This is a genomic window from Marinoscillum luteum, assembly GCF_044005705.1.
Classification (GTDB): Bacteria; Bacteroidota; Bacteroidia; order Cytophagales; family Cyclobacteriaceae; genus Marinoscillum; species Marinoscillum luteum.
In genome coordinates this window covers 403,701-519,043 of sequence record NZ_JBIPKE010000020.1, presented here as the reverse complement: position 1 = coordinate 519,043, position 115,343 = coordinate 403,701, and the positions used below count along the sequence as shown (strand labels likewise).

Sequence of the window (115,343 nt, the reverse complement as noted above, 5' to 3'; positions counted from 1 at the left end):
ATGATTTGCTTGGTCTATGAGTTATGTTCTGGAATTCTCAGATCATGCTTTAGAAGACATTGAAAAGCACAAAAAGGCTGGGGATCAATCCGTTTTAAAGAAGCTGAACCGATTATTTAATGAATTGCGAGAACATCCCATGATAGGTACGGGGCAACCCGAGATGTTGAAACATGATCTGGCAGGTTTGTTTTCCAGACGAATAAATAGAAAGCATCGCTTGGTTTATGGTATCAAGGAGGAAGTTGTGGTGGTGTATGTAGTGAGTGCTTGGTCGCATTACGGAGATAAGTAATCCGCCGAAGTTGCTAATTATACTGGCTTGAGTTTAGCGTAACTTAAGCCTAAAATGGATTGAAGCTTCAGTTGCAAACTGAAGCCAGTGGAGGGATATTTTCGTTTACCGTCATTGCGAGGAGGACCACAGGTCAGACGAAGCAATCTACCCATGTGGAGGTTCCTAATTCAAAATAAGTGACATATTTGTGATACATGAGTCACACCACCCGCCTATTCAGCTTTTTCGTCTTTCACTTGTTTGTGCCCGCCAGCATGGTCAGTACAGCAGCAGATACTCCTCCCACTACAGCGCGAATCGATAGCCTGATTTCCCTGATGGAAACCACGGCATGTGATCAGGATAGTCTGACCTTGCTGTATTATGGAGAAATAAAGGGTTCGCTCAGTGGTTATCCCCGTGGAGCATTGAAGGCTTTGGAGCAGCTAGGCAAAATGAAATACTGCACCGGAGACCTGGACAGTGCCATTTACTACTATCGCCGGGCAGCTCAGATTGGGTTACAACACGACCTGAATGCCGAGTGCGTCAAATTACTGAATAGACTGGGTTTTTATTTTCAAACGGCAGGTTTGCTGGACTCTTCCTCTTATTATCTCAACAAGGGGCTCCTGCTCGCCCAGGAAGTGGGCGATAGCCTCTATATTGGATCTTCCTATGTCGGGATTGGTATACTTTACCAACACAAGGGACAAATAGACAAGGCGCTCGATGCGTATTTTCAGGCTTTGAGAATAGCCGAGGCTATTGATGACAAACCATTGATCATCACTGCCAAACTGAATGTGGCCACCATCTACTATGATCATCAACCGAGTAAGCTGAAATCGTCTGATTTTTTTGAATTATTGGATCTGACCCGGATCATTGGGGATCAACAGCGCGAAGTGAGTGTGCTCGAGTGGTTGGGTTACCTCAAGGCGGACAGCAGCGAGTTTGATGAGGCCGTTGCTTATTTCAATCTGGGACTGAAAGTGAATGAGTCCGTTCGCGATCAAAATAGTGAAATATTGTTGTTGCAAGGGATTTCCTATGCTTATAACCTGGCCGGAGACCATGAACAGTCCATCGCCACCAACAACCGAGTCATTGAACTGGCGTGTTCATCTGGCTATGAATTGTATCTCCCTTCCATGTATGTCAATAACGTCTCGAATTACCTGGCACTTGGTAGTTACAGAGAAGCTATCCAGGATGGCCTTTTGGCTGTGGAGGCCGGAAAAAAATCCGGTCAGGTGGAACTTTACTACAAGGTATTGCAGGACATGGCGATGGCATACAATTACCTGAATATGCCTGATAAGGCCTTTGAAACACAGCTGGAATATACGAAACTCAGTAAAGCCATTCTGGATGCCGAAAAATCCAGACAATTGGCTGAAATGCAGACCAAGTACGAAACGGAAGGAAAACAGGCTGAGATAGAGTTGCTTTCCAGAGAGGCCGCCATTCAGAGGCTACAGCTATCCAAACAGGGCTACTTTCTGGCAGGGCTGATTGTTTTGATCGTAGTGATTATCGGTGGTGGGGTATTGATCTATCGTCAGCGCCAATTGAAGCAGCAGCAGGCCATCACCGATCTGGAGCTGGCAGAAACGAAAAAGCGTTTGGTGGTGGAGCAGCAGTATCGTGCTTCAGAGTTAAAAGCGCTGCGATCTCAGATGAACCCCCATTTCGTCTTCAATGCACTCAACTCCATTCAGGAGTACATCATGTTCAATGAAAAAAAATTGGCCGGAAAGTACCTGGGAAAGTTCGCCGATCTGATGCGCATCTATCTCAATCACAGCCAGGCCAGGGCTATTTCGGTGCAGGAGGAGGTGGAGGCGCTGAGCCTGTACCTTGAGCTGGAAAAGCTAAGGTTTGAGGATGCACTGACCTATGAAGTAATCATGGAGGAGGGCGTTGATGATGATGAGATTAAGCTTCCGGCTTTGCTGATACAGCCCTATGTAGAGAATGCCCTCAAACATGGACTTTTGCATAAGAAAACCGATCGCAAGCTTACGGTCAGGTTCAGTTATCTGGAGGCTGAAGCCATGCTGAGGTGTGAGGTGATCGACAATGGTATTGGTCGGGTGAAATCTGCTGAGCTTAATCAAAGCCGTAACGAAAGGCACAAGCCCTTTGCGACTGATGCCATCAAGAGCAGGATAGAGCTGATCAACTTCAATAGTGAAAAACCCGTGGAGGAGCGAATAGAAGATTTGTACGATGATGCCGGAAAGGCCGCTGGCACCTACGTGGTGATCAGTGTTCCGAAGGGAGCCATAGTTGATTTGGAAGTTTAGAGCTGTATTTTGGAAGTTGACACTAAAAGCGCATGTCCACAAGGTTATATTTGAGAAATGAAGGCTGTAATAATAGATGATGAGCAAAAAGCCAGACGCCTCCTGAGGCTCCTGCTGGAGGAAAACTGTCCTCAGATTACAGCCATAGAGACCGCTGAAGACCTACCCAAGGGTGTTGCTCTGATCAATAAATTCCAGCCGGACATAGTGTTTCTGGACATTGAAATGCCAGGGTATTCCGGCATCCAATTGCTGGAGTTTTTCACACCTGAGCAAATCAACTTTGAGGTCATTTTCACTACAGCCTACGCTGAATACGCCATCAAAGCTTTCGAACTCAATGCCATCGACTACCTCCTAAAGCCCCTTCGACATGATCAGTTGGAGACGGCCGTACAAAAGGCCATACAGCAGATCGGTCAGTCAAAAGTGAGTGAAAGATTAGAAGAATTACGAAATACCCTCAAGGTGAGCAATATCCGAAAAATTGGGCTTCCTGTTTCCAATGGGGTGCTTTTCGTAGAGCTGGATGATGTGATCATGATGGAGGCAGACCGAATGTACACCAAGGTGTTTACCACAGGAGATGGAGAGCTTTTAGTGAGCAAACCTATGAAGTTTTTTACCGATATCCTTGAAGACGTCAGGGAGTTTTATCGCCCGCACCGATCTTTCGTCATCAACCTCAAGCACATCAAACAGTACGTCAACCAAGATGGAGGATATATCATCATGGACAATCAGAAGCTTGTGGGAATTTCCAAAGACAAGAAAGACGAGTTCTTTCAGGTCATGCAGGGATAAAACCTTTCGGAAACTCATAAGCGCCATTCGGAAACTGACGTAAAAATCCCATTTAGCTAACAGGCATATTTGTTTTAGTCACCCAACAAAACAAAATGCTATGAAAAAATTACTGCTGCCTCTTATAGTCCTGTTCATCTCCGCATTAGAAGGATTTGCTCAGTGTACCGACTCCACTCCTGTGTGGGTAGTCAATGAAAATTTTGCAAACCTGAGTGGTACCACACCACCAGATTGCTGGACGCCGGTTGGCAATCCCAATAGTTTTAATTTCGATGCTGGACGTGCAAGCTTTGCCTATCAGGGCGAAATGCTCGTTCTTCCGAATACCGTCAATGCCACCGGAGTACTTACCTTCAAGGCCCGAAATGGCACCTCCCGAACCTACGGTGGGTTAACCATGGACCTGGGAATCTATGATGGGGCCACTTTCACCAAGGTGTTTGCCATTGATTATGGTCAGCCCTCTTTTCAGAGTTTCACTTTTGACTTTAGTAGCAATCAGCTAAACGGGAATATTGCTTTCCGGGGAAATAACTCCAGCAATATCAGCTTCTTGCTCGATGATGTGCATTACCAAAGTACCTGCACCAGTAGCAGCTCTGCCACCGCAGTGGCCAAAGACATTACTGTGAAACTGGATGCTTCGGGTAATGTGATTGTCAATGCAAGTCAGGTGGACAATGGATCGATCAATAGCTGTGAAGCACCTATTACAAATTTGTCTCTTGACAAAACACTCTTCACCTGTGATGACCTGGGGGCAAATACAGTCACCCTCACGGCTGATGATGGTTTTGGGAATGCGGCCACCGCTACCGCTGTAATCACCGTGGAGCCAGCTTTGGCCATCGGTTTTGGTACCATCTCTTTGAGTGAGTCTGGCCAGTTTACTTTGACCACAGAGAATGGGTTAAGCTCAGGTACCACACAGTGCGAAGGGATCACCTACACCTTTGATAAAACAGATTTTAGTTGCGAGGATGTAGGGGGTCTGGTAGTGACGGTTACAGCCACTTATGAAGGTGGAACGGCCTCAGCTACCCGCTACATGGAGATCATAGATGAGTACGGACCTGCGGCCCTTGCCAATGATATCAATGTTACCATCGATGAAAGTACAGGTATGGCGGTCGTTACTGCGGATATGGTGGACAATGGATCTTCGGATAATTGCGGCATTACTTCCATGCAATTGTCTAAAACCTTCTTTACCTGCTCCGATCAGGGATTGAATACGGTAACACTGGATGTTTTTGATGGGGGCGGACGAACCGATCAGACGACCTTCACGGTCATGGTACATTCTTATATTCCTGAGGTTGAAGTTTCTGCTACCAGTACCACGGTTTGCTTTGATGGATCGAACGAAAACGCCGGAACTACCATCAATACGGATGGATCAATGGTTGGAGTGAAATATTCCTTGCGCAATAGTGCGGATAGCAGCGTGATTGACGGGCCACTGGACGGAACCGGAAGTGGTCTTTCTTTTAGTACCGGAGCAGTGAGTGAAAACACCACTTTCCAGGTCTATGCTGAAGTGCCTTCCTCTGGAAAAGCATTGTCTTTGCCTTCATCAGCTGACTACCTGGCGGTAGCCACTCCCGGTTCTTTCGACTATTCTGCCGGTTACACTTTTTCAGCCTGGGTCAAAGAAAGCCTCGGTGGTATTTCCAATTCTTATAATACCATTTTCTATGCTGGTGGAACCACCGGCAGTGACATAGAGGTTTATCAAAGCACTCAGAGCGGTGTGTTTACGGTTGTTCATAATCGAGGTAATGGGGGCACACTCTCCACATTTGGAACCAGTACAAACCCCTTGCCTTCTGGCGAATACGCTCATCTGTCAGTGACCTTTGATGGAACTACGGTGAGGTTATTGGTCAACGGTGTAGAAGCTGGAAGTGGCACTATTTTACCTCCGTTAAAAAGTGCCGGCAGTGAGTTAACTTTTGGGTACCTGAATAACTCTGGTTTTCCAGGCTACCAGTCGTTTGATGGGTTGATGGATGATATCCGGGTGTATGACACAGCACGTACCGCCCGATCTATTTCCGATGATATGGGTCGATGTATCTCAGGCTCAGAGGATAATTTGGTATTGTATTATGATTTGGAGTCTGTCAGTGGTACCATATTCACCGATCTGGTGAGCAGTACGCCAGCACAGCTCAAAAACGGAGGCGCGCAGACAGATGACGCGGCTGTGTCATGTGCCTTTGATTGTTATAAAATCATGAGTACCCAGATCACCGTGGGGGATGATGTAGCACCGACTGTAATGGTTCAGGATATCGAAGCACAGGTGGGTAGCTCAGGAATCCTATCTATCTCAGCTGACCTCATCGACAATGGATCTTCGGACAATTGCTCTGCGACTTCTGCACTCACCTACAGCCTTGATAAGACGAGTTTTTCATGTGCTGATCTGGGTCCAAATACGGTTACGCTTACTGTCACTGACGAAGCAGGAAACAGTGCAAGTGCAGAGGCCACCGTCACCATTACCTCCCTGATTGCCGATGAAACAGTAACCAGTTCGGTTTCAGGACTTTGTCCGGGCGATACAGAAGGGACGACCATTGGTATTGGTAGCTCGGTAGAGGGAGTTGAATACTACCTTAGGAACAGTGCCGACAACAGCATCGTGGATGGCCCGGTGGCTGGATCTGGCGAAGCTTTAAATTTTGCTACCGGAGTACTTAGTCAAACGACTACTTTCAATGTGATCGGAATGAATGCCGGAGATGCGGGCTCGGGGTTGGATTTTGATGGAATGGGTGGCTACATAAATGCAGGCACGAATGCCAGAGATATGATCACAGCCATGACCATAGGCATGTGGGTGAAGACTGATCATTCCGGATCTACTAACTACCTGGTGGGTAAGTATGATGGGTATAGAGGCTTTCTGATGTATATCAATGCCAATGGAAATGTGGTTTTGGATGGTCGAGATGCGTCCGGTGGGTATAAGAGCACGGGGGCTTCCACCACAGCCGTGAATGACAATGCGTGGCATTATGTGACGGGCACCATTGATCTCACCACTGGGGCGTGGAAAATTTATGTGGATGGTGCGCTTGAGAGTTCTGCGCTGAATGGTGTGGGCTCCAGTCTGTTCAATTCCCAGTACCTGACCATCGGCGCACTGAATAATGAATATTTCAGTGGACAGATCGATGAAGTAGCTTTCTGGAACACGGCGTTGGATGAAGATACCATTGCCTTGCAAAGTGATGTTTGTGGATTGAAAAATCCGGAGACGTCAGTCGGCTTTTTTGACCTAAACGAAGGAGAGGGAACTGTGGTAACCGACTTATCTCCCTCGGCGATTAATGGAGCACTCACGAATATGGATGCCACTACAGATTGGATATCCGAAGTGGCTGGTTTGGAATGCACAACCTGTGAGTTACAAATGACCACTGAAGTGACAATCACAGTTGAAGACATCACTCCACCGGAGGTGGTGGTGAAGGATATTTCGGTCAGACTTGGAGAAGATAATACGGCATCCATTACTGTAGCAGACATTGATAATGGGTCTTCAGATGAGTGTTCGGAGGTTACGTTGACGTTGGACGTCAGCACTTTTAATGCTTCCCATTTGGGTGAAAACACAGTAACATTGACTGCTGTGGACGGAAATGGCAATAGTGCTTCGGCGACCGCCGTGGTGACGGTTAACCCGTACAAACAAGCACAAACCATCACAGTCACCGCTGTGGATGATAGAGTCTATGGTGAAGCCGACTTTGCACTCAGTGCATCGGCTTCATCAGGGCTTGATGTTTCTTATGCCGTCATCAGTGGGCCGGTGACAGTTTCAGGTGCTACTGTGAGTATCACAGGAGTGGGGGATGTGGTGATTGAGGTGACCCAGGCCGGTAATGATGACTTCTTGAATGCTTCGGCAGAAATTACCTTCAGCATCAGCCCAGCAGCCCTCACAGCTACTGCCGATAATCAATCAGTGGCTTACGGGACGGCATTGCCTGACCTTACGATTTCCTACGCTGGGTTTGTGAATGACGAAGATGCTTCAGTATTGACTACTGAGCCAGTGGCCGGTACCACGGCTACCAATTCTTCGGACGTGGGCACCTATCCCATCTCATTATCCGCCGGAGCTGCGGCCAATTATACCATCACTCATGTGGAAGGTACACTCACCATCCTCAAGGCTCAGGCTACGGTAGAGATTTCGGATTTGGCACATCTGGTGGATGGCGCTGCGAAGGAACCCACCATTACCACTGACCCTGCCGGGCTCAGTTATGTGGTGACATATGATGGAGCTTCTGCCGCACCATCAGCCATTGGTGAGTATGAAGTGTCAGTCGTGATTGATGAAGTGAATTACGAAGGGAGTGCTACGGCCACATTGGTCATTGGTCAGGTACTTGGACTAACGAACACTGAGGTGCGCATTTTCCCCAACCCGACACAGCGGTCTTTTGAAGTACGCAGTAGTGAGAAAAAGGTGGTAGAGGTTTATGACCTGGCTGGTCAGCTGCAAATGCGGACTTCTACTAATTTGGTGACGGATGTTACTCAGCTCAGCGAGGGCACCTATTTGGTCAGGGTTTTGGGAGATGATCACACAGTCTATCGATTGATTAAGAAAAACTAAGGCAGCTAATTCGGATGATCAGATCATCCACTAATTAGCAACCGGCTTCCAAAGGGAGCCGGTTTTTTTGGTTATGGGAATGGATAAATATGGATATTCAAATGGTGAAATACGATCAATCGAATGGTAAGCAGAGCCAAATTGAAACATGGAATGAGCTAATTACTTTCATTATTGAGTTCCTTAAGAATTATTTTGGGCGAAATACTCACTATTGAAAGGCCAGGCTTATTGGTAAGCTATGGGCGATTTTCCTATGCTAATTGATTAGGTGCTCTTAAAAAGTGGATTGTATGAAATGAAAACGTATAGATGTATCTCGCTTGAAAATGGATGCGCCGGCAGAAATTAGATTTTTTTTAAAAGTGCTAGTTTGTTGAATAGAGCCCCTGCACCAAATGCGATTGCATCAGATATGAGGTTGGTAGATATGTCTTTGAGAAACTCCACGTTCTGTAAAGATAATAAACTCTCATAAACCTACAGCACAATGCTAACCACCTCCGGCATAAGTAAGTTAGCTGTGCGATTATGCCTAAAGTAAGTCGTCAGGTTGTAATCCATACACCACCGCCCGTTCCACACCTCTCAGCTCGGCCAGACCTTTCAGGCGTCCGATGGCTGAGTAGCCAGGATAAGTGGTTTTCTTCAGGTCATCCAGCATCTGGTGCCCGTGATCGGGCCTCATGGGGAGGCTGATCCGGCGACGGTTCATCAGGTGAACCACCTCTTTCACTACTGCCACCATATCCGTATCACCGTCCAGATGGTTGGCCTCTTCAAAGTTGCCATCAGCATCCCTTTTGGTATTTCTCAAATGCAAAAAATGGACATGCTCACCCAGACGTTGAAGCATCCCTACCAGGTCATTATCCGCTCGTGCACCGAAAGATCCGGTACAAAAGCACAGTCCATTGGCCGGTGAGGGTGCACCATCGATCAGCTCCCTGACATCCTGCTCTGTACTGACTATTCGGGGAAGCCCCAATACGGAATACGGCGGATCATCCGGATGAATGGCCATTTTCAGGCCTACTTCTTCTGCCACCGGCACCACCTCCCTTAGGAAATGGAACAGGTGCTCTTTGAGCTTAGGTGCATCTATGTGGGCATAGGTTTCGAGCGCTGAGAGTACTGCCTCCGGTGTGAATGCTTCTTCACTGCCCGGCAGACTCAGGAGTAGATTTTTATAGAGTGTTTGTTTTTCAGCCTCATCCATTGACTTAAGGTGTTGCTTCGCAGTTTTTATTTCATCTTCGGTATAGTCTTTTTCTGCGTTTGGTCTTTTCAGTAGAAACAAGTCAAAGGCTATGAAAGCAGCTTTTTCAAATCGAAGGGCACTGGAGCCATTGGGGAGGATATGAAATGGGTTGGTGCGCACCCAATCGAGTATGGGCATGAAATTGTAGGTGACCACCTTCAGTCCGCAGGTGGCAACATTTCGAAGACTGACTTTGTAATTTTCAATGTATCGCTTGTAGTCCCCACTTTGCTTTTTGATGTCTTCATGTACTGGCAGGCTTTCTATCACTGTCCAGGTCATGCCGGCAGCCTCAATCTCCCTTTTTCTGATCTCTATCTCCTCCACGGGCCATATATCCCCGACCGGAGTTTGATGCAAGGCGGTGACCACCCCGGTACATCCTGCCTGTCTGATGTCCGCCAGACTTACCGGATCTTTGGGGCCGAACCATCGCATGGTTTGTTCCATTAAATGCATAGTTGTCTCAGTTTAGCTTTTACCAGCTCGGGCGTATACCCGGCGCAAAAGGGAATTTCAAAGATTGATAATACTCCAGCGACCTTTTTGGAGGCTCTACCTTATCAGGAATAGGTCTCTTGGAGAAAGTCTGAAAGTAGCTCAGTGAGGCGTCTTTCCACCAGACGGCCTCCTTTTCTTGTATGGTGAGTAACATTTGAACGCTTTTGAAGCGCTCATCGTCAATTTTGGGTTGTACGGATTGCCACTGTTCCTGCATTTTTCTGACGGTATTCACTCCATCCTGATAGCGGAAGGCCAACTCGTTCCAAAGGGTCCTACCAGAGTTCATTTCAAAATCCCAACCCACATGATGAAACCATAGGAGGAATTTCTCCGGGATTTCGTCTTTAGAATTAAAGATTTTGGCCACTTCCGGTGCGTATTGGCTCACCGCATTGCTACCGTTCTCCGATCGGTCAAACCCGACCCCAAAGGCATCAGCCTTGTGATAATACACTGGTGTCCAGTCAGCTCTGGACAGGTTACTGACCCAGGGTGCCGGACCGTAGTGATGTCCCGTACCCATCAGGTGATGCAGCCCCAGTGGCGTCATGTAATTCACGGAGGCTTCCCAGGAGTTCATCATCATATCGCTTAGCGCAGCTATCGTTTTTGGATGATTATTAAACGTCATTCGAATCCAATCTTCTGCGATCTGCTGGGCAGTCTGATCCGGATTCCACGCCAGGCGTCCAAAGGCATACCAGTTGGCTTGCGCAAAAGGGTGACCGGTCCAGTTGATGTCGGTACCAGTGTTGGCAACCCCGGCAATTCCGGTGATACTATAATCATGTAGCGAACCATCAACCACTTTAGAAACCGTTGACCCCTGACCGTTGACATAGGTGTCAGCATCGAGGCATTCCTTCCACATAGGGGCCAGATAGACCAGTTGGGTAGCCTGACCCAGGTACTCCTGGGTGATTTGAAACTCCATCATCACGGGGGTTTTGGGCATGGCGCCAAAAAGGGGGTGAAAAGGTTCTCGTGGTTGGAAATCAATCGCTCCATTTTTCACCTGTACCAAAACATTGGGTCGGAAAGAGCCATCCAAAGGATTGAATTCTGAATAGGCTTGTTTGGCCCGGTCATCAGGCTCTTCACTGCTGTACACAAAAGCACGCCACATTACCACGCCACCAAAAGGCTTCAATGCATCTGCCATCATATTGGCACCTTCCGCATGCGAGCGACCGTAGTTTTGAGGGCCGGGTTGGCCCTCAGAGTTGGCTTTCACCAGAAAGCCCCCAAAATCGGGAATATGCTCATAGATTTCTTTGACCTTTTCCTCCCACCAATTGGTCACGTCTGAGTTGAGTGGATCTGCTGTGTCCAGCCCACCAATCTCTATGGGGGCACTGAAGCGAGCAGTCAGGTAGACTTTGATTCCATACGGCCTGAAAAGATCGGCCAATGCCTTCACCTTCTCCAGATAAGCAGGTGTGAGTACCAACGCATTGGCATTTACATTGGTGAGCACCGTGGCATTGAGCCCAATGGAGGCATTCGCCCGCGCATAGTCAATGTATCGTTGATCCAGATAGTCAGGAAGTTTGTGCCAGTTCCAGATAGAAAATCCTGCATACCCACGCTCCGAAGTTCTGTCCAGATTGTCCCAGTGGTTGAGGATTCTGATGTCCACTTTGGGGTTTTCAAGAATATTAATGGAAGCCAGGTTTTGGTTGGTTTGGAGGAGCTTCAGAAAATGAAAGGTGCCATAGAGCAGGCCCACCGGGTCTTTGGCGGTGATGAGAAATCGCGATGACTCCTTTTGTGAGATGGCCTTGACCAGATAACCTTCTTTACCCAGCTGTGTCAACTCTGACTCAGATAAGTATTGGGCGATAGTCGGCTCATCGGATAGACCAGCTAGCAAGGAAGCCTTGCTGCTGGTGGATGGCTCGAATGTCTGACCCAGCAGACCACTCAAGCCAGCACTCAACTCATTTCGGATCACATCATGAGTTGCCGAACTACCCACTACGTTAAACGACTTGATTTGGCCGAGATAGCCATTGAGGAGCTCGGTATTTTGGATCTTATGGTACCTGAGCCAGAGTTCATATCCTGTTTCCGCTGATGCTGGAAGGATGAAAAGTGCGAATAACAAAAAAGTGCTAAATAGATATTTCACGTGGGGTCTGGTTTGAGTTGAATCAATCGCGTATCTGACAATTGCAAACACGGCTATTTGGCTAAAGTAGTGAGATGTGTGGTAAAACTGAAATTTTTACGCAATCGATTGTTTAAAATTTAAGAATCTGTGCTACTTTGCCACAATGAATGTCTAAAGCTTCTCTGAAATCAGGGCTGATGTTGCTTCATTTTTAAATCACATGAGGCTTGAAATGAGAGTGAATTAGCGTGCATTTCTTGTTGATGTAGGCACCGTTTGTTAATGAATACCCTACGGATTGTTAAGCCTTTCCCGCAATGAGTTGAGGGAGGGATATATTTAGTAAAAAATATCCGGGTGGTCATATAAAATTTAAATCCCTTAATGATGAAAAAATTAGCATCCTTTTTATTGATTGTGCTGGCAGCCATTAGTCACAATGCAGAAAGCCAGGATTATCTGGAAACTTCTCTTACCCATGCGGCCCGGGCTAAGGATTTGGTGAGCAGACTTACTCTTGAGGAGAAGGTTCAGCAAATGATGATGAACAGCCCCGCGATCGAACGGTTGAATATCCCTCCTTATGAATGGTGGAACGAGGCATTGCATGGAGTTGGACGGTCTGGTGTGGCTACGGTATTTCCGCAAGCCATTGGACTTGGAGCCACCTTTGATGAGGAGCTGGCTTACCGGGTGTCTTCAGCCATCTCTGATGAGGCTCGGGCCATGTATAATGCATCACTGAAAAAGGGTTATTACAACCGATACAATGGACTCACCTTTTGGACACCGAACATCAATATTTTCCGTGACCCCAGGTGGGGGCGCGGCCAGGAAACTTACGGTGAAGATCCATTTTTGACTACCAGATTGGGGGTATCCTTTGTGAAAGGACTTCAGGGAGAAGATTCCCGATACTTGAAAACCGCGGCTTGTGCCAAGCATTTTGCGGTGCACAGTGGTCCGGAGCGTTTGCGCCATGAGTTCAATGCTGTTGTTTCTAAAAAGGATCTTTATGAAACATACCTTCCAGCTTTTAAGGCATTGGTGGAGGCGGATGTAGAGGCTGTAATGTGTGCTTACAATAGGACCAACGATGAACCCTGTTGTGCCAATAATTACTTGCTGCAGGAGGTACTTTGGGGTGAATGGGACTTTGACGGGCACATCGTGAGTGACTGCTGGGCCATTGTGGATTTCTATTCAGAGAATGGACATGGCACTGTAGAAAATCAGGTAGATGCTTCAGCTTTGGCGCTTGAAAGTGGCGTAAACCTCAACTGCGGGAGTACCTTCCCGGCACTGGTGGAGGCCGTGAATCAGGGGTTGATCGAAGAAAAGACTATTGATGTGGCCCTTACCAAGTTGCTGGAGACGAGGTTCAAGCTGGGCATGTTTGATGATAGCAATGCCAATCCATACAATGCCATTTCGCTGGATGTGGTGAACAGCCCTGCCCACAGGGCGTTGGCACGGGAAGCTGCCGTCAAGTCTATTGTTTTGCTCAAAAATAATGGAGTGTTGCCTTTGGCCAATGACCTGTCGCGCTACTATGTCACAGGTCCCAATGCGGCTGGTATCGATCCACTCATTGGAAATTATTACGGGGTAAACCCTGATATGGTCACGGTTTTGGAAGGCATCACCGCTGCGGTAGCTCCCGGCAGTCAGGTGCATTATAGAGCTGGCACGTTGCTCGATCGGCCGAATGTAAATCCCGTGGACTGGTCGTCTGGGGTGGCACATACTTCAGATGCGACTTTGATGGTAATGGGGATCACGGGATTTATTGAAGGAGAGGAAGGGGAGTCCATTGCCTCCGCGCATTATGGTGACCGCCTGGATTATGATATACCTGCCAATCAGATTGATTACCTGAAAAAACTTAAAGCCGACAATGACAAGCCCGTGATAGCCATTGTCACTGGTGGAAGCCCCATGAATCTTTCGGAAGTTCACGAAATAGCCGATGCAGTGTTATTGGTGTGGTATCCCGGTGAGGAAGGTGGTAATGCCATCGCTGATATTGTTTTCGGTAAAGCCTCACCTTCCGGGCGATTGCCGATTACTTTTCCAAAGAGCATGGATCAGTTGCCAGCATATGAGGATTATAGTATGAGGGGCAGAACTTACAAATATATGACAGCCGAGCCGATGTATCCTTTTGGCTTTGGACTACACTACTCCAAAATCAAGTATGGGACCCCTGCCGTCACCCGGTCGGTAATAAAGTCAGGAGAGTCTGCTGAGGTTTCTGTTCTAGTGACCAACGAAGGGGATTTTGATGTAGAGGAAGTGGTGCAGCTGTACGTGACGGATGTAGAAGCCAGTGTGAGTACTCCGCTTTTTTCTTTACAGTCCATTCGCAGGGTAAAGCTTGCGGCAGGTGAGTCACAGCGCATTTCCTTCACCATAAACCCTGAAATGCTTCAGGTGGTCAATGAGAAGGGTGAAACCATTCTGGAGAAGGGTGATTTCAAAATACACGTTGGCGGATCTCTGCCCACCAGCAGAAGTCTCGAACTGGGTGCGTCTGTTCCTGTTTCTGTGAATTTGAAGGTGAAATAACGATAGGAAATTTGAGGTGATTATAACAGATTATATTTTATGAAGATGAATAAAAGAGGATTGTTACTGATTGGGTTGATGATCATGGGGCAGATGGCGGTGAGTCAGGAAAAGCCCATAGCCGATGGGATGGAGAAGTTTCTTGGCAATGTATACAGTAGCTCTCAGCTAAGCGGATATGAGACTTACTGGAATCAGGTAACGCCCGAAAATGCCGGAAAATGGGGAAGCGTGGAAAGGACGCAGGATAATTATGACTGGGCCACATTGGATGCGGCTTACAATTTTGCCAAGGAAAACGATTTTGTGTTTAGGTTTCATGTGTTGATCTGGGGAAATCAGCAACCCTCCTGGATCGAAGATTTGCCGGTGGAGGAGCAGCTGGAGGAAATCACCGAATGGATGGATGCTGTGGCAGAGCGATACCCCGATGTGGATTACTTGGAAGTGGTCAACGAGCCTATCAATGATCCTCCGAGTGGTGCCGGCAATGGCAATTACATAGATGCGTTGGGGGGTAGAGGAGCTTCCGGATACGATTGGATCGTCACCGCATTCACCATGGCCAGAGAGCGTTTTCCAAATGCCAAACTGGTGATCAATGAGTACAACATTGTGAGCAGTAGCAGTAATGCCAATAAATACAAGAGAATCATAGAGCTGTTGCAGGCAGAGAATCTGATAGATGTAATCGGCGTACAGGCACATGCCTTTTCTACCACTGGAAGCTCCACCACCATTGCCGATCAACTCGATAAACTGGGTGATACAGGCCTGCCGATCATGGTGACTGAGATGGATATAGATGGATCCACAGATCAGATTCAGCTGGATGAGTACAAGCGAGTTTTCCCACTGTTTTGGGAGCACGAATCGGTGATAGGAGTCACCCTCTGGGGGTGGCGTAGTGGGATGTGGCGTACCGCACAGAAGGCTTATTTGATCAATACCGATGGAACGGAGCGACCGGCATTGGCCTGGCTTAGAGAGTATGCTTCCACACCCATAGACCTTACGGTTTTGGGATGGAAAAATCATTCGAATCTGGAGCTGTTCCCTAACCCGGTGGTTGACGGTCAATTAACGGTCAGATCGAAAGAGCCTGTGCATCAGGTGACACTGTATGACTTGAGTGGTCACCTGGTGGCTGATTTTAGCCCAATGGAGGGGCAGGAGGTGAGCCTTTCACTGAACTTAACCAGCGGAATCTATTTACTCAAAGTACAAGGGACTACCAGAAGCGAACTAAGAAAGATCGTCATCAAGTAGGGGAGTCCCCCGAACCTAAACCATAAGTCCAATGAAAAGAAGACATTTCTTATCCAATACCGCCAAGTCCACAGGGGGCATCATGGTGGCCAGCAGTTTGACCACTCTTGGGCTGCTTTCAGGTCCTTCGGGTAGGGCCGGGGAGAAAAGAGGGCTCGGTGTGGCACTGGTGGGGTTAGGCGGTTATGCTACGGGTCAACTGGCACCGGCTTTGGAAAGGACAGAAAACTGCTACCTGGCGGGAATTGTCACAGGCACCCCCTCGAAAGCAGATTCGTGGGTGGACCAGTATCATATCTCATCTAAGAATGTCTATAACTATGACAACTTTGATGAGATCTCGAACAATGATGAAATAGACATTGTGTACGTGGTCCTCCCCAATTCCATGCACGCGGAGTTCGTGATTCGGGCTGCTCAGGCAGGCAAGCATGTGATTTGCGAAAAGCCGATGGCCACCAAATATGAAGATTGTCAAAGGATGATTGATGCATGCCGCAAGGCTGAAAAGAAACTTTCCATTGGCTATCGATTGCATTTCGAACCGCACAATCTTGAGGCTATGAGATTGGGGCAGCGGCAGGTATTTGGGAAGGTACTCGAATCAGACGCTGGTTTTGCTTTTCCTCTGAGAGATAAAAGTCGCTGGCGTCTGGACAAAGAAATGGCAGGCGGGGGCCCCCTCATGGATGTGGGTATCTATGCCATACAAAGCACCATCTATACCCTCGGTCAGTTGCCCATCGCTCTACAAGCTACGGATACCACTGTCGATCGAGCGTTTTATGGCGCTGTAGAGGGTACACTGGATGTCAAATTTGATTTCCCTACGGGAGTCAATGCCAAAATGAGGACGAGCTACGAGGAGAGTTCTAATTATTTGAAAGTACAGGCTCAGGAGGGGAGCTGGGAGTTGGCGCCTGCTTATTCATATGGTGGCCTGAAGGGCAGGACCCATTTGGGCGCTATAAACTTCCCGGCTGTCAATCAGCAGGCACTCCAGATGGATGATTTTGCTACATGTATTTTAAAGGACAAGCAGAGCACGGTTCGTGGTGAAATGGGCCAGCGGGATATGTTCATCATTGATAAGATTTATGAGTCTGCAGCGGCAGGCAAGCCAGTTTCACTGAAAGGAATCCCCAATATTTTGCATTTGGTATGACTTATTTTTTCAACCCGAAACAGATGAGCGCTTATGAGCGATAAAAAGGAAAAACTACGAAGTGAGGAGTGGTTTGGCAAGGATGATAAAATGGGGTTTGTCCACCGCAGCTGGTTGAGAAATCAGGGTCATCCTGATCATATGTTTCGGGGGAAGCCTGTCATTGGCATTTGCAATACTTGGTCTGACCTTACCCCATGTAATGCCCACCTCAGGGAGTTTGCAGAAATCGTAAAGCGGGGAATTTATGAAGCCGGAGGTTTTCCGCTAGAGTTCCCAGTCATGTCCTTGGGCGAGACCATTATGAGGCCTACCACCATGCTTTGGAGAAATCTGGTGAGTATGGATGTCGAAGAGACCATCAGGGCCAACCCACTAGATGGTATCGTACTCTTGACTGGATGCGATAAGACTACCCCCTCTACCCTTATGGGTGCAGCCAGCGTTGATTTACCAACCATTGTGGTGCCGGGAGGGCCTATGCTCAACGGTAAGTGGCGTGGTAAGGATGTGGGATCAGGTACACTTACATGGCAGCTTTCGGAGGGGCTAAAGGAAGGCACCATCACAGAAAAGGATATGGTAGAAGCTGAGTCCTGCATGTCCAGAAGTGCGGGTCATTGTATGACCATGGGCACAGCCTCCACTATGGGGGTGATGGTAGAGGCATTGGGGCTCACTCTTCCCGGAGCATCAGCCATTCCGGCTGTAGACTCGCGCAAAAAGGTAATGGCTCATCTGGCGGGAAATAGGATTGTTGAAATGGTCCGTGAAGACTTAAAACTATCTAAAATCCTTACCAGAGAGGCTTTCGAAAATGCCATCAAAGTCAATTCTGCAGTAGGAGGCTCCACTAATATGCCCATCCATCTGACGGCCATCGCCGGACGAATCGGCGTGGATCTGGATATTGAAGACTTTGATCGGTTGGGTAGCCAGATGCCTATGTTAGTCAATCTCATGCCTTCCGGAAAGTACCTGATGGAAGACTTTTTCTATGCAGGGGGTCTTCCGGTAGTAATTGATGAGATCAGAGAACGGATTCATATTGGAGCCATCACGGCCAATGGAAAAACAATCGGAGATAATTGTCGCAATGCACCATGCTATGATCGGGAAGTCATTGGCACTGTCGACGCTCCAATCAAGGAGAACGCGGGAATCGTGGTACTGAAAGGGAACCTTTGCGAAAATGGAGCCATGATCAAACCCTCGGCAGCTACTCCGGCACTTATGCAGCATAAAGGGAAAGCAGTTGTTTTTGAGACGATCGAGGATTATCACCAAAGGATCGATGACCCGGCGCTTGAAATAGATGAGACTTCCGTGATGATCCTCAAAGGTGTGGGGCCGGTGGGTTATCCGGGTATGCCGGAGGTAGGTAATATGGACCTGCCGGAGAAATTGCTCAGAAAAGGCGTGAAGGATATGGTAAGAATCTCCGATGGGCGTATGAGCGGTACAGCCTATGGTACCGTGGTTTTACACGTGTCACCAGAGGCTGCCATTGGTGGCAATCTGGCCCTTGTGAGGAATGGTGACTTGATAGAACTTGATGTGAAAGGTAAGCGTCTCACCCTGCATGTGTCGGATGAAGAGTTGGCAGAGCGGAGAAAGCATTGGGTGAAACCTAAACCCGTGGCTGAAAGGGGCTATACAAAAATGTTCATTCAGCATGTGGAGCAAGCCGATAAGGGTTGCGATTTTGATTTCCTCAAAGGCTCATCAGGGTCGGAAGTAACCAGAGACTTGCATTAATAATCACCCTAAAACCTCTCCATAATGCTGACTATTGTACTGATTATTCTGAGTATTTTACTTATAGTCATTTCGACTAGTAGATTTTCTTTGCATCCTTTTCTGGCCTTACTGGTTGCTTGTTTGTTTTTTGGTTTTTGCTCAGGGATGGCACCAGAGACCATTATTCAGACAATTAATATCGGCTTTGGGGAAACCATCGGAAAAATCGGGATCATCATTATTTCGGGTGTTATTATAGGTGCTTTTTTAGAGCAATCCGGAGGTGCTTATGCCCTGGCCAGTCAGGTGCTGAGGGTGGTTGGTCAAAAGCGCGTACACCTCGCCATGGGGGTGATCGGGTATATCGTATCCATTCCTGTATTTGCCGATAGTGGGTTCATCATTCTTTCATCTCTGAACCGAGCTTTGGCAAAGGAAGCTGGAGTGTCTTTGGCCGGGACGGCTATTGCGCTTTCACTTGGTCTTACAGCCGCCCACACTATGGTGCCACCTACACCGGGCCCTATCACTGCAGCTGGTTTGGTGGGAGCAGATTTGGGGATTGTGATTCTGATTGGCCTTTATACAAGTATCGGGGCGCTGGTGGTGGCTATTTTCTTTTCGAAAGCGTATGCCGGAAAGGTCTATATAGACCCACAGCCAGAGCAGACCAGAGAGAAAATCCAACAAAAAATCTCGGAAGCACCATCTTCCATAAAATCTTTTTTGCCCATACTGGTACCCATATTGCTCATTGTGCTCAGGTCTATCGCAGATTACCCGACAGAGCCATTTGGAACCGGTATTTTGGTTGATTTTATCTTCTTTTTGGGCAATCCGGTTACGGCACTATTTATAGGTGTTTTACTAGCCCTTTTGCTACCGAAAAAGCTGGACAAAGACATGCTGAGTACTGGCGGATGGGTAGGCGACGCGTTGAAAACCGGCTCTGTGATCATTCTCATCACAGGGGCAGGCGGAGCATTTGGTAAAATGCTTCAGACATCAGATATCGGTGAAATTCTTGGGAGCTTCGCATCCGATTACAGAATAGGACTTTGGCTGCCATTTATGGTGGCTGCCGGGATCAAGACGGCTCAGGGATCATCCACTGTTGCTTTGACCACTACAGCTTCTATTATAGCTCCGTTGATGTTGGTTTTGGGTATGGACACAGAAATAGAAAAGGCCATGGTGGTGATCTCTATTGGGGCAGGTTCTGCAGTAGTGTCTCATGCCAATGATAGTTTTTTTTGGGTAGTCACTCAAATGAGCGGAATGAACGTGAGTCAGGGCTATCGTCTGCAAAGTGTTGGTACGGCGGTTCTTGGTCTTTCTGCTATGATTTTGCTCACGCTGTTAAGTTTTTTTGTATAGACATGCGAAAGTTCGAGTAGAACCTTTTGAGGTAATGAGTATTCTTTGGTGCATTTGTTTAACCTAACTAATAAGAAAGTTTTGAAAATTTATAAAACAAGAACTTGCATCCTTGTGGAAAAGGATGAGCAGTGTTATTCCTTTCATGAAGATTGGGATCAGTTTATCAACAGAGATGATCTCTTTGCTTACGCAAATGAGAGGATTTCGGTCAAAAGGCCGATAAACGATGCTGAAGTATTAAAGGATGAATTGCTTGCTCCTATAGGACGTCAGGAAATATGGGCATCGGGAGTTACCTATTACAAAAGCCGGGAAGCCAGGATGGATGAGTCCAAAGATTCCGGGGGTGGCGATTTTTATGATAGGGTATATAGTGCTGACCGACCAGAGCTTTTTATGAAGGCCATGCCCTACCGTACGGCAGGTCCTGGGGGGAAAGTTAATATCCGAAAGGATTCCAAATGGAATGTACCCGAGCCTGAGCTTACCCTTTTGGTCAGTTCAGGAGGGAAGATCATAGGCTATACAGCGGGCAATGACATGAGTTCTCGTGATATAGAAGGTGAGAATCCCCTCTACCTGCCACAGGCTAAATGTTATGACCAGTCTGCTGCTGTAGGCCCATGTATTTACGTTTCTGAAGATCCTATGGCCGACGATTCAGAGATCCACCTGGAGATATTGAGAGGAGATAAGCAGATGTTTCACGGGCAGATAGAAATTAGCCAGATCAAAAGAAAATTTGAAGACCTTGTTCATTATCTAATGCTCGAAACCTCCTTTCCAAGTGGTTGCTACCTTATGACAGGAACGGGGATAGTACCACCTAACGAATTTACATTGCAGCAGGGCGATGAGATCAGGATTACGATCGATCATATCGGCACCCTCATCAATTTTGTAGCATAATCAACCGAAAAGACATGATACTAACGGGGCAAAATTTTATCGGATCAGAGCGAACAGGGATGGGTAGGAACACTTTTCGGGCCGTTAATCCGGCTACCGGAGACCTGTTACCCATCAGCTTTTATGAAGCTACAGAAGCTGAAGTAGGCAGTGCAGTATTGAAAGCTGAAGCTGCCTTTCAGGAATATAAAGAGCAGTCTTCAGAGGATCGGGCGCTTTTCCTTGAGGCCATTGGGGATGAGCTTTGGGCTTTGGGCGATGAGCTGATCGAACGCTGTATGTCAGAGACTGCTCTTCCCGCCGCACGCCTGAACGGAGAGCGGATGCGTACCACCAACCAGCTCAAAATGTTTGCCAGCCTTGTCCGTGAGGGCTCGTGGGTGGATGCGCGCATTGATACGGCAATCCCCGATAGACAACCTCTTCCCCGGCCAGATATCAGGCAGATGCAGGTTCCTTTGGGACCGGTGGGCATTTTTGGAGCGAGTAACTTCCCGTTGGCCTTTTCTGTAGCCGGAGGGGATACGGCCTCTGCCCTGGCAGCGGGCTGCCCCGTGGTAGTGAAGGCACATCCGTTGCACCCGGGTACCTCTGAGATGGTAGCTCAAGCCATTGTGAGTGCAGCCAATAAAACAGGTATGCCCGACGGTGTTTTCTCTCTGGTACAAGGGACCTCAGTGGAGGTCGGAATGGCTATTGTGTTGCACCCCAGGATTACGGCTGTTGGATTTACTGGCTCCTTTCGGGGAGGAAAAGCGCTCTTCGATGCAGCGAATCAGCGTAATACTCCAATTCCCGTCTTTGCTGAAATGGGAAGCTCTAATCCGATATTCCTATTACCAGGAGCCGTGAGCGCTCGTGGTGAAGGTCTGGCTTCAGGTCTGGTTGGCTCATTGAATATGGGGGTAGGTCAGTTTTGTACCAATCCTGGGTTGGTGATCGCTAATGAATCGACAGAAACAAGTCAGCTTTTGGAAGCAATGGGAGACCTGGTTTCTAAAACTGCCTCAGGTACTATGCTATCTGAAGGAATCAAGGATAACTATGAGGCCGGGGTGAACAGGTTGACATCTTTTCCTGGGGTGGAGATAGTTTCCGAAGGAATTTCCGGACAGGGTAAAAACCAGGTGCCGTCCAAAATTTTCAAAACAAAAGCGACTGATTTCTTAGGGCAGTCGGGCCTTGAGGAAGAGGTGTTTGGCCCGTCTACTTTGAGTGTCATAGCTGAGGGAAAAGACCAAATGCTGGAGGTAGCAAGAAAAATGCAAGGACATTTGACCGCCACAATCCATGGTACCGATGCAGACCTGGAGGAATACAAAGACCTGATTCATATTTTGGAACGAAAGGTGGGACGACTACTATTCAACGGTTACCCAACAGGGGTTGAGGTGGGGCAAGCCATGGTCCACGGAGGTCCTTACCCGGCTACCACAGCACCTCAGTCCACCTCCGTAGGGACAGGGGCCATCAAAAGATTTGTGAGGCCGGTATGTTATCAGGATTTCCCACAGGCCTCCTTGCCCTTAGCATTGAGGGATCATAACCCGCTCAATATCTGGAGGTTGATAAATGGTGAATTAAAGAAAAAATAATGAGAATGAAGGATTTAAAATTTTTGATTATTTCCGGGGTGTTTTTTACCCTGACGATGTCCTGTGCTCAGACTGAGAAAAAGGTGGGACCGACTTTGCGTACCGCCTATGCGGAGGATTTTTATATCGGAGCAGCCCTGGGCTGGGGACAAATCCTGGAGAAAGATTCTGCCGAATCTACACTTATCAGGAATGAGTTTAGTAGCCTCACACCCGAGAATGCTATGAAGTGGATGCATGTGCACCCGAAGCTTGATACTTTCAACTTCGAGTACACGGATAAGTTAGTGGCGATGGCAGATAGAAATGATCAGTTCATGGTTGGGCATACGCTTATTTGGCACAATCAAACACCGGAATGGGTTTTTCGGGATGAAGACAATGATCTTAATGACAGCACGGCACTCTTTGGTCGGATGAAAGATCACATCAATGCCATTATGGGCCGCTATCAGGGTAAGATTGGAGGCTATGATGTGGTGAATGAGGCCCTCAATGATGATGGTACTTTTCGGGAGTCCCTGTTTTACCAAATCGGAGGAGTGGATTTTATTTATAAGGCTTTTGAGTATGCAGCCAAGGCCGACCCTGAAGCTGAACTTTATTACAATGATTATAGCATGAACCGTCCTGAGAAATGTGATGGGGCCGTGCAACTGGCTAAAGCGATTAAAGCTAAGGGCTTGCGGATAGATGGTATAGGGATGCAGGGTCATTGGGGTCTGGAGAGGCCTACTTTGGAGGAAATCGAGGCCAGTATTCTGAAAATTGGGAATGCAGGACTAAAGGTGATGATCACCGAGCTGGACATAACAGTGCTACCCAACCCACGGAATGTAGAAGGCGCCGATCTCTCAGCCAGCTTTGAAAATAATGCGGAGGCAAACCCATACAAAAATGGGTTGCCAGATTCTGTCCAGATGGCTTTGGCTCAGCGGTATGCGGACCTTTTCGAGCTGTTTCATAAGCATCAAGACATCATCACGAGGGTTACTTTGTGGGGAGTGCACGATGGACAATCCTGGAAAAACAACTGGCCTGCGCGTGGTAGAACAGACTATCCGCTGTTGTTCGATAGATCTTTGGCTCCCAAACCAGCCCATCAAGCGGTGCTCGGAGTGGTTGGGAAGTAACTTTCTGAATTCTTTCCCCTGCTGAGACATATCGCAGCTACGCAGCTCATTCGGCTGGGAATTATATCTAAGAGCATTCCGCTCCTATGGAGCAGATTGATCTGGGTTCAAAAGGTGTTTTCTGTGGATCAGACACCAGCGGTGTCTGATGTGAGCAGCGCGAACCCTAAGAACACAGGGTAGCTCCGTAGGAGCGACATCCCTTATTGGCGGATGAAGCCGGTGGGGTAGGTTGTGATAGAAGAGTGTGCCTTTATGTTTAGATTTGATGTAAATAGATGGAAAAGTCTCTTCATTCATGAAAAATTCAATCGTCATTTCAATGCTCACCCTAGCCGTGGGTTTCATATCCTGTGATCAGTCATCTAAGGAAGGTGCTGCGCAGCAGCAAGCATCTGCTCCTGTTGAGAAGGATGTTCTCAAGGATTCTGTAACCTTCTATTCTGAGGATGAACAGGATGACTTCCTTCAGGCCAAACTAGTTTTGGCCCTTAAAGAAAATGACTCGGTCATGGTGGCTTCAGAGGTATTGTCCAGAAGCAATGAAGGAGCTCCGTCTTTGGTCATTCTCAGGACAGGCCCGGGAGAGGTAGAGCTTCATGAGCAGTGGGATGATGTGGCCATTATTCGCTCAGGTAGTGGTGTGTTGATCACCGGAGACTCCATCGTTGGTGATCAGCGGGTACGTGGAGCTGCACCCATCAGAGACTGGCTTGGCGGGGTGATCCAAAATCCTTCGAAGCGCAGCCTGCTGCCAGGAGATTTTGTGATGATACCAGCCATGGTGCCACATCAGTATATTCCTACTCCAGGCGATTCACTTACCTATTGGACCATCAAGGTAAGGAGAGAGGAGTAGTGAAGGTATTTTATCGAAGTATAGAAATGCCTGCCTGAAGATCATTTTCTGGCTATATAACTTTTCTATTGAATCCCGTGTCTTATTTACACGCCATTAAAAACTGTGAGCGATGACCAGATTACTCTTACATTTCATGATTTTGCTTGTGGCCATGGGGTCATGTGAAGAGGACCAGGACGAACAGCAAGCCTATTTTGAATACTTTGGTGTCAACCATGCCTGGGGCTTTCAGTACAGCCACTGGATCATAGACGGTGCCGGCAATGTACGGGTGAGTTCCTATGCCGATTCTGTAGTATGGCTGTCCGGAGGAATGGATCCTCACATCTCCAAGTTTGATAGCGTGATCTTTCATGTTCCCAAAACCGAGTTGGACAGTCAGATTGCCAAAATATGGCCTGCCTCTAAAGGTCCCGTGGAGACCATTGAGCAACATCGCAATGATTTTGGAGCTTACGGATTTAATGCCTTTTATCAGGACAAAATCATTCCTCTGTCATTGCGGAGCGATACCGAGGATAAAACCAATAACAGCACGGAAGCAGCTCAGCTGATCCTTTGGTTGCAGGGCTTGCAGGAGAAGCTCCCCAAGGGTAATTAGTATCATCTAAAGGATGTCAATAGCAACTTGTCTTTTAGGTCCGAATGCCGTTAATTCGCTCTCAAAGTATTCGTTATGATAATTGATCAATTAGCAAACTGCGAGCGCTATTACACATTGGGTGAGCGATTTAAAGAGGGGTTTGAGCACCTTCTTTCGACAGACTTTAGTCAGGTGGCTCCCGGCAAGTATGAGCTGGATGGCGATCGCCTGAAAGTAGCTGTGCAGGAATATGAAAGCAAGCAGGAAGCCGACTGTAAGATAGAGGCTCATCAGCGCTACGCTGATATACAGTTTATTTATGCAGGTGAAGAAATGATGGGGATTGACACCCTGCGCGACCAGCAGCCGACTGTGCCGTACAATAGCGAAAAGGATGTCTATTTTTTTGGCAAGTATGACTACAAAATAAAGGTGACTGCCGGTATGTTCACGGTCTTTTTTCCACAAGACATTCACATGCCAGGTCTCAGCTTGGGCGTGGCGTCCAATGTGAAAAAAGTGGTGGTGAAGGTTCTTCTTTAAACAAGTACCCCTGTTCTGCCCGCGTTTTACTGCAGATTGATGGTTTTTGATAAGATATTGGAGGTTTGCAGGGTTACTCCCGGCTGCCCGCCACCCACGGAGAGTTGATACTCCCCGGGCAACACCACCTTTTGATTTTGATCATCGATCACCCGAAAGGCTGCTGGCGGAAGGACGAATCGGATAAACTTAGACTCTCCCGGCTCCAGACTCACCCGCTCGAAACCCTGCAGTGAATGCGCCGGAGTAGGTAATTGGGTGCTCAAATTTGACAGATAAACCTGAACCACTTCTTCTCCCGCAACTTTACCTGTGTTAGTTACTTTCACCAGCACGCTGACGGCCTGGTCGGTGGTATTTCCTTCACTCACGGTAAGGTCTCCATATTCAAAAGAAGTATAGCTCAGTCCATACCCAAACGGGTAAAGGGGATCTCCTTGGAAATATCTGTAGGTATGGCCGGCCATATTGTAATCTTCAAAGGGAGGCAGATCATCAGCTGATTTGTAAAAGGTGACAGGGAGTCTTCCTGCCGGGTTGTAGTCTCCGAATAGAATATCAGCGATCGCAGTTCCCGTTGATTGGCCCGGATACCAGGCTTCCAGAATGGCGGGTATGTTTTCATTTTCCCAGTTGATGGCCAGTGCACTGCCGTTTAAAAGAATCAGAACCGTGGGCTTGCCCAGTTTCTCAATGGACCTGATCAAATCCTTCTGAGTCTGTGGAAGCTCAAGCGTGGTACGGTCACCACCCCTGAATCCTTCGATTTGGATGTCCATTTCTTCGCCCTCCATTCTGGGGGTTAGTCCCATACACAAAATCACCACTTCGGCATCTTGTGCTGCTTTCAGGGCTTCCGCTTTCAGGTTGGGTTTTGGTGCGGCCCATACAAGTTGGACAGTGGCATCTGCATAAGAGTCTCCGGCTTCCAGCTTCAAATCATAGGATTGTTCGGCCTCCAGCCAAATCTGGTCTGATTTTCTCAAACGGGGGTCACCGTATTCATCACGAAAGTGGTAAGAGGTTTTTGCCACCAGGCTGTCGTTGAGGTAAAGCTGAGTATTCATAGTGCCTATGAATCCAAGCTGGTAGAACCCTGAAACGGACGGAGAAAGCTGCCCTTCCCAACGTACTCCGAAGTTGTCATCATCCATGTCTTCACGTGGGGCGCGATCATTCCAGTTGGCATCCAGCATGTCCCATGACTCACTGTAGAGGGGATCCCCTTGCAGGGTGCGGTTGTTATAAAAAGAAGCCTTAAGGCTATTTAAGTTTTCTCCGGGAATGGTGTAGAACATCGGCATGCCCTCTGCAAGTTCACAGCCCTGAGCGAACGTGACACTTGCATTGGGTAGTTTTTGTTGAATTCCAGCCCATGGGGTGACGGGTGCTGACGGTACACCATTATAGTTGCCCAGGAGCATAAGCCATTGATTGGCATTCGGGCCTATGACGGCTACTTTTTTCAAATCCTTGCTGAGGGGGAGGGTTTGCTGTTCATTTTTCAGCAGCACCATAGACTTTCTGGCAGTTTCATCGGCCAGTGCCTGATGTACTTTGCTATCCACCACGGAGTAGGGGATCTGGGCGAAGGGCACTTTTTCCTCAGGATCAAACATCCCCAGTTTGAAACGGGCCATAAACAGTCGCTTCACTGAAGTGTCAATCGTATTTTCATCAATCAGTCCTTTCTCCACCGCTTGCACCAGGTAAGGAAATATTGCTTCGCCAAGGCCGCAATTGAGATCACAACCGGTTTTGACAGCCAGAGCGGCAGCTTCCTCAGGCGTGGCCACCAGCTGATGATGCTTAAAGATGTCTTCAATAGCCCCACAGTCTGAAACAATGTAGCCATCAAAACCTATTTCATTTCTTAGAATATCGGTCATGAGTGTGCTGCTACCGCAGCATGCTTCGTCATTGTAGCGGTTGTAGGCGCACATGGCAGAGTAGGCTTTGCCCTGACGAATGGCCATCTCGAATTGAGGTAGATAGGTCTCCCATAGGTCACGATAGTTGGACTGAGTATTGAAGACATGGCGCTCAGGTTCGGGCCCATTGTGTACTGCAAAATGCTTGACGGTTGCCACCGTTTTGAGATAAGTGGGATCGTCGCCCTGCAGCCCACGGACGAATTGTACCGCCATTTTGCCTGTGAGGTAGGGGTCTTCTCCATAGGTTTCCTGCCCGCGGCCCCATCTGGGATCTCTGAAAATGTTGATGTTTGGCGACCAGAGGGTTAGCCCTTGATAGAGGTTTCTCTTACCGCGGCTGACAAAGTTGTGGTGCTTGGCACGTGCCTCATCGGAGATGGCCGTAGCTACTTTCAGCATGTGCCTTTCGTCCCAGGTGGCTCCCAGGCCTATGGCTTGAGGAAATACCGTGGCCAGGCCCGCTCTGGCCACCCCATGCAGTCCTTCGTTCCACCAGTTGTATTCAGGAATCCCAAGGTGCTCAATGGCCGGTGCTTCGTTTACCATTTGGCTTACTTTTTCTTCCAGTGTCATCCTGCTGACCAGATCATCCACTCTGGTTTCCAGGGTTAGCTCGGGATTTTGAAATGGAAATTCGTATGAGGCATGCGGTTGACAGCCCATGCCAATGAGAAGGAGAGAAAGTAAGTACAGTGTATTCGTTGGGCGATTAAAGAACATGTCTATTCAGGTTTTTGTGATAAAAGGGATTATTCCTCCCATTGGTCAGTACGGAAAGGAGAAGCTGGCAGGCCCTCCTGATTGTATAAGTTGGCCTGATCTGGATTGTCTGCCCACGCATAGCGTACGGCCACCGGTTCTTTTATATCAGCACTCCAGACGGTGATTTGATTACCTTTTATTTTGGCTTTTGCCCAAACGAATTTTTGATTCTTCCCCGCAATAGCAAAGCCCTTGAGTTCTTCTCCTTTGATTTTGAGCCCGCTGCCAGTATGTTCAAAAGTGAGAATCATCTTATTTCCTTTGATCTGAAAATCTTTATACACTGGGCCGGAATGGACCAGATCATCTCCATAAGCGAGTTTCGCTGCGGCCAGGGCCAGCCGGTTACCCACATCTTTCTTATTGAGCGGGTGAATATCGTTCCACTCCCCAATGTCGGTAATGACTGCCATGGCAGTATTGGGAACCGATAGAGCCTGTAGCTGGGCTTCGCGCAGCATGGCCCAGTCGCTGGGGCCTGGGGTGGCTTTGGTTTCCATGTAGTTGGCTAGCTGCACAAAAAGGAAAGGAAAAACACCCTGATCCCATTGCGTGCGCCAATCGGCAATCATGGCAGGAAAGAGGGTTCTGTATTCTTTGGCCCGGCTGGCATTGGACTCACCCTGATACCAGATAGCCCCTTTGATGGTGTAATTAAAAAGCGGCGCGAGCATGCCATTGTACAGGCCACCCGGCTTCCACCGAATGAAAGTAGGAGGGCCGAGCAGTTCCATTTCGGCCCCCAATTGGTATTTCCAATCGCCGGTCAGGTCGATGGTCTTATGACCAACAGTGAGGGTGTAGGGCTTATCTGGTACAAATCCACCTTTCCCGCTGCTGTTGATCACCCGCACAGTGAGGATGTTTTTACCAGCCCTGAGTACTCCGGCGGGCACTTCATATCTGCGAGGTGGGTACTGGTAGCTGGTAGTTCCTACGAATACTCCATTGACGAATACCGAATCAGCATCTATGATTCTGCCCATCAGCAGTTTTGCCGGTTGATCCTTCATAGAGGGTGGGAGGTTGATTTCTTTTCTGAACCAGACCACCCCGTTGACAGGGCCTATTGGCTGATCCGCCCAGTATCCTGGTATGGGCATCGATGGCCAGGCATCGGTGTTCAGGTCAGGAGTGTTCCAGGGGGTATTCTTATTGCCGGCATCTTTTTGCAAGAGGGTGCGATACCATGCGCCGATACGCTCATTGTCACTGTTTTGGATTTCATTGATCAGGTCATCGTCTTTGAAGCGCTGAAGCTCATCAAAGTGCTTTGGAAACTCCATGAGCGTTTTTTCACTCATCCATGCTTCCGCCGGAGATCCGCCCAGGCTGGTATTGATGAGGCCTATCGGTACCTGGTACTTCTCAAAAAGGGCACGACCAAAGAAGTAGGCGACAGCAGAAAAACTCATGACGGTTTCAGGGGTGGCTTTCACCCACTCACCCTTCTCAAAGTCGGATTGAGGTTTTTTGAAATCATACCTTGTGGATACATTAAACTGTCGGATCAAAGGATTCTCGGCAGTAGCAATCTCCTTAGCATAGATGGGACTGGCTCTTTGCATGGTGAGTTCCATATTGGACTGGCCCGAGCATATCCACACATCACCAATGAGGATGTCTTCCAGGGTGATTACCTCTGAGCCTGAAATCGTCATTTGGTAGGGGCCTCCCGCTTCCAGTGAGGGGAGCTTTATCTCCCAGGTTCCTTCAGGAGTGGTTTTAGCCAGGTAAGTAACGTCTCTGAAATCAATATTGATGGCTTGATTGGGAGTATCCCATCCCCATATTTTCACATCAGCTCCTCTTTGTAGGATCATCCCATCACTGACTAACCGGGGTAGCCGAAGCTGTCCGGTAGTGCAGAGTGAAAGGAGTAAAAGAAGAGGTAGGAGAAGAGACTTTAATACTTTGCGCATGATCAATGACTTATTGTTTCACGATTTTGAATTGACTGATACTAGAATGATCGTTTACCCGAACCAGATAAGTGCCTGAAGGTAGGCTTTTGCCTACGAAAATGGAATTATTCCCCTCACCGGAGCTGAGTTGCTGGCCGGTTAGGGAATAAATAGAATATTTGAAGGAACCACCAGACTTGATTTGTATGGTGTCGCTGAATGGGTTGGGGTGAAATGCAACCGGAGGGATGTCATTGGGTGTGGCCAGTGCTATTGCCGGCCCACCAGCACTTCCTATTGTGATCACTCCTTGATCTGGTACAGCATCAAATACCACATATGAAATGCCATTTTCCGATTGCACGTCTGATTCAATAGCAGCACCGTCTATATATACGCTGGCGGTGCTCCAATTGACAGGGAGCTTTCGTCTGATAGAAACGGCCTGATTATATAGGGCATCTTCCAGACCATCAGAAATGGTGACCTTCAGCGAGTCAGCCGTAATGGCAGACTCTGAAATACTTATTGATTCGCGCTCTTTGATGTATTTGACTACTTCAGCAAATGTACCTATCCAGTAATCATCACTGTTGGCATTCATAAAATCTACATGCTCGCTAAGTACAGAAGAAGCCACTGGTGAGTACCCACCATCATTGTCAACGCCATGGATGAGAAAGACCGCCCATCCCCCTGAGGATTTAGCCAATTCTACTTTCGTTTGAAATGCCGACGTACTGTTGACTTCACCCTGTGAGCCAACGATCATTGAGCTCAATCTATAGTAATCACCAGGCTTCGCAGAGATGATTTGCCCACTGCAAACCCTGCCTGCGATGTAGTATTTCTCAATGGTGGCCAAATCTCCAATGTTACAATTGGGGTAAGCAAGGGTGAGCACTTCCGCACCCTGCACATTGGATCTTATGGTACTTTGTGATTGTTGTAGTTGTGCCTCTTGCTCCTCTGCGCTAATACTCGGGAGGCTGGGATGAGAAATGGTGTGGCTGGCCACTTCGTGACCATTATTCGAAGCTTTCTGCAGGGCAGTCCAATCAGGACCCCAGTTAGTCACCGTATACAGGGTAACCTTGAAACCATATTGGTCAAATAGTGGCAGAGCCACAGGCAACTGATTACTAGTGTTGTCATCAAATGTGTAGCTCACTGCGGAGGTTTTAAAACCATGCCATGTGGCCACCTCATAACTTTCATCAATCTGAGCTCCCACTGATAAGCTCATTAATAGTGCTGCAGTCAGTGCTGTGTATTTACTTTTCATTCTTAGTATCGATTCTATTTGTTTAACAAATGGTCGGCAGCATTTGCCAGGTAGAGATATGCGGAAGCCACAGAAACGACGTACTCATTTTCTCCCCAGAGAAAGGGCCAATCTTCCTTGTTTTCAGGAAAATCAGGAGGTAAGATCAGCACTCCGGGGACTACACCCCCGGCTATAAAAGAGTAATCTGCACGGTTGTTTCCATAAGCTACTTTCTTGGATTTGGTGCCTACCCCCGATACCAACGAGATGTCTGAACCGGGGTGATTTCCGTATAGATAGTTGAGTGCTTTAAATACATATTCAGATCCAATGATATCAGGGAAGGCCTGATGTAAATCATAAGCGGTGATTCCAAAACCCACTACTGCACCCGAACCAGCCCAACCTCCCGTGGTTACCGGAACACCGTATGGATTCTGAGTTTCGATAGAGTCCATCCATATTTTGTACTGAGCTACCCGTTGTGGTATTTTGTTTTTAAGGTCATCATCCAGTAGGTGAAGTACTGCAGCTATTCTGGAGGCATGCTGTCCAAAATTCCTATCGATGGTAGGCCATAGTTCCGAAATCCGTTTGGCATACTGTGGGTCTCGTGTGCTGAGAAGTAATTGGGTGGCTGCTTTAAGCTCTTCATCATCTAATGCTCCACCCGTAGTATTTCCATGGTGAAAAAGATCCGGCTCTTTGGCATGCTCCTCCTTCCAGACATTGATAGCCGTGGTGAGGCACTCATCTGCCAGCGCATCATTATATCCTTTCAGTGCCCTACTGGCGGCAGCCAGGGCGGCTATTGAGCGGTAGTTGAGCGGAGTGGTGCGGCTGGTAAATGCCCATCTGTCATCAAATGTGCCACTTCTGAAACCGTCAGTCTTAAAACTGTCCAGCTGGGGTGTATAGATAAGGTTGTCTGTTTTGGTCACGCCATCACCCAGGTGTGTATATTGAGAAAGATGGGCGGCCACTATCCCGTGAATGGCATGTCCTACAGCCCGGTGTTGCGCAATTAATGCCAGGGTTCCATGCTCTATTTGCTGCAGTAAATCTGCTTTCCCGTCAGGTTTGTGAATGTCTACGTACTGTAGGGTTTGATCTATAGAGGTCTGGTCACGATCCAAACCGAATGCCTCCCAGGTATTGACAAGGTTTTGTACAACATAGCACTGGGTCTGAGTACGAATGTCAAAATCCCCGGCATCATACCATCCGCCAATGTCCAACCCCGGAATGTGCTCACCTGGTTGGTATGGAGTGTCTGTAGTAGGCCCCTGGGCATAGAGGTCAAAGTGCACCCAGTCCACAGGTGCTTGAAGAGCATCATCCATGTGTGATTTTCCATGCCATACTTTGTAGGCTTCGTTCACAAACATGTGATCCATCTGTACTGGAAAGAAAATATCCAGGGTAGGTTGCCAGGCAGTGCCATATACATCGGCAGAGATTTTGAATGCTTCCGTTCGGGTGTTTCCAGCTTCGATGACATACAGGCCGTTCTCTTTTATTTCGGTGAAGTCAAAAGTTCCGTAATTGTAACGGAGGTAGGCGCCCCACTGAGTGAGTGCTTTTCCGATGACGATTTCTTCACTGCCATCTCCTGCTATTTTGATGAGCTTGGCTGATGAGGTGGACTGGTCATTTCTATCCAGTTCGACTACTGCCTTTTTTGGCTGATCAGGGTGATACCCTTGTTGTGAATGACCAATTACCGGAGGTCTGGTCCACCCAGGAATGGTGTTGGCTTCCAATGTCCATTCTAATACTTTCCCTGTTTTAGCCGCTGGTAGGAGTGATCTTACTACAAACCACCCATTCTGCGCTTTATCGCGTCCATCGTAAAGGGCCAGATCGCCCATTCTTGAATTGATGGCTACCCTGGTTTTTGGATCTTCGGGTGAAAGTACCAGGCTGCTGCCCGTTGCCAGTGGCAAAGGATCGACCACTCCATTTTTGATTTCCATGCTGCTACTCGGGTAGAGAGGGAAGGTGCCACTCTTTTCATCCATGAGGTATCCTTTTTCAAAATAGGCGGGAGGGATAAACTCCAGGTTGAATCCGGCTTTGCCAATCAGTTTCTCGGGAACTGGATATTCAAGGTTGACGCTAATGTTTACAGAAGGGCCTTCCTGACTTACTTTCACGCTGTATTCGAAGTTGAACGCCGGATAGTGCAGAAATGCTTCAATTGTCCCATTTTCATGATCTACTTTGCGTTCCCTGAACGTTGGGATCGGGTCCCATTGCTCTGGGGTAGGCCCCAGGCGAACATCGCCGTTGGTGGCTGTTCGCACTTCATGGTGAATCAGTTCGATACCACTTTTTTTCTCATCACTGAAGAGCCCATTGTACCAGCTGGTGTAGACAAGTACATTAAGCCCACGACTTTGGAAGTACTCTTGATCGTTCAGTTTGAGGTGGTTGTTTTGCTTTTTGTCACAAGACAGGATCAAAGTGGCAAAGGCCAGAAACATTGTGATGTGCAACTTTATATTGCTATTTTTTTTCATATCAATTAGGTTGGTACTTGTAGCTTGGATTACTGTTGTTTGCAAGGGCTATCAGGATGGGGCATGGAAAGACAGACCAATGCTGCCAGAGAATATGTGCATTGAAAGGCCCTTGTTTCAAAGGTAATTGTTGGTTTCCTGCCATTCGTAAGTGTGAATTTCTTTGTGGCATAAGGGAAGATTCATGCTGGCCCTCACGCTAGTCAATCGATTGATTTTTTAAATATATAAAATAAGTTGATAAAGGTTTGTATGTGTAGGTGAAACATAAATATCATCAAGCAACCGATTGATTTTTTTGCTTGATTTAAGGGAAGATCTCTGTGGAATTAAACGATTGGAGTGGGGTGATACTTTTTCCTTGAAGAAGACTCTCTGATTAAAAGTTCGGTCTCCAGTACGATGGTTTGGGACCTGACGATTTCTTTGTGTTCCTTATACCCGAGTACTTGCATGGCTGCTAATTTGCCCATTTCTATGGCTGGGTGGGTTACTGTGGAGAGCGGGGGGTCTATAATGGTTGTGACCGGATCATTGTTAAACCCGATAACGGCCAGCTCCTGTGGCACCTTGATCCCTGCTTTTCTTGCATATTGGATTACGCTTACAGCCGAGGTATCATTGGCGCAAAAAACGCCATCTGGTCTGTTGGGTAGATTCATCAGGTATTCACTTTCCCTATGACCTTCCTCCGAACTCAGTGCTGGGTTTTCTATGATGTAATCTTCATTGATTTCCATATTGTATTGTTTCAATGCTGCCAGGTAGCCTTCCCTTCGCTCACGGTATACATTTCTGTGCTGGGCACCTCCAATATGGGCAATTCTTTTGCATCCTTCCTGAATCAAGTGTTCCGTAGCTTTGAATCCGGCCAAAAAGTTGTCAATAATCACCTTGTCAGCGTTAAGTTCCTCCGTTACCCTGTCTACAAAAACCAGTGGGATATTCTTCTGCACAAACTGCTGAAAGTGGTCATAGTTGGTAGTTTCCATTGCCAAAGACACCACTAGTCCCTGTATACGGCTGGCAAAAAGCGCCTGAGCGTTGGCTACTTCATGTTCATAATTATCATGTGATTGTGAAATGATTACATTGTAGCCTGCTTTGTTGGCAGCTATTTCTACACCGCTGATCATTGAGGAGATAAAAGGCTTGTTGATCCAGGAGATGATGACTCCAATAGTGGTGGTTTTGTTGCTCCGGAGGCTCGCGGCAATGGTGTTGGGTTGGTAGCCCCGCTCTTGAGCGAGTTTGAGAACGGCTTTTTTAGTCTTTTTTCCGATGCTGTGGTGATCTTTGAGGGCCCGGGATACGGTGGACGGTGACACATTCAGTTCTTTGGCAATGTCATATATGGTTATCTCTTTGTTATTCTTCTTCATCGCGTGGAATTTCCATCCAAAAATATCATAATTTCAAACACCTAAAGATAGCAAAAAAACGGTTGTGGGGATTCATTGTGCTTAATTGTACGATTAAATTACACAACCGATTGCGTAATTCAAAAAAGTATTATACCTTTCGAAAATGATATTGAAAACCAATATTGGGTCACATAAAAGGCAATCAATTGTGTTGCAGAAGGTGTATTGTTGAGTATTTTAAGCAGACAACTGTTGAGTTCCTATTTTTTTAGGTAAAAAGAGAGCATCTAAACTTTTGTTTATCGAATGAAACATGGAAAGCGTGATATCTTGCGTGTTTCTGCAGGTGTTGAATTTCCAATCTTAAAATATTGGTCTCATGAATAGAACACAATTCTTTAAAATCGTATCAACCAAATAATGAATTTATTTGACTTATCAGGGAAAGTAGTAATAATTACCGGAGGAGCCGGGGTGATCGGGAGTACGCTGGCGAGAAGTCTGGCTGAGGCCAAATGTAAGCTTGTTATTCTAAACCGGGACCAAACCAAAATAGACCAACGTGTAGCGGAACTTAAGAAAATCACCCCGGATGTGATGGGGCGGGTCTGTGATGTGTTGAATGTTAAGGAGTTGGAAGAAACCAATAAGCTCATTCTGGATGAGTTCGGCAGGATTGATATTCTGATCAATGCCGCCGGGGGTAATATTCCCGGAGCAACTCAGTCTCATGATCAGCAGATTTTTGATTTGAAAATTGAGGCCATTGACCAGGCCATGGATCTCAACCTGAAAGGGACTGTTTACCCTTCGTTGGTTTTTGGTAGGTCCATTGCTGAAAACGGGTCAGGAAGTATCATTAATATTTCCTCTATGGCCACCTATTCGGCTATTACCAGAGTGCTTGGATACTCTATTGCTAAGTCTGGTGTAAATACCTTCACAAGGTGGATGGCTTGTGAGCTGGCCAGAAAATATGGGGATAAAGTGCGTGTGAATGCGATAGCTCCCGGATTTTTTATAGGAGATCAGAATAGAGAACTGTTGCTCAATCCTGATGGGTCATTGACGGACAGAAGTAAAAAGGTCATCAACAAAACGCCCATGGGTAGGTTTGGCGAGATCAGGGAGCTTGCTGGTGCTGTGCAGTTTTTGTGTTCAGATTCTGCCAGTTTTATCACAGGTGTGGTGTTGCCAGTGGATGGTGGGTTCAGTGCCTTTAGTGGTGTCTGAGGATATTCTGTCAAGAAAATTTTAAAGACCCTTCTTCATACTTCTCGAAAAGGGTGGATTAAACCTCCATCCTTTTCTTTTAGTGAGACGGACATGATTGTAAAAGATCTGAATATGAACGATCAAAGGATTAATATGTCTCTAATTTGGGGCTCATTGGTCATTTGGTTATGCCCTCAGCTGAATGATTGCGACTTGTTTCCTTTGACATACCTATTTTAGGATGTTGGATATGCTCCGGGTACGGAGGTGAAGAAGCTTTTATTGATATTGATATAGTCGGATTCCCAACAAGCGATTTAAAAACAAAACCTAACAGAATTTAATAATGACAGAAAGACCTAAAACAAATATCAAGTCGATAGCACTTGTGGCAACCCTCGGAGGGTTGCTCTTTGGCTATGACACAGCTGTGATCTCTGGTACCGTGGGTTCACTGCAGGCTTTTTTTGTGGATCCGCGGGGATTAGATGAGCTCTCGTCCAACTCTCTGCTTGGCTTTGCAGTCTCCAGCGCTTTGATAGGATGTATCATTGGCGGGGCCATAGGCGGACTCATTGCCCACAGACTAGGAAGGAGAGGCGGATTGATGCTGGCCGCCGGATTGTTTGCCATCTCGGCACTGGGCTCTGCCGTTCCTGAGTTAGGTTTCAGGGCTATAGGAGATGGTGACCATACTTTTCTAACCCATTTTGTGGTCTATAGGATCATCGGTGGGCTTGGTGTGGGTATTGCCTCTATGCTTTCACCTATGTACCTGGCCGAGGTGTCTCCGGCTGATAAGCGTGGATTTTTCGTTTCCTGGAATCAGTTTGCCATCATCTTCGGGATGCTGGTGGTTTATTTTGTCAACTACTACATCTCCCTTCAAGGGGACGATCAGTGGCTGGAAAGGGTTGGTTGGAGATGGATGTTTGCTTCTGAACTGATTCCTGCTACCTTGTTTATCACCTTTCTTTTCACCATTCCTAAAAGTCCAAGATGGCTGGCCCTGAGGGGAAAGTATGAAGATTCTTTACAGATCCTGAAAAATATCAATGGAGAAAAGATTGCCAACGAGGTTTTTAAAGAAATCAAAGATGCTATAAACCTCAACAAGAGCAGTGCGCTTTGGTCGTTTGGTTTTGTGGTTATTTTCATTGGCTTGCTGTTGTCCATGTTTCAGCAGTTTGTCGGGATCAATGTCGTTCTTTATTATGCACCGGAAATTTTCAAGAATGCAGGCTCCGGCACCAATGCGGCATTGCTCCAGACCATCGTGGTAGGTGCCGTCAATTTGTTGTTCACGGTCATTGCTATACTGCTGGTAGATAAGCTCGGCAGAAAGCCACTCCAGATCATAGGAGGTCTGGCGATGGGTGTCAGCATGGTGGGGCTTGGACTTACCTTCTCTATGGATGCCATGGGTGTGGGCTCTTTGGTGTTTATGATGCTTTATGTAGCTGCTTTTGCCATCTCCTGGGGGCCTGTTACTTGGGTATTACTTTCAGAGATTTTCCCCAATACCATCCGAGACAAGGCCATGGCTTTCGCGGTAGCCGCTCAGTGGATTTCCAACTTTGTGGTTTCACAGACTTTCCCGATGATGAATAACAATTCCTGGTTGGTGGAAAAATTCAATCATGGTTTTGCTTACTGGATTTATGGAATCATTGGCTTCATCGCTGCCTGGTTTGTATGGAAGTTTGTCCCCGAAACCAAAGGCAAGAGCCTGGAAGAGATTGAGAATTTATGGCATAAGTAAGTCATTAACAGATATTTGAATGAGGGCATGGGTAACGGAGCATCAGCTCCGTTGTTCATGCTTTTTTTTATGAGCGCATGCGAGTGTATCCTGCTCGGAGCACACCAGTAATCCACCTAAATCAGCTAGGTGTCAGGTGGGGGAATTTTCAAATCAGTGATAAATTTCTAATAATCTTTCTTATTTTTCCGATTGAATTCAAAACAAGTGGATCAAAATCCCGGAGTTTTGAGAGGTTCATAATCAACTCTTTTGACAAAGAAAACGAACATACGGAAGCTTTCTGATGACGATTCATTCAAGGGATGGTTCGAAGAGGTCTATGAAGCCAACTTCGAACGTCTCTTTAGGTATGCGTTTTCGATCACCAAGGACAAGCAACTCGCCGAGGATGTTGTATCAGAAGTCTTTCTCAACATCTGGAACAAGCGTCCGGATTATTCCAATATACAGGAGTTAGGCTCTTATCTGCACGTCTCCGTAAAGCATTTGGCCATACGCATGGCTTCCAAAGATTTGCGACGTTTCTCTTATTCCAATTATGATGAAACTCTGCAGATCTCAGATGCCGTGGACCCTGAAAACCTCCTCTTAGGGAAGGAATTGGATGAGTTGGTGACTACCATTCTTTCCGATTTGTCGCTGCACAATCGGGTGGTGTATGACCTGGCCAAAAACAAGGGCTACACCAATCAACAGATTGCAGATGAGCTGGGGATCTCCAAACGCACAGTGGAGAGCCACTTGCATTTAGCGCTCCGAAAAATCAAAGAAGGACTACGGGAACACTTTAAGGAATCTGATAAAAACTACCACTTCTTCACCAGCATTGGTTCCTTATCAGCCCTCGTCATTAGCACCCTGTTGGCTCAGCTTTAGTAAAACCCTTTGTTTTAATATTTTTAACAGAATAAGCCTTTCATTATGAAATGTAATAGTGTATTGGGTTATGTGGTGTTTATATTGTATTTGTTTGCAATCTCGTCAGTATTTCCACGGTGAATTGACTCTTCTAGGTGTAAGGATTAAAATACAATGGAGCACCTTATTTCAAAATATCTAATAAACGATCTCACCCGAGAGGAGGAGGTGAAGCTCAAGTCTTGGCTGGAGGAGGACGCTCTCAATCGCAAAGTGTTTGAGAACATTGTGGCAGATTGGAAATTGTCGGCTGACGAGATTCTCACTTCAAAATCAGCCGTGCTTGATCGCATTGTCAACAGTGCTACGCCCTCTCATGAGTTGCCAAAAGAAAGATCGCTTGGAGCTTTTGACTATCTGATCAGGGTGGCGGCAGTCATGGTTTTGGGAATTGGACTCTATCTTGTGTGGGATGCTACCAACTCGGCTGAAACCAGCCATGTAGCCACGCAGGAGGTTCAGATAGAGAAAGAAGCGGCCAATGGTCAGAAACTGACCTTTGAGCTATCGGATGGCACCATAGTAAAACTGAATTCTGGAAGTATGCTCTCTTATCCTAAGGTCTTCTCTGAGAGCAAACGGGAAGTTACTTTGGTAGGGGAGGCCTTTTTTGATGTGGCAAGGGATGAGTCACGGCCTTTCAAAATCAAATCCGGCGAAGTAAATGTGCAGGTGCTAGGAACTTCGTTCAATGTGCGCTCATATCCAGATGCTGAGCAGATAGAAGTAGCCGTGAAAACTGGTAGCGTCTCGGTAGAAAGTTCGTTTTCTGAATCAGATGTGGTGTTGGTGCCTGACGAAATGGTCGTGTACACCACGGGGAGCAATTTCTTTGACAAAAAGAGGATAGAGGACAGCCAACAGGTTTTCGGCTGGATGGATCAGGCGCTGATTTTTGAAGATCGGGGTATTAAGGATATTATCAAGGAACTTTCCAGGTGGTATGATGTGAAGTTTGAGATTAAGCGCGAACTGGATTACAAAAAGGCTTTTACTGCTCGATATAAAAATCCGACACTGAAAGCCGTTTTGGAGAGCTTATCCTATGCTTATGATTTTGAATATGAAATAGATGGAAAAAAAGTAATTATCAAGTAAACCTAATATATAAAAAAAGAAAGCTGAGAGGACTTTGGGGAAAGGTTCTCAGCTCTCGGAAAAGTTTCTGACTTAAACAAAAACTCTATGCATGCAAAATTACAAAAATTAATCATTCGCATGTCCAAAATTGCGATTTATGCGATTATCATGTGCTATTCGCTCACCATGGCGTTCGCATATGAGACCTCCGCTCAGCGTAAATACCTGAGCGAGATCAGCTTCGAATTGAATTACGAAGGGAAGAGACTCATTGATCTTTTGGAAGAGATCGAAGGTTCCAGTGAGTTTTCCTTTGCGTACTCCAAAAGGGAGTTAAAGGACAAAAGTATTTACCTAACAACAGGTAAGTGGAATATGGATGATCTGCTGAAAGAAATCTCCGTGCAGGCACGGGTTTCACTCAGGCGGATCAATGAGACCATTACCATCAAGAAGGTAAATGAGGCAGAGAAGCTGCCGGTAGTGTCAGAAGTGGTGTATGTCAAACGAGAGATTTCCGGACGGGTTATTGACGAGAATGAAGAAGGATTGCCTGGTGCTACTATTGTAGAAAAAGGCACTACCAATGGTACCATCACTGACATTGACGGACAGTTTAAGATCGAAGTGTCAGAGGAAGCCAGCTTGCTTATCTCATTTGTAGGCTATCATACCCAGGAGGTTACGGTGGGTGATCGTACTAATTTTGACATCACGCTGGAGCCTGATTACACAAGTTTGCAGGAGGTAGTGGTGATCGGTTACGGAGAGCAAAAGAAAGCAGATTTAACAGGGGCAGTGTCCGTAGTTGATACTGAAGAGTTGCAAAAGAGACAAGCTACCACTGTAGCGGAAGCTATGCAGGGACTTGCCACTGGCGTAAATATCAGAGGAGGAGGCCAGCCGGGTAGCGAAGCTCAAATTCAAATTCGTGGGCTGAGTAACTTCAGCAATCAGCCTCCACTGTACGTAATTGACGGGATGATCACCACGGCCAACCGTGACTTCAATCCCAACGATATCGAATCCATTCAGATTCTGAAGGATGCGTCTGCAGCGGCTATTTACGGATCCAGAGCGGCCAATGGTGTGATCATTATTACTACCAAAAAGGGGCGGGAAGGCCCACTTCAGGTCAAGTTTTCGGGAAAAACCGGGGTACAACAGATCCCGAGGTATGAGCTGGCAGATCGTGATGAGTATATCCAACTCAATAATATGGCTTATGACAATGCCGGCGTACCCAGACAGGATCATGATCTGACTAATGATACCGATTGGCAGGATGAAGCCTTTCAGTCAGGGAGAATTCAGGATTATAACTTGTCCTTTTCTGGTGGCGGCCCCAATGGCAACTACCTGATCTCAGGCAACTATTTCGAAAACAAAGGCACGGTTATCAGCACGGGCTTTGAACGAATGAGCTTCAGGGTGAATACGTCAGCGAAAAAAGGAATTTTTAGTGTTGGGGAAAACATCGCTATCACCAATGCTCAAGCAGATGAAATGTCAGGAAATCCAATCTTTGATGTGATCAGATTGATGCCTACTATTCCTGTGTATGATGAAAACAACCCTGGTGGCTATGGCTATGGGAATGAGGCACGTGCTCGTACATTTGGCACCAACCCAGTTGCTATTGCTGAGCTGGAAGACCGCACCAATGCTAATTTCAGGGTGCGCGGCAATGTTTGGTCTGAGTTGCAGTTTTTGCCCTCACTCAAATACCGGGTAAACATGGGTTATGAAAGGAGCAATGATCATTATCAGTTCCTGAGAAAGGAGGGTAATTGGACCCTGAATCAGCCTTATGATCCTTCCATAGCTATTGAGAATAGAGGTGAATCAAGTACGCTTTTGGTGGAAAACACCCTTAATTTCAACAAGGACTTTGGCAAACATCAGGTTGACGTTCTACTGGGGCAGACCTTTCAAAATGACAAATATGCCAGAATGGAAGGGGTAAAGCGCAACCTTCCTCAGAATCCGACCACAGGCCAGTACTATACCGTGTTGGATCAGGGAGATCAGGCAGTAGTTACAGGGTTTAGACAGGAGGCAGTATTGATTTCGTATCTGGGTAGGATCAACTATACCTATGACAATAAATACATTCTGAATGCTGTGTTTAGAAAGGATGGTACTTCCAGACTAAGCAAGGATAACAGATGGTCAAGCTTTCCATCCCTGGCAGCAGCATGGAGAATCAGCGACGAGGCATTTTTCAATAGCAGCCTGATCAGCAACCTGAAGCTAAGAGCAAACTATGGTACGCTGGGGAGTAGCAATATTGGCTACTGGGATTATCAGCAGACCATCAATACTTTTCCGACCATCGCCATGGGACGGGATCAGCACATAGAACCAGGTGGAACAAATATCCGATTGGCCAACAATAATTTGAGATGGGAAACACTGACCCAGAAGAACTTCGGCCTGGATCTTGGCTTGTTGAAAAACAAACTTACCGCTACAGCTGAATATTACATCTCCGAGACCAAAGATGTACTCACAGAGGCACCAATCACGTTGACCACTGGTAACGATGGGGGCAACCCTGTTGTAAATGCAGCCTCGCTGAAAAATTCAGGATTTGAGCTATCACTGACTTACTCTGAAGCAGAGAAAGCATTCAAATACAACACCACGCTGAATGTTACTACTATCAAAAATGAGGTGCTCAGCCTGGGCTATGGTAGAAATGACATCTACGTAGGCAATACCGTGACAGAAGTGGGACAACCCATCGGGATGTGGTACGTGCTGGAGACAGATGGTCTATTTCAGACCACTCAGGATATAGAGGGACACACGACCGACGGTCAGATCATTCAGCCTGGAGCACAGCCGGGCGATATCCGCTTCGTAGATCACAATGGTGACGGCCAGATTACAAATGACGATAAAGTAGTAATGGGCAACCCATGGGCGGATATAGAGCTTGGTTTCAACTTTAATGCGTCGTACCAAAACTTTGAGTTTTCCATGACATGGTTCAGTTCATTAGGCGCTACCGTCTACAATGGTCCCATGTCTTTGATGGGGCGATTTGATGACAACTCCAACTACCCGGCCGGAATTAAACCCTGGACCCCTGAAAATCCCGATACGGACGTGCCCAGGGCCTATTACGGGACCACCCTCAATTCTAGAGGTGATACGGATCGATGGTTGGAGAACGGAAATTTTGCGAGGATGAAGTTCATCAGCCTGGCTTATAACCTGCCCAGCGCCTGGGTAGAGCGCATTGGGTTCGAAACAGCGCAGGTATCAATCTCCGGTCAAAACTTGATCACCCTCACCAAGTACAGTGGCCTGGATCCTGAGTTTCGAGGCCCGGGTATCTATGAGCGAGGGTTTGATCTGGGGGCCTTTCCCAATGTGAAAACCTTTTCTATGGGTCTGAATTTTGGATTTTAAATAAAACATCAAAGCGAAATGAAAAATCTTAAATATATATTTCTAGTAGTGGTCGGATTGACACTTTATAGCTGTGATGAGGACCTGTTGGACGTCAAAAATCCAAATACACTTACTGAGGATCAGTTTTGGGCCTCAGCCGAAGATGCCAGATTGGGTGTCAATGCCATCTACGCCATGCAGTACAAGCCAGGACTTTGGAGCAGGTGGATTTATTTCCGATATGACCTGACCTCAGATATTGGCTATAGCAAGAGTCCCTGGATAGAGCTGGCGGATTGGACACGCTTTCAGTATATCAACTATAACTTCTGGGAAGGACAGGTGCAGACCTGGAGAGATCACTATAAGGCTATCTATCGTTGCAATCAGGTGTTGGCCAACGTGCCGGATATCGATATGGATGAGACCGAGAAGCAACTGATTTTGGCTCAGGCCAAGTTTTTTAGAGGGTTTTACTACTTCAATATCGCCAATTTGTGGGAGGACGCACCCATTGTTTTAGAGCCTTCTAGCCCTGAAGACCTGCCGGAAAAAAGAACTCAGGCGGAGATATGGGAGCAGGTAGTGACCGACATGACCGAAGCATTAGCCGTGCTGCCGCCTTCCTGGGATGATGCCAATGTAGGGAGACCTACCAAAGGCGCGGCCCAGGCATTTATCGCCAAAACCTATATGCAGCAGCATATGTGGAATGACGCCAAAACTGCTCTTGATTACTTCTTTACAGGGGAGGGCAGCGGGCTGTACTCATTGGTACCAAACTTCAAAGACAACTTTACCCACCTCAATGAGAATAACGCCGAATCCGTATTCGAAATACAGTTTTCGGATGCCAATTTTGGTGGAGGTGATGGAGAAGTACCCAATGCCAGTATGGGAAATAACCGAGCGCAATTTTTTGCACCTGGGGGCATTGGATGGTCAGATGGTCAGTTAAGACATTGGGTAGTGGATGAGTTTAAGAAAGAACTCGATCAGGATGGCAATTTGGATGAAAGACTGAGACACTCTGCGATATATTCAGAGCTGGAGGCTGATTTCGGAGACAAAACCTATGGTCGCGACTGGCAGTGGGGACCTGATGATGCTTACTTCAGGAAATATCAGCGGGATTATTACCGAGACAATGAGGATTACTTCTCACAGGTAAACCTGAGGCTGATCCGCTATGCAGACATCCTGCTCTTGTATGCTGAAGTACTCAATGAGTTGGGAAATACAGCGCAGGCCTATCAGTATGTAGATGAAGTACGTGCCAGAGCTAATATGCTTCCTTTGGCCACCGCTTATCCAGCTATTGGGGTGGACCAAGACCTTTTCCTTGAGCGGCTAAAAGTGGAGCGCGTACTGGAGCTTTGTGGAGAAAGTACCCGCTGGATGGATCTGAAGCGATGGGGTGATCTTAATACCCAGGCGAGAGTGGATGCTATTGCACTCAGAGATCCCGATTTTAACAATTTCGTAGTGGGTAAGTCTCACCGACTGCCCATTCCACAGGTGGATGTAGAAAACAACCCGAACCTGGATCAGCACGCAGAATATTAATTTTCACTGAATCCTCTCTCATAGAGTAGGGTAGCGCCGAAACGGATCGTTTGCCATGGTCTGTTTCGGTGGCTACCCTGTCTTTGATTTTTCCTTATGCACTATCAATTAAGTACGTTTTTTCTACTTCTACTCGCTTCAGTAGCCTGCAAAAATGATGCACCCATTCCCGAGCTATCGGTGGGTAGTAAGGAGCCTACTCATGGGATTAGGTTGGCCTGGGATTATTCCACCCGGCAGCAGCTGTCTCCAGCTGGTTCAGGATACGGTGGTTATGCCCGCATGTCAGTATTGGAGGATGATTCATGGTTTGTCGTCTACGAAAGTGAAGGTCATATACATGGTCGCAAGAGTTGGGATGAGGGCGAAACCTGGAGTGAGGATGTGGTAATAGCATCACCCGAGGGTGGAGTCCTGGCCACCGTTCCGGAAATCCTCCAGTTGCAAAATAGTACGGTGATGGTATCTTATAACATGCGGCCGGGAGCTCAGGCACCCACTGGGAGCCGGTTTGGAATACGCATCAAGATGAGCCAGGATTTTGGTGTTACCTGGTCGGTCTATACAGAAGTTTATCAGGCAGGCACGGCTTTCGAAAATGGATGTTGGGAACCCGCTCAGATCCAATTTCCAAATGGTGAAATACAGTTGTACATCGCCAATGAGGGGCCTTATACCAATAGTGCCGAGCAGGAAATAACTATGTTTAGCTCCATCGATGATGGGCTGACATGGTCTGACGGAAAGACTATCAGTTTCAGGAGTGGACACCGGGACGGCATGCCTGTACCACTGATCCTGAACGACGGTCGGGTGGTTATGTCTATAGAAGATAATGGTGTTTTGCCCCCTGAATTTAAGCCTGTGATCATCGAAAGTGAAGATGGTAGTTGGGCACAAGCACCTGTTGGCGGGTCGGCCTCAGCGCGAAAATCATTATTTGAGGGTGAAAACAGAATAGCAGGCACCAAATACGCCGGAGCGCCGTATGTCCAACAGCTACCAGGAGGTGAGGTGTTGTTGTCTTATCAAAGCGACGAGTTCAGAGCACGAAACCAATGGGATCAGTCAGACATGGTGGTTGCCATTGGGGATGCGAATACCTGGTCATTTGGCCGTAAGAGCCGGCCATTTTATTTCGAAAACCCGGAAAAAACCTGTCTTTGGAACTCCATTCGGGTGATCAATGATCATGAGGTGATTGCATTGGGCTCTACCAATGCTTTTGGTCCGAATATAGCGGTCTGGATGATCAAAGGAGTGGTGATACCAGCGGTGCTTAAGGTTCCTAAAGCAATTGTGTCATCTGATGAGGATTTCCCAGAAAATTTCCTAGTTGCAGATAGTGTATTCATAGGTGGGAGAGGAGCTACTCAGGCTCGTTTCAGATTCTCCTATGATGATCAATATCTGTACCTCAGGACCATAGTCAAAGACCAGGAGGTACGTGGTACAGATGGTATTTCTCTGTATCTGGACCCTCAAAATCGATCTTATGAAGCACCGGCGGAGGGTGTTTATGCCTTTCGGTTTTATCACAATGGTGATTTGGAATGGAGTATAGGTGATCATGGGTTATGGAAAACTATCAACGACTCTGAGACAATCATATTTGCTCAAACCACCAGCGAAGGTTATGTCTTGGAAACCAAAATCCCATGGGGTGAACTGGGTGATCTGCCTATCATGGATCAGCGTATTGGCTACCATGTACAGTTGCACGAGCAATCAGCCACCGCCGCATATACCGAAAATTTATCCAGTAACAAGCCAGATCAGCCATATACCTGGTCTGCATTGAAATTAACAGAATAAACAAAAAAGATATGATAAAGTCAAAACCATCCAACCTACTGTTTCTACTCACCATATTGGTGGTATTTGCCTGTAGCACGCCCAAAGAACAATCTAAAGAATTAATCGAAAAGCCCGTAGTGAGAGCTGTTTGGTCAAAAGAACAAGCCAATCAGTGGTATGAAAAGTGGGGCTGGCTCCGGGGAGCTAATTTCAACCCAAGTTCGGCCATCAATCAATTGGAAACCTGGCAGGCTGAGTCTTTTGATCTGGAAACCATAGATCGTGAGCTCGGCTGGGCAGCGGGTATTGGAATGAACTCTATGCGGGTCTACCTGCATCACCTGGCATGGGAGCAAGATCCGGAAGGTTTTAAAAACCGAATGGAACAGTACTTAAAGACAGCTGATGGCCATGGCATCGCCACCATGTTTGTCTTTTTTGACGACTGCTGGAATAATACCTATGCGGCTGGCCCGCAGCCCGAGCCAAAAACGGGCACACATAACTCCGGCTGGGTGCAGGATCCCGGGCAGCTGATCTATGACGAACCTCAATTGTCGGAGCAATTGGAAGCTTATGTGAAGGACGTGATGAAGCATTTCGCTAATGATGAACGCATTGTGCTTTGGGATGTCTATAACGAACCCGGCAACTCTGGCTATGGCAATCGATCTATGCCACTTTTGACTAGTATTTTTCAGTGGGGGCGTGAGGTAAATCCCTCTCAGCCACTTTCTGCTGGCGTGTGGAATAGCTCGCTTACCGACCTCAATAAGTATCAGTTGGCCAATTCGGATGTGATCACCTATCACAATTACGAAGACAGTGCTCATCATGCCGCAATGATTGATACCCTGAAGCAGTATGGTAAACCAATGCTCTGTACCGAATACATGGCCAGGACTAGAAATAGCACTTTTGCCGACATCATGCCGATGCTCAAAGCACATAACATTGCTGCATATAACTGGGGATTGGTGGCCGGCAAGTCCAACACCATTTATGCCTGGGATACCCCGATAGCCAGTGGTGAGGAGCCGGAGGTTTGGTTTCACGATATTTTCCGAAAGGATGGCTCTGTATACAGTCAGGAAGAGGTTGACCAGATTAAAGACCTTACAATGAATTGAAATTAAGAACAGGCGCACCAGGCCCTGGTGTGCTATCAATAGCAGGTGTGGTTAATTATTTATTTCACTTTTTAACACTTAAGAATGATGAGAAGACTTGCATCACTACTGTTACTATTTATTCTGTGCACTGCCAGTGCTCAAGAGACTTTACTGGAGGATGTTACCTCCTTTTATCCACGACTTGTTCGCCTTGCTGCCAATGGGAGCGCTAACGGCCGTTTGATTGCCAGCTTCGATGTGATAGGAGCCGGGCATATTTATCAAAGCACCAATGATGGACTGAGCTGGTCCCAGATCGCCACGATCTCAGAGTCACAGTACGCCAATACATGCTGTAGCGAATTGTACGAAGTGCCCCAAACATTGGGTTCTACAGCCGCAGGCACTTTGTTTTGGGCGGTATCGGCCCATGATGGTCCGGCTCCAGCCAATAGGGCCATTAAAATCTATAAAAGTACCGATCAAGGCAACAACTGGAGCTATTTTTCCACTCCGGTGACCGGACTTACGGGCCTATGGGAGGCAGAGTTTATTATAGATGACTATGGGCGATTAGTAATGTTTTATGCGTCGGAAGAGCATAAGGGCTCAGGATATAACCAATTGATAGCTCACAAAGTATCTACTGATGGCGGAGCCACCTGGGGCGCTGAAGCGATTGATATTGGGATAGCAGATAACAACCAACGACCCGGGATGCCTACTGTTTCTAAATTGCCCAACGGAGATTTTGTAATGGTCTACGAAATATGCGGGCCCACGTATAATTGTGATGCATTTTACCGTACCTCATCTGATGGGGTGGCTTGGGGTAGCCCCACCAATGTTGGCACACGGATAGAGTCTGTTTCGGGTAATCATTTTTCGCATGCTCCCACAGTCACCTGGATAGATAATGGTACCACCAACGGTGAGTTATTGGTAGCAGGTCAGGTCCTCCGCAATGGTAGCAACAGCGAAGTAGCTCAAAACGGGAGGACTTACATGGTCAACAGTACCAACGGGGCTGGGCCCTGGGCAGAGCGGGCGGCACCCCTCTTCACACCAAGTGATGGCACCAATCCTTGTGGCAATTACAGCACTCAATTCGTATCACGATCGGGTGGCACGGAGATTATTCAGCTGGCCAATAAGGAGTGCCGGGTATATTCGGGGATCGGCCCGTTCAATGCACCTGTTGCAGATGGAGTTTACCGACTTACCGCCAGGCATAGCGGCAAAGTGCTCGATGTGAATGCCTGCTCTACTGCTGATGGCGCCAATGTGCAGCAGTGGCCGTGGGTTGGTGGTGATTGTCAACGCTGGAAGCTCGAATACCTGGGTAACAATGAATATAAAATCACCTCTCAGATTAGTGGAAAAGTACTGGAAATTAACGGCTGCTCAACAGCCAATGGCGGTAATGTGCAGCAGTGGCCATGGAACGGAGCGGACTGTCAACGATGGTTCATTGAGCCGGTGGGTGCCGGATATTATAAGCTCGTGTCCAAGAATAGTGGAAAAGTGTTGGATGTAGATGCTTGTTCTACAGCTGATGGGCAAAATGTGCAACAGTGGGAGTGGCTTGGAGGCACCTGTCAGCAGTGGTTGATAGAGTCGGTGAGTCCTAATGAAATTGCTGCTGGTTCGTACAGTATCACTTCCAAAAACAGCGGAAAAGTACTGGATGTATCTGGCTGTTCGAGTTCCGTAGGAGCCAATGTACAGCAGTGGTCATGGAATGGAGCTAACTGTCAACGATGGACTGTCAGTGCCACTGCTGATGGGTTTTATGAGATCACTTCTAATGAGAGTGGACTCGCTCTCGATGTAAATGGCTGCCTTTCTGTGAATGGTCAGAATGTACAGCAATGGACTTCTACCGGTGCAAATTGTCAGCGTTGGGGATTTGAGGAGGTAGAGACGGGTTATTATCGAATAGTTTCCAAGAATGGGGGAAAAGTGCTTGATGTGGCAGGTTGCTCAACAGTCGATGGCGCCAATGTGCAGCAGTACCAATGGCTGGGTGGCGATTGCCAACGCTGGGCATTGGCTACAGTGGCCAGTAGTCAGCGAATGACTGCAGAGGCGACTTTATCCTCCGAAATGAGGTTTAATATTTATCCCAACCCAGCTACTGATCGGTTAAGTATTCAGTATCAGCAGACCGTCGCCGGTCAGGCCATGGTTTCCATTGTCAATACCTCAGGTCAAAGCGTCTATGTACGTGTTTTTGACTCAAATGATGGAGCCCGTCAGGCTGATATAGATCTATCAGGTTACTGTGCCGGAATTTATTTTGTGAATTTTAAGAATGATGAACACAACATCACGAGAAAAATCATCATCCAGTAATTTGAATTCAGAGATCAACCATTTGAGGGTTGATCTCTTTTGTCCCTAGCAATTGCGCATCCACAAATGTAGCGGATAATGGAAATCACAACTGGATTTTGGAAAACCAGTAAGACCAGAAGAAGAACTCGAAATACCTGCTAATTAATCCCATACTATGACATCAAGAAAAAACACCTGTTTGTTGGTGATGCTGCTCCAAAGCCTTTGGGCCCAAGGGCAGCTAACCCTCACTAATCTATCCAAAATGAAGTACCTGACAGTTGTCGCGCTGATCGGCATAAGTGCTTTTTCGCTTCTGGCACAACAGCCAGATCCACCAGGGCAAGTTGAGGTGGGAGAACAGCCCGTTAACGAAGCATATCTCTTTGCTCACATGACCCATGAGGATTATGGTCGGTTGTACTACTCCGTGAGTCTCGATGGTCTGCACTGGTACCGCTTGAACGATGGCAATTGTGTATTTGAAGACTACAAAGGGCACCCGGATATCACCAAAGGACATGACGGGCGCTATTATATTGCTGGAAACCGGAGCGATGCCTCTCCTGATATCAATATCTGGGTTTCGGAGAATCTGATCACCTGGAAGACACATAGTGTTTATATACCCGAACTGAAGAAAACCCCCGGATACTCACAAGCACTGCAGCGGATAGGAGCTCCAAAGCTCTATTATGATGAGGCCTCCGGTGAGTATGTAATGACCTGGCATACTCCACATCAGGAAGGAACAAAGGAGAATCCTGAGCGGTACTGGGCAAGTCAGCGCACACTTTATGTCACCTCCAAAGACCTGAAAACCTTTTCGGCGTACCCTGAGAGACTATTGCCTTGGGATATGGGTACCATTGATGTATTCATAAGAAAGGCAGAAGGGAAATACTGGACGATTATTAAAGATGAGCGTTACCCAACTTTGGATTGGGTGACTGGCAAAACCATCCGCATAGCGAATTCTGAGTCGCCATTGGGCCCATATGATAATCTATCAGATCCCATTAGTCCTAATTTCAGAGAGGCACCCATGCTGATCCCATCGCCAAATGGAGAAGTATGGTACTTATATTATGAACAGTACCCAGGTGTATCTTACGGCCTTTCCATAGCTGATAGTCTAAGTGGCCCCTGGTACCAGGCGTCGGGATATACCTTTTTCGCTGACTGGGACAAATACTCGCTTCCCGAAAAAGTGCGTCACGGATGTATGATAACCATTAGTAGGTTGGAGTATGATCAGCTGGTCGATGAATTTGGAATTGAGAAGGAAGATTAACCAATAGGAAATAAGCAGAGATATTATGAAATACATCATTTATTCCATCATGTTACTGGCAACAAGCCACTTGCTAGCTCAAAATAGGCAGGAGATTTTTTTGGCGGACCCAACAATCTATCAGGAAAAAGATACCTACTATCTCGTGGGAACCAAGAATAGGCCACCCCTTGGTTTTTCGGTGTTGACCTCCAAAGACTTAAAAAACTGGGTGGTACCAGGCAATCAAGGGGACTCACTGTACATGATTTTGAATCAGGGAGATCAAACGTTCGGAACCAAAGGATTTTGGGCTCCACAGATTCTGAAAGAAGGCGCTACCTACTACCTGACTCATACAGCTAATGAGCAGACGGTATTAACAAAATCCCATTCTCTGATGGAGCCGTTTAGACAGGGAGAAGTAGGGCCAATCGATGGCTCGGAGAAAAATATTGATTCCTACATTTTCAAAGATGATGATGGTAAGTATTATTTGTATCATGTTCGATTCGACCATGGAAACTTCCTCTGGGTAGCGGAATTTGACCTAAAGAATGGAGTGATCAAGCCAGAGACACTTACCAAATGTTTTGATCAGACAGAGCCTTGGGAGGCAACACCCAATTACGAATCAGATCCAATCATGGAAGGGCCAACGGTGATTAAGCTAAAAGATAAATACTATCTGTTCTATTCGGCCAATCACTTCATGAACATTGACTATGCTATGGGTTATGCAGTGGCAGACTCACCGTACGGGCCATGGATCAAAAATGAGGGTAACCCGATTTTGCATAGGTCTATCGTAGGCGAAAATGGTTCTGGTCATGGAGATTTATTTAATGGGCCTGATGGCGAGTTGTATTATGTATATCACGTACACTATAGCGAGCATCAGGTGACTCCAAGAAGGACCCGCATTGTTCCTGTAATAAAAACCTGGAATGGAAAGATGAATCGCTATGATTTTAAAGTGGATGCTGATCAGATAATTGTGCCCAAACAGGTTTCAGAATAACAGGATAGTATTTACTATTCAAGTAGAAATTGCTTGCTGGTGCCGATCTATCTTTTTAAGAATTTTCAGATGATAGTAAAGACTAATCCTTGGCTTCTTTCAGGATGCTTTATCTTTTCTCCGTGCCAGAGAAAGCAGAACAACTGGTCTATTTGTAATGAAAACCATCGAGCCAGTCAGCTCGATGGTTTTTTGTTTTGCCCTCAATAATTGACAGTGAAAGTTGAATCCAAAATTTCACATTCAGTTTTAAGGGATTTTGAAATTGAAAAAAAATGCCCCAGCTTAGAGGGTCAAATCCTAATCTTCTTAAAAGCTGGTGGCATTTTCTGTGAAATTTGGTAGTGATAGCGAATTGGTGACACGTCTTCGTGGTGGTGACGAGTATGCCTATAGTAAGCTATATGAGAAGTATGCCAGCAAAATATACAACATCAGCCGTAAGATGGGGCTTCTTCATGAAGATGCAGAAGGGGTGGTGCAGGATGTTTTTATGAAAATATGGCGGAACAGAGAGAACCTTGATAGTTCACTTTCTTTCAATGCCTACATCATTTCTATCGTTCGGTCTATCGTATTTAAGCAATCCAGAAAGAGGGCCAGGTTTCTGGCTTTTCAGCACTATGCCATCACTTATTGGCCAGGTGAGAGCAATGAAACTGAGGAATATGTTATTTTTTCAGATCTGGACGAATTGTCCAGCAAGGCTATAGATGAGCTTCCTACTAAACAGAAGCAGGTTTTCATGATGAAGAACTTCGAGCATCTCACCAATGAAGAGATCGCCGAGCGGCTCAAACTCTCCACCCGCACCGTTGAAAATCAGATTTATCGGGCCACGAAATCGCTCAGAGAGAAGCTTATTGAGATGAAGGTGGTTGCCCCTGGAGTGGTGGGCTTGATCTTTATGTTGTAATAATCACATCATATTAGTGTATTTATTGCTTTTCAATTCAGTGTTTGATCTGTTTTGATGATTTTATTGTAAATATCAAAATGCCAGTGAGTATCAGGAGTCAGTTGAGGCTATATAGTAGCGTAAACCAGAAACAATGGATCGACTCACACGAATCAGGAAATACTTTGATGGAGAGCTTTCGCAAAAGGAAGCCGAGAACTTTTTAGAATGGTATCTGTCTGAAAAAAGTGAAGAGGAGGTGTATGCAGAGATTGATAAACTCTGGCAGGCCAGAGGGAAAAGTGAGTTTGAGTGGAATGGGGATGAGTTGTACAAGAAATTAGCATCCAAGAAAGACAACGAACGAACCCTTGGGGTATCGCGCCACATTCAAGCTCCTAAGAAGGGCAATCAGCACAGGTGGTGGAAAGTAGCAGCAGCTGTGCTGATTTTGGCTGTTTCTTCTGTACTTCTATACAATCAAGCCGGCCCTACTTCTACTCCAGAGCCAATGGCTCGAGTAGTAAAGACCAACCCTGCCGGCCAAAAGTCTAAAGTGTATCTCCCGGATGGCACCATTGTCAGCCTCAATTCCGAAAGTAGCATTTCTTTCATTGATGAGTTTGCTGAGGGGCGTAAGGTGTACCTGGTGGGTGAGGCCTTCTTTGATGTGACAGAGGATGCCTCCCGACCATTTACCGTTTACAGCGGCCATCTGGCCACTACGGCTCTGGGTACTTCTTTCAATATACGATCGTATAACAACGAACAAACAGAAGTAACTCTGGTCACCGGAAAGGTCAAAGTAGAAAAAAACAATTCCAATGAGATCGTTTACCTCACTCCTGGAGAGAGAGCGGCACTGGGAACAGATCAATCTATTATCAAAGGGAAAGCAGATTTACTGGCTGTCACCTACTGGAAGGAAGGAGTCCTGTACTTTGACAAGACCGACCTGAACGAGGTAGTAGAAACGCTGGAGCGCTGGTATGGAGTAGATATATCGGCTTTCGGGGATTTACCTTCTATCAAATGCTCTGGTACTTTCCAGAAGAACGAATATTTGTCCAATGTCCTGGATATACTCAGCCATTCGGTTGGTTTCAGATATCAGCTGGAAGGCAAAAAAGTGAAACTTGAATTCAACGAAAAATGATGCGTATGAAGAAAAAATGACTCTCTAAAAAATCCGGGGACTTGTGGTAAATCCCCGGTTGAAATCATCAAAATCAGCATGACAGAAAGTTGTCGCTTTCATGATTGCCAATCTGACCTAATGTTCAATTAACTCTTAACAAAAATATGAAATACATATTTCAAACCATCATTATGGTTACTAAATATTCTATGTACACTTTTATGGCCCTGGTGCTTACCATGTCCTCTATTCTGGCCGATTCGGTGGCAGGACAGGTGAAGAGTGTCAAAGATGTGTTTATTAAGCTGAATGTTCCTGAGGGCTCACTAGATGAGGTGCTGAAGGACATTGAGAGACAGACCAACTTCAGGTTTTTCTATACAGATAAAAGTTTGGGTGAAAATGTGGACTTATCGCTTTCGCGAAAGCGTGCGGCAGTTGCTGACCTGCTGTTGGAAGTGTCCGGACAGACCGGAGTTCATTTCAGGCAGGTGAATCAAACGATTAGTATAAGCAAAGCAAAGGGGCAAATAACAGAGCCTATTGAGGTGATCATCAATAAGCAAACTGATGTTTCCGGAAAAATCACCGACGAATACGGCGATGCCTTACCCGGAGCTACCATTTTGGAGAAGGGGACTACCAATGGTACCATCTCTGATGTGGAGGGCAATTACCAGCTGAATGTTTCCGAGGGAGGCATACTCATCGTGTCCTTTGTGGGTTTTCAGACCATAGAGGTACCCGTGGAGGGTCGATCAGTGATAGATGTCCGCATGGAGCCGGACTTTACCAGCCTGGAAGAAGTAGTGGTAGTGGGGTATGGTTCGGTGAAGAAAAGCGACCTCACCGGATCTGTGGCTCAGGTGAAGCTGGAAGAAGTCAAAGACATCCCTGCCAACTCAGTGGAGACCATACTCCAGGGCCGGGCAGCAGGTTTGCAAATCATTAATTCATCGCAGGATCCTGGTGCAGGGGCCACTGTCAGGATCAGGGGCGGAAGCTCACTGAGAGGGTCCAACTCACCACTGGTGGTGGTAGACGGGTTTCCCCTGGGAGATGCTGGTGACCTCAAGCAGATCAACCCTGCGGATATCATGTCTGTGGATATCTTAAAAGACGCCTCGGCTTCAGCTATTTACGGTTCTCGGGGTGCCAATGGTGTCATTCTCATCACCACACGCAAAGCCAAGACCGGCGAGACACACATCAGTGTGAAGCAGCAGGTGACGGTATCAGAGTTCACTTCCAAGCTCAACCTGTGGAGAAAACCTGAGCTGATGGCTCAGCTCAATAATGAATCCAGGATTAATGGTGGTTTTCCTGCTATTTTCATCGGTGAGGTTTCTCCATCCGGAATTTACTATCCTTCTGTGGAGGAGTTGGAGTCTGGGGAGTGGCCTTACTATACCGAATGGGATAAAATCGTTTTTAGAGATGCCCCGGTCTCCAATAACACGAGTGTGAACATCTCCAGCTCCAATGAAAAGACAAACTTCAATTTGAGCGGAAACTACTTCACGGATATGGGTGTGCAGATAGAGGATGAGTACAGCAAGCTGAACTACAACCTGAGCATAGGTCATAAAGTATTCGATAACCTGAAAGTGACTTTCTCCAACATCCTTACCCACGGAAAGCGAAATGCCAACGGAGGCCTCGCTTACTGGAGGAACCCTATTTTCCCAGTGTATGATGAGTCTGGTGATTATTACCTGCTCAATAACAACGATTTTGATCATCCGGTAGCCATAACAGATAATAGAGTCAATGTTTCTAAAACGTTGGATGTACTTTCATTTTTGGATTTTGAGTGGAAGATCGTTCCTTCACTTTCTGTGACTTCCCGGCTCAACTATAAGTTTGGAAATAGCCTCAATGATCAGTATCAACCAAAGCGCTACACACAGGCCGGACAGTTCAACAACGGTGCCGCTTATATCAGCAACTGGCAGTCAAATACCTTTGTGACGGAGACATTTGCCAATTATAGCAAAGTACAGGGCAAGCATGAAATCACTGCCACGTTGGGTTACTCTTATCAGGATGACATGTCCAGAACTTCCAATCTGGGTGCATTTGACTTTGTAAATGAAACCCTGGGAAATCAAAACCTGGCAGCCGGAAACCCCGAGCTGAATACGGTAAATAATGGTCTAACCGAATCAAAACTGGTTTCTGGTATTTTCAGAGCTACATACGCATATAACAACAAGTACCTCCTGACTTTCACTTCCAGAGCGGATGGCTCGTCTAAGTTTGGTGCCAACAATAAGTGGGCCTATTTTCCATCAGGCGCTATTAGCTGGAAAGCACACGAAGAGCGCTTTATCAGCGGAATGGGCTTTTTTGATCAGTTGAAGTTTCGGGCTAGCTACGGTGTATCAGGAAATCAGGGAATTTCACCTTACCAGACACTCAGCCGCTATGGAATTAGCAACTACTACAACGACGGAAGCTGGATCACAGCTATTGGTCCGGGACTCGAAGTAGGTAGAACTGGTCAGGACGGTATAGAAGTGCTTTGGGGGGGTATTCCCAACCCTGATTTGAAGTGGGAAACTACGGCTCAGGCCAATTTCGGTGTAGACATGGCCATCATCCAGAACCGACTGAGGGTTACTTTTGATTACTATCAGAAATACACCGATAACTTGCTTCAGGAGCGGATCCTGCCCCTTTCCTCAGGATATGACAGGATGTGGATCAATGATGGATCTATTGAAAACAAGGGTATCGAGCTCACCCTCGATGGGGACATTGTATCCAGAGGAGACCTTAATATAGGTGCTACTTTGATTTACTATCGCAATAGAAATGAAGTGACCAGCCTTGGAAATGCTGAGGAATCAGGACTCATCACAGATCCTAATACGGACATGCAGTTTCAGTATTCTGGCAATAGCCTGGAAATGTTCAGGGGATTCCCCAATCTGCTGGCCATCGGGCAGCCAGTGAATGTATTTTACGGCTATCAGACGGACGGTATCGTACAGACATTGGAAGAGGGCGTGGAAGCCGGCCTGGAAGGAGACCTGGCACAGCCCGGAGAATTTAAATATGTGGACATCAACGAGGACGGGGTGATTGATGAAAAGGACCGTACCATCATTGGCGACCCCAACCCGGACTTTATGGGAAGTTTGAACCTGAGCGTCAGTTACAAAAATTTTGACTTCAGTGTTTTCCTCAATGGTGTTTTTGGAAATGATGTGTTGAATACTCAGGCATTTAATCAGCCAAGTATAGTGCCTTTCAGATGGACGCCTGACAATCCTACCAACGAATATCCGAGCCTGAAAGATGGTCGGCAGACTAAGTTTTCAGATTGGTGGTTAGAGGATGGGTCTTTCGTGAGAATCCAAAACCTGAACATGGGATACACCATTAATTTGCCAGCGGCCATTTCAGCACGTGTGTTTATGAATGCGTCCAACCTTTATACTTTCTCCAAATTCAACGGATATGATCCGGAAGTGGGGACGGACGGAAGGTACTGGGGAGGTTATCCTCGCCTTAGAAAATGGACATTGGGTTTGAATTTGACATTTTAACGAGACACAACGATGAAACTAAGATATTATACCATCATTATATTGGGTCTTTTGATGACCAATGCATGTGATCTGAGTGAAGAACCTTATGGTTTTTACTCTGAAGATAACTTCTACAACTCAGCCGAAGACGCAGAAGCGGCCATCACTTATGCCTACGATGCTCTTACTTTTCTGGAGTATTCCAGAACAGTGTTTTTACTGGGAGATATGCCTACAGATGAGTGCGGGCCAAAGGCAGACGAAGGTCCTGATGCGCAGGATCTTAACAACTGGAAAGTAGCCAATTTTTCTACCAATAGGAGCCTGGTGAATTTCTTTAAGTATGCCTACATCGCTATCAATAGATCCAATGCGATTTTGGATGTGATTCCTCAGTCGCCAATAGAGGAAGACCTGAAGGGCAAATACTTGGGAGAAGCCCACTTTCTGCGAGCGTGGAACTACTTCAATCTGGTCAGAAACTTTGGTCGCGTGCCTATGCACACCACCCTGGTGGCATCACTCAATGAAACTTCAGCACCATTGGCTGTGGATCTGGATGAGGTATATAACCTGATCCTTTCAGATTGCCGTAAGGCAGCGGAGTTGCTCACGGTCAATCAGGCTACAGGCCGGGCGGATAAAGTGGCGGCTCAGGCTCTGGCAGCTAAGACTTACTTGCACATGGCCTCTTCCAAAGCTCACAACGTGCCATTATACGGGGATTTGAGTAGAGAGGTCAATGCCATGTACGACAGTGCGGCTTATTTTGCTGCAGAGGTGATCAACGGCCAGTCGGTCTATGGTTTTGACGATGACTTGCTGGATATATACGATGTGGATCAGCCAAAGGGTCCGGAGCATATTTTCCTGATGTCCATGGATCGATCAGGAACCATTGAAGGAGACTATTCAAAAATCTCTAAGCTGTTTATTCCTTACATAGCTGGTGGCGATATCTACCTGGAGAATAATGATGGTTCATACACAGTTTCTCACGATGGATGGAGCGTATTTCAAACCAAGGAGAGTTTTTACAATACCTTCGATGCGACCGATCAGCGAGGACAGCTACTGCTCGTAGATGCGGTGTATGATGCAGCTGGCAATGAAATCGCTTCCTACCCAGGCTCTATGCCCTATCGTTTTTCCAGAAAGTACATAGATCCACACTTTATCACGGATAAAACCAGCACCAAGCCCTATCTCATTCGATTTTCTGATGTAGCACTTATTTATGCCGAGGCTGTAGGGCCTACTCCTGAGGCCTATGCCCTGGTGGACCAGATCAGAGGTCGTGCGGGTCTTGGTGGTCTGACTCCTGGTCTTTCTATGGAAGATTTCAGACAGGCCGTTTGGAATGAGCGTAGTTGGGAGTTGGCTTTTGAGGGCAATAGGCTCTATGATTTGCGAAGGTTCAATGTGGTGAACGACCTGGTGGAAGAAGCATCTGGTCTCACAGACGAGGAGGTAGCCTTTTACCCGATCCCACAGGTAGAGATTGATCTCAACCAGGGTTTATAATTATCAACGCAAAAGCATATTATCATGAAATTCATATCAAATATATTGTTAGCGGTGCTTGTATTGTCCTTATTCTCTTGTGTGAAGGATCCCTTTGCAGACTTTGAAGAGGGAGGTTGGAACAACGAGCGCAGCGTGCTGAACATTAAGTTCGAAAATCAGGTAGGTGAAGCTGAGATCGTTCGGATCGATGAGTCTACGGGTGTGATTGAACTCACCATCAATGTAGATGCAGTGCCAGACCTGAGTCAGATCAAAGTTAGTAGTCTGCAACTGTCATACGGGGCCACCGGGTCAGTGGGCATAGGCGATGCACTTAATTTTGAAAATGGAGATCAGAGTGCCTCCATGACGGTGACTTCACCTACAGGAAAGTCCAGGGTGTACACCATCACGGTGGATTCTTTTCAGGAGAGCATCCTGGGTACTTATAAGGTTTCTAATCTCATTGTCTACGGTGGTACCGGACCGGAATATGGTGGCGGAGCAGTGTTGGCCATGACCGATAAGCCATGGATTTGGCCAGAAACCGGCGGGCCACAGGCTGAGCTGGACAATTCTTTCACGCTGGAGTTGACTGGGATTACCGAGGATGGTAATACCTATGGGACTATCGTAAATGATGCAGGAGCGGATGGATTATACGCAGACTTTTCATTCGTACTGGATCCACCCACAGACATCAACCATTTCTACAGGAAGGTTCCTGCAGGAGCTGGAGAGTGGCTTAGAAACTATGCCACAGGTACGATCACCTTCACATTTGCAGATGGAACCACCACCAGTGGGTCGTTTATCGAAACCAATACCACAGAGGACCTTGGCAATGGCTTGTCCAAAACCACTACCGGTCATGCATTTGCCTTCAACCTGAATGGCACCGATGACTGGGATAAGATCTACAGCGACTATGACAAGTTTGTGAAGAAACCCAGGAGATTCTGGATAGATCTTGAAAAGCAATAAGCAGTACTTCTTCATACAATTGACTACCCGTTTTGGTCCCGCACTTCGGTGCGGGGCAGGACTGGTGTCTATGATGAAATGAATTTATGGCTAGCGCTCAAATGACCAAAAAAATGAAGAAACTTTTATATTTCCTTTTACCTCTGTTTGGTTTTATCGCCTGCACGGCTCAGGATGATCCTAAGCCAGAAACCAAGCCAGAAGAAGTGGATACCGTTACCCTTACGCTTGTAGATCAACAAGCCACGGTGGAGACCAAAGCGCTTTATTCCAATCTGTGGAAGATTCAGGCTGAGGGTTTTATGTTTGGACACCATGATGACCTCATCTATGGCCGTGACTGGTATACGGATGCCGGGGGCTCGGATGTGAAGGAAGTTTGTGGAGATTATCCAGCAGTCTTTAGTGTGGACTTTGCCGAGATCATGGACGACAGGTATTCAACCAGCGACCTGAACGATGACCGACGCAGAACCATACTGGAGGCCCGGGCAAGGGGTGAGGTAATTACCGCATGTGCACATTTGAATAATCCGCTCACAGGTGGTGATTCCTGGGACAATTCTAATACCATGGTGGTCAAAAGTATCCTGGAGTCTGGGAGTGAGACCCATGTCAAATACAAAATCTGGCTGGATCGGCTGGCCGATTTTGTCAATGACCTGAAGGATGCAGATGGGAAACACATCCCCATCTTGTTCAGACCTTATCATGAGCATACTCAAACATGGTCGTGGTGGGGAAGGACCTGCACGACGCAGGCTGAATTCATTGCCTTTTGGCAATTTACGGTCGACTATTTGACCAAAGAAAAGGGCGTTCACAACCTCATTTTTGCCATCTCGCCACAGCTGGATGGAGTGGGTTCGGTAGATAATTTACTCTACAGATGGCCGGGGGATGATTATGTAGACTTTATTGGGATGGACAGCTATCACGGGACCAATACCAATGCTTTGTCTACCAATGTGAAGAACCTGGCGCAGTTGTCCAAAGAGAAGAAAAAACCCTGTGGAGTAACAGAGACCGGAATAGAAGGTGTGCGTGATGGCAGTGGTGAGGAATACCGTAAGTACTGGACCGAACAAATATTGACGCCCATCATCGGGAAAGAGATCAGCCTCGTGGTGATGTGGAGGAATAAATATGACCCTACTCATTCAGGGTATCATTACTATGGCCCGTGGGCAGGGCATAAGTCTGCGGCTGATTTCGTGGATTTTTACAATAGCTCATTTACCGTTTTTAGTGGAGACCTGCCGGATATGTATCAGATGGCAGAAGGTGTGATGGTGAAGTAGTCAGGCACTCATGTGCCGTGGCTTATAAAACTGAAATTTTAACCAAACCCTAAAAATCATGAAAGCATTATTAGTTGCTTGTCTTTGCGTACTCTGTTTTAATATCAGTTACGCGCAAACACCCTACGAATCACTCAATTACCTGTACAGTATCCAGGGGAATAATACCATCGGCGGAATACATAACCGGCAGCCGATTAGTAACCCCAATCAGTACAGTACTCAGCTCAACGGCATACTTGGAGATTGGCCCGGTTTGTACAGCTCTGACTTTCTTTTTGAGTCCTGGGAAATCGATGACCGGCAAGCCATGATCAATCAGGTAATTACGGAATGGAATAATGGTGCCATGATCAACCTGATGTGGCATGCTTGTAATCCCGTGGGTGGAGAGGCTTGCAACTGGGACTCAGGCAGTGGTGATGTAAAAAGCTACCTTAACAACACCCAGTGGAATAACCTTCTGACTAATGGCACCACCCTCAATAACAACTGGAAGGCCATGATGGACGAGATTGCTACTTTTCTCCAGCAGTTGGAAAATGCAGGAGTGGAAGTGTTTTTCAGACCTCTGCATGAGATGAACCAGGGTATGTTTTGGTGGGGAGGCCGGCCTGGACCCAACGGTACCGCAGCGCTCTATCGACTCACACACGATTATTTTACTTATGAAAAGGGACTTTCCAACCTCATTTGGGTTTGGAACCTACAGGATTTTGGTTCCCTGTCCAGCGATCTCAATAACTACGACCCGGGATCCAGCTACTGGGATGTCCTGACCATGGACATGTATTGGTCTGACGGGAATGGATATACTACATCCAAGTACAATGCCATGGTCAATAAGGCCAATGGAAAACCCATAGGTATAGGAGAATGTGAGGATCTGCCGGCGGTTAACCTTTTAAGCCAGCAACCTTTATGGACATTCTTTATGGGCTGGTCGGAGCTTACTTTCAATAATTCCAATCAGAAGATTCAGGACATTTACTGGTCGGGCAGGGTGCTCGTACTGGATGAAATGCCGGGATGGCAGGGTACCGGTACCTGGCGAAATGGGGGCAGTGGGCCCCAGTACATCCAGGCGGAGGACTATGACAATATGAGTGGAGTGCAGACTGAAACTACCAGCGATCCTGATGGGGGTAATTTAAATGTCGGTTGGATAGATGCAGGAGACTGGATGACGTTCAACAACATCAGCATACCTTCTACAGGTACCTACAGCATAGCCTATCGGGTGGCCAGCCCGAGTGGCGGTGGCAGTATCCAGCTGGAGCAAGCTGGCGGTGGCACTGTCTACGGGAGTATAGCGGTACCCTCTACAGGAGGTTGGCAAACCTGGACCACCATCTATCAAAATGTTACGCTCAGTGCCGGCACCCAAAGCTTTGGCATCAAGGCGCTCAGTGGTGGGTGGAATATCAACTGGTGGGCGATCACACCTACAGGAGGTTCTCGGACATCAGAGCCTGTCTTTGAGGTAGCCATAGATGCTACCGCAGCTTATCCCAATCCATTTACCGAATCTGTGACCATACCGATAGATTGGGATGGTGAAACAGATTTTAGAGTGAACATCTTCAACGTCTCAGGCAGCCTGATCCGCACATTGAATGTGGATCACCTAACAGGGGCTAAGAGCGTGATTTGGGATGGCGCTACCGCATCAGGGGGTATAGTGCCCGGTGGAGTCTATTATTATCAGTTTCAGGCCGGCAGACAGGCAGCTTCTGGTAAGCTGATCAAGGAGTAGGATCACAATAGACCAATCAAAATCAGCTTTGTGACCAAGGGTAGGCACTGGGTTTTGGTTGGTCTATCATAAACTTTTGAACCATTAAGAATGAAAAAATTATTGACATGGTGCCTGTTGATGCTCATGACATCTATGAGCCAGGCCCAAGACAAACAAAAGGTATTGGACTACCTGTACAGTATCTCAGGAAAGCAGATCATCGCCGGGCAGCACAACAAAGAGCCCAATGCTGAGCCTGCCAAATGGACCGATTACATTCAGGCTACCACGGGCAAGTATCCGGCTCTCTGGAGCGGAGATTTCCTTTTTCAGCAGGAAAATATAGATAACCGGTGGAAGATGGTCAAAGAAGCAGAACAGCAGTGGAACAATGGAGCCCTTATCAACCTGATGTGGCATGGATGTCCACCGGATATGGGTGAACCCTGTGGCTGGGATCCAGGCTTGCTCAATGCACAGCTGGATGACGAGCAGTGGCAAGCACTAATCACCGAAGGTACCGACCTGAACAAGCGCTGGAAAACACGGATGGATGACATTGCGGTATACCTTCAGTATTTGGAGGATAAGGGAGTGGTGGTCATGTTCCGGCCTTTTCACGAGATGAATCAGGAGCTTTTCTGGTGGGCTGGTCGAAAAGGCCCCAAAGGAACTGCTGAGCTCTACCGCCAGACTCATGACTATTTTGAGATAGAGAAAGGACTCACCAACCTGATTTGGGTGTGGGACATGCAGGATATGAGTCGCGATTTTCAGGAGTATAATCCCGGAGAAGCGTATTGGGATGTTTTTGCTTTTGATATATATGATTCAGGTTATGAGAAGACCTGGTATGATTACATCCTGCCCATCGTTGGGGATAAGCCAATGGCAATCGGAGAATGTATGAAGATACCTTCTGAAAAGGTACTGGAGGAGCAACCACGATGGATCTTCTTCATGCCGTGGGCGGAGCTCGTCAAAGAGCGCAATTCCGAACCTGAAATCAGGGCATTGTACGAGCACCCAAGGGTGCTCACCAGAGATGAGATGCCTGGCTGGTAAAAAGAGATTTTTCTGGTACATAGATGAGGTTTTATCGCTATCGGGTATCGATTCATCAAAATTGGGGTGTGAAATGATGATGAACTTTTCAGACGATAAATAATTGAGTCAAATTGACACTATGAAGGCAGTTTGCCGATTGACTTATTTTAGATCGTAAGAATGATGACAATGCGTAAAATGAATATGACTATTTTGATTTTGTTGAGTAGTCTGATGTCCGTGCCATTTTATGGGTGCGAAAAAACTGAGGACATGGAGCAGGAACCAGAGACCCCACCTACAGAGAAGGTAATATCACTTGATCCGAATTTTCATATCTATCTGTGCTTCGGCCAATCGAACATGGAAGGTTCAGCCAAAATAGAATCACAGGATAGAGTGGGGAAAGAGCGGTTTCAGATGATGCAGCCTATGACTTGTACTAACCCGGGCCGGACTGAAGGTCGCTGGGATACCGCCATACCACCCCTGTCTCAGTGCAGTGTAGGGCTGTCTCCTGCAGATTATTTTGGGCGAACGATGACTGATCATCTCCCGGATAGCATCAGAGTAGGCGTTATCTCCGTGGCGATTGGAGGCTGTGATATTCGCTTGTTTGACAAAGATCAGTATCAGAATTACGTCAATACCTATCCCGAAGATTGGTTTCAGAATAAGATTGCCGGTTATGGAGGGAATCCCTACCAGCGTCTTATTGATTTGGCTAAAAAAGCGCAAAAGGATGGAGTGATCAAAGGAATCTTATTACACCAGGGAGAGACCAATACTGGCAATAGCCAATGGCCGGCTTATGTGAAAACCATCTATGAAAACATGCTCACTGATTTGTCTTTGGATGCAGAAACGGTGCCTTTGCTGGCCGGAGAGGTGGTGCATGCAGATCAGGGTGGGGTGTGCGCCAGTATGAATGAGATCATTGCTACGCTGCCTGAAACAGTTCCCACTGCCCATGTGATACCATCGAGCGGGTGCACTGCCCAGTCAGACAGTATTCATTTCGATTCTCAGGGTGTCAGAGAATTAGGTGAAAGATATGCACTTAAAATGCTGTCGTTGCTGGATTGAGGGGATATAAGAACCTCCGTGAACAGCACATCAATTGATTAAAATGTAGGTACCAAATGATTAATGCATGGATCAGACTGATGAAAAAGTATCATCTTCAGTGTGCCTTTAAAAAAAAATAACAAATAAGACCATTACATCTATTACTTTTTTATGAGCGACGCTTTCAATAAAATAAAGAAATTAATAGCCGATCACGAAGCATTTCTAAGCATCAAAAATGAACCGACGGCCGATACCAATGGTGTCTATCAGCGATACAAAAACCCGATACTGACCGCCGCACATACGCCAATCCACTGGCGATATGACCTCAATCCCGAGACCAATCCCATGCTGATGGAGCGTCAGGGGATGAATGCAGCCTTTAATTCGGGCGCTATTGAATTCAATGGTAAATTTTGCCTGGTCGTGCGGGTGGAAGGCTATGATCGGAAGTCATTTTTTGCAGTGGCCGAGAGCGAAAACGGTATTGATAATTTCAGGTTTTGGGATCACCCGATTACACTGCCTGAGACCCATGAGCCGGATACCAATGTCTATGACATGCGGCTAACCCGGCATGAGGATGGCTGGATTTATGGTCTTTTTTGCACAGAAAGACGAGATCACAGTGCTTCGGATGCAGATCAGTCTGCGGCTACAGCCAAGTGTGGCATTGCTCGCACCAGGGATTTGGTCACGTGGGAGCGACTGGCAGATCTGGATTCGGGTGGTAGCCAGCAACGAAATGTGGTGCTTCATCCAGAATTTGTGGAAGGTAAGTATGCACTCTATACCCGCCCGCAGGATGGATTCATTGATGCCGGAAAGGGTGGCGGTATCGGTTGGGGGCTGGTGTCCAGTATGGAAAATGCCAGTGTAAGGGATGAGAAGATCATTGACCCTAAAATTTACCACACCATCAAGGAAGTGAAAAACGGTCAAGGCCCGCCACCCATCAAAACGAACGAAGGCTGGCTCCATCTGGCGCATGGTGTAAGAAATACTGCTGCTGGTTTGCGCTACGTTCTTTACATGTTCATGACCGCCCTGGAGGATCCATCCAAAGTGACCCACAGGCCTGCGGGTCACTTCATGGGGCCACTGGGTGATGAGCGGGTAGGTGATGTATCCAATGTACTTTTTACCAATGGCTGGATTGCCAAAGACAGTGGTGAAGTGTACATCTATTACGCTTCGTCAGATACACGCATGCATGTGGCCACCTCCACGGTGGAGCAGTTGGTGGATTATTGTAAAAACACTCCGGAAGATGGCCTTCGCTCAGCTACCAGCGTGCAAACCCGAAATGAATTGATCGACAGAAACCTGGCTTTCCTGAAGGCCAATGGTCTAAAATAAAAGCATCATGAATGATCTGAATCAACCCATCCGGTTAAAGGAAAAAATTGCCTACAGTTTTGGGGACTTTGCTTCCTCCATGTTTTGGAAGCTTTTTTCCATGTTTTTGCTGTTCTTCTATACCGACGTTTTCGGAATATCTGCAGCGGCTGTGGGCACCATGTTTTTGGTTACCAGGGTATGGGATGCCCTCAATGACCCCATTATGGGGCTCATTTCTGACCGCACCAAGACCCGCTGGGGGAAGTTCAGACCTTATTTGCTTTTTGTCGCCATCCCGTTTGGGATTATTGGGGTGTTGACGTTTTCTACTCCAGATCTGTCTGCAGATGGTAAGCTCATCTACGCGTATGTCACCTATACGCTCATGATGATGGTGTACACTGCGGTCAATGTGCCCTATGGCTCACTGATGGCTGTCATGAGTAATGATGGTGTGGAGCGTACTTCATTGGCTTCTTGGCGGTTTATTGGAGCTTTCTCAGGTGGGTTGTTTGTGACTGCTACGGCCAATTCACTGGTAGAATACTTTAGCCAAAACAGCGACCAGGCTACGGGCTTTCAGTTTACCATCTCTATCTATGCGGTGGTGGCTGCGGTGTTGTTTATGCTCACCTTTTTGTGGACACGGGAGCGCCTGGCACCCCCAAAAGAAGAGAAGAACAGCCTAAAAGATGATTTAAAGGATCTGGGGAAAAACCTCCCGTGGTTTATCATGCTGGGCGCCAATATTTTCGTGTTGATTTTCAACTCCCTGCGTGATGGTTCCATTCTTTACTATTTCAAGTATTATGTGAAGGATCAAACCCTTGACTTTTTTGGTGCCTCGTATGAGGTCACCTCATCGGTGCTTTCATCAGCATACATGTCTATCTGGTTGGGCACCAATATTATTGGAGTACTGCTGGCCAAGCCCATGGCGGCCAGATTTGGCAAGAAAACCACCTTCAGCTATGCAGCCCTTATCTCAGCGGCATTCAGCTTTTTGTTCTTTTTTATACAACCCGATCAACTATTGCTTATTTTTATTCTGAATGTCTTTATTGGAATTTCTGCGGGCATAATCCTTCCACTGGGATGGTCTATGTATGCCGATATTGCTGATTACTCAGAGTGGAAAACGGGACGAAGGGCCACAGGATTGGTCTTTTCTTCCTCTTCCATGTCACAGAAGTTTGGGTGGACCATCGGAGGGGCTATTTCTGGCTATTTATTGGCTGGTTTTGGGTTTGAACCCAATGTAGAGCAGACTACTGAAGCACTTTTAGGGATCAGACTCATGATTAGTGTGATCGCCGGATTGGGGGCGCTGATTTCGTTCGGCTTCATGAGAATGTATAAGCTGGACGAGAAGTTCATGCAAAAAGTAAAAATGGAGTTGAATGCTAATAGGTAAAAAGAGTCAAAAAGGGCTATCCCATTATTCTAACCTACTGTTAAGTGTCATCTGCTTAGGGGTCATTGGCAGTTGCCAAAGCAGGGAATCGCTGCTGGTGATACGGGCTACCGATGCGCCAACCTTGCAGACAGAGGCATTTGATTCTGTGACGAATGTGGAGAAGCTGGATGAGAAAATACTGACTAAGGCGAGTCACTTATACCTGGGCACGCCAGTGACGGATCTGGGCTTCGACGAGCGCTCATACATCGAGCGCTACCTGGAAGCTGGCGGACTCGTGACCTTTAGTTGCCGGGATACCATCTACAACTGGGGACAGATCACAGGTTTTTTAGAAAGCAAAACAGCACAAATTCAATGCGAAGAAAATCCTGCTTTAGGCATCTCATTTACTGATTATTCCGGAGCAAAGACCAGGGTCAGGCCTGGGATGGATCGACTGGTTCGCGAGGTGCTGGTGGCACCCTTGCGGGAACCCATGGCGCTGGTGGTGACCGAAAACTCCGTGGTGTATTGGATCGAGCGAAAGGGTACTATCAACAGGTATGACCCGGGTACCGGCCAGTCAGAAGAAATAGATAAGCTGGAGGTGTACACCGGGGAGGAGGATGGCCTGCTGGGTATGGTATTGGATCCCAATTATAAAGAAAACCACTGGGCGTATGTATTTTATTCGCCGCCTGGCGATGAGCCCAAGCAGCATGTTTCACGGTTTTGTTTCACTTCGGAAGGACTCGATAGGGACTCAGAGAAGGTCATTCTAGAAATTCCCACCCAGCGGGATGAGTGCTGCCATTCGGCAGGTGACCTGGAGTTTGACCGTGAAGGAAATTTGTACATCGCTACAGGAGACAATACCTTCTCGCGAGCATCAGATGGCTTTACTCCACTCGATGAACGACCTGGTCGCTCGGCTTTTGATTCGCAAAAGTCATCTTCCAATACGATGGATAAACGAGGCAAAATCCTGAGAATCCACCCTGAGAAAGACGGTACTTACACCATTCCGGAGGGCAATTTGTTTCCTAAAGATACCACCGAGGGCCTGCCAGAGATTTACATTATGGGGGCCAGAAATCCCTTTACTATAGCGATCAATCAAGACAAAGGATGGCTCTACTGGGGAGATGTGGGCCCTGATGGTAACGTAACTTCTGAACGCGGGCCTACGGCTCATGACGAAATTAATTTTGCCACCCGGCCGGGCAATTATGGTTGGCCATATTTCAATGCCAATAACCTGGCGTACGCCGATTATGATTTTGAAACTGGCGAATTAGGCCCACGGTTCGATCCATCGGCACCTAACAACACTTCTGTGAATAATACGGGCGCAGTGAATTTGCCTCCGGCGGTGCCTGCCATGGTGTATTATACTTTCGATGAGACAGCGCAGTTTCCCGGCGTGGGGAAAGGCTCACGATCTGTGGGAGTTGGCGAGGTGTATAATTATGACAATACCCGGAGACACGGGTATGAATTCCCGGAATATTTCCATCACAAGCTTTTCGCATTCGACTGGGCGAGGGATTGGATCAAGGTGGTTTCGCAAGATAAAGAAGGCAATTTCCTGTCCATAGAGCCATTCCTGGATCAGACCACTCTAGCCTCGCCCATAGACATGGCTTTTGGCCCGGACGGAGCACTTTATGTGCTGGAGTATGGCATTGGCTATTTTACGGACAACCGCGACTCTAAGCTGATCAAGCTTCATTTTATCAATGGTAACCGTCCGCCGGTAGCCCGTATTGCGGAGACGGTAACCAACGGAGCATTGCCTTTAAAGCTGATGCTTTCTGCTAAAGAATCCTCTGATCCGGATGATCGGGCCCAGCTTGCGCACAGCTGGCAGGTTACCGGGCCTGAAAACTTTAGCCTGGAGGGTGACCTGAATGAGATCAACCTGACCAAACCGGGAACTTATGAAGTACAGTTACTGACCAGAGATGAGCACGGTGCCACATCCACCGATGAGATGCAGGTGATTGCCGGCAATACCGCTCCGCAGGTGTCTATACAATTTGCTGATAATCAATCCTTCTACTGGCCAGGTAGGCCGGTGGTTTATGAGGTACTGGTGACAGACGTTGAGGATGGAATCCTTGGTGATGGGATTGCCCCCGACCGGGTGACGGTAGGGTTATCCAAATACAAAGGAAGTGACAATAGAGCACCTGCAAGTCTGGCGGCATTGGATGCCGAAAACACCAAAGGGTTGGCTCCAGGGCTTCAATTGATTCAGGCGAGTGATTGCAAGAGCTGTCATAAGCTAGACGAACAGTCCATTGGGCCAAGCTTTTATCAGATCGCAGAGAAATATGACCAGGATTACATTGCCATAGAGCTTCTGGCAAAGAAGATCATCAATGGAGGAAGTGGCGTATGGGGCGATGGTATGATGATCGGCCACCCGGACTTTAGCATGGCAGCTGCCAAACAGATCGTGGACTATATCTTTTCAGTCAATGATCCGGTGGAGGATGAATTTGAGTCTATTGGTGTGAAAGGGAGATTGAGCACTACGGGCATGACTGACGAACACCTTCGTATTTCTGCTTCTTATACAGATGATGGAAATCCCGGAGTGGATAAGCTTACAGGCACCATAGAAAAAACACTGTCCATACCTGTACTGCAAGCGGAGCAGGCAGATGAGCTGATTGATCTATCCATTGTGGGGCCTGTAGAGAATGGAGATGCCCGATTCGTGGTGAATAGTGGCAGTAACCCCACTATGGTCTATCGTGGCGTGGATCTTACCAACATCAGTAGCTTATCCGTGGCTTATTTCTTCTCAGAGGCTAACGAAACTGTGGCTCCTGTTGAAATAGCCCTGCACCTGGATACCCCCGATGGCCCATTGGCCGGAAAAGTGGGTTTGAACCCGGTCCAGTCCGGTAGAGAAGCAAGAATGGAGTTGAATACCAGCGGGACTTACGATTTATACTTTATATTGAAATCCTCCGAAGGTGCGTACCAACTCGGAATAAACGAAATCAAATTTTCCATAAACCCATCAAAAGAATGAAATCCAATCGACGAAATGTAATTAAAACCCTAGGTGCAGCCAGCACCGGACTTGCCTTATTTGGAGGTGCTAATCTTGTATCTGCTTGTGGCCCTGGTAAAAAGGAGCAGTCAGCCGAGGCGTCTTCAGAAGAAAAAGCGGCAGCGCTATTTTTCAATATCTCATTGGCCCAGTGGTCTTTACATAAATCATTTTTTGGGGACGGACTGAGCTCATGGGAAAATTTCGGAAAGCTATGGGATGAACATCCCGATAAAGTTTTGCAGGGGGTACTGAACCCCGTTGATTTCCCCACTATTGCCAAAAGGGATTTCGGGATCAATGCGGTGGAGTATGTGAATGTCTTCTATTACTCAAAGAAGAATGACCTTCAATTCTGGAAAGATCTGAGGAAGCAATGTGACGATCAGGGGGTGAAAAGTTTAATGATCATGTGTGACCGGGAAGGCAACCTGGGCGATACTGATGAAGCGGCGCGAACCCAGGCGGTGGAAAATCATTATGGTTGGGTGGATGCCGCGAAGATCCTCGGATGTCACTCCATTCGTGTGAATGCCGCTGGCAATGGGACTGCCGAAGAAGTGAAAACGGCTGCCATAGACGGTCTGGGCAGACTGACGGCCTATGGTCAGGATAACGGAATTAATGTGATCGTGGAGAATCACGGTGGTTATTCGTCCGATGGCCAATGGCTCAGTAGCGTGATTGAGGAAGTGGCCAGCGACTATTGTGGTACCCTTCCAGATTTTGGCAACTTCTGTGTGGAAGGTGGCCATGGCAACTGCATCAGAGAGTATGACCGCTATCGGGGTGTGAAAGAACTTATGTCGTTTGCCAAAGGTGTGAGCGCCAAGTCGCATGACTTTGATGAGGAAGGCAATGAGACCCATACTGATTATGAGCGCATGATGAAAATTGTGAAGGATGCCGGGTTTACAGGCTATGTGGGTGTTGAATATGAAGGGAACGTATTGTCCGAGGTAGACGGCATCAAAGCCACCAAAAAGTTGCTTGAAAGGGTAGGTAAGGCCTGAAGGAAGTGATAGAAAAGAATGATTGAAAAAAGCGAACTCTATAAAGTCCTGAATGAAAATGTTCTGGATTTTTGGCAGAGCAGGATGGTGGATGAGGAGTGGGGAGGATTTTATGGGCGCATTGATGGCCATGACCAGCTCCACCCAAAGGCCGATAAGGCCATCATTCTCAACACGCGAATTCTGTGGACCTTTTCTGCGGCCTATCAGGTGACTCAAGATATCGAGCATAAAAAGGTTGCCGACAGGGCATATCAGTACATCGTGGACCATTTTATCGATTCTGAGTTCGGAGGGGTCTATTGGACGCTGGATCATACGGGGCATGTTTCCAATGATAAAAAGCAGGTGTATGCGCAGGCGTTTGCGATTTATGCCTTTAGTGAATACCATAAAATAGCTCCAAAAGGTCAGGCTTTGGAGCACGCTGTGACCTTGTTTAACCTATTGGAAACCCACAGCCTGGATAAACAGGACAACGGATATTTTGAAGCTTTCGATCGCCAGTGGGGGGTACTGTCTGACGTTCGCCTGAGTGACAAGGACATGAATGCTACCAAGACCATGAATACGCACCTGCATGTGTTGGAAGCCTATACCAATTTGCTGATGGTGTGGGAGCATGAGCCTTTGAAAAAGGCCCTTCAGAATCTGATGGAGTTAATGTCCACAAAGTTTATTTCAGACACCAATCACTTCCATTTATTCTTCAATGATCAATGGGAGCTACAATCGCACGAAGTATCCTTTGGTCATGACATAGAAGGGAGCTGGCTCTTGTGTGAGGCAGCTGAGGTGCATCAGGATGCGCGCCTTATTTCCTCTACCAGGGCGCTGGCGCTGAAGATGACTGACGCATCTTTGGAGGGCATGGACGATGATGGTGGTCTGATGAATGAAGCCGGCCCGGAGGGGTTGACAGATACGGACAAGCATTGGTGGCCACAGGCGGAGGCATTGGTGGGTTTGATCAATGCCTGGCAGATCAGTGGAGAAGAGCGTTATCTCACGGAAGCTGAGAAAACCTGGAGCTTCATCAAATCCAGACTCATCGATCCCAAAGGCGAGTGGCACTGGAGAGTGACCAGGACCGGGCAGGTGGTTTTGGATGAAGACAAAGCAGGCCCCTGGAAATGCCCCTACCACAATGGTCGCGCACTGCTGGAACTGTACAGGCGCTTGCCCTGAAAGGAACTTTGAGCATCGGTTATTTTGCTTTCACGGTGAGGTCAGCGTATCAAAAGGCTTTAATAGAGGGATCAAATGTTCATAAATTATAAAGCGCAATTGTTATTGATAATATTAGCATAGTTGATACGATAGTATCCTCTTCATACTTACCTTTTAAAAGAAGAGCCATTCGATGGCTCTTTTTTTTGAAACTTCATATGAAAGCGGAGTATTGGATCATTCATTTTGAAATATTTTCAGTGACTATTAACCAGCGATGAACTACAAAAAGCGCATTTCAAACCTATCTTTTCTATTGCTTGGGTTATCATTATCTGCCCAGACGCCTATTGATCAAAAGGCCACCAAAAAAACGCAAAACCTACTTACCAATTTGCATGAGATTTCCTCACAAGGCTTCATGTTTGGTCATCAGGATGATCAGGCCTATGGAGTGGGCTGGAAGGCGGAGGAGGGACGTTCGGATGTGAAGGAAACCGCTGGAAGCTTCCCGGCGGTGCATGGCTGGGATGTAGGAAGCCGTCTGGATCGCGAAAGCAACCTGGATGACATCCGATTCAGTAATATGAAGACATGGATAAAGAAGGCTTACAAAATGGGTACGATCAATACCCTTTCCTGGCATCTGGACAACCTGACTACTGGTACTAACAGCTGGGACAAAACCCCGTCGGTGGCGGATATTTTGCCGGGAGGATCCAAGCATGCCGAATTTGTAGAACAACTGGATCTCCTAGCCGAGATGCTCGAGGGCATGAGAACTACATTCACACGGATCCCCATCGTATTCAGACCCTGGCATGAGCATAATGGAGACTGGTTTTGGTGGGGAAAAGGCAACTGCACTGAAGCAGAGTACATAGCGCTTTTTCAGTTTACAGTTGATTACCTCAAAAATGAAAAGAACATCCATCACTTGCTTTATGCCTTTTCACCAGACAGGAGCCGCCTGCGGTTAGATACCATTCCTGAGCAGAATTACCTGTATGGGTATCCTGGTGATGAGTATGTAGACATCATTGGCATAGATAACTATGGAGATGTAGGCCGCATTGGTGGCCCGAATACCCCGGAGCAGCAGCAGGAAAATTTCATTCAGAGCCTCAAACTAATTACTAAAATAGCCCGGGAAAAAGGAAAAGTGGCAGCCTTGACAGAGACGGGCCTGGAGGGTGTGACTAAGCCCGATTGGTTTACGGAGATTATTCTGAACCCCATCAAAGCCAACGACCAGGAAATAGACATTGCATGGGTGCTGGTATGGCGCAATGCCAATACCACACACCATTACGCTCCCTATGCCGGGCACCCCAGTGTACCGGACTTTCAGAAGTTTGACGAAGACCCTTTGACTTACTTTGAGAAAGACATGAATAACCCTTACAAGCAAGGAAAAGCCCTAAAGAGTAGTGATAAGTAATAGCTTACAGCCATGATCAGATTGTTCAGACCTTTAACCATCGTAATTTTTATGCTTGTGATGCCCTCATGGGCTGAGGCTCAGCTTGTGCTACCTCAGGTCTTCGGGGATCATATGGTGCTCCAGCGCGATCAAAATGTCAGATTTTGGGGATGGGCAGCACCTAATGAGCAGGTATCTGTAGAGGTTGATGGATTTGCCGTGACGACCAAAACAAGTCCGGAAGGCAAATGGGAGGTTCTTTACCCTTCTCATGTAGCAGGAGGGCCCTATACCGTAGCGGTGAAGGCATCCACTCGGATAGAGCTGACAGATGTGTGGTTTGGTGATGTGTGGGTGGCTGGTGGCCAGTCCAATATGGAGTGGAAGCTAGGGGGAAAGATTAATAACTGGGAAGCTGAGATCGCGGATAGTGACTATCCTCAGATCAGATTTTTTGATGTACCCAGAGAACTGGCTTTATCACCTCAGGATAATATCAGTGGAGGAGAGTGGAGAGTCGCGGGCCCGAAAACCGCTGCAGATATTTCCGCTGTAGGATGGTTCTTTGCCAAGAGCAATCACCTGGAGAAAGGTGTACCCGTGGGGCTGATCCAGAGCAACTGGGGCGGCACTCCTGCTGAGGCCTGGACCTCAGCCGAGCGCTTATTGGAAGTGCCCGGGTATGAAAAGACAGCAGCCGAAATGCTGGATGCTACTATAGATTGGGAAGCACTGAAGAAGGCCAATGATGATAGAGAAAAGCTTAAATGGGAGTTGATTGGGGATGAAACCTCTTTCATGTCTTTGGGAGCTCATTTGGTGGAGTATGATGATTCAGCGTGGAAGACGGTCTCATTGCCGAACAAGGAGCCTATTATGGATTTTGTGTGGGTGAGAAAGCATGTCAATTTGAAGTCTGCCAAAGGAGTGCGGCTCTATATGGGTGAGATTACCCAGCTGTGTTCGGTTTTTATGAATGGACAATTGGTATCAAAAGAAAGCTGGCAGGACAGCACAGGGATAGTGGAAATATCTCCGGATATTGCCCGAAAGGGAGATAATGTGATTGCCATTCGTGCCAGCAACAGTTGGGATAACAGGGTGTGGATCGGTCGATCTGGAGAGATGTGGCTGGAGGCATCTGGTAAGAAGCAGAGCCTTGAGGGAGATTGGAAGTACTCTAATACCCTTGAGCCGGCCATGCCGAAAGTGGAGCGGTTCAACTGGAAGCCGGGAGTGTTGTATAATGGCATGATTCAGCCAATAGCGGGCTATGGCATTCGCGGAGCTATATGGTACCAGGGGGAAAGCAATGCTGATAAACCCCACCTTTACAATGAGCTCTTTGAAGCCATGATCGAAGACTGGAGGATTCGCTGGCGTCAGGGCAATTTTCCTTTCCTCTTTGTTCAGTTAGCCAATTTTATGGAAAGAAAAGATCTTCCACAGGAGAGTCAGTGGGCCGAACTGCGCGAAGCTCAGACTCAGGCACTACAGTTGCCCAATACAGGAATGGCTACCATCATAGATATTGGGGAGGCCAATGACATTCACCCCAGAAACAAGCAGGATGTTGGTAGGAGACTATGGGCTGCGGCGCGCAAAGTGGTTTTCAATGAGGAGGTTGTTTTTTCAGGGCCATCTTTTAGTTCACAGGAAATACAGGGAGACCGCATCATTCTCAGTTTCGATCAGGTGGGTAGTGGTTTGATGACCACTTCCGGGGATCCTGTGGGTTTCGCTATAGCGGGTGCCGACAAGCAGTTTGTCTGGGCAGAAGCCAAAATAGAAGGCGACCAGGTGGTGGTCTGGAATGATCAGATTGCCAACCCTGAGTATGTCAGATATGCCTGGGCGGACAATCCTGCCTGTAATCTGTACAACAAGGAAGGCTTACCTGCGGTGCCTTTTAGAACAGATCAATAAGTGTCATTAGATCAACCAGCAATTTTCAAGAGACCATGAAAACTACCTTGTCAATAATATTTACCCTAAGCGTGTTTCTGGCAGGTGCCCAGAAGTTTGACGGACTGGCGCTTACTCCACCTATGGGGTGGAACAGTTGGAATAAATTTTCTTGTGATATGACCGAAAGTCTCATCAGGGAGACCGCAGATGCCATGGTGGCGAGTGGACTCAAAGATGCTGGCTATGAATACATCGTGATCGATGACTGCTGGCATGGTGAACGGGATAGCCTTGGGTTCATCCAGCCCGATCCGGTCAGGTTTCCTTCCGGTATAAAGGCGCTTGCAGACTACATACATTCTAAAGGCCTGAAGTTTGGGATCTACTCGGATGCCGGATGGCAAACGTGTGGTGGTCGGCCCGGCAGCCGGGGACGTGAGTATCAGGATGCACAGCGGTACGCCAGCTGGGGTGTGGATTATCTGAAATATGACTGGTGCAACACAGAAGGACTCAAAGCTGAGGGCGCTTATCTGACCATGAGAAATGCCCTGCATGAAGCAGGAAGGCCGATAGTACTGAGTATATGTGAGTGGGGAGACAATCAGCCCTGGGAGTGGGCTGGGCCTATTGGTCACTTGTGGCGCACCACCGGAGATATCTACAACTGCTTCGACTGTGAGTATAACCACGGCACATGGTCCAGCTGGGGAGTGCTCCAGATCCTGGATATGAGAAAGGACATTAGAAAGTATGCGGGGCCAGACCATTGGAATGATCCGGATATGATGGAGATAGGCAATGGAATGACCGTGAATGAAGATCGTGCGCACTTTTCGCTCTGGGCCATGATGGCTGCACCGCTCATAGCCGGCAACGACCTTCGGAATATGTCCCCGGAGACCATCGCTATCCTCACGAATAAGGAAGTGATAGCGATCGATCAGGATTCCCTGGGGGTTCAGGGGTTTAAGCACATTGATGATGAAAATTTTGAAGTGTGGGTGAAGCCTCTGGCAAAAGGAGACCTGGCAGTTTGTTTCTTGAACCGAGCTGTGGAGCCATTGGACCTTAATTTTGATTGGAAATCAAATCCAATGAAAGATCCTGATTTTGACTATACCTTTGATTTTACCCGAAACACTTATGACTTATTGAATGTATGGTCCGGGAAGCAGCAGGGGACCACTAAAAAAGTACTCAAAGCGAGTATTCCTGGCCATGATGTGCTCATGTTTAGGCTCTCTGCAAACTAGGCCTCTCGTCTAAATTGTAAGGATACTTTCAATGCAAATGATTATATTGAGTACCAACCCCATTGCCAACCCAAAATGACGAAAATGCGCAACATTAAACTTTTGTTGGTGCTCTTCTGGCTGGTGTTTACACAAGTCAGCTTTGGGCAGTTCTCACAGATTCGTTTCGAAAAGCTGGATACCAGAGATGGTTTGTCGCATAATCGCGTTACTTCCATTTACAAAGATCAGCTGGGTTTCATGTGGTTTGGTACCCGTTCTGGTCTCAATAGGTATGATGGCAATAGCATTAAGGTCATTGAGCATGAAGATGATAACTCATTCTCCTTAAGTGATCAAAATATCGTCTGGATCAAAGAAGGCCCGGAAGGATATCTTTGGATCAAATCTGATTACGGAGTTTTTGCTTACGATATCTACAAGGAAAGCTATGTAGATATCCGGCCGCTGCTGGCTGAGCTAGACATCAATCATTACAACCTGAGCGTCATGGTAAAGGATGGATTGGGCAACTTCTGGTTTGTGATTGATAACATCGGGGTGAAAAAATACCTGAGTGACACCAAAGAGATTTATCACTACGGAGGTGCGTACCGGGATGTGTCCTCTGTACAACCCGACAATAAGGGCAATATGGCCCTCGTGCATTTGGATGGTGAAATAGAACTGGCAGATGTGTCTGATTTGCGAAACAGCAGCTTTATGCGTTATCCCGAGCACATCGCGAATATTCAGGGACTGACGGTCTTCATTGACAAGGATGGAGATTATTGGTTTTACAGCTCGGCATACTCTTTTGGGGTTTGCTATTACCGCCCATCGGTAGGCACCTGTATTCATTTAGATAATAAAGATCTTGGATCTAACCTCGTCACAGGTATCATTCAAGACGAATCTGAGCGCATTATCATCGGAGCGGATCATGGCGGGCTCACCATGATCTCCAAAGCTGATTGGAAGTTGCAGAGCTTTAGCAACAACCCTTCGGATCCCAGGTCACTCAGTCACAACAGCATCATTGCGCTCTATCAGGACCGTACTGGTCTCGTGTGGATAGGTACCAACAAGGGGGGAGTCAACTACTTTTCGCCTAAGTCAGTGTCATTTAATTTCTATAAACAAACGGATAATCAAACACCCAATGCCAATGACATCTGGCCCCTGGTGGAGGATGACGAGGGTAATCTCTGGATAGGCACAGATGGAGGTGGGCTGGTTCACTTTGATCTGAGAAAAGGGGAGTTTACCAATTACAGACACAAAGAGAATGATCCAAAAAGTATCAGCTCAGACATAGTAGTCAGCATGGCACCGGGCGCTAATGGGGGGCTCTGGTTGGGGACCTACTTTGGGGGGTTGAACTATTTTGATGGTAAGAAATTCAAGGCCTATTATCACAACCCTGAAGATTCCAACTCCATTAGTGATAACAGCATCTGGAACCTGCTCCTCGATTCCAGAGGGTTGATCTGGGTAGGAACGCTCAAAGGTGGTGTAGATGTGTACGATGCGGATTTTAACAAAATTCACCATTTTGGGCTGGACAATCAGGGGATACACTCTAACTATGTCACCTCACTGTGTGAAGATAAGGATGGGAATATCTGGATAGGGACAGGCTATGGAATAGAGGCCTACAACTATACAGACGGCACCATGACTCACTTGCTCAAGGAGGAGGGAAATGACCGCTCTTTGGTGAATAACTCCATTTTGGATATCTACTGCGATCATGAAAATAGCATTTGGGTAGGTACCATGTATGGTCTGAGCCGGTTCAACAGGGCGACGAACGATTTTGACTCCTTTGTGAAGGAAGATGGGTTGCCGGAAAACATCGTTACCTCGGTCATGGAAGATTTGGATGGCAACATCTGGTTGGGTACTTACACGGGACTGTCCAAACTTCATTTTGAAAATGAGGCCCCAATTTTCGAGAATTTTGATATTTCTGACGGACTTCAGGGTGATATGTTCAACGAGCGGTCTGCCCTCAGGCTCAAAAATGGCCATTTGGCTTTTGGTGGTAAAAACGGGCTAAACGTGTTTGATCCTGAGGCCATCAAAGTGACCAACGAGGAAAACAAACTCGTCTTTCTGGATTTTTACCTGTCCAACAGGCTCATTAAGCCCGGAGATGAATATAACGGAAGAAAGTGGTTTGAACGAGGTATTAATAACGTAGAAAAACTCGTGCTGGAGCCCTCCGAAAATTCTTTTACGCTGGAGTTTACCTCGCTTAATTTTTACCAACAGGAGAATACCGTGTACAAGTATCGGTTGGTGGGGTTTGATCAGGACTGGATCCAGCGGGCCAATGTACACCGTGCCAATTATACGAACCTGGATCCGGGAAACTATCGTTTCGAGGTAATGGCCTCTGACAGGACGCATCAATGGAGTGATGAGCCCATAGCCATCGATATCGTGATTCTGACCCCTTTTTGGAAGACTCCTCTGGCCAATTTGATTTATGTTCTCTTTGTTCTTCTGGTACTCTTCCTTACACGCAGGGCCATCATTCAGAAGGAGCGTTTTCGTGCCAAGGTCACACAGGATCAGATGGAAGCCACGCGCCTCCATGAGTTGGATATGATGAAGATCAAATTCTTCACCAATATCAGCCATGAGTTTCGCACGCCACTCACCCTCATCCTCACCCCAATCGAGCGCATGCTGAAGAAAAGCACAGATCCACAGGATCAAAAGCACTTTCAGTTGATTTTCAGGAATGCCAAAAGGTTGTTAACACTGGTCAATCAATTGCTGGATTTCAGAAAGATGGAGGCCAATCAGCACAGAATCTCATTGGCTACCGGAGACGTGATTGATTTTACAAATAGCATTGTAGAGTCGTTTTCTGACCTTTCGGCTGACCGCCGTGTTCGGCTGGATTTTGAAAGTAACCTGCCGGAGTTCCTGACTTTGTTTGATCGGGACAAGATGGAAAAGATCATGTTTAACCTCCTTTCAAATGCCTTTAAGTTTACTCATACAGGAGGTAGGGTAGTGGTGAAAGTCAGTGACATTGCTTACAGGGAAGACATTCACACCATTCGTTTTAGCGTGACCGACGATGGTATTGGTATACCCAAAGAGCGTCAGGGAGATATATTCAACAGGTTTTTCCAGGTGGACAACAAGCATACAGCAAATCTCAACCATGGAAGCGGTATTGGTTTGTCCATTACCAAGGAGTTTGTGGAAATGCACGGTGGAAACATCTGGGTAGAAAGCGAAATGGAAAAAGGCAGCTCGTTCATTTTTGAACTGCCCATGAAAAAGCTGTCCGGTGACTACAAAGTTCAGGATGTGGTGGATGATTTCATGGAAGAGTCAGTGCCGCTGCCACACGAAGCCTCAAAGGCAACCATCCTTTTGGCCGATGACAATGATGATTTTAGGTTTTACCTGAAAGATAACCTGGAAAGACTCTACAACATCTATGAGGCACCCAATGGCAAGGCAGCCTGGAAGAAGATCCTGAATTTTCAGCCTGATTTGGTGGTGTCTGATATCATGATGCCTGAGATCAATGGAATAGAACTTTGTAAGAAGATCAAAGGTGATCCACGCACGGGGCACATTCCCGTGATCTTGCTGACAGCCCATTACTCTGACGATCAAAAGCTGGAGGGGTTTGAAGCCGGAGCCATCGAATACATTACCAAGCCCTTCAATTTCGAAATACTGGTACAAAGCATTCGCTCAGCGGTGCAGCTTCAAAAACTCATTTTTGCTTCGGAACATCGTATAGAAGCCAAGCCTCGTGAGATCGAGATTACCTCTCTGGACGAGCAGTTTATCATGAAGGCGATGGAGCTGGTAGAGGTCAATATTTCCAACTCGGATTTCTCCGTACAGGAGCTTAGCCGGGAACTGGCGGTGAGCAGGGGTCAGCTTTATAAAAAGACACTCGAACTGACCGGGAAAACCCCGATAGAGTTTATCCGCTCCATCAGGATCAAACGAGCTGCCGCCCTTTTAGAGCGGAGCCAGCTCAATGTGGCGGAAGTGGCTTATAAAGTTGGGTTCAATAACCCCAAGTATTTCACCAAGTACTTCAAGATGGAGTATAAAATGCTTCCATCGAAGTATGCAGCTCAGGCCACTGCCCAAAAGGGCGAAAAGTAGCCCTAATATCAACATTTCATACCCCTCCGGACAGCTTTGGCAGTATTTCGACCTAATAGCTATTGATTTTTCAATGAGCAAGCGTTTTCAGTAACGAATTTTCTTTTTTTTGCCCCTTAGTTGTAGAATATCCCAATTCACCGCCGCGCTATTCCTTCGAATAATACAATTCAAAATGTCCGTTTTAAGCCTTAAAAGGGCTTTTAGGCACTCAAAATTACACTTTTACATTTTGATACCCTTTTGTAAGCAAATGATACACCTAAGGGAGTTTGCTAACGCTTAATATTGATTATTCGATAAAAGTCGAATACACGAAGTATGCTTTTTTGAAGTGTTAACAACTAAATGGTAATGAATTTTGATTTTTTTAAAATGTCAATTTTATGAGAAAGGTTTACAGTAGAAGTGAAATGATTCAAAGTTCTATTAAGCGATTAATGGGAGTTTGTTTCATGACTTTCCTTACCCTCTCGCTGAGTGTAACCACAGCATTCGGTCAGGAAAGAACAATCTCCGGAGTGATTACTTCGGGAGAAGATGGCAGCACTCTTCCGGGGGTGACAGTCTTAGTGAAAGGTACAACAAACGGAACCATCACAGATATTGATGGCAACTACAAGATTAGTGTCCCGGAGGACGCTACCCTCGTGGTTTCTTTTGTTGGTTTTAAGACACAGGAATTCCCTGTCGGAACCAGGTCAAGCATCGATGTGACTTTGGACATAGACATCTCCACTTTGGAAGAAGTAGTGGTGGTAGGATATGGTACTCAAAAGAAGAGTGACCTGACCGGAGCTGTAGCTTCTATTTCAGGAGACAAACTCAGAGGTACGGTGGTCACCAACATGGACCAGGCACTTCAGGGTAGAATCGCCGGAGTACAGGTGAACCAAAACTCGGGTGCTCCAGGTGGAGCCGTTTCTATTCGTATACGTGGTACCAGTTCGGTGAGTGGAGGCAATGAGCCTCTGTACGTAATCGATGGTATTCCTATCGATGGCGGTGGTCCTACCATCACTGGTTTCGACTGGTCAGGTGGAGCCAATGGTCAAAATAAGGTGAATCCTTTGGCCGCTATCAACCCCAATGACATTGTAAGTATAGAAGTATTGAAAGATGCTTCGGCCACTGCCATCTACGGTTCACGGGCAGCCAATGGTGTGGTGATGGTAACTACCCGAAGGGGAAAGTCCGGAGAAGCCATGATCACCTATGATGGCTATTATGCTTTTCAGTCATTGCCTAAAAAGGTGGACATGATGAATTTGCGTGAATACGCTGAATTTCAGAATTCGGTGAGCACCGAGATTGACGGAATCAATGTGAATGAAAGATTTCTGGATCCATCCATATTGGGAGAAGGTACAGACTGGCAGGAAGAGGTGTTTGAGGTAGCGCCAATGCAGAGTCATCAGATGTCGTTTGCCGGTGGTAATGACGCCTTTACTTATGCCTTGTCCGGAGGATATTTTTCACAGGATGGAATTATCATCGGCTCAGGATTCGAAAGAGTTTCTATGCGACTGAACGTAGATGCCAAAGTCAATGAGTGGGCCAAGGTAGGAACAAGTATCTCATATGCTGATATTGATGAGGTCATCACCCTGAATGACGGTGGAGATGGTGTAATCGCCCAGTCATTGGTGATGTCTCCTGCAGTACCTGTTCGGGATTTGGATGGCAATTTTGCGGGACCTACTGCTAACTCAGCAGAAATAGGCGCCAACCCGGTGGCATTGGCTTTGATGAGAAATAACACGCTTGAAAGAGAGCAACTGTATGCCAACTTCTTCGCGGACCTGCAGTTGATGAAAGGTCTTAAATTCAGAACAGAGTACGGTATCAGCAAAAATCACTCATTGAACAGAGCTTTTCATCCTACCTATCAGTGGGGGGTACTTTCCAATGATGTGAACAGCCTTAACCAATCGGAGAGCACTGGAGATTTCTGGCTGGTGAAAAACTATTTTACTTACACCCTGCAGTCTGGAATTCACGATTTCACCGCACTGCTCGGACAGGAAGCTCAGAAAAGTACCTACAGAGGTTCAAGTTTTCAGAAGACAGGTTTTGTAGATGAGAACATTACTACTCCTAACCAGGGACAAAACTCTGCCAACCCCATTGGCGGTTACCAGGGAGCGAATACCCTGTCTTCATACTATACAAGACTGAACTACATATTGTCTGATAAATACCTCTTCACTGTGACAGGTCGTTATGATGGATCATCGAGGTTCGGACCTAATAATAAATATGGATTCTTCCCATCTGCTTCATTTGCGTGGAGAGTGATGAATGAAGAGTTTATGCCTAAATCCAAGGTGCTTTCAGATTTGAAATTGCGTTTGGGATATGGTGAGGTAGGAAACCAGAGCATTGCCAACTATGCTTACGGCTCAGGTCTGACCACAGAAAATACCTGGATAGGTACTGGTAGCCGAAACTCAAGGTTTGCTAACCCCGATGTGAAATGGGAAGCGTCAAGACAAATGAACCTTGGAGTGGACCTTTCATTATGGGCAGGCCGTATCGACCTGACCGTGGATGCCTACAACAGACAGTCGAGAGATCTTTTGCTCGAACTTACTTCTATTCCTGCTTCTATCAGAGGAGATATAGGGGCTCCCTATTATAATGTGGGCCAGATGGAAAACAAAGGGATCGAGATTTCTTTGAACACCAGAAACATAGAGGCGAACAAGTTCTCCTGGACAACAGATATCGCCTATACGCTGAATAGAAACAAAGTACTGAACATCGATCAGCCATATACTCAGAACCTTTACTGGTATGCCGGCTTCCAGACAGTGACCCGCACAACGTCAGGTAACCCTATCGGATCGTTCTACGGATATCAGACAGATGGAATCTTTACAGATGCTGAGGACATCAGAAACTCCCCTACACAGGTGGATGATCAGTCCATAGAGGGTAATCAAAACCTCATTCATCAGCGTGATGGAGTATGGATAGGAGATCAGAAGTTCAAAGACTTGAACGGAGACGGTGTGATCGATGTAAACGACCAGACCAGCATCGGAAACCCTAACCCTAAGTTTACTGGAGGTATCAACAACACATTCTCTTATGCGGGGCTCACCCTGAACGTATACTTCACAGGTTCTTATGGTGGTAAAATCCTGAACTTCCAGCGTGTGAGAAACGAAGGAATGTCAAGTCTCAACAACAACCAGGCGGCTACAGTGGTGAACAGAGCTCGTGTAGAGTTCATCAACCCTGATGATCCTGATGCTGACTTGACAAACCCTGATGACATCAGACTAGCTAATCCGGGAACAGATATTCCGAGATTTTCTCCTACAGACAACAACACCAACGACCGTATGTCTGACAGGTGGATCGAAGATGGATCTTACTTGCGTCTTCAGAACGTAAGCTTGTCTTACCAGCTGCCAAAAGGTATGTTGAACAAAGTGAAAGTAAGCTCAATGCGTGTGTATGTAAATGCTCAGAACCTTTACACATTCACCAACTACACAGGACTTGATCCTGAGATCGGTGCCTTCAACCAAAATGCACTGTTGCAGAATGTGGACATGGGAAGATACCCATCTCCAAGAGTGGTCACATTGGGAACCAGCATTACTTTCTAAGCTGAGATTTTAGAATCTAAAAGTATTCAAAAATGAAAAGAGCAATTAAATTTTATATAGCCACGGTACTCATATTCGCTATGAGCTCATGTGGTGAGCAATTTCTGGAAGTACTTCCGGAGGACAACCCTGTTCTGGATGGGTTTTATCAGAACAAGGAGCAAATCAGAACTGTAACGGCCACACTTTACGGTCGGCCATGGTTCAATTTCAACGATAAGTTTTCATGGGCGGCTGGCGATGGCTTGTCTGGAGATATGTATCAGGATTATCAGGATGAAGGACAGTTTTTCTTCTTCACTTTTACTCCTGCCAATAGTATTGTCTCCAACTCATGGGCGAGTCTTTACTCTATCATAGCACGTACCAATGTGATTTTGGCAGATATGCCAAGGATTGCTGGCGGATACGGGGTGCCTGAAGCAGACATCAATGCAGGATTGGCAGAGGCCAGATTCTTCCGAGGAATGGCCTACTACTTCCTGGCTGAATATTGGGGTGATGTTCCGATCGTGGAAGATCCTGCTTCAATCATCGCAGGCGGTGACTATAAGTTGCCCAGAAACACCTATAAGAGTGTGCTTCAGTATACAGCCAACGATTTCGCGTATGCAGCAGAACACCTGCCCACATCAGATAGCCCTGGAAGAGTGACCTCTTGGAGTGCCAAAGGGATGTTGGCCAAAGTAAAACTGACTCAGGCGTCTGACCTTTCAGATCCTAACTCATCAGCCAACTTTGCAGAAGCAGCAGCACTAGCCAAGGATGTGATCCAAAACAGTGGCTATGCCCTGATGGCGAACTATGAAGACCTCTTCAAGCCAGAGAACGACAACAATTCTGAGTCATTGTTTGCATTGCAGTGGATTTCAGGCGCATGGGGTACTGGTAACAGTCGTCAGGCGGTATTTGCCCGTAGCAGTATCATCACTGGCAACAGTGAGGCCTGGGGTGGTGGCAAATCCATGACGTACGACTATGTAAGAGCCATGGATGCCAATGATGGTAATTTGGATAGCGTGATTTTGGATAAAAGACAGCCATGGATTTTTATGACTGTTGGCGATTTCTATCCGGACATGAACACAGACGAAGGTGGTTACCTCTACGAAATTGTGAGTAGAGATGAAGATGGCAATCAGCTGGAGTACAAATCTCCTGTGTGCAATAACATCAAGAAGTATGTGGTAGGAAGCCAGGATGATATCGGAGCGAGTGTGATCAATCAGGCATCTCCACTAAACCAGTACATGCTGAGACTGGCAGACGTTTACCTGATTTTCGCAGAAGCTACCCTGGGAGCAGGCGGAAGCACCACCGATGGTGAGGCACTTGGCTATTTCAACGAGATCAGAGCCCGCGCTGGCTTGAATCCAAGGACTTCTATTTCTTTCATGGACATTCTCACCGAGAGAAGAATGGAGTTTGGGGCGGAAGGAATCAACTGGTTCGACGTGAAACGCTTCTACAGAAGATCACCCTCAGAGGCACTTGACTACCTGAATGATCAGGAAAGAGCTTATAGGGTAGAGGCCATTGATGGCGCTACACAGGCTGACGAAAACAACCCCGCATTTTATGAGGTGGTGGAGCCAGACAGCCCTGTGGTCATCTCTGCTGCTGACATGGAGTTGCCAGTTCCTGAAAATGAAGTGGTGGCCAACCCTAGATTGTCAGAGGAGCCTGTAGAGTGGATTTTTGAATAATTCTTGTTATTAAAGCGAATTGCAAAATGAAAATTTTAGATAAAAAAATATTCACATTCTTGATTCCGGTGATTTTGCTGGGATTGATGACCGTGACTTCATGTGAAGACAGTGAAGGCGGAGAGCCGGTAATTCACTACGTGAGGGTGACCAATCCTGAAAGCTCAGATTCTCTTTTGGTAGGAGCTTTTCTTGGAGACCTGGTGGCCATTATGGGTGAAAACCTGGGCGGTACCAGAGAGGTGTGGTTCAATGATCTGGAAGCAGTCGTCATTCCTACCTACGTGACCAACAAAAGTATCCTTGTAAACCTGCCAAGCAGGGCGCCTTCTGAGGTGACGAATGACTTGAGGTTGGTCTTTTCCAATGGATCTACTTTGTCTCACAAGTTTGTGGTGGAAATTTCTGAGCCTATGCCTGTGGCCATGGTGAGTGAGTATGCTCCTGTAGGAGCTACCACTGTGATCACTGGAGACTTCTTTTTTGAGCCAATGACTGTGACTTTCACAGGCGGGGCTGAAGCCGTAGTGGAGGTTGTAGATCAGAATACCCTGGAGGTGACCATACCTGAGGGAGCTGCACCGGGTCCGTTGACCATCCAAACAAACTTTGGGACTACAGAAACCAGTTTTCATTACAGAGATCAGCGAAACATCTTCCTGAACTACGACGATCTGAACGCAGATGGTAGCTGGAGACCAGGTTTGTATGTGACGGACGATCACAGCCTGGATGGTAACTACCTGAAGTTGAGCGGTACCTATAGCGCCGATGCCCCTCGTGAGGAAGGACCTTTGGGTGACAATCACTACGAATCTCAGTTTTGGGGTCAGGGAAATGGCCGTCCTGAGGGCAGTCTTATCCCTGGAGAACCTGAAAACTATGCACTGAAATTTGAAGCGAAGATCATCACCTGGGATGCCTCATATTTGAACATCTGCTTTGCACCATGGAACAATGGGGGTAACAATGAGATCTGGAGCAACGACCTCAACCCAAGAGCGGTCTGGGGACCATGGGAATCAGCCGGTGGTGCTGTAGACTCTGGAGGTGAGTGGGTTACTGTGACCATTCCGATCACTGAATTCAAATACAACATGAATACCAACGACAGTGGGGATGTGGTGTACACAGAGTCTGCTAACAAGTTCAATATGGACAACACAGGCAGTTTGAGTTTCTGGATGCTTGGAGCACCTTCGGCGGACAACTCTCCCTTTGAAATCTATATCGACAATGTGCGGATAGTAGAGCTTTAGGATTCTTAAATAACTATTACAGATATGAAATTGATAAAATATATAAATAGTCTGAACATACTGTCGCTAGCGCTGGTATGCATCCTGGGCGCAAGTGGTTTGCTGATGTCCTGCGAAGAGGAGGATACCATGGGCAGTGAAGTGGTGCTACTGAGCTACGGACCGTCCGGAGTTAAGCATGGGGATACCATTAAATTCATTGGTCTGAATCTGGACAAAGTGTCGGCCATCGTGCTGCAGCCGGAGATAGAAATCACAGATTTCCTGACCAAATCTTCTACTTTGATTGAGATTACTGTTCCTAAGGCAGCGCAAGCTGGTTTGGTAACACTCAAAACCAAAGACGGGGATATTGAGACCAAATCACCTCTGAGCTTTGAGGTACCGGTGACGATTACTTCTATTACTGCTGAGGCACGTCCCGGATCCACCATTACGGTGACCGGTGATCTGCTAAACTGGGTAGAGAGCGTTACTTTCAAGGATGGCTTATTGGTAGAGGAGTTTGTGAGTCAGTCACTGACTGAGTTGGTAGTGGAAGTGCCCATGGAGGCTCAGACTGGCTTCCTGATCTTTAGTTCAGGAGGTACAGATCCTTTGACTTTTGCTTCTGAGAATGAATTGGTCGTGACCCTGCCTGCAGTGACTTCATTGAGTCCTACAGCAGTGAGACACACTGAGAACCTGACCATCAATGGTACGGATTTGGACCTGGTGACTTCTATCGGTTTTGGTGGTGATCTTACAGTTACCAAAGACAACTTTGTGAGCCAGGCGGCGAGTAAGATTGTAGTGGCAGTACCTGCCATGACTTTGAAAGGAACACTTACCTTGAATCAATTATCACCAGTAAGTGTAGTGACGTCTCAGTCGCTGACCATCGTATTGCCTGTAGGTACAGCAGCAGCTCCGGCTGTGGCAGTGCCAGGTGTAGACAATCTGACCATCACTGGTACCGATCTTGATTTGGTCGCTCAGCTGTCTCTGCCATCGGTAGACCCTATTGCTGCGGCTAATTTCGTGAGCCACAGCCCCACTGAAATCGTACTGAGTGTGCCGGAGGGGACCAAGTCTGGGGGTATCACCTACACCACCATTCATGGCTATTCGGCTAATCTGGGTGTGAATGTGGTAGTGCCTGGAGCTGGTCCGTCCCCATTGGGACTTACCCTGTATGATGATGAGGTGTTCTTCGGAGGAGGAGACTGGAGCTGGAATACTGATGTGTCTGACAATGCCAGTACTGAGCAATTCTATTCGGGAAGTAAGTCATGGAAGTATAGCACAGCCAGCGATGGCGGGGTTTCTGCCGGAGGAATGTCTGGTGTAGATGCTACAGGAATGAACGTATTTGCATTCTCTCTATATGGAGGGCCTGGTACTGATGGAGCTACCGTAGCTGCCATCCTTGGGTCTGATGGCGCAGATGTATGGGGTAACTATAATTCTGTCACCATTTCCGAAGGTGAGTGGACTGAGTTTGAAATTGATTTGGCCAACTATCCGGATGTCAATCTGGCGAATGTCACCAGATGGATATTCAAAGTAGAAGGCGTGACCGGTACTACCATTTATGTGGATCGTGTCGGCTTTGACCTGGGAGGCCCCAAACCTTTGGCTATAGATATGTTTGACGAGAGTGTCAACTTTGGTGGCGGAGACTGGAGCTGGAATACAGATGTTTCGGATAATGCCAATACTGAGCAAGCCTACGCAGGTAGTGTTTCCTGGAAGTTCTCTACAGCCAGTGATGGCGGAGTTTCTGCCGGAGGTATGACTGGTGTGGATGCCAGCGGTATGAGTGTGCTTTCGTTTGCCATTTATGGAGGCCCTGGTACCAATGGAGCATCAGTTGCTGCCATTTTGGGCTCGGACGGATCAGATGTTTGGGGTAACTATAACGCGGTGACTATCACGGAAGGTGCTTGGACAGAGTTCAATTTGGACCTGTCTAATTATCCTGATGTGAACCTCGCCAATGTGACCAGATGGATTTTCAAAGTAGAAGGCGTGACCGGCACCACCATCTATGTGGACCGGGTAGGCTTCAATTAAATTAATCATGAGCTCACACCGGAGGCTGTCTCCGGTGTGGCACTTTCATTCCGGTATTACCGGCAAGATCTTGGTCAGTTTTTTGACCTGTATTATTTCTTATCATTGGTATAGTGTGGCGCGATTCTGGGATGTCGCGTCACCTTGCTGATGATTCATAAAGGTCTGTTAAGCAGTGACGAAATGATCTCTGGCGTTGAATCAGAGACGAAATCAACCATGTCAATGGGAAATATTATCAGAAGAGCTCGTTTACTTTTATTGATGTCGGTTTTTGGATCGATCGTTGGCTGCATGGTCAAAAGTCAAAACATCGAGCAAGTCACTCCGGACATACGTATCAATCAGATTGGTTATTTGCAGCATGCCAAAAAACAAGCCGCAATCGTAGAACCAACCAGCAATAATTTCTCATTAATCAATTCCTCCAATGAACCTGTTTTTGAAGGGGTGCTATTGGAGACAAAATATTGGAATAAATCAGGCGAAAAAGTAGCCATCGCTGATTTTAGTGCTTTTAATGAGTCCGGGACCTACCGAATTCAATGTGGAGAAACGATTTCCCACTTTTTTGAGATTTCTCATACCCCTTATCTGGAGCTTGTCAAGAGCGCTTCTAAGTCTTACTATTACAACCGGGCCTCCACATCACTTGATCCCAGCCACTCGGGGATTTATCACCGCGGATATGCGCATCCCGACACCCTGGTGTATGTACATGCCAGTGCGGCCAGTTCCTCACGGCCAGCGGGAACGATAATCTCCACACCATATGGCTGGTACGATGCAGGTGACTACAATAAGTACGTGGTGAATTCTGGGATTGCCACCTATACGCTGATCTCTGCATATCAGCACAATTCGGGTCTTTTTGACTCCCTCACCTGGAATCTGCCCGAGAGCGACAACCAGGTGCCAGATCTGCTGGATGAAATTATGTGGAACGTTCGCTGGATGGAGTCCATGCAGGATCCTGAAGACGGAGGGGTGTATCACAAGACCACCTCAGCCAGTTTTGAAAATTTTGTAGCACCATCAGAGGCTACTGGTGAGCGCTATGTAGTAGCGAAAGGTACGGCCGCCACACTGGACTTTGCGGCCGTTTTGGCCAAGTCATCCGTATTGTTTCGTGCCACTCATCCGGCATATGCTGCCCAACTACTGGAAAAAGCCGAAAAAGCCTGGCGGTGGGCGTCTGTGAATTCCAGAGTGCCTTTTGAAAACCCCAATGTAGCGATGGCTGGTCATCCAGCCATTTCCACCGGGGGATACGGCGATCTCGATTTCCGGGATGAGTTCTTTTGGGCGTCCACAGAGCTGTACCTGGCCACGGGCAGGGATATTTATATGCAGGGCATCACGATAGACGACTTTCAGATCTTCAGGGTACCGAGTTGGGCGTCTGTGGAGACACTTGGACTCATCTCACTGTCCTCGGCCAGAATGGGCGTCTCAGAAAAACTCAATAAACAATCCTCAGATCAGTTGATGGTCATAGCCGACAGACTGACCAACGTTTGGCGAACGGCTCCCTATAAAATTACACTCGATGAGTTTACCTGGGGGAGCAATTCTGAGATTCTCAATCAGGGGATGGTGCTGATTAATGCCTATCGGCTATTTGGAAACCGGGAATTTTATGAGGCCGCACTTTCGGGTCTGGACTATGTGCTGGGTAGAAATGCTACCGGGTATTGCTTTGTGACCGGAGAAGGTTCTTTGTCTCCGCAAAAGGTTCATCACCGTCCGTCGGCTTCAGATGGCGTGGAAGCCCCTGTGCCGGGCATGCTGGTGGGTGGTCCTAATCCAAGGAACGTCAATGATGATTGCGGGCGACAGGCATACATGATGTCCCATCCGGCAAGATGCTATCTGGATGAAGAATGCAGCTACTCTACCAACGAGGTAGCCATCAATTGGAATGCACCGCTGGTCTATATGTCCAGCACTTTGCAGGCCACCTATCTTCATGATTTCAAGTTGTAGGGTTTTGTGGAATCAAGCGGAATTTTTGTGGGAAGACTGTATCAAAGATTGATGGTGAGGTGATCTGATGCCTCACTTCCTCAATCCAATTAATTGACCACCTACCTTCATTTTCTTTGCTTGCCCAAAGAAAACGAAGCAAAAGAAAAGGCACCAACGCAAAAAATCATTTTGACTCACTGTGTTTGGTCTTTTTTAGGAATTGTTGGAGTCAAAATGATTCACACTTGCCTTGGATGCCCCGCCCGCCTTTACGCTCCTACTTTTCTCAATTCAAAGTGGATTAATTAGGTTGAGCAAAAATGTAAATATATAGTGATACCCACGCAAATATTGCTTGATCCGTTTTGTGGTAGAAGTCCATCCGATCTTTTGAGGAATCAAATTTCTTCCTTTTCAGAAAAATGAGGTAAATTCATCACCAAGCTCCATTTTTTTAGAGCTCATGTGTGCCAAATAACTGCCTTTTTTGAAATGATAAAATGCCTGATACTTACCGGGGGAGAAAGCTCCCGGATGGGTGAAGAGAAATACCTGCTGGAAGACAATGGTGCTCCACAGTATCAACACCTGTATGAGATGTTAACTGCGCAGGGACTCCCCGTTTATATTTCCTGTAATGAGCGACAAGCTGAAGTGATCCCGGATACCTACAACAAATTGGTAGATGCATATGATCAGATTGGACCCATCGGTGGACTGGCTACGGCCATTGCTGAGGACGCTAAGTCCAGCTGGCTGGTGGTGGCATGTGACCTCATGGGACTAACACCTGAAGCCGTCACCGAATTGATCTCAGCCAATGCTCCGGAATATGATATCATCACCTATCAGCATCCTGAGAGTAGGTTTTATGAGACCACCCTCACCATTTACAATCCCGGAGCCTTTATTGTGCTGAAGCGTGCCATCCGCAAGGAGGTTTACAGTCTGCAGGATATTTTAAAAAAATGTGCCACCAAAGCCATTGAAGGGAGTGCCGGGTTTCTGGTGAATGTGAACACCCGGGAAGACCGGGATACTAGCCGAGGCTCATTTTTGTAAAACCTTCTTTGTTGCCGCCACACGTAGGGCAGATGTAGTCTGCTCCCACAGCTGCGAAGGGTGTACCGGGTTTGATCCCAGCTTCGGGATCTCCAAACTCACTGTCATAGACCGTCTGGCAGTGTACACATTGATAGAGCTCCTTCTGGATGTTGTCTATGATGGACTTTACTTTGGGGGAGACTGCCTTCTCCTCATCCAGGTTTTCGTAATACACCAGACTCAGCTCCAAAATGAGCGATGCCAGTACTGACTTATGTACATCTCTGGCATAGTAATGATAGTCCGTGAGGTTGGGATTGAAATTTTTGCTAAAGAGAATATTGTAACTCTCCGATACACCGCTTTCGGATTTTTCAATCACCACCGAGGTAAACAGAATGATATCGGGTGAGGTCTTGATCGTAAAGGTGAGGCCATACGTGCTGATGTCTTGTTTGTCCAGCTCGCGGATCAGATAAAATTTCAGGTCCAAAGCCTCCTGATCCAATGCAGGCAGGTGCCAGTTGAGCTCCAGGGAACTGTGGCGCAGATTCATCCCGAATTTGCCCATGAGCTTTTCCCACCCGATGCGATCCTTTTCAAAAATCCCTTTAATGACAAAAGATTTCCAGGGTGTGAGGGTCACTTTACCCACTTCCGTTTCGATGCACCGCTCCATGATGGCTTTGAGGGTAGAGATGCGGTACTTGTTGTCCCGCCAGTACAGTCCCAGCCAGTATTTTCCATCGGCCAGCCGGTTGATGCCCTCGTAATAGGGGAAATGAGGCTCAGGGAGCACCAGATTTTCGGTGACAGGCTGAGTGTTCATCTGCACGTTTTCCGTCAGAAAGGTGAATATTTCCTGATAGGTATCTGCTCGCTCATGCAGGTGCTCATTTTCAATGGCCTGTGCCACTTTTACCAGATCCTCGGTATAGACCAGCAGGGGCATTTGCCAGGGAGTATCCTGGATGCGTTTGAGGCGCAGGTATACATACCAGTAATTCTCAAGATTGGAAGCAATGAAGTTGACCTGCCCGGTGAAGAGTGGCACCAGACTTTGCGAGGGGTCTACCACATTTACCCTGAGGCGAGTGCGGTAGTTGAACCCGTTGAGGATGTAGTGATAAATATGAGAAGCCAGCCATTGCTTTCCCGGCAGGATATCCTGTGATACATAGGAACTCAGGATGTTTTGGTATTCAAAAGTATTGATTTCATACTCCGTATGGATGGACTGAAAGGTTTCATCCAAAATGGCCTTACTCTTCTCTTTGGCAGCAAAGAGAATGTCTTGTCTGGATCCAAAGTGCAGGTGGGAGGCACCCAGTTTTTCGGCTACCAGCAGGGTTTTTAGGAAATCTCCCGGCGAGATGATCCCACCCTTTACAAATATTCTCACTAAGTCTTTTACCTGCATATCTGAAATGCTAATTACCAGAAAAGATGGAACAAAGATACATTTATGTGACCGCCTCCAAAGACCGATCGATTAATCGTTTGACTTCTGATTTGCAGCTTCCGCACCCAAGACCCGCTCCGGATGCCTGGCAGAGTTTGTTGAGGGTGTCATTCCCCAAAGCAATGGATTCCAGAAGGTTTCCTTCTCCCACGTTGTTGCAGGAGCAAACCAGCTTTCCTTTCACCGGCTCTGGGGTGCCACCAGATCGCAGGAGTTGCAGGCGCTTGTCTGAGAGCTCTGTACCACTCTCGATGAGTTCTTTGTACTCAGCAAATTCGGCCTTATCGCCCATCAGGATAGTACCCACCAGCTTGTCGTTGTGAATGATGCACTTTTTGTAATAGAGTGCTTCCCGATCCAGAAAGGTGATCTCACTGTAATTTTTTCCATTGATGGGGATCTCGGGTGTGCCCACGGAGCAGAGATCCAGACTGGGGAACTTCAGGATGTTCATTGGGGTGGTGCCCGAGTAATGGTGAGACGGGTCGCCAGCCAGGTAACGGGCACAAATATCCGCCTGCTGCTCCGCTGCGGCCGTGATGCCGTTCATCCTTTGGTTGTGCTCAGCAATTTCTCCCAGCGCGAAAATCTCAGGATCACTGGACTGGAGGTAGTCATTGACCTTCACCCCACGCCCGCACTTCAGCCCTGCATCGATGGCCAACTGGGTATTAGGCCTGGTGCCTATGGCATACACCACGGCATTCATCAGGAGGCTATTGCCACTTTTGAGGGTGACTTGCAGGAGCTTGTCTTCGTTCTCGGTGATGTCCACCACCTCATCGTTGGTGAAGATGCGCACCCCCAGGTCCTGCACATATTCACGCAGCATGGCACTGGCCATAGGATCGAGCTGGCGTTCCATGAGTCTGGAGCCCAGCTGTACGATGGTTCCGCTCACCTCCATTTCTGTAAAGGCTGCTGCCAGTTCCAGCCCGAGGAGGCCCCCGCCAATCACCAGTACATTGCTGCCGGGGCAGAGTTGTTTTTTGAGGTCATCGGCATTTTCACGGTCGCGCATGGTAAAGACACCGGGTAGGTGCATAGGTGCATTGGGCGGAATAAATGCCCGGCTACCGGTGGCCATGATCAGGAGGTCATAGCTGTGCGTGTCGCCTCTGTCATCCACCAGGGTCTTGTCCTCTCTGTTGATCCGGGTGATGGGGTTGGCCGGATGCAGGTGCAGGTTGAGTGCTTCCAGTTCGGCCTCCGTGTACTTCACCAGGTCTTCCCATTTTTTGGTCTCGTTCACATAGTCGGGGAGGAGTACCCGGTTGTAAAATGGCCATTTCTCTTTGGAGAATACATGGATCTCGTCTTCCTGATTGAAGTCCCTGTAGGTATTGACAAAGCGATAGGCCGCTGCTCCGGCACCTATGACCACTATTTTCCTTCGGGGAATCAGATGGCGCAACACCTCCACAGCGGAAAACTTGAATCCGGGCTGTTTTGATTTGGGGTCTACAGCCTCACTGGTGAGGTTGTTGGCTCGGGACAGGTCGATGTTCAGTTTCTTCCCCCAGTGCATTGGCAGGAATACCACCCCTTTCTTGATGCTGGCAGTGACTTTGGCCGCCACCTGCACATCGCCCCGGTCGTTGTAGATGCGCACCGGATCTCCATCTCTGATGTCCCTGAAGTCTGCATCGTCAGGGTGTATTTCCAAAAAGGGTCGATCGATGTGCTTTTTAAGTTTGGCTACTTTCCCGGTCTTGGTCATGGTGTGCCACTGATCCCTGATCCTGCCCGTGGTGAGAATGAGCGGATAATCTTCTGAGGGTTCTTCGTGGGCCGTTTGTGCTCCGGTCCCCAGGATGTTGGCCCTTTGATCTTGTGTGAGAAACTTCCCGTTTTCGAAGAGTCTGGGGGTGCCGGGATGGTCACTTGAAGGTACCGGCCATTGGATCGATCCCGCGCGCTTCAGCTTGTGATAGGAAAGCCCTGAAACATCAATGCTGGTGCCTTTGGTGAGGCGGGTATACTCTTCATAGACCTCAGCCGGATTGTTGAAATCAAATCCATGAAAGCCCATTGCTTTCGCAAAGCGAATAAGAATTTCACTGTCAGGAAGCGCCATTCCCGGTGCGTCTACCACTTTAGCCAAATGAGAGATGCGTCGCTCGGAGTTGGTCATGGTGCCTTCCTTCTCCAGCCAGCTCGCAGCAGGTAGCAGCAGGTCGGCATATTGGGTGGTGTCACTTTTTCTGGAAATGTCCTGAACGATCACAAACTTGGCGGCTTTGAGGGCCTCATCTACCAGTCGGGCATTGGGCATACTCACCGAAGGGTTGGTGCAGATGATCCAGATGGCTTTCATCTTGCCAGACTTCAGTGATTCGAACATCTCTGTGGCCGTGAGCCCCGGTTTTTCCTGAATGGCATCTACTCCCCAGAAGTCGGCTACTTCCTTGCGGTGCGTGGGGTTGGCGAGGTTTCGATGAGCTGCCAGCAGGTTGGAGAGTCCGCCCACTTCTCTTCCGCCCATGGCGTTGGGTTGTCCGGTGAGTGAAAACGGTCCACAGCCTGGTTTTCCTATTTTTCCGGTGATGAGGCTAAGGTTGATAAGCGCCAGGTTTTGGTTGACCCCTGCAGTACTTTGGTTGAGCCCCATGGCCCACATGGTGATGAATCCTTTGGATTGGCCAATGATCCTGGCTGCCTCAATGATGGAGTCGATGGGCACCCGACACATGGCTGCATACTCCTGCAGCGACCTGGATTTGATCTCATGCGCATACGCTTCGAACCCATTGGTGTGCTTTCGGATAAATTCCTCGTCCACCATGTTTTGCTCTATGAGGTACTTGCCTATGGCATGAAAGAGGAACATGTCTGTGCCCGGCTGGACCTGCAAATGCAGGTCCGCCAAGCCACAGGAATCGGTCACCCGAGGATCTACTACAATAATTTTGACATCCGGATTGTCGGCTTTGTGTTTTTCTATCCTTCTAAAAAGGATGGGATGACACCACGCCGGATTTGCTCCGGCTATGAAGATACAATCGGATAGTTCTATGTCTTCGTAGGAGATAGGTACCGTATCGTCTCCCAAAGTTTCTTTATACCCTACTACAGCGGAGCTCATGCAAAGGCGGCTGTTCGTGTCTATGTTATTCGTGCCCAGAAAGCCCTTCACCAGCTTATTGGCCAGGTAGTACTCTTCCGTAAGGCACTGGCCGGAAACATAAAACCCGACGCTATCGGGTCCATGTTCTTTGATAAAAGTCTTGAAAACGGCCGCAGCACGACCGATGGCGGTATCCCAGCTCACTTCGGCCATGGGGTGGCGTCTGCTCCAGCGCATTTCCGGCTTCAGCAGCCGGTCACTCTGATCCATCACCGTGTAGTGAAGGTTCATTCCCTTGGAGCAAAGCATGCCTTTGTTCACAGGATGAGATTCATCCCCTTTTACCTTCAGGCGACCTTTCTTGTCCTTGGAGACCACAATGCCACACCCCACTCCACAGTAGGAGCATACGGTCTTATGTGATTCTTCCCATTTTTGTGACATGTGGATATTCTTTAGGTGATTAAATGGCTTCTGCTAATTCCGGCTGAAGGTGTTTCTCTACGGTTACTTCTTTGTTGGCTGCCGGAGCGGCTACCTCAGCCTTTTTGGTAAACCGTACCAGGAAAGACGAAAACGAAACCCCGAGGACGATAAAACCGAGTACGTAGAAGGAGTCTGTCCACTCCAGGCCTGTGAGTTGTTTTTTGAACAAAAGCATACCGGCCACAGCCCCCGCGTTGCCTCCGGCGCCTACGATGCCCGAGACCATTCCCAGCGCCTTCTTATTGATAAAGGGCACTACACTGTAGGTGGCACCTTCACTCATTTGTACAAAGAGGCTGAAGAAAATGAGCGACATGATGATGAGGGGGATGGTATCCATTCTGGAAAAAAGGATCAGGGCAAGACCTTCCATAAAGAGCGCTACGAACAGCCATTTCACCCGGCCATTGAGTCCGCCGATTTTGCCAAAGCGGTCCCCAAAATAGCCACCCAGGGATCGGGCGAAGAGATTCATCAGGCCAAATAGGCCTGCGATCAAACCGGCCGTTTTAATGTCCATGTCGAAGTAGTCTGTGAAGTACAGCGCCGCTTTGGAGTTGACGATGAGCTCTACCCCGAAGCAGGCCCCGTAGATAAGAAAGAGTACCCACACCCTGTGGTCTTTCAATACCGTACCGATCGAGGCCTTTGCCTCGCTTTTCTTTTTGCTGATGTTGGGCAGGTCTTTGTAGTTGCCCTCCGGAGTGTCCTGTGTGAAACGGTAATAAACGAGGCCCATGACGAAAAGGAGCACTCCCGGGCCGATCATGGCATACCTCCAGGCCAGGTGCTCTGCTCCTACGTAGGCCAGTACCCCTGCGAATACCACGGGCATGACCTGCTGGGTCACTCCGCCGCCCAGGTTTCCCCACCCTGCGGTGGTGGCATTGGCGGTGCCTACCACATTGGGGGCAAACATCACCGAAGTGTGAAACTGTGTGATGACAAACGCAGCGCCAATGGCTCCGATAAACATCCGCGCGATGAGGAACTGCTCATAATTTTGGGCCATTCCGATCATCATGACCGGAATGGAACCCAGGATCAGTAACCATGTATAAGTGATTCTAGGGCCTATACGGTCACATAACCAACCTATGATCAGCCGCATGAAGACCGTGGACGCCACGGCAATCATGTTAGTGTTGACGATTTGATCGGTGGTAATGCCCAGGTCATCGCGGACGATGGAGAGCATAGGTGCGATACCAAACCACCCGAAGAAACAGAGGAAAAACGCCAGCCAGGTCAGGTGAAATACCCGCATGTTGATGGTGCTGAGGTTAAATAGTTCTATTCTTTTGGCTTTTCCCGATTGAGTTGTTTCCATGCTAAAATAATTATGTAGTTCAGATGTTTTCCAAAACTACGTAATTACCTAGAATAATTAAGTAATAATACGTAAATATTTTACGTAATCTATTTGATCAAAGCAAGGAGGTTGGGAATAGGGGAGTCCTGATAGGTTGTGGAAAACCTGTCACACTCATCAACGTGCGTCATTATTACTCTCAATGATTCAAAAAATTCAGTAAATACGCCCGATAGTCGTAGTACTCCGGGTGCTCCAGTACGGCTTTGCGGTTTCTGGGTCGCTCAAAGGGGATGGTGAGTTCATCACCTATCTTGGCATAGGGCCCACTGGTCATCATGATCACCCGATCCGCCAGGAAGATGGACTCGTCCACATCGTGGGTGATGGCCACGGCCGTGATCTTTTCTTTTTGCCAGATTTCCAGCAGCACATCCTGCAGCTCTCCGCGGGTGAGGGAGTCCAGCATCCCAAAGGGCTCGTCGAGGAGAAGTACTTTAGGTTTCAGCGCAAAGGCGCGCGCGATGCCCACCCGCTGCTGCATGCCTTGAGAAAGGTCGGTAGCACGTTTGTGGAAGTCATTGCCCAGGCCCACCTTGTCCAGGTAGTACTTGCAGATTTCCTCCTTTTCGGCTCTGGAGGCTCCGGGAAAGACCTGTTTCACCCCGATCATGACGTTTTGCATGGCCGTGAGCCAGGGCAGTAGGCTGGGCGACTGGAACACTACGGCCCGGTCTGGCCCGGCATCACGCACCTGATCATGGTCTACATAGATTTTACCGCCACTAATGTCATTGAGCCCGGCGATCATGGTGAGCAGCGTGGACTTACCACAGCCGGAGTGCCCGATGATGGAGACAAACTCCTCCTGCCTGATGGAGAGCTGAAGGTCGTCCAGCACCACATAGTCGCCCTTGGGTGTGGGATATACTTTCCGAAGGTCTTCACAGACCAGCATATTGGGCTTTTCGGCGGTCTCCGGGACCAGTTCGATGGTGTCTTTAAGTTGTGCTTGCATGGCCGTGTGTTTTAGAAATATTTGACGGTTTCTTTTTTCTTTTTCTTCTTGAAAATAATCCTTCCGGGCATGGTGGGCTGCAGGTCGGGCAGGATGTACTTCTGATCGCTTACCTGCCTTCTGGTGGCACCAACTTCGATGAGGTATTCGAGGATCTCGTTTCTTAGTTTTTTGTATTCGGGATCCTTGTTGATCTCTGTGACGTCTCGCGGCCTGTCAAATGGCACATTAAACTCAGGCCCCAGCGTTGCCTTTGGCCCGGGAGTGAGCGGGATGATCCGGTCTGCCATGAGTATCCCTTCGTCCACATCATTGGTGATGAGGATGGCGGTTTTTTTGTCCTGGCTCCATATTTTGATGATCTCTTCCTGAAGGGAGCCACGCGTCAGTGCGTCCAGTGCGCTGAGTGGTTCATCCATCAGCAGAATCTCCGGGTTCATGGCCAGTGCCCGCGCCACAGATACCCGCTGGCGCATGCCGCCGGAGAGCTCAGAGGGCTTTTTGTCCCGTGCCGGAGTGAGGTTCACCATATCGATGTATTGGTCGGTATGGGCAGCCCTTTCCTTTTCGGAGAGGTGGGTGAATGCCTCATCTACAGCCAGTTTCACATTGCTATAGACCGATAGCCAGGGCAGGAGGGAGTAATTTTGAAAAATCACGCCCCGGTCGGGCCCCGGTCCGGTGATGCGCTGGTCGTGAAGGAGCACTTCCCCCTTGTCGGGAAAAAGCAGTCCGTTGATCAGGTTGATCAGGGTGGTTTTTCCACTTCCTGAAAACCCCACAATGGCCACAAACTCGCCCTCATGAACCGAAAGGTTGATGTCTGAGAGGACATCTATCTGTGAAGGCCCGCTGCCAAATGATTTAGATACATTTTTTAATTCCAGTAGTGCCATGATTATGCGATGCCTTTGTTGAAACTCATAAGATTTTGTACGCTGAGCATGATCCTGTCAAGCAGAAAACCGATCAGACCAATGATGAACATAGCCACGATGATTTTGGCGTTGGAGTCATTGGCGCCATTCTGAAACTCCTCCCAGACGAAAGACCCGAGCCCCGGACTCTGTGCCAGCAGCTCTATGGCGATGAGGACCATCCAGGCCACTGATACAGTGATGCGCAACCCCGTGAAAATCAAAGGAAGCGAGGCAGGCAGGATGATTTTGAAGATGTTTTGAGCGATGTTGAGCTTGAGTACCCGGGCTACGTTGATATAGTCCTTGTCTACAGTGGCTACCCCCATACTGGTATTGACCAGGGTGGCCCACATGGCGCAGAGGCCCACGCTGATAAAAGAGATGATAAAGGACTTATCCATGCTGGGGTCTGTAATGACCGTTTTTACAATCATAAAAACCAACAACAGCCAAACAACCGGAGACACGGGCTTGAAAATCTGGATCAGCCAGTTGAACGATGTCCGCAGGGAGTTGCTCAGGCCCATGATGATACCGATGGGCACGGCCACCAGCATGGCCAGCAGGCATCCGGCAGCCACCGTTTTCAGGCTGGTACCCACCTGATCCAGAAAGGAAGGCCGTCCGGTGTAGGTGATGGGTGCGAGGCCCTGTGCTTCCCGCTGGGCATTGGTGGCGGATACACGGGCTTTGAAGTCTGATTTTTTCTGGGCTATGGCCAAATGATCCTGCCAAAGCGCCAGGTAGGCCTGATAGACCTTGGTGGGTGAAGGGAGGGTGTTGGGCTGGCAGGACACATCCCCTGAGGCAATGCATTCCTTCATGGCCGTCGCTGCAGCTTCACCTTGCTCTTCGCGGGCTTTTTCTATGCGGACTGCCGCCTCACTGTTGTAGAGTGCCGTGGCGCCTATGTGCCAGAGGCCGATGAAAAGGATGATCGAAAACAGGGGCAGCAGTGCTTTTTTGGCAAAGAGCTTTCCATTTCTGGCGGGCTCTTCACCACTGAAGAGACGGATGAGCGGCTCCAGAAATCCGAGTCCTAAAAATCGGACGGTTTTGATTGATTTATTTTTCATTGCGTTGGTGTATGAGTGAAAAATGAGCGCTGGTGGTGAGGGCCGGACGAGCCAAGCCCTCAAGACACCAACGTCTATGTTTTTATACTTTGAGTCCACTCAGAGGAGTGGTGAGTGTTTGGTTACAGACTTTGGTCCTTGTTGCCAATGCCGAAGCTATTGATGTAGCCAATCGGGTCTTTGCCGTTGTAAGTAGTGCCATCGATGAAATCACTGGTGGCGGGCTTGTACCCGTCTGTCTCAGGAATGTCCGTTGCGGGGATTTTGCCCTCTTCGGCGAGTATCTTGGCGGCTTTCGACCAAATATCCGGGCGGTAAATGTCCTTGATGGTGCTGTGGTACCAGTCTGCGGGCTTGCTTTCCGGTATCTGCCCCCATCTTCGCATTTGAGTGAGGAACCAGATGCCGTCTGAGTAGAACGGGTACGTGGCGTTGTACCGGTAGAATACATTGAAATCCGGCATGCTGCGTTTGTCACCTTTTTCATACTCAAAGGTGCCCGTCATGGAGTTGGCTATTACCACGGAGTCTGCACCCACATAGGCTGGCATGGAAAGGATGCCAACAGCCTGAGGCCTGTTGCCGGGGGTGTCGAGCCATTTGGCTGCCCTGATGAGGGCTTTGGTGATGGCCACCGCGGTGTTTGGGTTCTCCTCCACAAACTTTTTGGTCATCACAAATACTTTCTCGGGATTGTTTTTCCAGATGTCGTAGTTGGTCACCACGGGTACCCCAATGCCTTTGAATACAGCCTGCTGGTTCCAGGGTTCACCTACACAGTATCCGTAGATGGTGCCAGCCTCCAGTGTAGCGGGCATTTGTGGGGGTGGTGTCACCGATAGCAACACATCTGCGTCTACCTGCCCCTGGATGTTGTCTGCCGTGTACAGTCCCGGGTGGATGCCCGCGGCAGCCAGCCAGTACCTGATCTCATAGTTGTGCGTAGATACCGGGAACACCATGCCCATTTTGAAAGGACGACCTGCTGTTTTGTATTCTTTCACCACCGGGGCCAGCGCATCAGCTTTGATGGGATGGATCGGCTTTCCGGATTCATCCAATGGTACATTGGGCTTCATTTTCGACCACACTTCATTGGAAACGGTGATCCCGTTGCCGTTGAGGTCCATGGAAAATGGGGTGACCAGTTCAGCCTGGCGGCCAAACCCGGCACCAGCAGCTATGGGCTGACCTGCCAGCATATGAGAGCCATCCAGCTGACCGTCTATGACCCGGTCCAGCACGTTCTTCCAGTTGGATTGTGCCTCGATGGTGACGAACAAGCCTTCATCTTCGAAATAGCCCAATTCCTTGGCGATGGCCAGAGGAGCCATGTCCGTCAGTTTAATAAAACCGAAGGTGAGCTGTGGCTTCTCGATGAGCAGGGCGGAAGCTCCTGATTCTGTTGCTGAAACTACATCAGCACTTTGATTTTTCGCGTCGCTACCCGAGCAGGACGCCATCACAGCAGCTGCGAGGAGTAGGAGTATATGATTGGTTAATTTTTTCATAAGTCTGATTATTTAGATGTGAAGAATGTAGGCTTAAAAGTGATCATGGTCCAGGCCCAGCATTGCAGTGCGCTTTTGTCACCCCCTCTGAGTGCCTCCATGGTGTCGGATGCAAACATTTGAGAGTAGCCGAGATTCCAGACCACTCCGCCTTTGAGTTTTTTGATGAACACCAGATCCACCTCGGTGCCCATGGTTTTAGAGAGTTCCTGACCTTCGGTATCCAGCTGGGTAGACCCGGTCATGAATTGATGGATGTTGGTTTTGAGTGCCCCACCAGCCACATTGAAGCTGGTCTTCAGATACAGGTCAGTGACTCCCACGGAGCCATTGGCTGGCCCCACATAGAAGTAGTCCATGTAGCCATTGTGTGCGTGGTTGGTTCCAAAGTCGGGGCTGAAAGCGGTAATGTCTGAAGACGTGTCGTCATCGTCTTTGCCTGAGATATACTCCACGCCGAAGGTCAGGGGAGTGACCGGGGTAGTGAAGGTAGCGTTGATGCCAGCCAGCAAGGCGTTCACTTTATTTTTACCCAGTTCGCCGGTCTGATAGTAGAAATCTCCTGCCAGGCTGATGCCAGCGAGCTTTTTAGAGGCTACCACACCCCAGGTTTGCTTGAAGGATACCGTGGTGTCCGGGTTTTGATAGCCGGCATTGAAAGCCAGCAGTGAGAGCGACCCATTTTCAAATCCCTTGTTGAAGTAGCCGTATTGAAAGGTCTTGTAACTGCCCCCTACACTATAGTATCCTGCGCCTGGGGCCTGAAGAAAGGCCTGCTCCGGCACGTCATCATCCTGATTGTAGGCCAGCCCGAAATGTAGCTTGGTCTTGTTTTGCTCATACATCAGCAGGAGTGCATCGTGTCTGCGGCCCTGCTGAGCCCATTCCAGTCCTCCCAGAAACCTTTGGTTGTCGTAGGAGATAATCTGGCGACCTACTTTGACAGAAAGGCTTGGGGTAAAATAGTATTGTCCCCAGGCTTCACTGAGAAAGGTTTTGCCATATTCTTCTTTGAAAATCTGAGTGGTTTCTCCCCAAATGCGGATGTCCTGAAAGGAAACTCTGAACTTGAAAGCTGAATCCGCATAGTCTAGATAGAGGCGTGAGCGCTGCTCGGTGAAAAAGGAAGCGTCTTTTGAGTCTTCGGTGAGGGTCTTAAATCCATTTCTGAATTCGGTACGTGGACGAACCTCCGCTGAGATGGTCATTTGCGCTGTGGCCTCTACGCATGATAGGGCAACAATTAGCGCGATTAGGTAGATGATTTTTTTCATGGTCTCGATTTGTTTGGCTTTAATTGCTACGTAGTTTAACTAAGTATTATTACGTATTTATTGCAAACCTAGACCCTGGTGAAATAATAATTGGTGTTGAGCAGGCAGGTTAAATCATTCTTTTATCCCATAAAAAAACCTGCCATTTGGCAGGTTATTCTCTTTAAGTGACAGAATATGTGGTCATTAGCTGTCGATAAAATAATTATGCTCCGAGATTTCTTTTCTAAGTAGTTCTACGTCTTTTATGCAAATTCCTTTGCCTGGAGTTTCTATCAGCCCGTCTTTGCGCAGGCCGGAGAGTGTCCTGATGACCTGCTCTTCGGTGGTCCCTGCAAAGTCAGAGATTTCCTTTCGTGACAGTTGTACGTTGATGATGCCTTTTGTGCGCCCAAACTTGCGTTCTACGTACAGGAGAGCATCAATTACCTTCTCCCTTACAGTCATCTGAGCAAACTTTTTCACCTTGGCTTCACTGCGGTTGAGTTCCTCGGCATAGAAGGTCATCAGGTCATAGGTGAGGGTGGGTACTTCCATGAGCATGCCTTTCATGGTTTCGGTAGAGAAGTTGCATAAAGTTGTTTTTTGAAGAGCTACGGCACTTATCTGATAAAACTGCCCGGCTCCAAACCCCCGATGACCAATGGTTTCTCCGTTTCCGGTAAACCGCACAATCTGCTCTTTTCCATTCAATCCGGTTTTGGCCACTTTTACCTTGCCTTCCCGGATGAAGTAGAGTCCGTGAACTGGAGCCCCTTCAATGATAAAATTCTGCCCTTTCTTGCATACCAGGGTCGATTTCTTCTCCATATAGCCGTGCATCTTGTCGAAGTGAGCGTTCTTTTTGATGATGCATTGTGCGTTGGTACAGCTTAAGCAATCCATAACGAGGAGTCTTTAGTGTGTAAGTAGTATTACGTAAAAATACGTAGAAATATTGAGATGATCTACATTATTCTCTCATATTACGTATAATTGCAGTGTGGACTATGGCCTGTTATTCATATTGCTATTGGTGTCTGCCCTTTATGCATCCGTAGGGCACGGAGGTGCCAGTGGGTACCTGGCCATCATGGCCTTGTATGGTTTTTCACCGGAAGTGATGAAGCCCACGGCTTTGGTGCTCAACCTCTTCGTGGCGGGTGTGTCATTCATCCACTTTTATCGGAATGGCTACTTCAAACCGGGACTATTTGGCTGGTTTGTGATTACTTCCATTCCGGCAGCTTTTATAGGCGGCATGATCGATCTGGATCCATATATCTACAGGAAAGTTCTGGGGGTGCTCCTGATATTCGCAGTGCTCAGAATGCTGGGGGTTTTTGGTAAGATGCAAAAAGAGGCTCAAAGCCCATCCAGGGTGTTGGCCATGTTGGTGGGTCTCTGCATTGGTTTCTTCTCGGGTATCATAGGTATAGGGGGCGGTATTTTGCTGAGTCCGGTGATCCTGCTCCTCGGCTGGGCCGACGTGAAACAAACAGCGGCCATTTCGGCTCTTTTCATTTGGATCAATTCACTGGCCGGACTGGCAGGTGATTACAGCAATGGGCTGCAGATCTCTGCACAGATTTTACCGTTAATTGTTGTGACAATTTGCGGTGGATTTTTGGGAAGTTACCTCGGTAGCTTTAGGTTTAATGAAGTGCGTCTGCGACAGGCGCTTTCGTTTGTGCTGGCACTGGCGTGCCTGAAATTAATATGGATGTGATGGAGATGAACCTCAAATACTTTGGCATTCTTTCGGAAATCACTGGCAGGCCTGATGAATGGCTGGAATCCCCGGCAGAGACGGTTGGTGAGTTACTGGAGGAACTGAATGAGAAATACCCGGCGATGAAACTGGTGTCATGCCAGATTTCTGTGAATCAGAAGCTCGCGGAGAGGGTATCGGTTCTGCGCGAAGGAGATGAAATAGCCATTTTACCACCATTTTCTGGCGGATGAACGAACATTACGAACGATACCAGCGACACTTTACACTCACCGAAGTAGGCGAGGAGGGGCAGGAGCGTCTCACCCGGTCAAAGGTGCTGGTGATTGGTGCCGGAGGGCTTGGCTGCCCCGTTTTGCAATACCTTGTAGGCGCTGGTGTCGGACACATAGGCATCGTGGATGGAGATCAGGTTTCCCTGAGTAACCTCCACCGCCAAACCTTATATACATCAGAAGATGTGGGCAGCGACAAGAGCACTGTAGCCGGTGCTCAGCTGGCAAAGCTCAATCCGATGGTGAAAATCAGCTCTTTTTCTGAATTCCTCAATTTGGAACTGGCTTTGAAGTTGTTTCCTGATTTTGATTTGATTATTGACGGTACGGATAATTTTGATAGCCGGTACCTCATCAATGATGCAGCGGTGATCACGGGCCGACCATTCGTTTCTGGGTCGGTATTCAGGCATGAGGGTCAGGTCTCTGTATTCAATTATCAGGAAGGCCCCACTTACAGGTGTCTTTTCCCGCAGCAGAATCGTCCCGGTTTTGGCTGTGCTGAAACGGGTGTTTTGGGTCCTGTCACCGGAGTAATTGGCTCCATCATGGCCATGGAGGCGATCAAAGTGTTACTGGATATTCCAGGTGTGCTGTCTGGCCAGCTGTTGATTTTAAATACGTTGCAATGGACATCCTCGCAGCTTTCTTTTTCCCGAAAGGAAGAACAAGTGGCTTTGGCCAAAACCCGAGTTTCTCACCTTCAATCATTTACGCATGTCAAATAAGCCTCCAAAAGAACTGCTCGTAGACGGGCCCATACCTCCTGAAAAACTGGCCACCTCTGTGGCTAATCACCAGAGCAAGACCAGCATCGGAGCACATTCGATCTTTCTGGGGCAGGTTCGTGCGGATGAGGTAGACGGTCAACGAGTGGCGGCTATTGAGTTCACGGCATACGATGATATGGCCAATGCTGTTTATACCGAAATCAGAGAGGAAGCTTTCGCTAAATATGAGCTCACCTGCGCACATGTTTATCACAGTACTGGCCTCATTGCGGTGGGAGAGTTATGCTTTTATGTGTTTACTTCTTCTCCCCGCAGAAAAGCGGCCATGGAGGCCTGCGAATATTTTGTAGAGCAGATCAAGGCCCGGGTGCCATTGTTTGGGAAGGAGATTTTTGAGGATCAGGGGCATCAGTGGAAGACGAATACAGGCGGATAAGCCTTGTAGGATTCAAAAAAATACATATGGTAGATATTACACATAAATCAAATACACTCAGAATCGCCACAGCACAGGCCATCGTGAAGGTGAGCTCGGAGGAGACCATTCGGATGATCCACGAAGGGGCCATCCCCAAAGGGAATGTATTTGAAATGTCCAGGGCGGCGGGGCTGCTCGGAGTGAAGAAAACACCCGATCTCTTGCCCGATTGTCACCCGTTGCCCATAGAGTTTACTGGCATAACGTATGAAATTTCCGGATTGGAGATCAAAATACTGATGACCGTTAAGACCATTTACAAAACGGGTGTGGAGGTGGAAGCCATGCATGGGGCGAGTATAGTGGCGCTGAATATGTATGATATGCTCAAGCCGGTAGACAAAGGGGTGGAGATCCATCACATCAAGCTGATATCCAAGAAGGGTGGAAAGTCCTCCAATCCACCTCGAACTCAAGGGATCACCGCCCAGGTGGTGGTTTGCTCAGATTCCATTTCCGCTGGTGAAAAGGAAGATCGGGGGGGGAAAGCCATTTGCGAGAAACTAGGAGGTTTTGGTCTGACGGACATCACCTACCGCGTGATCCCCGATGAGCCAGATCAAATCAGGGGGATAATAGAAGGGAATGAGGCTGCCTTGCTCATATTCACCGGAGGTACAGGGGCAGGTCCCAGAGATCAGACACCCGATACCATCGCTCCACTATTGGAAACACGCCTCAATGGTGTGGAGGAAACCATGAGGAGATACGGTCAGGAGCGAATGCCTTTTGCCATGCTCTCCAGATCCTTGGCGGGAATCAGAAAAGGGCAGGTGATATTGGCGGTGCCCGGCTCCACGGCAGGAGCTACGGAGGCCATGGATGCGGTATTCCCCGGGTTGTTTCATATCTTCCATGTATTGAAAGGAGGGGGACACGACTGATGAACATCACCGATACTTTTGGACGAAAGCATAATTACCTGCGCATCTCTGTGACGGACCGATGCAACTTGCGCTGCTTCTACTGCATGCCTGAGGAAGGGATTGAGCTTACGGAAAAGGACCACCTGATGTCTCTGGAGGAAATCATTGCCATCGCCCGGCAGTTTACAGAACTGGGGGTGGACACCATCAGGCTGACAGGTGGGGAGCCGCTCGTGCGCAAAAACTTTGCTTACCTTATCGAGGAGCTTTCAAAGCTTCCGGTCACGCTTAAGCTGACGACCAATGGGATTTTGCTGGACAAATACTTTGATCTCTTCGAAAGAATTGGCCTTAAAAAGATCAATATCAGCCTGGATTCTCTGGACCAGGCCAAGGCCCTTTATATGACCAAGCGTGATTACTTTCCGCGGATCATGGCCAATATAGAGGAAGCGCTGAAGCGTGGTTTTCAGATCAAACTGAACATTGTGTTGATCAAAGGGGTGAACGATGCGGAAATCAAAGACTTTGTAGCGCTTACCAGAGATAAAAACATCAACGTTAAGTTTATAGAGTTTATGCCCTTCAAAGGCAATCAATGGGATTGGAGCAAGGGCGTAAGCGAAGAGGAAATTTTGAAAGAAGTGAGCCGTCATTTCGGTGAGCCACAAAAGCAACAGGATCCGGCGCATAGTACTTCTTCCAATTATCAGGTGCCCGGTTTTCAGGGCTCTTTCGGGGTGGTGAGTACCATCACCAAGCCCTTTTGCGAGGGATGTAATCGGATTCGCCTGACGGCCGATGGGAAGATGAAAAATTGCCTTTTTGCGACCTCAGAAACGGATCTGCTAACCCCGCACCGTGCTCAGGCGGATTTGAAACCGCTGATCCTTGAAGCCATCAAAGGGAAGAAGTTTTCCCGGGATGGTATGGAAGTGATGGAGCAGTCGCATTATGAAGAAAACCGATCCATGATATCAATAGGCGGGTGATGGTAAGTATCGAAGAGGCTTTTGAACGCATTGCGAAGCAGCGCCCGGTCAGGGTGAAGCAGCACGTTCACCCATCGGAGGCTGTAGGTTTACATCTGGCAGATGTGGTGGTTTCCCCAATGGACATTCCTGTTTTTGACAACTCAGCGATGGATGGATATGCCCTGTGTGGGGAGTCTGATACGTACCGGATCATTGGTGAGGTGGCTGCGGGCAGTCAAAGTGAACTAACATTGGCCCCTGGACAGGCCGCGCGAATTTTTACCGGTGCCAGGGTACCGAAAGGTACCACGGCCGTGATTATGCAGGAAAAAACGCTTGTGGAGGGTCATGCACTTTCCCTTACGGAAATACCCGCCGCAGGAGCTAATGTGAGAATAAAAGGTGAAGAAATCCGCCAGGGACAGGAAGTGTTTCAGGCAGGGCACTACATCAATGCCGCGACCGTAGGCATGTTACTTTCCTTAGGAATTACCAGTGTGTCGGTTTTCGCAAGGCCACGTGTGGGTATTCTGATCACGGGGAATGAGCTGGTGACAGCCGGTGAGCAGTTGGGAGAAGGTCAGATCTATGAGAGCAACGGAGGTTCCCTCCAGGCGGCCTTGCAGCAGTTGCCTGTGGAAGTCACCGGAGTGGCCAGGGTGACAGACGATTTAGAATCCACCAGTAGTGCAATCCGTGACCTGCTTGGTGAGGTAGATATTCTCCTGATCAGTGGCGGCATCTCGGTGGGTGATTATGATTTTGTCAAGGAAGCGCTCGCCCAGAATGAAGTGGAGGAGGTATTTTATAAAGTGGATCAAAAGCCTGGAAAACCCCTCTTTTTTGGGAAAAGAAAGCACCAGTTTGTCTATGCGCTCCCTGGAAACCCTGCCTCATCCCTGACTTGCTTTTATCTTTATGTGACCCCACTTATTCATCAGTTTTTGGGTGGGGCAGCAAAGGTTCCGGAAAGGGTGGGGCTTGGTCACGATTTTGAAGTGCGGGGAGTAAGGCCTACTTTCTACCGCGCGAAAGTGGAGGAGGGGGTTGCTACCATTCTGGATAAGCAGAGTTCCTCTATGCTGCACTCTTTTGCCCTGGGCAATGGGCTCGTTTTTTTATCTCCTGGCATCCACAATAAAGGAGTTGAAATCCCCGTTTGGTACTATTGAAAGGGTTAGAAGGGATTTGAAGGGAGGAACCTGATTCTTGTTAACGGAAGGATATTGGTCGTTCATGCAGTTAAAGTTGTCATTCAACGCAACCAGACCAATTAATTACCCGGAAAACTTCAAATTTGCTTTATAAGATTTTAATCGCTCATCAATTTAGAGCTAAGGGTGAACGAAAAAATCTACATAACGTTATAGTGTTTGATAGACAAGATACTACTGACAACTAAAAGTCAAACGTTTCGAAAATATTTAAGAACAATCAGTCGCATTCGCGACGCAGATTGGTTAGGCGGTGATTAGGAGGGGCTTCATAAACCCCTCCTTTCTTTTTGCCCTAAAACTGATACCCAAAGGTAACTGTGGGTAATGTCTCTTCCTTTGAAAATGCCGTATTAGCCGTGACCACCAACTGATTCAGGGGTGCGACCCACAGTCCAAAGCCTTTACTTGTATGCCAGGTGTCAGACTGTTCAGATTTTAGCCAAACCCGCCCTATATCATGGAAGCCGAGAATACCCACGCTTGCGGGAAATAGGTAGGTTTTGAAACTGAACAGTTTAGCCCGTAAATCAAAATTATGATAAAGGGAAGCTTCTCCAATAAACCGACCTCTTCTGTATCCGCGTAGAGTTTCCTTGTCCAAAATGGCCCCATTGAAAAATTCCAGACTTCCCTCGTTGAATTGTGCACCTATTCGATTGGCAAAGGTGACTTTGGACGGGATGCGAGTGGATAGATAGAAAATAAATTCTCCCTTCAGTGTACTAAAATTTCTGGAGCGCGCATTCAGGCCATAGTAACTTCCATATATCAGTTGTGCAAATACACCGCTAGTGGGCAGTTCTGGATGGTTGCGAGTGTTCGTGGCTATCTCCGCCCTATAGCCTACATACTGATGGCTTTTGTATAAGGCCTCTGGATCAGTCCCGCTATTAGGTTGGTGTATGTATCTATCCTGGATTTTATTTTCCAACTCATAAGATAGGTGTTCGGGACCCATTCTGAAACTACCTTTCGCTCCTATACTATGTGCGAGGTTAAGGTAAGTTTGCGAACGCTCAAACCTGATCCGGTAGAAATCAATTTCATCCTCAAAACCACCGGCATCACCTTGGCCCTTAAAATCATAGGACGATTCGTTTCCAAAGCCAAAAAAATTGGATACCCCAAATGGGCGCTGAAGAGTAAAGTCAAGGTTCAAGTCCCACCATTCAATAACATCACTTAGCGTGCCGTTGTAATAAAGGTTAACAGCCCCGGTTTCAAACGCACCATTGATTTTGAGTTGATGCCGGGCAGCAAAGGGATCCTTGCGCCAACCCTCTTTGGTCAGAATAAAACCACCACCCAAAAACAAACCATCATCAAAGTTGAACTCCACACTGGCCAGAGGGATGAGTTTGTCATATTCAAAAGCCGTGCGGTTGTAAGCATTGACGTTTATGTTGTTGCTTAGCCTGGATTTGGTTTCTTTCGACGGGTGGAGTTGTGTGTTTTGCTTCAGGTCATAAACCACCGTGTGGTGCTTAAGCCCATTCACACGGGAATGGTCGGTGATTTTGTCGTTGTCTTCCCCGCCAATAATTCGGATCCGGATGCCGCTTTTCACCTGTCCTTTAATTTCGAATACATCCTCGCCTTCTAGTCCGTATAGTCGGATTTCCTCAGTTTCACTGCTCAAGAAGGTGCGCTGATAGATGATTTGCAGTACCTCTCCATCCTTTTTTCGCTTATGTACGGTGACCCGGGTGGCTTCATTGCTGATTCTCTCCACTAAAAAATATTCGTGTTTGTTGGTACCCACCACTTCCACCTCTCGGGAGAGAAACAGGTAATATATACGGGCATACCTTCTCATGTCGTCTCTTCGCGCTTTGAGTATCCGGGAGGTCTCTTGGGCAGCCTGGAGCCGGATAGTGTCTGGCCAAACGTTAAAAGCACTGTCGATCAGTTCATTGGTGAGTCGGGTATTCAGGATGTCGATCTGTTTCTCCCATTGTGACCAGTCCAGTGCATTTAAAAAGGTGCGGTCGAAAAAACGTGCACTGGCATTGAACCCGGGTGGATAATCCATTTTCTCGTCAAATCCCTCAGTATTGGGAAGGGCAAATTTCCTGGATGCCGCCCAGCCGATCATTCCCTCATTGACAAAGAAAGCCTGATCACGGTCCCTGGGGATGGGCCTCCAGTAGTGTCCCTTATCCGATTGGTCTAAACGTACCCAGCGCCATTGATCCTCATGCCTGTCCCAATCACCTATCAGCATATCAAAGAGTCTGTTCCGAAGTGCAAAATCCTGATCAATTACTTCATCATTATCCCCTTGTATGGTAGCAATCACATCAGGTGTTCCTTCTATTTTTTCTCCACCTCCAAAATAATCCTCTGAAGCCGCGTCATCGTTTGGACGTTCTTCATAGAGCACCGGCATATGGGCGAACAATGACTGATAAGGCCCGAATCGCGGATCATCGAGCACATACATCAGCTGTGGGTTGGTGTGATAGATGCCCGCAGCCTCTGCCA

General features: G+C 47.6%; 75 protein-coding genes (2 of these 75 cut by a window edge). 58 read left to right on the top strand and 17 right to left on the bottom strand.

From position 1 onward, the window contains the following. The 5 genes from ACHKAR_RS20045 to ACHKAR_RS20025 all read left to right on the top strand — a co-directional run. Nucleotides 1–20, top strand: partial view of a type II toxin-antitoxin system Phd/YefM family antitoxin gene (locus ACHKAR_RS20045; protein WP_395419154.1) — the final stretch only. Its footprint begins 232 nt before the window's first position; 20 of the gene's 252 nt are visible here — the last part of the coding sequence; its start codon lies beyond the left edge, outside the window; the stop codon is at nucleotides 18–20. Continuing rightward, complete coding sequence (locus ACHKAR_RS20040) at nucleotides 17–295, top strand: Txe/YoeB family addiction module toxin (RefSeq protein ID WP_395419152.1); 279 nt, start codon at nucleotides 17–19, stop codon at nucleotides 293–295. Before ACHKAR_RS20045 ends, ACHKAR_RS20040 begins: the two co-directional genes overlap by 4 nt. Before the next feature lie 197 nt (nucleotides 296–492). Continuing rightward, a complete protein-coding gene (locus tag ACHKAR_RS20035) occupies nucleotides 493–2,589 on the top strand; it encodes a histidine kinase (RefSeq protein WP_395419151.1) in 2,097 nt (698 codons plus the stop codon). 57 nt (nucleotides 2,590–2,646) lie between these two features. Then, nucleotides 2,647–3,393 (top strand): LytR/AlgR family response regulator transcription factor, encoded by a 747-nt coding sequence (locus ACHKAR_RS20030; RefSeq protein ID WP_395419150.1) that lies wholly within the window; start codon nucleotides 2,647–2,649, stop codon nucleotides 3,391–3,393. Nucleotides 3,394–3,493: 100 nt separating this feature from the next. Then, nucleotides 3,494–8,035, top strand: a complete 4,542-nt coding sequence (locus ACHKAR_RS20025) for a LamG-like jellyroll fold domain-containing protein (RefSeq protein ID WP_395419149.1) — start codon at nucleotides 3,494–3,496, stop codon at nucleotides 8,033–8,035. Nucleotides 8,036–8,570: 535 nt separating this feature from the next. Here ACHKAR_RS20025 and uxuA read toward each other — a convergent pair. Both uxuA and ACHKAR_RS20015 read right to left on the bottom strand, forming a co-directional pair. Continuing rightward, complete coding sequence (gene uxuA, locus ACHKAR_RS20020; protein WP_395419148.1) at nucleotides 8,571–9,755, bottom strand: mannonate dehydratase; 1,185 nt, start codon at nucleotides 9,753–9,755, stop codon at nucleotides 8,571–8,573. A gap of 19 nt (nucleotides 9,756–9,774) precedes the next feature. Then, the gene (locus ACHKAR_RS20015; RefSeq protein ID WP_395419147.1) at nucleotides 9,775–11,931 is read right to left on the bottom strand and encodes an alpha-glucuronidase family glycosyl hydrolase; all 2,157 of its coding nucleotides are present in this window, start codon (nucleotides 11,929–11,931) and stop codon (nucleotides 9,775–9,777) included. Nucleotides 11,932–12,297: 366 nt separating this feature from the next. Here ACHKAR_RS20015 and ACHKAR_RS20010 point away from each other — a divergent pair, with 366 nt between their 5' ends. The 11 genes from ACHKAR_RS20010 (at nucleotide 12,298) to ACHKAR_RS19960 (ending at nucleotide 25,660) form a co-directional block, all read left to right on the top strand. Next, the gene (locus ACHKAR_RS20010) at nucleotides 12,298–14,481 is read left to right on the top strand and encodes a glycoside hydrolase family 3 C-terminal domain-containing protein (protein WP_395419146.1); all 2,184 of its coding nucleotides are present in this window, start codon (nucleotides 12,298–12,300) and stop codon (nucleotides 14,479–14,481) included. A 39-nt stretch (nucleotides 14,482–14,520) separates the two neighbouring features. Then, complete coding sequence (locus ACHKAR_RS20005) at nucleotides 14,521–15,750, top strand: endo-1,4-beta-xylanase (protein ID WP_395419145.1); 1,230 nt, start codon at nucleotides 14,521–14,523, stop codon at nucleotides 15,748–15,750. A 31-nt stretch (nucleotides 15,751–15,781) separates the two neighbouring features. Beyond that, the gene (locus ACHKAR_RS20000; protein ID WP_395419144.1) at nucleotides 15,782–16,915 is read left to right on the top strand and encodes a Gfo/Idh/MocA family protein; all 1,134 of its coding nucleotides are present in this window, start codon (nucleotides 15,782–15,784) and stop codon (nucleotides 16,913–16,915) included. Nucleotides 16,916–16,948: 33 nt separating this feature from the next. Then, nucleotides 16,949–18,673 (top strand): IlvD/Edd family dehydratase, encoded by a 1,725-nt coding sequence (locus tag ACHKAR_RS19995; protein WP_395419143.1) that lies wholly within the window; start codon nucleotides 16,949–16,951, stop codon nucleotides 18,671–18,673. A 24-nt stretch (nucleotides 18,674–18,697) separates the two neighbouring features. Then, on the top strand, nucleotides 18,698–20,032 hold the full coding sequence (locus ACHKAR_RS19990; protein WP_159581704.1) for a GntP family permease: 1,335 nt from the start codon (nucleotides 18,698–18,700) through the stop codon (nucleotides 20,030–20,032). Nucleotides 20,033–20,113: 81 nt separating this feature from the next. After that, a complete protein-coding gene (locus ACHKAR_RS19985; protein WP_395419142.1) occupies nucleotides 20,114–20,944 on the top strand; it encodes a fumarylacetoacetate hydrolase family protein in 831 nt (276 codons plus the stop codon). A gap of 14 nt (nucleotides 20,945–20,958) precedes the next feature. Next, nucleotides 20,959–22,539, top strand: coding sequence for an aldehyde dehydrogenase (NADP(+)) (locus ACHKAR_RS19980; protein ID WP_395419141.1), 1,581 nt, complete (start codon nucleotides 20,959–20,961; stop codon nucleotides 22,537–22,539). A 5-nt stretch (nucleotides 22,540–22,544) separates the two neighbouring features. Then, nucleotides 22,545–23,672: an endo-1,4-beta-xylanase gene (locus ACHKAR_RS19975; RefSeq protein ID WP_395419140.1), complete on the top strand. Its 1,128-nt coding sequence runs from the start codon at nucleotides 22,545–22,547 to the stop codon at nucleotides 23,670–23,672. A 298-nt stretch (nucleotides 23,673–23,970) separates the two neighbouring features. After that, complete coding sequence (locus tag ACHKAR_RS19970; protein ID WP_395419139.1) at nucleotides 23,971–24,531, top strand: cupin domain-containing protein; 561 nt, start codon at nucleotides 23,971–23,973, stop codon at nucleotides 24,529–24,531. Between the two features lie 112 nt (nucleotides 24,532–24,643). After that, nucleotides 24,644–25,135 carry a hypothetical protein gene (locus ACHKAR_RS19965; RefSeq protein ID WP_395419138.1) on the top strand — a complete coding sequence of 164 codons (492 nt, stop codon included), beginning with the start codon at nucleotides 24,644–24,646 and terminating at the stop codon, nucleotides 25,133–25,135. 75 nt (nucleotides 25,136–25,210) lie between these two features. After that, nucleotides 25,211–25,660, top strand: coding sequence for a YhcH/YjgK/YiaL family protein (locus ACHKAR_RS19960; protein WP_395419137.1), 450 nt, complete (start codon nucleotides 25,211–25,213; stop codon nucleotides 25,658–25,660). Between the two features lie 26 nt (nucleotides 25,661–25,686). On the opposite strand, the gene ACHKAR_RS19955 is transcribed toward ACHKAR_RS19960, so the two are convergent. From ACHKAR_RS19955 to ACHKAR_RS19935, 5 genes are all read right to left on the bottom strand, one after another. Next, a complete protein-coding gene (locus ACHKAR_RS19955) occupies nucleotides 25,687–28,314 on the bottom strand; it encodes a glycoside hydrolase family 3 C-terminal domain-containing protein (RefSeq protein ID WP_395419136.1) in 2,628 nt (875 codons plus the stop codon). A gap of 29 nt (nucleotides 28,315–28,343) precedes the next feature. Beyond that, complete coding sequence (locus ACHKAR_RS19950) at nucleotides 28,344–30,278, bottom strand: sialate O-acetylesterase (protein WP_395419135.1); 1,935 nt, start codon at nucleotides 30,276–30,278, stop codon at nucleotides 28,344–28,346. 10 nt (nucleotides 30,279–30,288) lie between these two features. Continuing rightward, complete coding sequence (locus ACHKAR_RS19945; protein ID WP_395419134.1) at nucleotides 30,289–31,545, bottom strand: polysaccharide deacetylase family protein; 1,257 nt, start codon at nucleotides 31,543–31,545, stop codon at nucleotides 30,289–30,291. A 14-nt stretch (nucleotides 31,546–31,559) separates the two neighbouring features. Then, nucleotides 31,560–34,049: a glycoside hydrolase family 9 protein gene (locus ACHKAR_RS19940; RefSeq protein ID WP_395419133.1), complete on the bottom strand. Its 2,490-nt coding sequence runs from the start codon at nucleotides 34,047–34,049 to the stop codon at nucleotides 31,560–31,562. A gap of 329 nt (nucleotides 34,050–34,378) precedes the next feature. Then, nucleotides 34,379–35,431, bottom strand: a complete 1,053-nt coding sequence (locus ACHKAR_RS19935) for a LacI family DNA-binding transcriptional regulator (protein ID WP_159581681.1) — start codon at nucleotides 35,429–35,431, stop codon at nucleotides 34,379–34,381. 402 nt (nucleotides 35,432–35,833) lie between these two features. On the opposite strand from ACHKAR_RS19935, the gene ACHKAR_RS19930 reads away from it, so the two are divergent. From ACHKAR_RS19930 to ACHKAR_RS19760, 35 genes are all read left to right on the top strand, one after another. Further along, nucleotides 35,834–36,646, top strand: a complete 813-nt coding sequence (locus ACHKAR_RS19930) for an SDR family oxidoreductase (RefSeq protein WP_159581679.1) — start codon at nucleotides 35,834–35,836, stop codon at nucleotides 36,644–36,646. A 328-nt stretch (nucleotides 36,647–36,974) separates the two neighbouring features. Then, on the top strand, nucleotides 36,975–38,390 hold the full coding sequence (gene xylE, locus ACHKAR_RS19925) for a D-xylose transporter XylE (RefSeq protein WP_395419132.1): 1,416 nt from the start codon (nucleotides 36,975–36,977) through the stop codon (nucleotides 38,388–38,390). A gap of 252 nt (nucleotides 38,391–38,642) precedes the next feature. After that, on the top strand, nucleotides 38,643–39,269 hold the full coding sequence (locus ACHKAR_RS19920) for an RNA polymerase sigma factor (RefSeq protein ID WP_395419131.1): 627 nt from the start codon (nucleotides 38,643–38,645) through the stop codon (nucleotides 39,267–39,269). Nucleotides 39,270–39,425: 156 nt separating this feature from the next. Further along, nucleotides 39,426–40,409, top strand: a complete 984-nt coding sequence (locus ACHKAR_RS19915; protein WP_159581673.1) for a FecR family protein — start codon at nucleotides 39,426–39,428, stop codon at nucleotides 40,407–40,409. An 87-nt stretch (nucleotides 40,410–40,496) separates the two neighbouring features. After that, nucleotides 40,497–43,811 carry a SusC/RagA family TonB-linked outer membrane protein gene (locus tag ACHKAR_RS19910; protein ID WP_395419130.1) on the top strand — a complete coding sequence of 1,105 codons (3,315 nt, stop codon included), beginning with the start codon at nucleotides 40,497–40,499 and terminating at the stop codon, nucleotides 43,809–43,811. 18 nt (nucleotides 43,812–43,829) lie between these two features. Continuing rightward, a complete protein-coding gene (locus ACHKAR_RS19905) occupies nucleotides 43,830–45,359 on the top strand; it encodes a RagB/SusD family nutrient uptake outer membrane protein (protein ID WP_395419129.1) in 1,530 nt (509 codons plus the stop codon). 96 nt (nucleotides 45,360–45,455) lie between these two features. Then, nucleotides 45,456–47,174, top strand: coding sequence for a sugar-binding protein (locus ACHKAR_RS19900; RefSeq protein ID WP_395419128.1), 1,719 nt, complete (start codon nucleotides 45,456–45,458; stop codon nucleotides 47,172–47,174). An 11-nt stretch (nucleotides 47,175–47,185) separates the two neighbouring features. Beyond that, complete coding sequence (locus ACHKAR_RS19895) at nucleotides 47,186–48,286, top strand: glycoside hydrolase family 2 TIM barrel-domain containing protein (RefSeq protein ID WP_395419127.1); 1,101 nt, start codon at nucleotides 47,186–47,188, stop codon at nucleotides 48,284–48,286. An 84-nt stretch (nucleotides 48,287–48,370) separates the two neighbouring features. Next, a complete protein-coding gene (locus tag ACHKAR_RS19890; protein ID WP_395419126.1) occupies nucleotides 48,371–50,623 on the top strand; it encodes an RICIN domain-containing protein in 2,253 nt (750 codons plus the stop codon). A gap of 157 nt (nucleotides 50,624–50,780) precedes the next feature. Next, entirely contained in the window at nucleotides 50,781–51,899 is a 1,119-nt protein-coding gene (locus ACHKAR_RS19885; protein ID WP_395419125.1) for a glycoside hydrolase family protein, read from the top strand. A 25-nt stretch (nucleotides 51,900–51,924) separates the two neighbouring features. Next, a complete protein-coding gene (locus ACHKAR_RS19880; RefSeq protein ID WP_395419124.1) occupies nucleotides 51,925–52,899 on the top strand; it encodes a glycoside hydrolase family 43 protein in 975 nt (324 codons plus the stop codon). 319 nt (nucleotides 52,900–53,218) lie between these two features. Then, nucleotides 53,219–53,815 carry an RNA polymerase sigma factor gene (locus tag ACHKAR_RS19875; RefSeq protein ID WP_395419122.1) on the top strand — a complete coding sequence of 199 codons (597 nt, stop codon included), beginning with the start codon at nucleotides 53,219–53,221 and terminating at the stop codon, nucleotides 53,813–53,815. Nucleotides 53,816–53,951: 136 nt separating this feature from the next. Then, nucleotides 53,952–54,953, top strand: coding sequence for a FecR family protein (locus ACHKAR_RS19870; protein ID WP_395419121.1), 1,002 nt, complete (start codon nucleotides 53,952–53,954; stop codon nucleotides 54,951–54,953). Nucleotides 54,954–55,099: 146 nt separating this feature from the next. Further along, complete coding sequence (locus ACHKAR_RS19865) at nucleotides 55,100–58,489, top strand: SusC/RagA family TonB-linked outer membrane protein (RefSeq protein WP_395419120.1); 3,390 nt, start codon at nucleotides 55,100–55,102, stop codon at nucleotides 58,487–58,489. A 12-nt stretch (nucleotides 58,490–58,501) separates the two neighbouring features. Next, on the top strand, nucleotides 58,502–59,995 hold the full coding sequence (locus ACHKAR_RS19860; RefSeq protein ID WP_395419119.1) for a RagB/SusD family nutrient uptake outer membrane protein: 1,494 nt from the start codon (nucleotides 58,502–58,504) through the stop codon (nucleotides 59,993–59,995). Nucleotides 59,996–60,019: 24 nt separating this feature from the next. Next, nucleotides 60,020–60,961 carry a hypothetical protein gene (locus tag ACHKAR_RS19855; protein WP_395419118.1) on the top strand — a complete coding sequence of 314 codons (942 nt, stop codon included), beginning with the start codon at nucleotides 60,020–60,022 and terminating at the stop codon, nucleotides 60,959–60,961. Nucleotides 60,962–61,074: 113 nt separating this feature from the next. Then, nucleotides 61,075–62,262: a glycoside hydrolase family 26 protein gene (locus tag ACHKAR_RS19850; protein WP_395419117.1), complete on the top strand. Its 1,188-nt coding sequence runs from the start codon at nucleotides 61,075–61,077 to the stop codon at nucleotides 62,260–62,262. 58 nt (nucleotides 62,263–62,320) lie between these two features. Continuing rightward, entirely contained in the window at nucleotides 62,321–64,018 is a 1,698-nt protein-coding gene (locus ACHKAR_RS19845) for a carbohydrate-binding protein (protein ID WP_395419116.1), read from the top strand. Nucleotides 64,019–64,108: 90 nt separating this feature from the next. After that, nucleotides 64,109–65,065, top strand: a complete 957-nt coding sequence (locus tag ACHKAR_RS19840) for a glycosyl hydrolase (RefSeq protein ID WP_395419115.1) — start codon at nucleotides 64,109–64,111, stop codon at nucleotides 65,063–65,065. A 186-nt stretch (nucleotides 65,066–65,251) separates the two neighbouring features. Then, entirely contained in the window at nucleotides 65,252–66,133 is an 882-nt protein-coding gene (locus tag ACHKAR_RS19835) for a sialate O-acetylesterase (RefSeq protein ID WP_395419114.1), read from the top strand. Between the two features lie 153 nt (nucleotides 66,134–66,286). Continuing rightward, nucleotides 66,287–67,477, top strand: coding sequence for a glycoside hydrolase family 130 protein (locus ACHKAR_RS19830; protein ID WP_395419113.1), 1,191 nt, complete (start codon nucleotides 66,287–66,289; stop codon nucleotides 67,475–67,477). A 7-nt stretch (nucleotides 67,478–67,484) separates the two neighbouring features. Next, nucleotides 67,485–68,873: an MFS transporter gene (locus ACHKAR_RS19825; RefSeq protein WP_159581639.1), complete on the top strand. Its 1,389-nt coding sequence runs from the start codon at nucleotides 67,485–67,487 to the stop codon at nucleotides 68,871–68,873. Beyond that, nucleotides 68,860–71,904: a PQQ-dependent sugar dehydrogenase gene (locus ACHKAR_RS19820; protein ID WP_395419112.1), complete on the top strand. Its 3,045-nt coding sequence runs from the start codon at nucleotides 68,860–68,862 to the stop codon at nucleotides 71,902–71,904. Before ACHKAR_RS19825 ends, ACHKAR_RS19820 begins: the two co-directional genes overlap by 14 nt. After that, the gene (locus ACHKAR_RS19815) at nucleotides 71,901–72,938 is read left to right on the top strand and encodes a sugar phosphate isomerase/epimerase family protein (protein WP_395419111.1); all 1,038 of its coding nucleotides are present in this window, start codon (nucleotides 71,901–71,903) and stop codon (nucleotides 72,936–72,938) included. Before ACHKAR_RS19820 ends, ACHKAR_RS19815 begins: the two co-directional genes overlap by 4 nt. 18 nt (nucleotides 72,939–72,956) lie before the next feature. After that, entirely contained in the window at nucleotides 72,957–74,126 is a 1,170-nt protein-coding gene (locus tag ACHKAR_RS19810) for an AGE family epimerase/isomerase (protein WP_395419110.1), read from the top strand. 259 nt (nucleotides 74,127–74,385) lie between these two features. Next, nucleotides 74,386–75,549: a glycoside hydrolase family 26 protein gene (locus ACHKAR_RS19805; RefSeq protein WP_395419109.1), complete on the top strand. Its 1,164-nt coding sequence runs from the start codon at nucleotides 74,386–74,388 to the stop codon at nucleotides 75,547–75,549. 12 nt (nucleotides 75,550–75,561) lie between these two features. Then, the gene (locus ACHKAR_RS19800; RefSeq protein WP_395419108.1) at nucleotides 75,562–77,457 is read left to right on the top strand and encodes a sialate O-acetylesterase; all 1,896 of its coding nucleotides are present in this window, start codon (nucleotides 75,562–75,564) and stop codon (nucleotides 77,455–77,457) included. Nucleotides 77,458–77,492: 35 nt separating this feature from the next. Further along, the gene (locus ACHKAR_RS19795) at nucleotides 77,493–78,695 is read left to right on the top strand and encodes a glycoside hydrolase family 27 protein (protein ID WP_395419107.1); all 1,203 of its coding nucleotides are present in this window, start codon (nucleotides 77,493–77,495) and stop codon (nucleotides 78,693–78,695) included. A gap of 84 nt (nucleotides 78,696–78,779) precedes the next feature. Beyond that, complete coding sequence (locus ACHKAR_RS19790; protein WP_395419106.1) at nucleotides 78,780–82,829, top strand: two-component regulator propeller domain-containing protein; 4,050 nt, start codon at nucleotides 78,780–78,782, stop codon at nucleotides 82,827–82,829. A 386-nt stretch (nucleotides 82,830–83,215) separates the two neighbouring features. Beyond that, nucleotides 83,216–86,449 (top strand): SusC/RagA family TonB-linked outer membrane protein, encoded by a 3,234-nt coding sequence (locus ACHKAR_RS19785; RefSeq protein ID WP_395419105.1) that lies wholly within the window; start codon nucleotides 83,216–83,218, stop codon nucleotides 86,447–86,449. A gap of 32 nt (nucleotides 86,450–86,481) precedes the next feature. Beyond that, complete coding sequence (locus ACHKAR_RS19780) at nucleotides 86,482–88,155, top strand: RagB/SusD family nutrient uptake outer membrane protein (RefSeq protein ID WP_395419104.1); 1,674 nt, start codon at nucleotides 86,482–86,484, stop codon at nucleotides 88,153–88,155. A 26-nt stretch (nucleotides 88,156–88,181) separates the two neighbouring features. Further along, complete coding sequence (locus ACHKAR_RS19775) at nucleotides 88,182–89,414, top strand: glycan-binding surface protein (RefSeq protein ID WP_395419103.1); 1,233 nt, start codon at nucleotides 88,182–88,184, stop codon at nucleotides 89,412–89,414. A 24-nt stretch (nucleotides 89,415–89,438) separates the two neighbouring features. Continuing rightward, on the top strand, nucleotides 89,439–91,469 hold the full coding sequence (locus tag ACHKAR_RS19770; protein WP_395419102.1) for a hypothetical protein: 2,031 nt from the start codon (nucleotides 89,439–89,441) through the stop codon (nucleotides 91,467–91,469). A 225-nt stretch (nucleotides 91,470–91,694) separates the two neighbouring features. Then, complete coding sequence (locus tag ACHKAR_RS19765) at nucleotides 91,695–93,455, top strand: glycoside hydrolase family 9 protein (protein ID WP_395419101.1); 1,761 nt, start codon at nucleotides 91,695–91,697, stop codon at nucleotides 93,453–93,455. Nucleotides 93,456–93,929: 474 nt separating this feature from the next. Beyond that, nucleotides 93,930–94,499, top strand: coding sequence for a molybdenum cofactor guanylyltransferase (locus ACHKAR_RS19760; protein ID WP_395419100.1), 570 nt, complete (start codon nucleotides 93,930–93,932; stop codon nucleotides 94,497–94,499). On the opposite strand, the gene ACHKAR_RS19755 is transcribed toward ACHKAR_RS19760, so the two are convergent. The 9 genes from ACHKAR_RS19755 to ACHKAR_RS19715 form a co-directional block, all read right to left on the bottom strand. Continuing rightward, complete coding sequence (locus ACHKAR_RS19755) at nucleotides 94,477–95,883, bottom strand: rubredoxin (protein ID WP_395419099.1); 1,407 nt, start codon at nucleotides 95,881–95,883, stop codon at nucleotides 94,477–94,479. The two genes, ACHKAR_RS19760 and ACHKAR_RS19755, sit on opposite strands and share 23 nt — an antisense overlap. Before the next feature lie 61 nt (nucleotides 95,884–95,944). Then, on the bottom strand, nucleotides 95,945–99,454 hold the full coding sequence (locus ACHKAR_RS19750; protein ID WP_395419098.1) for a molybdopterin-dependent oxidoreductase: 3,510 nt from the start codon (nucleotides 99,452–99,454) through the stop codon (nucleotides 95,945–95,947). A gap of 19 nt (nucleotides 99,455–99,473) precedes the next feature. Next, nucleotides 99,474–100,826 (bottom strand): NarK family nitrate/nitrite MFS transporter, encoded by a 1,353-nt coding sequence (locus ACHKAR_RS19745; RefSeq protein ID WP_395419097.1) that lies wholly within the window; start codon nucleotides 100,824–100,826, stop codon nucleotides 99,474–99,476. 181 nt (nucleotides 100,827–101,007) lie between these two features. Beyond that, nucleotides 101,008–101,826: an ABC transporter ATP-binding protein gene (locus tag ACHKAR_RS19740; RefSeq protein WP_395419096.1), complete on the bottom strand. Its 819-nt coding sequence runs from the start codon at nucleotides 101,824–101,826 to the stop codon at nucleotides 101,008–101,010. Between the two features lie 11 nt (nucleotides 101,827–101,837). Next, nucleotides 101,838–102,722 carry an ABC transporter ATP-binding protein gene (locus ACHKAR_RS19735; RefSeq protein WP_395419095.1) on the bottom strand — a complete coding sequence of 295 codons (885 nt, stop codon included), beginning with the start codon at nucleotides 102,720–102,722 and terminating at the stop codon, nucleotides 101,838–101,840. A 2-nt stretch (nucleotides 102,723–102,724) separates the two neighbouring features. Then, complete coding sequence (locus ACHKAR_RS19730) at nucleotides 102,725–103,822, bottom strand: ABC transporter permease (RefSeq protein WP_395419094.1); 1,098 nt, start codon at nucleotides 103,820–103,822, stop codon at nucleotides 102,725–102,727. A gap of 122 nt (nucleotides 103,823–103,944) precedes the next feature. Continuing rightward, nucleotides 103,945–105,333, bottom strand: a complete 1,389-nt coding sequence (locus tag ACHKAR_RS19725) for a CmpA/NrtA family ABC transporter substrate-binding protein (protein WP_395419093.1) — start codon at nucleotides 105,331–105,333, stop codon at nucleotides 103,945–103,947. A gap of 8 nt (nucleotides 105,334–105,341) precedes the next feature. Next, the gene (locus ACHKAR_RS19720) at nucleotides 105,342–106,607 is read right to left on the bottom strand and encodes an alginate export family protein (RefSeq protein ID WP_395419092.1); all 1,266 of its coding nucleotides are present in this window, start codon (nucleotides 106,605–106,607) and stop codon (nucleotides 105,342–105,344) included. 186 nt (nucleotides 106,608–106,793) lie between these two features. Then, entirely contained in the window at nucleotides 106,794–107,492 is a 699-nt protein-coding gene (locus ACHKAR_RS19715) for a Crp/Fnr family transcriptional regulator (RefSeq protein ID WP_395419091.1), read from the bottom strand. 97 nt (nucleotides 107,493–107,589) lie between these two features. Here ACHKAR_RS19715 and ACHKAR_RS19710 point away from each other — a divergent pair, with 97 nt between their 5' ends. From ACHKAR_RS19710 to ACHKAR_RS19680, 7 genes are read left to right on the top strand one after another with little or no spacing between them, the layout of a single operon-like run. Further along, on the top strand, nucleotides 107,590–108,315 hold the full coding sequence (locus ACHKAR_RS19710; RefSeq protein ID WP_255465236.1) for a sulfite exporter TauE/SafE family protein: 726 nt from the start codon (nucleotides 107,590–107,592) through the stop codon (nucleotides 108,313–108,315). Beyond that, complete coding sequence (locus tag ACHKAR_RS19705) at nucleotides 108,315–108,551, top strand: MoaD/ThiS family protein (protein ID WP_395419090.1); 237 nt, start codon at nucleotides 108,315–108,317, stop codon at nucleotides 108,549–108,551. Before ACHKAR_RS19710 ends, ACHKAR_RS19705 begins: the two co-directional genes overlap by 1 nt. Further along, nucleotides 108,548–109,321 (top strand): HesA/MoeB/ThiF family protein, encoded by a 774-nt coding sequence (locus ACHKAR_RS19700; protein ID WP_395419089.1) that lies wholly within the window; start codon nucleotides 108,548–108,550, stop codon nucleotides 109,319–109,321. Before ACHKAR_RS19705 ends, ACHKAR_RS19700 begins: the two co-directional genes overlap by 4 nt. After that, the gene (locus tag ACHKAR_RS19695) at nucleotides 109,311–109,760 is read left to right on the top strand and encodes a molybdenum cofactor biosynthesis protein MoaE (protein WP_395419088.1); all 450 of its coding nucleotides are present in this window, start codon (nucleotides 109,311–109,313) and stop codon (nucleotides 109,758–109,760) included. Before ACHKAR_RS19700 ends, ACHKAR_RS19695 begins: the two co-directional genes overlap by 11 nt. Before the next feature lie 26 nt (nucleotides 109,761–109,786). Then, the gene (gene moaCB / locus ACHKAR_RS19690) at nucleotides 109,787–110,686 is read left to right on the top strand and encodes a bifunctional molybdenum cofactor biosynthesis protein MoaC/MoaB (RefSeq protein ID WP_395419087.1); all 900 of its coding nucleotides are present in this window, start codon (nucleotides 109,787–109,789) and stop codon (nucleotides 110,684–110,686) included. After that, entirely contained in the window at nucleotides 110,686–111,660 is a 975-nt protein-coding gene (moaA, locus tag ACHKAR_RS19685) for a GTP 3',8-cyclase MoaA (protein WP_395419086.1), read from the top strand. The genes moaCB and moaA overlap by 1 nt, the downstream gene beginning before the upstream one ends. Beyond that, nucleotides 111,660–112,814 (top strand): molybdopterin molybdotransferase MoeA, encoded by a 1,155-nt coding sequence (locus tag ACHKAR_RS19680; RefSeq protein WP_395419085.1) that lies wholly within the window; start codon nucleotides 111,660–111,662, stop codon nucleotides 112,812–112,814. Before moaA ends, ACHKAR_RS19680 begins: the two co-directional genes overlap by 1 nt. Nucleotides 112,815–113,151: 337 nt before the next feature. Here ACHKAR_RS19680 and ACHKAR_RS19675 read toward each other — a convergent pair whose 3' ends face one another. Further along, nucleotides 113,152–115,343: the 3' portion of a metallophosphoesterase gene (locus tag ACHKAR_RS19675; RefSeq protein ID WP_395419084.1), read on the bottom strand. 1,465 nt of this gene lie beyond the right edge of the window; only the last 2,192 of its 3,657 coding nucleotides appear in the window; its start codon lies off the right edge, out of view; its stop codon occupies nucleotides 113,152–113,154.

Excerpts from the sequence above, each read along its gene's own strand:
- ACHKAR_RS20040 (WP_395419152.1), top strand. The coding sequence starts at position 17 with ATGAGTTATGTTCTGGAATTCTCAGATCATGCTTTAGAAGACATTGAA.
- ACHKAR_RS20035 (WP_395419151.1), top strand. The coding sequence starts at position 493 with ATGAGTCACACCACCCGCCTATTCAGCTTTTTCGTCTTTCACTTGTTT.
- ACHKAR_RS20030 (WP_395419150.1), top strand. The coding sequence starts at position 2,647 with ATGAAGGCTGTAATAATAGATGATGAGCAAAAAGCCAGACGCCTCCTG.
- ACHKAR_RS20025 (WP_395419149.1), top strand. The coding sequence starts at position 3,494 with ATGAAAAAATTACTGCTGCCTCTTATAGTCCTGTTCATCTCCGCATTA.
- uxuA (WP_395419148.1), bottom strand. The coding sequence starts at position 9,755 with ATGCATTTAATGGAACAAACCATGCGATGGTTCGGCCCCAAAGATCCG.
- ACHKAR_RS20010 (WP_395419146.1), top strand. The coding sequence starts at position 12,298 with ATGATGAAAAAATTAGCATCCTTTTTATTGATTGTGCTGGCAGCCATT.
- ACHKAR_RS20005 (WP_395419145.1), top strand. The coding sequence starts at position 14,521 with ATGAAGATGAATAAAAGAGGATTGTTACTGATTGGGTTGATGATCATG.
- ACHKAR_RS20000 (WP_395419144.1), top strand. The coding sequence starts at position 15,782 with ATGAAAAGAAGACATTTCTTATCCAATACCGCCAAGTCCACAGGGGGC.
- ACHKAR_RS19995 (WP_395419143.1), top strand. The coding sequence starts at position 16,949 with ATGAGCGATAAAAAGGAAAAACTACGAAGTGAGGAGTGGTTTGGCAAG.
- ACHKAR_RS19990 (WP_159581704.1), top strand. The coding sequence starts at position 18,698 with ATGCTGACTATTGTACTGATTATTCTGAGTATTTTACTTATAGTCATT.
- ACHKAR_RS19980 (WP_395419141.1), top strand. The coding sequence starts at position 20,959 with ATGATACTAACGGGGCAAAATTTTATCGGATCAGAGCGAACAGGGATG.
- ACHKAR_RS19975 (WP_395419140.1), top strand. The coding sequence starts at position 22,545 with ATGAAGGATTTAAAATTTTTGATTATTTCCGGGGTGTTTTTTACCCTG.
- ACHKAR_RS19970 (WP_395419139.1), top strand. The coding sequence starts at position 23,971 with ATGAAAAATTCAATCGTCATTTCAATGCTCACCCTAGCCGTGGGTTTC.
- ACHKAR_RS19965 (WP_395419138.1), top strand. The coding sequence starts at position 24,644 with ATGACCAGATTACTCTTACATTTCATGATTTTGCTTGTGGCCATGGGG.
- ACHKAR_RS19960 (WP_395419137.1), top strand. The coding sequence starts at position 25,211 with ATGATAATTGATCAATTAGCAAACTGCGAGCGCTATTACACATTGGGT.
- ACHKAR_RS19955 (WP_395419136.1), bottom strand. The coding sequence starts at position 28,314 with ATGTTCTTTAATCGCCCAACGAATACACTGTACTTACTTTCTCTCCTT.
- ACHKAR_RS19950 (WP_395419135.1), bottom strand. The coding sequence starts at position 30,278 with ATGCGCAAAGTATTAAAGTCTCTTCTCCTACCTCTTCTTTTACTCCTT.
- ACHKAR_RS19945 (WP_395419134.1), bottom strand. The coding sequence starts at position 31,545 with ATGAAAAGTAAATACACAGCACTGACTGCAGCACTATTAATGAGCTTA.
- ACHKAR_RS19940 (WP_395419133.1), bottom strand. The coding sequence starts at position 34,049 with ATGAAAAAAAATAGCAATATAAAGTTGCACATCACAATGTTTCTGGCC.
- ACHKAR_RS19935 (WP_159581681.1), bottom strand. The coding sequence starts at position 35,431 with ATGAAGAAGAATAACAAAGAGATAACCATATATGACATTGCCAAAGAA.
- ACHKAR_RS19930 (WP_159581679.1), top strand. The coding sequence starts at position 35,834 with ATGAATTTATTTGACTTATCAGGGAAAGTAGTAATAATTACCGGAGGA.
- xylE (WP_395419132.1), top strand. The coding sequence starts at position 36,975 with ATGACAGAAAGACCTAAAACAAATATCAAGTCGATAGCACTTGTGGCA.
- ACHKAR_RS19915 (WP_159581673.1), top strand. The coding sequence starts at position 39,426 with ATGGAGCACCTTATTTCAAAATATCTAATAAACGATCTCACCCGAGAG.
- ACHKAR_RS19910 (WP_395419130.1), top strand. The coding sequence starts at position 40,497 with ATGCATGCAAAATTACAAAAATTAATCATTCGCATGTCCAAAATTGCG.
- ACHKAR_RS19905 (WP_395419129.1), top strand. The coding sequence starts at position 43,830 with ATGAAAAATCTTAAATATATATTTCTAGTAGTGGTCGGATTGACACTT.
- ACHKAR_RS19900 (WP_395419128.1), top strand. The coding sequence starts at position 45,456 with ATGCACTATCAATTAAGTACGTTTTTTCTACTTCTACTCGCTTCAGTA.
- ACHKAR_RS19895 (WP_395419127.1), top strand. The coding sequence starts at position 47,186 with ATGATAAAGTCAAAACCATCCAACCTACTGTTTCTACTCACCATATTG.
- ACHKAR_RS19890 (WP_395419126.1), top strand. The coding sequence starts at position 48,371 with ATGATGAGAAGACTTGCATCACTACTGTTACTATTTATTCTGTGCACT.
- ACHKAR_RS19885 (WP_395419125.1), top strand. The coding sequence starts at position 50,781 with ATGACATCAAGAAAAAACACCTGTTTGTTGGTGATGCTGCTCCAAAGC.
- ACHKAR_RS19880 (WP_395419124.1), top strand. The coding sequence starts at position 51,925 with ATGAAATACATCATTTATTCCATCATGTTACTGGCAACAAGCCACTTG.
- ACHKAR_RS19870 (WP_395419121.1), top strand. The coding sequence starts at position 53,952 with ATGGATCGACTCACACGAATCAGGAAATACTTTGATGGAGAGCTTTCG.
- ACHKAR_RS19865 (WP_395419120.1), top strand. The coding sequence starts at position 55,100 with ATGAAATACATATTTCAAACCATCATTATGGTTACTAAATATTCTATG.
- ACHKAR_RS19860 (WP_395419119.1), top strand. The coding sequence starts at position 58,502 with ATGAAACTAAGATATTATACCATCATTATATTGGGTCTTTTGATGACC.
- ACHKAR_RS19855 (WP_395419118.1), top strand. The coding sequence starts at position 60,020 with ATGAAATTCATATCAAATATATTGTTAGCGGTGCTTGTATTGTCCTTA.
- ACHKAR_RS19850 (WP_395419117.1), top strand. The coding sequence starts at position 61,075 with ATGAAGAAACTTTTATATTTCCTTTTACCTCTGTTTGGTTTTATCGCC.
- ACHKAR_RS19845 (WP_395419116.1), top strand. The coding sequence starts at position 62,321 with ATGAAAGCATTATTAGTTGCTTGTCTTTGCGTACTCTGTTTTAATATC.
- ACHKAR_RS19840 (WP_395419115.1), top strand. The coding sequence starts at position 64,109 with ATGAAAAAATTATTGACATGGTGCCTGTTGATGCTCATGACATCTATG.
- ACHKAR_RS19835 (WP_395419114.1), top strand. The coding sequence starts at position 65,252 with ATGACTATTTTGATTTTGTTGAGTAGTCTGATGTCCGTGCCATTTTAT.
- ACHKAR_RS19830 (WP_395419113.1), top strand. The coding sequence starts at position 66,287 with ATGAGCGACGCTTTCAATAAAATAAAGAAATTAATAGCCGATCACGAA.
- ACHKAR_RS19825 (WP_159581639.1), top strand. The coding sequence starts at position 67,485 with ATGAATGATCTGAATCAACCCATCCGGTTAAAGGAAAAAATTGCCTAC.
- ACHKAR_RS19820 (WP_395419112.1), top strand. The coding sequence starts at position 68,860 with ATGCTAATAGGTAAAAAGAGTCAAAAAGGGCTATCCCATTATTCTAAC.
- ACHKAR_RS19815 (WP_395419111.1), top strand. The coding sequence starts at position 71,901 with ATGAAATCCAATCGACGAAATGTAATTAAAACCCTAGGTGCAGCCAGC.
- ACHKAR_RS19810 (WP_395419110.1), top strand. The coding sequence starts at position 72,957 with ATGATTGAAAAAAGCGAACTCTATAAAGTCCTGAATGAAAATGTTCTG.
- ACHKAR_RS19805 (WP_395419109.1), top strand. The coding sequence starts at position 74,386 with ATGAACTACAAAAAGCGCATTTCAAACCTATCTTTTCTATTGCTTGGG.
- ACHKAR_RS19800 (WP_395419108.1), top strand. The coding sequence starts at position 75,562 with ATGATCAGATTGTTCAGACCTTTAACCATCGTAATTTTTATGCTTGTG.
- ACHKAR_RS19795 (WP_395419107.1), top strand. The coding sequence starts at position 77,493 with ATGAAAACTACCTTGTCAATAATATTTACCCTAAGCGTGTTTCTGGCA.
- ACHKAR_RS19790 (WP_395419106.1), top strand. The coding sequence starts at position 78,780 with ATGCGCAACATTAAACTTTTGTTGGTGCTCTTCTGGCTGGTGTTTACA.
- ACHKAR_RS19785 (WP_395419105.1), top strand. The coding sequence starts at position 83,216 with ATGAGAAAGGTTTACAGTAGAAGTGAAATGATTCAAAGTTCTATTAAG.
- ACHKAR_RS19780 (WP_395419104.1), top strand. The coding sequence starts at position 86,482 with ATGAAAAGAGCAATTAAATTTTATATAGCCACGGTACTCATATTCGCT.
- ACHKAR_RS19775 (WP_395419103.1), top strand. The coding sequence starts at position 88,182 with ATGAAAATTTTAGATAAAAAAATATTCACATTCTTGATTCCGGTGATT.
- ACHKAR_RS19770 (WP_395419102.1), top strand. The coding sequence starts at position 89,439 with ATGAAATTGATAAAATATATAAATAGTCTGAACATACTGTCGCTAGCG.
- ACHKAR_RS19765 (WP_395419101.1), top strand. The coding sequence starts at position 91,695 with ATGGGAAATATTATCAGAAGAGCTCGTTTACTTTTATTGATGTCGGTT.
- ACHKAR_RS19760 (WP_395419100.1), top strand. The coding sequence starts at position 93,930 with ATGATAAAATGCCTGATACTTACCGGGGGAGAAAGCTCCCGGATGGGT.
- ACHKAR_RS19750 (WP_395419098.1), bottom strand. The coding sequence starts at position 99,454 with ATGTCACAAAAATGGGAAGAATCACATAAGACCGTATGCTCCTACTGT.
- ACHKAR_RS19745 (WP_395419097.1), bottom strand. The coding sequence starts at position 100,826 with ATGGAAACAACTCAATCGGGAAAAGCCAAAAGAATAGAACTATTTAAC.
- ACHKAR_RS19740 (WP_395419096.1), bottom strand. The coding sequence starts at position 101,826 with ATGCAAGCACAACTTAAAGACACCATCGAACTGGTCCCGGAGACCGCC.
- ACHKAR_RS19735 (WP_395419095.1), bottom strand. The coding sequence starts at position 102,722 with ATGGCACTACTGGAATTAAAAAATGTATCTAAATCATTTGGCAGCGGG.
- ACHKAR_RS19730 (WP_395419094.1), bottom strand. The coding sequence starts at position 103,822 with ATGAAAAATAAATCAATCAAAACCGTCCGATTTTTAGGACTCGGATTT.
- ACHKAR_RS19725 (WP_395419093.1), bottom strand. The coding sequence starts at position 105,333 with ATGAAAAAATTAACCAATCATATACTCCTACTCCTCGCAGCTGCTGTG.
- ACHKAR_RS19720 (WP_395419092.1), bottom strand. The coding sequence starts at position 106,607 with ATGAAAAAAATCATCTACCTAATCGCGCTAATTGTTGCCCTATCATGC.
- ACHKAR_RS19715 (WP_395419091.1), bottom strand. The coding sequence starts at position 107,492 with ATGGATTGCTTAAGCTGTACCAACGCACAATGCATCATCAAAAAGAAC.
- ACHKAR_RS19705 (WP_395419090.1), top strand. The coding sequence starts at position 108,315 with ATGGAGATGAACCTCAAATACTTTGGCATTCTTTCGGAAATCACTGGC.
- ACHKAR_RS19700 (WP_395419089.1), top strand. The coding sequence starts at position 108,548 with ATGAACGAACATTACGAACGATACCAGCGACACTTTACACTCACCGAA.
- ACHKAR_RS19695 (WP_395419088.1), top strand. The coding sequence starts at position 109,311 with ATGTCAAATAAGCCTCCAAAAGAACTGCTCGTAGACGGGCCCATACCT.
- moaCB (WP_395419087.1), top strand. The coding sequence starts at position 109,787 with ATGGTAGATATTACACATAAATCAAATACACTCAGAATCGCCACAGCA.
- moaA (WP_395419086.1), top strand. The coding sequence starts at position 110,686 with ATGAACATCACCGATACTTTTGGACGAAAGCATAATTACCTGCGCATC.
- ACHKAR_RS19680 (WP_395419085.1), top strand. The coding sequence starts at position 111,660 with ATGGTAAGTATCGAAGAGGCTTTTGAACGCATTGCGAAGCAGCGCCCG.